This is a genomic window from Kangiella sp. TOML190 (assembly GCF_023706045.1).
In the GTDB taxonomy this organism is placed as follows: Bacteria; Pseudomonadota; Gammaproteobacteria; order Enterobacterales; family Kangiellaceae; genus Kangiella.
Genome location: NZ_BQYL01000001.1, coordinates 57672 through 173014 on the forward strand (window position 1 = coordinate 57672; position 115343 = coordinate 173014).

108 protein-coding genes and 1 tRNA gene (2 of these 109 cut by a window edge) are annotated in these 115343 nt (G+C 43.4%); 27 read left to right on the forward strand and 82 right to left on the reverse strand.

The annotated features are described in order from the left end of the window. A protein-coding gene (locus tag NFS34_RS00275; protein ID WP_251357835.1) for a PLP-dependent cysteine synthase family protein crosses the window boundary here: on the reverse strand, positions 1 to 179 show its beginning. The gene continues 790 nt to the left of window position 1, outside the view; the window shows 179 of its 969 coding nt (coding positions 1-179); its start codon is at positions 177 to 179; its stop codon lies off the left edge, out of view. Positions 180 to 381: 202 nt separating this feature from the next. Between NFS34_RS00275 and NFS34_RS00280 the strand changes: the two genes are divergently transcribed. After that, positions 382 to 2598, forward strand: coding sequence for a thiamine pyrophosphate-dependent enzyme (locus NFS34_RS00280; protein ID WP_251357836.1), 2217 nt, complete (start codon positions 382 to 384; stop codon positions 2596 to 2598). A gap of 70 nt (positions 2599 to 2668) precedes the next feature. Here NFS34_RS00280 and NFS34_RS00285 read toward each other — a convergent pair whose 3' ends face one another. Both NFS34_RS00285 and NFS34_RS00290 read right to left on the reverse strand, forming a co-directional pair. Then, positions 2669 to 4213: an AbgT family transporter gene (locus tag NFS34_RS00285; RefSeq protein ID WP_251357837.1), complete on the reverse strand. Its 1545-nt coding sequence runs from the start codon at positions 4211 to 4213 to the stop codon at positions 2669 to 2671. A gap of 82 nt (positions 4214 to 4295) precedes the next feature. Further along, positions 4296 to 4961 carry a DUF6498-containing protein gene (locus NFS34_RS00290; RefSeq protein ID WP_251357838.1) on the reverse strand — a complete coding sequence of 222 codons (666 nt, stop codon included), beginning with the start codon at positions 4959 to 4961 and terminating at the stop codon, positions 4296 to 4298. 167 nt (positions 4962 to 5128) lie between these two features. Here NFS34_RS00290 and NFS34_RS00295 point away from each other — a divergent pair, with 167 nt between their 5' ends. The 3 genes from NFS34_RS00295 (at position 5129) to NFS34_RS00305 (ending at position 8015) form a co-directional block, all read left to right on the forward strand. Beyond that, positions 5129 to 5956 (forward strand): zinc-dependent peptidase, encoded by an 828-nt coding sequence (locus NFS34_RS00295; protein WP_251357839.1) that lies wholly within the window; start codon positions 5129 to 5131, stop codon positions 5954 to 5956. A gap of 103 nt (positions 5957 to 6059) precedes the next feature. Next, complete coding sequence (locus tag NFS34_RS00300; RefSeq protein WP_251357840.1) at positions 6060 to 6824, forward strand: N-formylglutamate amidohydrolase; 765 nt, start codon at positions 6060 to 6062, stop codon at positions 6822 to 6824. Between the two features lie 57 nt (positions 6825 to 6881). Further along, positions 6882 to 8015 (forward strand): carboxylate-amine ligase, encoded by a 1134-nt coding sequence (locus tag NFS34_RS00305; RefSeq protein ID WP_251357841.1) that lies wholly within the window; start codon positions 6882 to 6884, stop codon positions 8013 to 8015. Positions 8016 to 8073: 58 nt separating this feature from the next. Here NFS34_RS00305 and NFS34_RS00310 read toward each other — a convergent pair whose 3' ends face one another. Both NFS34_RS00310 and NFS34_RS00315 read right to left on the reverse strand, forming a co-directional pair. Further along, positions 8074 to 8928 carry an ABC transporter six-transmembrane domain-containing protein gene (locus NFS34_RS00310; protein ID WP_251357842.1) on the reverse strand — a complete coding sequence of 285 codons (855 nt, stop codon included), beginning with the start codon at positions 8926 to 8928 and terminating at the stop codon, positions 8074 to 8076. 26 nt (positions 8929 to 8954) lie between these two features. After that, a complete protein-coding gene (locus tag NFS34_RS00315) occupies positions 8955 to 10142 on the reverse strand; it encodes an NAD(P)/FAD-dependent oxidoreductase (RefSeq protein WP_251357843.1) in 1188 nt (395 codons plus the stop codon). A gap of 247 nt (positions 10143 to 10389) precedes the next feature. Between NFS34_RS00315 and NFS34_RS00320 the strand changes: the two genes are divergently transcribed. From NFS34_RS00320 to NFS34_RS00330, 3 genes are all read left to right on the forward strand, one after another. Next, positions 10390 to 10944 carry a YrbL family protein gene (locus tag NFS34_RS00320; protein WP_251357844.1) on the forward strand — a complete coding sequence of 185 codons (555 nt, stop codon included), beginning with the start codon at positions 10390 to 10392 and terminating at the stop codon, positions 10942 to 10944. A 40-nt stretch (positions 10945 to 10984) separates the two neighbouring features. Continuing rightward, positions 10985 to 11593 (forward strand): short chain dehydrogenase, encoded by a 609-nt coding sequence (locus NFS34_RS00325; RefSeq protein WP_251357845.1) that lies wholly within the window; start codon positions 10985 to 10987, stop codon positions 11591 to 11593. A gap of 77 nt (positions 11594 to 11670) precedes the next feature. Next, complete coding sequence (locus NFS34_RS00330) at positions 11671 to 12576, forward strand: DMT family transporter (protein WP_251357846.1); 906 nt, start codon at positions 11671 to 11673, stop codon at positions 12574 to 12576. A gap of 6 nt (positions 12577 to 12582) precedes the next feature. On the opposite strand, the gene NFS34_RS00335 is transcribed toward NFS34_RS00330, so the two are convergent. From NFS34_RS00335 to NFS34_RS00360, 6 genes are all read right to left on the reverse strand, one after another. Continuing rightward, positions 12583 to 12822 (reverse strand): SlyX family protein, encoded by a 240-nt coding sequence (locus tag NFS34_RS00335; protein ID WP_251357847.1) that lies wholly within the window; start codon positions 12820 to 12822, stop codon positions 12583 to 12585. Positions 12823 to 12877: 55 nt separating this feature from the next. Then, positions 12878 to 14188 carry an ABC transporter permease gene (locus NFS34_RS00340; RefSeq protein ID WP_251357848.1) on the reverse strand — a complete coding sequence of 437 codons (1311 nt, stop codon included), beginning with the start codon at positions 14186 to 14188 and terminating at the stop codon, positions 12878 to 12880. Positions 14189 to 14198: 10 nt separating this feature from the next. Continuing rightward, entirely contained in the window at positions 14199 to 15044 is an 846-nt protein-coding gene (locus tag NFS34_RS00345; protein ID WP_251357849.1) for an ABC transporter ATP-binding protein, read from the reverse strand. A 99-nt stretch (positions 15045 to 15143) separates the two neighbouring features. After that, on the reverse strand, positions 15144 to 15635 hold the full coding sequence (locus NFS34_RS00350) for a YchJ family protein (RefSeq protein WP_251357850.1): 492 nt from the start codon (positions 15633 to 15635) through the stop codon (positions 15144 to 15146). Then, positions 15635 to 17065 carry a TonB-dependent receptor gene (locus NFS34_RS00355; RefSeq protein WP_251357851.1) on the reverse strand — a complete coding sequence of 477 codons (1431 nt, stop codon included), beginning with the start codon at positions 17063 to 17065 and terminating at the stop codon, positions 15635 to 15637. Before NFS34_RS00355 ends, NFS34_RS00350 begins: the two co-directional genes overlap by 1 nt. 26 nt (positions 17066 to 17091) lie before the next feature. Beyond that, complete coding sequence (locus tag NFS34_RS00360; protein WP_251357852.1) at positions 17092 to 17991, reverse strand: recombination-associated protein RdgC; 900 nt, start codon at positions 17989 to 17991, stop codon at positions 17092 to 17094. 166 nt (positions 17992 to 18157) lie between these two features. Between NFS34_RS00360 and NFS34_RS00365 the strand changes: the two genes are divergently transcribed. After that, entirely contained in the window at positions 18158 to 18778 is a 621-nt protein-coding gene (locus NFS34_RS00365; RefSeq protein WP_251357853.1) for an FKBP-type peptidyl-prolyl cis-trans isomerase, read from the forward strand. Positions 18779 to 18847: 69 nt separating this feature from the next. On the opposite strand, the gene NFS34_RS00370 is transcribed toward NFS34_RS00365, so the two are convergent. Continuing rightward, the gene (locus NFS34_RS00370; protein ID WP_251357854.1) at positions 18848 to 20794 is read right to left on the reverse strand and encodes a hypothetical protein; all 1947 of its coding nucleotides are present in this window, start codon (positions 20792 to 20794) and stop codon (positions 18848 to 18850) included. A 109-nt stretch (positions 20795 to 20903) separates the two neighbouring features. On the opposite strand from NFS34_RS00370, the gene NFS34_RS00375 reads away from it, so the two are divergent. Continuing rightward, positions 20904 to 21746 (forward strand): DUF6279 family lipoprotein, encoded by an 843-nt coding sequence (locus NFS34_RS00375; RefSeq protein ID WP_251357855.1) that lies wholly within the window; start codon positions 20904 to 20906, stop codon positions 21744 to 21746. 60 nt (positions 21747 to 21806) lie between these two features. On the opposite strand, the gene NFS34_RS00380 is transcribed toward NFS34_RS00375, so the two are convergent. The 8 genes from NFS34_RS00380 to NFS34_RS00415 all read right to left on the reverse strand — a co-directional run bounded on the left by NFS34_RS00380 (position 21807) and on the right by NFS34_RS00415 (position 28643). After that, positions 21807 to 22550 (reverse strand): DUF3307 domain-containing protein, encoded by a 744-nt coding sequence (locus NFS34_RS00380; protein WP_251357856.1) that lies wholly within the window; start codon positions 22548 to 22550, stop codon positions 21807 to 21809. A gap of 41 nt (positions 22551 to 22591) precedes the next feature. Next, a complete protein-coding gene (locus NFS34_RS00385; protein ID WP_251357857.1) occupies positions 22592 to 23251 on the reverse strand; it encodes a transcriptional regulator in 660 nt (219 codons plus the stop codon). A gap of 242 nt (positions 23252 to 23493) precedes the next feature. Continuing rightward, complete coding sequence (locus tag NFS34_RS00390) at positions 23494 to 24012, reverse strand: hypothetical protein (RefSeq protein WP_251357858.1); 519 nt, start codon at positions 24010 to 24012, stop codon at positions 23494 to 23496. A gap of 141 nt (positions 24013 to 24153) precedes the next feature. After that, complete coding sequence (locus NFS34_RS00395) at positions 24154 to 25524, reverse strand: DUF4785 domain-containing protein (protein WP_251357859.1); 1371 nt, start codon at positions 25522 to 25524, stop codon at positions 24154 to 24156. 9 nt (positions 25525 to 25533) lie between these two features. Beyond that, a complete protein-coding gene (locus NFS34_RS00400; RefSeq protein WP_251357860.1) occupies positions 25534 to 26385 on the reverse strand; it encodes a hypothetical protein in 852 nt (283 codons plus the stop codon). A 371-nt stretch (positions 26386 to 26756) separates the two neighbouring features. Next, complete coding sequence (locus NFS34_RS00405) at positions 26757 to 27359, reverse strand: MarR family winged helix-turn-helix transcriptional regulator (protein ID WP_251357861.1); 603 nt, start codon at positions 27357 to 27359, stop codon at positions 26757 to 26759. 54 nt (positions 27360 to 27413) lie between these two features. Then, positions 27414 to 27896: a redoxin domain-containing protein gene (locus NFS34_RS00410; protein WP_251357862.1), complete on the reverse strand. Its 483-nt coding sequence runs from the start codon at positions 27894 to 27896 to the stop codon at positions 27414 to 27416. Positions 27897 to 27905: 9 nt separating this feature from the next. Then, positions 27906 to 28643, reverse strand: coding sequence for a hypothetical protein (locus tag NFS34_RS00415; RefSeq protein ID WP_251357863.1), 738 nt, complete (start codon positions 28641 to 28643; stop codon positions 27906 to 27908). Between the two features lie 267 nt (positions 28644 to 28910). Here NFS34_RS00415 and NFS34_RS00420 point away from each other — a divergent pair, with 267 nt between their 5' ends. Next, complete coding sequence (locus NFS34_RS00420) at positions 28911 to 29555, forward strand: response regulator transcription factor (RefSeq protein ID WP_251357864.1); 645 nt, start codon at positions 28911 to 28913, stop codon at positions 29553 to 29555. 20 nt (positions 29556 to 29575) lie between these two features. On the opposite strand, the gene NFS34_RS00425 is transcribed toward NFS34_RS00420, so the two are convergent. Further along, a complete protein-coding gene (locus tag NFS34_RS00425) occupies positions 29576 to 30337 on the reverse strand; it encodes a 3-hydroxybutyrate dehydrogenase (RefSeq protein WP_251357865.1) in 762 nt (253 codons plus the stop codon). A 163-nt stretch (positions 30338 to 30500) separates the two neighbouring features. On the opposite strand from NFS34_RS00425, the gene NFS34_RS00430 reads away from it, so the two are divergent. Further along, positions 30501 to 32627 carry a D-(-)-3-hydroxybutyrate oligomer hydrolase gene (locus NFS34_RS00430; RefSeq protein WP_251357866.1) on the forward strand — a complete coding sequence of 709 codons (2127 nt, stop codon included), beginning with the start codon at positions 30501 to 30503 and terminating at the stop codon, positions 32625 to 32627. Between the two features lie 66 nt (positions 32628 to 32693). Here NFS34_RS00430 and NFS34_RS00435 read toward each other — a convergent pair whose 3' ends face one another. The 3 genes from NFS34_RS00435 to NFS34_RS00445 form a co-directional block, all read right to left on the reverse strand. Beyond that, entirely contained in the window at positions 32694 to 33374 is a 681-nt protein-coding gene (locus NFS34_RS00435) for an alpha/beta fold hydrolase (RefSeq protein WP_251357867.1), read from the reverse strand. A gap of 80 nt (positions 33375 to 33454) precedes the next feature. Next, positions 33455 to 34750: a GntP family permease gene (locus NFS34_RS00440; protein ID WP_376707945.1), complete on the reverse strand. Its 1296-nt coding sequence runs from the start codon at positions 34748 to 34750 to the stop codon at positions 33455 to 33457. Between the two features lie 92 nt (positions 34751 to 34842). Further along, positions 34843 to 37098 carry a TonB-dependent receptor gene (locus NFS34_RS00445; protein ID WP_251357869.1) on the reverse strand — a complete coding sequence of 752 codons (2256 nt, stop codon included), beginning with the start codon at positions 37096 to 37098 and terminating at the stop codon, positions 34843 to 34845. 172 nt (positions 37099 to 37270) lie between these two features. Between NFS34_RS00445 and NFS34_RS00450 the strand changes: the two genes are divergently transcribed. Continuing rightward, entirely contained in the window at positions 37271 to 40813 is a 3543-nt protein-coding gene (locus NFS34_RS00450; RefSeq protein ID WP_251357870.1) for a PAS domain-containing hybrid sensor histidine kinase/response regulator, read from the forward strand. A gap of 48 nt (positions 40814 to 40861) precedes the next feature. On the opposite strand, the gene NFS34_RS00455 is transcribed toward NFS34_RS00450, so the two are convergent. The 6 genes from NFS34_RS00455 to NFS34_RS00480 form a co-directional block, all read right to left on the reverse strand. Then, a tRNA-Leu gene (locus NFS34_RS00455) sits at positions 40862 to 40948 on the reverse strand. A 204-nt stretch (positions 40949 to 41152) separates the two neighbouring features. Next, a complete protein-coding gene (locus tag NFS34_RS00460; protein ID WP_251357871.1) occupies positions 41153 to 41365 on the reverse strand; it encodes a hypothetical protein in 213 nt (70 codons plus the stop codon). Positions 41366 to 41390: 25 nt separating this feature from the next. Further along, positions 41391 to 41594 carry a helix-turn-helix transcriptional regulator gene (locus tag NFS34_RS00465; protein ID WP_251357872.1) on the reverse strand — a complete coding sequence of 68 codons (204 nt, stop codon included), beginning with the start codon at positions 41592 to 41594 and terminating at the stop codon, positions 41391 to 41393. Positions 41595 to 41596: 2 nt separating this feature from the next. Continuing rightward, complete coding sequence (locus tag NFS34_RS00470) at positions 41597 to 42070, reverse strand: hypothetical protein (protein ID WP_251357873.1); 474 nt, start codon at positions 42068 to 42070, stop codon at positions 41597 to 41599. A 214-nt stretch (positions 42071 to 42284) separates the two neighbouring features. Further along, positions 42285 to 42935 carry an IS1595 family transposase gene (locus tag NFS34_RS00475; protein ID WP_251357874.1) on the reverse strand — a complete coding sequence of 217 codons (651 nt, stop codon included), beginning with the start codon at positions 42933 to 42935 and terminating at the stop codon, positions 42285 to 42287. A gap of 328 nt (positions 42936 to 43263) precedes the next feature. After that, positions 43264 to 45249 (reverse strand): alpha/beta hydrolase-fold protein, encoded by a 1986-nt coding sequence (locus NFS34_RS00480; protein WP_251357875.1) that lies wholly within the window; start codon positions 45247 to 45249, stop codon positions 43264 to 43266. Positions 45250 to 45469: 220 nt separating this feature from the next. On the opposite strand from NFS34_RS00480, the gene NFS34_RS00485 reads away from it, so the two are divergent. The 3 genes from NFS34_RS00485 (at position 45470) to NFS34_RS00495 (ending at position 49783) form a co-directional block, all read left to right on the forward strand. Further along, a complete protein-coding gene (locus tag NFS34_RS00485; RefSeq protein ID WP_251357876.1) occupies positions 45470 to 47569 on the forward strand; it encodes a winged helix-turn-helix domain-containing protein in 2100 nt (699 codons plus the stop codon). A gap of 540 nt (positions 47570 to 48109) precedes the next feature. Then, positions 48110 to 48619: a 5-(carboxyamino)imidazole ribonucleotide mutase gene (purE, locus tag NFS34_RS00490; protein WP_251357877.1), complete on the forward strand. Its 510-nt coding sequence runs from the start codon at positions 48110 to 48112 to the stop codon at positions 48617 to 48619. After that, entirely contained in the window at positions 48620 to 49783 is a 1164-nt protein-coding gene (locus NFS34_RS00495; protein WP_251357878.1) for a 5-(carboxyamino)imidazole ribonucleotide synthase, read from the forward strand. Between the two features lie 72 nt (positions 49784 to 49855). On the opposite strand, the gene NFS34_RS00500 is transcribed toward NFS34_RS00495, so the two are convergent. Beyond that, positions 49856 to 51643 carry a DUF885 family protein gene (locus tag NFS34_RS00500; protein ID WP_251357879.1) on the reverse strand — a complete coding sequence of 596 codons (1788 nt, stop codon included), beginning with the start codon at positions 51641 to 51643 and terminating at the stop codon, positions 49856 to 49858. 252 nt (positions 51644 to 51895) lie between these two features. Between NFS34_RS00500 and NFS34_RS00505 the strand changes: the two genes are divergently transcribed. Continuing rightward, positions 51896 to 52360, forward strand: a complete 465-nt coding sequence (locus NFS34_RS00505) for an RDD family protein (protein ID WP_251357880.1) — start codon at positions 51896 to 51898, stop codon at positions 52358 to 52360. Between the two features lie 42 nt (positions 52361 to 52402). Here the strand turns inward: NFS34_RS00505 and lptG are convergent, their stop codons facing one another. Both lptG and lptF read right to left on the reverse strand, forming a co-directional pair. Then, positions 52403 to 53467: an LPS export ABC transporter permease LptG gene (lptG, locus tag NFS34_RS00510; RefSeq protein ID WP_251357881.1), complete on the reverse strand. Its 1065-nt coding sequence runs from the start codon at positions 53465 to 53467 to the stop codon at positions 52403 to 52405. Continuing rightward, complete coding sequence (gene lptF, locus NFS34_RS00515) at positions 53464 to 54609, reverse strand: LPS export ABC transporter permease LptF (protein ID WP_251357882.1); 1146 nt, start codon at positions 54607 to 54609, stop codon at positions 53464 to 53466. The genes lptG and lptF overlap by 4 nt, the downstream gene beginning before the upstream one ends. A 135-nt stretch (positions 54610 to 54744) precedes the next feature. Between lptF and NFS34_RS00520 the strand changes: the two genes are divergently transcribed. The 5 genes from NFS34_RS00520 to NFS34_RS00540 all read left to right on the forward strand — a co-directional run bounded on the left by NFS34_RS00520 (position 54745) and on the right by NFS34_RS00540 (position 60416). After that, positions 54745 to 56244, forward strand: a complete 1500-nt coding sequence (locus tag NFS34_RS00520) for a leucyl aminopeptidase (protein WP_251357883.1) — start codon at positions 54745 to 54747, stop codon at positions 56242 to 56244. A gap of 29 nt (positions 56245 to 56273) precedes the next feature. After that, the gene (locus tag NFS34_RS00525; protein ID WP_251357884.1) at positions 56274 to 56702 is read left to right on the forward strand and encodes a DNA polymerase III subunit chi; all 429 of its coding nucleotides are present in this window, start codon (positions 56274 to 56276) and stop codon (positions 56700 to 56702) included. A gap of 36 nt (positions 56703 to 56738) precedes the next feature. Next, complete coding sequence (locus NFS34_RS00530; protein ID WP_251357885.1) at positions 56739 to 57278, forward strand: class I SAM-dependent methyltransferase; 540 nt, start codon at positions 56739 to 56741, stop codon at positions 57276 to 57278. 115 nt (positions 57279 to 57393) lie between these two features. Continuing rightward, the gene (locus tag NFS34_RS00535; protein WP_376707946.1) at positions 57394 to 60174 is read left to right on the forward strand and encodes a valine--tRNA ligase; all 2781 of its coding nucleotides are present in this window, start codon (positions 57394 to 57396) and stop codon (positions 60172 to 60174) included. Between the two features lie 44 nt (positions 60175 to 60218). After that, complete coding sequence (locus tag NFS34_RS00540) at positions 60219 to 60416, forward strand: hypothetical protein (RefSeq protein ID WP_251357887.1); 198 nt, start codon at positions 60219 to 60221, stop codon at positions 60414 to 60416. 66 nt (positions 60417 to 60482) lie between these two features. Here NFS34_RS00540 and NFS34_RS00545 read toward each other — a convergent pair whose 3' ends face one another. The 4 genes from NFS34_RS00545 to guaB all read right to left on the reverse strand — a co-directional run bounded on the left by NFS34_RS00545 (position 60483) and on the right by guaB (position 67160). Beyond that, complete coding sequence (locus NFS34_RS00545) at positions 60483 to 63041, reverse strand: bifunctional aspartate kinase/diaminopimelate decarboxylase (protein ID WP_251357888.1); 2559 nt, start codon at positions 63039 to 63041, stop codon at positions 60483 to 60485. 213 nt (positions 63042 to 63254) lie between these two features. Beyond that, positions 63255 to 63731, reverse strand: a complete 477-nt coding sequence (tadA, locus tag NFS34_RS00550; protein ID WP_251357889.1) for a tRNA adenosine(34) deaminase TadA — start codon at positions 63729 to 63731, stop codon at positions 63255 to 63257. 156 nt (positions 63732 to 63887) lie between these two features. After that, entirely contained in the window at positions 63888 to 65459 is a 1572-nt protein-coding gene (gene guaA, locus NFS34_RS00555; RefSeq protein ID WP_251357890.1) for a glutamine-hydrolyzing GMP synthase, read from the reverse strand. A gap of 240 nt (positions 65460 to 65699) precedes the next feature. Further along, positions 65700 to 67160 (reverse strand): IMP dehydrogenase, encoded by a 1461-nt coding sequence (gene guaB, locus NFS34_RS00560; RefSeq protein WP_251357891.1) that lies wholly within the window; start codon positions 67158 to 67160, stop codon positions 65700 to 65702. 166 nt (positions 67161 to 67326) lie between these two features. Between guaB and xseA the strand changes: the two genes are divergently transcribed. After that, entirely contained in the window at positions 67327 to 68691 is a 1365-nt protein-coding gene (gene xseA, locus NFS34_RS00565; RefSeq protein ID WP_251357892.1) for an exodeoxyribonuclease VII large subunit, read from the forward strand. Between the two features lie 4 nt (positions 68692 to 68695). On the opposite strand, the gene NFS34_RS00570 is transcribed toward xseA, so the two are convergent. The 23 genes from NFS34_RS00570 to NFS34_RS00680 all read right to left on the reverse strand — a co-directional run bounded on the left by NFS34_RS00570 (position 68696) and on the right by NFS34_RS00680 (position 90938). After that, complete coding sequence (locus tag NFS34_RS00570; RefSeq protein WP_251357893.1) at positions 68696 to 70444, reverse strand: mechanosensitive ion channel family protein; 1749 nt, start codon at positions 70442 to 70444, stop codon at positions 68696 to 68698. A gap of 232 nt (positions 70445 to 70676) precedes the next feature. Further along, positions 70677 to 72077, reverse strand: a complete 1401-nt coding sequence (der, locus tag NFS34_RS00575) for a ribosome biogenesis GTPase Der (RefSeq protein WP_251357894.1) — start codon at positions 72075 to 72077, stop codon at positions 70677 to 70679. A gap of 29 nt (positions 72078 to 72106) precedes the next feature. After that, entirely contained in the window at positions 72107 to 73306 is a 1200-nt protein-coding gene (bamB, locus tag NFS34_RS00580) for an outer membrane protein assembly factor BamB (protein ID WP_251357895.1), read from the reverse strand. 60 nt (positions 73307 to 73366) lie between these two features. Further along, a complete protein-coding gene (locus NFS34_RS00585; protein WP_251357896.1) occupies positions 73367 to 73993 on the reverse strand; it encodes a tetratricopeptide repeat protein in 627 nt (208 codons plus the stop codon). A gap of 20 nt (positions 73994 to 74013) precedes the next feature. Next, positions 74014 to 75288 (reverse strand): histidine--tRNA ligase, encoded by a 1275-nt coding sequence (gene hisS, locus NFS34_RS00590; protein ID WP_251357897.1) that lies wholly within the window; start codon positions 75286 to 75288, stop codon positions 74014 to 74016. A 109-nt stretch (positions 75289 to 75397) separates the two neighbouring features. Then, positions 75398 to 75775: a DUF3224 domain-containing protein gene (locus NFS34_RS00595; protein WP_251357898.1), complete on the reverse strand. Its 378-nt coding sequence runs from the start codon at positions 75773 to 75775 to the stop codon at positions 75398 to 75400. Between the two features lie 8 nt (positions 75776 to 75783). Beyond that, a complete protein-coding gene (locus tag NFS34_RS00600; protein WP_251357899.1) occupies positions 75784 to 76308 on the reverse strand; it encodes a tetratricopeptide repeat protein in 525 nt (174 codons plus the stop codon). After that, positions 76301 to 77437 (reverse strand): flavodoxin-dependent (E)-4-hydroxy-3-methylbut-2-enyl-diphosphate synthase, encoded by a 1137-nt coding sequence (gene ispG / locus NFS34_RS00605; protein WP_251357900.1) that lies wholly within the window; start codon positions 77435 to 77437, stop codon positions 76301 to 76303. The genes NFS34_RS00600 and ispG overlap by 8 nt, the downstream gene beginning before the upstream one ends. A gap of 101 nt (positions 77438 to 77538) precedes the next feature. Then, complete coding sequence (locus NFS34_RS00610; RefSeq protein ID WP_251357901.1) at positions 77539 to 78120, reverse strand: RodZ family helix-turn-helix domain-containing protein; 582 nt, start codon at positions 78118 to 78120, stop codon at positions 77539 to 77541. A 13-nt stretch (positions 78121 to 78133) separates the two neighbouring features. Further along, the gene (pilW, locus tag NFS34_RS00615) at positions 78134 to 78928 is read right to left on the reverse strand and encodes a type IV pilus biogenesis/stability protein PilW (protein ID WP_251357902.1); all 795 of its coding nucleotides are present in this window, start codon (positions 78926 to 78928) and stop codon (positions 78134 to 78136) included. 27 nt (positions 78929 to 78955) lie between these two features. Continuing rightward, the gene (gene rlmN, locus NFS34_RS00620) at positions 78956 to 80110 is read right to left on the reverse strand and encodes a 23S rRNA (adenine(2503)-C(2))-methyltransferase RlmN (protein WP_251357903.1); all 1155 of its coding nucleotides are present in this window, start codon (positions 80108 to 80110) and stop codon (positions 78956 to 78958) included. Positions 80111 to 80310: 200 nt separating this feature from the next. Then, positions 80311 to 80742 carry a nucleoside-diphosphate kinase gene (ndk, locus tag NFS34_RS00625; RefSeq protein WP_251357904.1) on the reverse strand — a complete coding sequence of 144 codons (432 nt, stop codon included), beginning with the start codon at positions 80740 to 80742 and terminating at the stop codon, positions 80311 to 80313. Between the two features lie 117 nt (positions 80743 to 80859). Then, positions 80860 to 81549 carry a 7-cyano-7-deazaguanine synthase QueC gene (gene queC / locus NFS34_RS00630; RefSeq protein WP_251357905.1) on the reverse strand — a complete coding sequence of 230 codons (690 nt, stop codon included), beginning with the start codon at positions 81547 to 81549 and terminating at the stop codon, positions 80860 to 80862. Positions 81550 to 81695: 146 nt separating this feature from the next. Next, positions 81696 to 82334: a 7-carboxy-7-deazaguanine synthase QueE gene (gene queE, locus NFS34_RS00635; protein ID WP_251357906.1), complete on the reverse strand. Its 639-nt coding sequence runs from the start codon at positions 82332 to 82334 to the stop codon at positions 81696 to 81698. A gap of 123 nt (positions 82335 to 82457) precedes the next feature. Continuing rightward, positions 82458 to 83195, reverse strand: coding sequence for a tol-pal system protein YbgF (ybgF, locus tag NFS34_RS00640; protein ID WP_251357907.1), 738 nt, complete (start codon positions 83193 to 83195; stop codon positions 82458 to 82460). A 42-nt stretch (positions 83196 to 83237) separates the two neighbouring features. After that, on the reverse strand, positions 83238 to 83768 hold the full coding sequence (gene pal / locus NFS34_RS00645) for a peptidoglycan-associated lipoprotein Pal (RefSeq protein WP_251357908.1): 531 nt from the start codon (positions 83766 to 83768) through the stop codon (positions 83238 to 83240). Between the two features lie 39 nt (positions 83769 to 83807). Then, the gene (tolB, locus tag NFS34_RS00650; RefSeq protein ID WP_251357909.1) at positions 83808 to 85166 is read right to left on the reverse strand and encodes a Tol-Pal system beta propeller repeat protein TolB; all 1359 of its coding nucleotides are present in this window, start codon (positions 85164 to 85166) and stop codon (positions 83808 to 83810) included. Between the two features lie 33 nt (positions 85167 to 85199). Next, positions 85200 to 86105 carry a cell envelope integrity protein TolA gene (gene tolA, locus NFS34_RS00655; protein WP_251357910.1) on the reverse strand — a complete coding sequence of 302 codons (906 nt, stop codon included), beginning with the start codon at positions 86103 to 86105 and terminating at the stop codon, positions 85200 to 85202. A 63-nt stretch (positions 86106 to 86168) separates the two neighbouring features. After that, complete coding sequence (locus NFS34_RS00660; protein ID WP_251357911.1) at positions 86169 to 86603, reverse strand: ExbD/TolR family protein; 435 nt, start codon at positions 86601 to 86603, stop codon at positions 86169 to 86171. Positions 86604 to 86613: 10 nt separating this feature from the next. Then, on the reverse strand, positions 86614 to 87282 hold the full coding sequence (gene tolQ, locus NFS34_RS00665) for a protein TolQ (RefSeq protein WP_309296419.1): 669 nt from the start codon (positions 87280 to 87282) through the stop codon (positions 86614 to 86616). 1 nt (position 87283) lies between these two features. After that, positions 87284 to 87712 (reverse strand): tol-pal system-associated acyl-CoA thioesterase, encoded by a 429-nt coding sequence (gene ybgC, locus NFS34_RS00670; RefSeq protein WP_251357913.1) that lies wholly within the window; start codon positions 87710 to 87712, stop codon positions 87284 to 87286. Positions 87713 to 87798: 86 nt separating this feature from the next. Further along, a complete protein-coding gene (gene ruvB, locus NFS34_RS00675) occupies positions 87799 to 88818 on the reverse strand; it encodes a Holliday junction branch migration DNA helicase RuvB (protein ID WP_251357914.1) in 1020 nt (339 codons plus the stop codon). A 188-nt stretch (positions 88819 to 89006) separates the two neighbouring features. Next, complete coding sequence (locus NFS34_RS00680) at positions 89007 to 90938, reverse strand: ATP-binding cassette domain-containing protein (RefSeq protein WP_251357915.1); 1932 nt, start codon at positions 90936 to 90938, stop codon at positions 89007 to 89009. Positions 90939 to 91090: 152 nt separating this feature from the next. Here NFS34_RS00680 and NFS34_RS00685 point away from each other — a divergent pair, with 152 nt between their 5' ends. Continuing rightward, positions 91091 to 91642, forward strand: a complete 552-nt coding sequence (locus tag NFS34_RS00685) for a manganese efflux pump MntP family protein (RefSeq protein ID WP_251357916.1) — start codon at positions 91091 to 91093, stop codon at positions 91640 to 91642. Between the two features lie 66 nt (positions 91643 to 91708). Here the strand turns inward: NFS34_RS00685 and NFS34_RS00690 are convergent, their stop codons facing one another. Beyond that, positions 91709 to 93064, reverse strand: coding sequence for a glycosyltransferase family 2 protein (locus NFS34_RS00690; RefSeq protein ID WP_251357917.1), 1356 nt, complete (start codon positions 93062 to 93064; stop codon positions 91709 to 91711). A gap of 264 nt (positions 93065 to 93328) precedes the next feature. Then, positions 93329 to 94732, reverse strand: coding sequence for a M20/M25/M40 family metallo-hydrolase (locus tag NFS34_RS00695; RefSeq protein ID WP_251357918.1), 1404 nt, complete (start codon positions 94730 to 94732; stop codon positions 93329 to 93331). An 84-nt stretch (positions 94733 to 94816) separates the two neighbouring features. Here NFS34_RS00695 and NFS34_RS00700 point away from each other — a divergent pair, with 84 nt between their 5' ends. Together NFS34_RS00700 and NFS34_RS00705 are read left to right on the forward strand one after the other, a co-directional pair. Continuing rightward, positions 94817 to 95302 (forward strand): glutathione peroxidase, encoded by a 486-nt coding sequence (locus tag NFS34_RS00700; RefSeq protein WP_251357919.1) that lies wholly within the window; start codon positions 94817 to 94819, stop codon positions 95300 to 95302. Positions 95303 to 95424: 122 nt separating this feature from the next. Beyond that, positions 95425 to 96270 carry an NAD(P)-dependent oxidoreductase gene (locus NFS34_RS00705; RefSeq protein WP_251357920.1) on the forward strand — a complete coding sequence of 282 codons (846 nt, stop codon included), beginning with the start codon at positions 95425 to 95427 and terminating at the stop codon, positions 96268 to 96270. Between the two features lie 214 nt (positions 96271 to 96484). Here the strand turns inward: NFS34_RS00705 and NFS34_RS00710 are convergent, their stop codons facing one another. The 13 genes from NFS34_RS00710 to rpoE all read right to left on the reverse strand — a co-directional run bounded on the left by NFS34_RS00710 (position 96485) and on the right by rpoE (position 107680). Further along, complete coding sequence (locus tag NFS34_RS00710; protein ID WP_251357921.1) at positions 96485 to 96841, reverse strand: hypothetical protein; 357 nt, start codon at positions 96839 to 96841, stop codon at positions 96485 to 96487. Then, the gene (gene acpS / locus NFS34_RS00715) at positions 96838 to 97236 is read right to left on the reverse strand and encodes a holo-ACP synthase (RefSeq protein WP_376707947.1); all 399 of its coding nucleotides are present in this window, start codon (positions 97234 to 97236) and stop codon (positions 96838 to 96840) included. The genes NFS34_RS00710 and acpS overlap by 4 nt, the downstream gene beginning before the upstream one ends. 8 nt (positions 97237 to 97244) lie before the next feature. Further along, positions 97245 to 98009: a pyridoxine 5'-phosphate synthase gene (pdxJ, locus tag NFS34_RS00720; RefSeq protein WP_251357923.1), complete on the reverse strand. Its 765-nt coding sequence runs from the start codon at positions 98007 to 98009 to the stop codon at positions 97245 to 97247. 74 nt (positions 98010 to 98083) lie between these two features. After that, on the reverse strand, positions 98084 to 98800 hold the full coding sequence (gene recO / locus NFS34_RS00725) for a DNA repair protein RecO (protein ID WP_251357924.1): 717 nt from the start codon (positions 98798 to 98800) through the stop codon (positions 98084 to 98086). A 242-nt stretch (positions 98801 to 99042) separates the two neighbouring features. Further along, a complete protein-coding gene (gene era / locus NFS34_RS00730; protein WP_251357925.1) occupies positions 99043 to 99954 on the reverse strand; it encodes a GTPase Era in 912 nt (303 codons plus the stop codon). Between the two features lie 6 nt (positions 99955 to 99960). Continuing rightward, on the reverse strand, positions 99961 to 100659 hold the full coding sequence (rnc, locus tag NFS34_RS00735) for a ribonuclease III (protein WP_251357926.1): 699 nt from the start codon (positions 100657 to 100659) through the stop codon (positions 99961 to 99963). A 32-nt stretch (positions 100660 to 100691) separates the two neighbouring features. Next, on the reverse strand, positions 100692 to 101117 hold the full coding sequence (locus tag NFS34_RS00740; protein ID WP_251357927.1) for a DUF4845 domain-containing protein: 426 nt from the start codon (positions 101115 to 101117) through the stop codon (positions 100692 to 100694). After that, entirely contained in the window at positions 101110 to 102018 is a 909-nt protein-coding gene (gene lepB / locus NFS34_RS00745) for a signal peptidase I (RefSeq protein WP_251357928.1), read from the reverse strand. The genes NFS34_RS00740 and lepB overlap by 8 nt, the downstream gene beginning before the upstream one ends. A gap of 157 nt (positions 102019 to 102175) precedes the next feature. Beyond that, positions 102176 to 103981: a translation elongation factor 4 gene (gene lepA / locus NFS34_RS00750; protein ID WP_251357929.1), complete on the reverse strand. Its 1806-nt coding sequence runs from the start codon at positions 103979 to 103981 to the stop codon at positions 102176 to 102178. A 156-nt stretch (positions 103982 to 104137) separates the two neighbouring features. Then, entirely contained in the window at positions 104138 to 105430 is a 1293-nt protein-coding gene (locus NFS34_RS00755; RefSeq protein ID WP_251357930.1) for a Do family serine endopeptidase, read from the reverse strand. A 94-nt stretch (positions 105431 to 105524) separates the two neighbouring features. Continuing rightward, positions 105525 to 105998, reverse strand: coding sequence for a SoxR reducing system RseC family protein (locus NFS34_RS00760; protein ID WP_251357931.1), 474 nt, complete (start codon positions 105996 to 105998; stop codon positions 105525 to 105527). Between the two features lie 134 nt (positions 105999 to 106132). Then, a complete protein-coding gene (locus tag NFS34_RS00765; RefSeq protein WP_251357932.1) occupies positions 106133 to 106813 on the reverse strand; it encodes a sigma-E factor negative regulatory protein in 681 nt (226 codons plus the stop codon). Positions 106814 to 107038: 225 nt separating this feature from the next. Then, positions 107039 to 107680 (reverse strand): RNA polymerase sigma factor RpoE, encoded by a 642-nt coding sequence (gene rpoE, locus NFS34_RS00770; protein WP_251357933.1) that lies wholly within the window; start codon positions 107678 to 107680, stop codon positions 107039 to 107041. 244 nt (positions 107681 to 107924) lie between these two features. Here rpoE and nadB point away from each other — a divergent pair, with 244 nt between their 5' ends. Continuing rightward, positions 107925 to 109514, forward strand: a complete 1590-nt coding sequence (gene nadB / locus NFS34_RS00775; protein ID WP_251357934.1) for an L-aspartate oxidase — start codon at positions 107925 to 107927, stop codon at positions 109512 to 109514. A 20-nt stretch (positions 109515 to 109534) separates the two neighbouring features. On the opposite strand, the gene NFS34_RS00780 is transcribed toward nadB, so the two are convergent. Both NFS34_RS00780 and NFS34_RS00785 read right to left on the reverse strand, forming a co-directional pair. Continuing rightward, positions 109535 to 109852 (reverse strand): hypothetical protein, encoded by a 318-nt coding sequence (locus NFS34_RS00780; RefSeq protein WP_251357935.1) that lies wholly within the window; start codon positions 109850 to 109852, stop codon positions 109535 to 109537. Positions 109853 to 110008: 156 nt separating this feature from the next. Next, positions 110009 to 110272 (reverse strand): succinate dehydrogenase assembly factor 2, encoded by a 264-nt coding sequence (locus NFS34_RS00785; RefSeq protein ID WP_251357936.1) that lies wholly within the window; start codon positions 110270 to 110272, stop codon positions 110009 to 110011. A gap of 198 nt (positions 110273 to 110470) precedes the next feature. Here NFS34_RS00785 and NFS34_RS00790 point away from each other — a divergent pair, with 198 nt between their 5' ends. Further along, positions 110471 to 111325 carry a folate-binding protein YgfZ gene (locus NFS34_RS00790; protein WP_251357937.1) on the forward strand — a complete coding sequence of 285 codons (855 nt, stop codon included), beginning with the start codon at positions 110471 to 110473 and terminating at the stop codon, positions 111323 to 111325. A 42-nt stretch (positions 111326 to 111367) separates the two neighbouring features. On the opposite strand, the gene NFS34_RS00795 is transcribed toward NFS34_RS00790, so the two are convergent. The 5 genes from NFS34_RS00795 to NFS34_RS00815 form a co-directional block, all read right to left on the reverse strand. Then, complete coding sequence (locus tag NFS34_RS00795; RefSeq protein WP_251357938.1) at positions 111368 to 112009, reverse strand: peroxiredoxin-like family protein; 642 nt, start codon at positions 112007 to 112009, stop codon at positions 111368 to 111370. 224 nt (positions 112010 to 112233) lie between these two features. Next, on the reverse strand, positions 112234 to 112533 hold the full coding sequence (locus tag NFS34_RS00800; RefSeq protein ID WP_251357939.1) for a hypothetical protein: 300 nt from the start codon (positions 112531 to 112533) through the stop codon (positions 112234 to 112236). Between the two features lie 24 nt (positions 112534 to 112557). Next, positions 112558 to 113100, reverse strand: a complete 543-nt coding sequence (locus NFS34_RS00805; RefSeq protein WP_251357940.1) for an RNA polymerase sigma factor — start codon at positions 113098 to 113100, stop codon at positions 112558 to 112560. A 9-nt stretch (positions 113101 to 113109) separates the two neighbouring features. Continuing rightward, positions 113110 to 113481, reverse strand: coding sequence for a DUF6249 domain-containing protein (locus tag NFS34_RS00810; protein ID WP_251357941.1), 372 nt, complete (start codon positions 113479 to 113481; stop codon positions 113110 to 113112). Between the two features lie 194 nt (positions 113482 to 113675). After that, positions 113676 to 115343, reverse strand: partial view of a DUF885 family protein gene (locus NFS34_RS00815; RefSeq protein WP_251357942.1) — the 3' portion only. Its footprint extends 261 nt past the window's final position; 1668 of the gene's 1929 nt are visible here — the last part of the coding sequence; its start codon lies off the right edge, out of view; its stop codon occupies positions 113676 to 113678.

The window sequence follows — 115343 nt, forward strand, 5'->3', positions numbered from 1 at the left end:
ATATCACCGCGCGCTTCAGCCGAGTTGATCATGCTGACCGCGATTCGATCTTTTATCGACCCACCAGGATTTTGCGATTCCAATTTACCGAATAACTGGCAAACGCCTGCATCGAGCTTAGAAAATTCAACCATTGGCGTCTCGCCAATCATTTCCAGTACATTATTATAAACTTTCATTAGAAACTGCTAATTTAGCCTGTTTTTATAGGACTTTTAAGAAAGGCGCTACTTTAGCATAAAGCCGCCGTGGTCGTCCTCAGAAATAGCTAAAAAGATCTGCTCCAACCAGTTTAAGCTAAAGTGACTTATAGCAAGGCATACCGCATACTAAGCGCACTTTTTAAGGCAAAAAGCCAGCCAATCAACGCCAAGAATAACAATGTTAGATCGCGCCAGTGTCATCGACGAAAATTTTCAAATTGCACTCAAAACCTCTAAATTTCCACAGAAACTCAGCAATATTTCCGCCGCGATAACCCAACTGTCGCCGCGTGAGTTTGTCGAGCTGTTTGAATCACAACTTATCAGCCGCCATTTGGATCTGCGCGCGCGCAAACTCAAAGATCAAGGTATTGGCTTTTATACCATTGGTTCTAGTGGCCACGAAGGCAATGCGGTACTCGGCAAAGTATTTCGCCATACCGATATGGCCTTTTTGCATTACCGTTCTGGCGCTTTAATGGTACAGCGCTCGCGTCATTTGCCAAATATCGATCCGATCCGCGATCAAATCTTATCGCTTGTTGCTGCTAAAGCCGATCCAATCTCCCAAGGTCGACATAAAGTCTTTGGGAGCAAGCAATTATTTGTGCCGCCGCAGACCTCAACCATCGCTTCTCACTTACCCAAGGCAATGGGCGCGGCTTGGTCATTAGGGCGCGCCGAGCGCAATGAATATACTACTGAAATTCCTAGTGATAGCGTGATTTTGTGTAACTTTGGCGATGCCAGTTTTAACCATGCAACCTCACAATCAGCCTTTAACACCGCTCAATATCTTGCTTACAAAGGCGAGCCACTACCACTGGTGTTTATTTGCGAAGATAATGGTATCGGCATCTCGGTTTCCACACCCGATAATTGGATTGAGAATAACGTTAAACATCGCCACTCTATCGAGTATATTCAAGCCAATGGCTTGCACCTACCCGATGCTTATTTAGCAGCGCAAGAAGCCGAAGAAATTGCTCGGGTTGAGCGTCGCCCAGTGTTTTTGCACTTAAAAACCGTGCGCCTGATGGGCCATGCCGGAAATGATACCGAATCTATGTATCACTCGATCGATCATATTGAGCGAACCGAAGCGCAAGACCCTTTATTGCATAGCGCCCGAATCTGCATCGAGTCTGGTTACTTATCGGTAGGCGAAATTTTAGACCTATATGAAAACACTCGAGACAAAGTTGAAGCTACCGCCAAACAGGCGATTGAGTTGCCGAAACTTTCCAGCGCCGAAGAAGTGTGCGCTTCAGTTGCGCCACAGCTTCCCGCTCAAGACACACCGCCTATTGCCAAAATCAATCGGCGTAAAGAATTGTTCGATATTGGCCGTCAGTTTAAGTTTTTAGACAAACCGCGCAGCATGGCACAGCTGATAAACTACTCTTTGACCGACTTGATGGAGCAGTATCAAAACATCATTATGTTTGGCGAAGATGTAGGCAAAAAAGGCGGCGTTTATAGCGTCTCAACAAACCTACAAAAACGTTTTGGCGAAGCACGAGTGTTTGATACCTTGCTTGATGAAACCAGCATTTTAGGCACCGCCATTGGCGCAGCTCATTTGGGTTATTTGCCCGTTCCAGAAATTCAATTTTTAGCTTACACCCACAATGCGGTCGATCAAATTCGTGGCGAAGCTTCTACCCTATCCTATTTTTCCAATAACCAATTTACCAACCCCATGGTCATTCGGATTGCCGGGCTTGCTTACCAAAAAGGCTTTGGCGGTCACTTCCATAACGATAATAGTTTTGGTTTCTTGCGCGAAATCCCAGGTGTTATTGTGGCTTGTCCCTCAAACGGACTGGATGCCGCGAAGATGATACGTGAAGCGGTACGGCTCGCGGACGAACAAAAACGGGTGGTCATTTTCTTAGAGCCGATAGCGCTTTATCATGCCAAAGATTTACATGAAGTCGGAGATAACGGTTGGTTGTGCGAATATCCGCATCCCAGCGAAACTATTGGTTTTGGTGAGTACGGCCTAAAACCAGCCGCCAACAACTCAAAAGAAACTTTAATCATTAGCTACGGCAATGGTAACTACTTATCGCAACAGGCACAAAAAATCCTGTTGGATAAACATAAAATCAATGTATCGGTAATGGATCTACGCTGGTTAGCACCGCTTAATCATCAAGTCATTGCCCAAGAAGCAGCAAAATACAAACAAGTTTTAATTGTCGACGAATGCCGTAAAACAGGCTCAGTTTCCGAAGAGTTGATTACTGGTTTGATTGAACAGCTAGCTAAGCCACCGCAAATCAAGCGAATAACGGGGCACGATACTTTTATCCCCATCGGCACTTCTTGGGAATACGTTCTACCGAGTAAAGAGGATATTATTACTGCGGTTTTAGATTTGAAAAAGTAATTTCTTTTCAGCGCTTAACAAAAAGCCCTCGAAATGAGGGCTTTTTGTTGTTCGTTATTTTGCAACTAATCTAACCAGCCGGATAAATATAGCTTGCTTGAACACCTAGTGGCATACCTGTACCCCAATAAGCCAACAAGAAGATGGTCCAGCCAATCAAGAAGGCAATTGAGAACGGCAGCATCATCGCGACCAAGGTTCCAATACCTGTGTCTTTAACGTATTTCTGGCAGTACACCACCACTAATGGGAAGTATGGCATTAACGGCGTAATAATGTTTGAGCTGGAATCCCCCACCCGGTAAGCCGCTTGGGTTAGGTCAGGCGAAATTCCTAACTGCATTAGCATTGGCACAAAAATGGGCGCTAATAGAGCCCATTTGCCAGACGCCGAGCCCACAAACAAGTTCACAAACGCGGTTAATAGCACAATACCTACAATGGTTACCGAGCTTGGAAATGCCATAGCCTTCAATGCTTGCGCACCTTCGATAGCGAGCAAGGCACCTAAGTTGGATTTTGCAAAAGCTGATACGAACAAGGCACAGAAAAAGGCCATAACGATGTAGTAGGCCATGCCGCCCATGGCTTTGCTCATGGCATCGATCATGTCTTTAGTTTTCTTAAAAGTGCCTACCGTAAAGCCGTAAATCGCGCCCGGGATCCAGAATAGTAAGAAAATCAAAGGCACTATCGATTGCATAATTGGCGCTTTGAAACTGGTCAATTCACCGTTATAGCGCATCGCAGAATCCGCTGGTAGCGAAATATAAGCCAACAATGCTAAACCCGCTAACATCACTGCAGTGGCAATGTAGAAGCCTTTCTTTTCTTTTGAGGTAATTTCATCAAACTTGGGCAAATCGTCGGTATCACCATCAACTGCCGTTTTTTGCAGACGCGGCTCGATAATCTTATCAGTGATATACCAGCCCACAAGAATAATGAAAATACTGGATACGGAAGTGAAGTAATAATTATTCAACGGGTTGACTTCCATGGACGGTTGAATAATCTGAGCGCCGGTCAAGGTGAAACTTTGCAACAAAGGATCAATACCTGAAGGGATAAAGTTAGCGCTAAAGCCACCACTAACCCCTGCAAAAGCCGCCGCGATACCGGCTAATGGATGCCGTCCCATCGAATAGAAAATAACACCCGCCAACGGGATCACTAAAACATAACCCGCGTCAGTTGCCGTGTGGCTGACAATACCGACTAAAATCACTACTGGCGTTAATAAGAACTTAGGGGTTCTTTTTAACATCAGTTTAATACCCGTATTGATATAACCTGAATGTTCAGCGACGCCGACACCTAACATAGCCACTAAAACCACTCCTAGCGGAGCGAAGCTAGTGAAGGTTGTTACCATAGTAGAGAGGAAGTTAGCGAGAGCGTCACCAGCTAACATATTTTTAATTTGAATTGCTTCGCCAGTTCTGGGGTCGATGGCATTAAAAGAAGTGCCCGATAACAGCCAGGACAAGATCCAAACTACTAGCAGCGCAAATAAGAAAATAATCGCTGGATCGGGTAATTTATTGCCGACCCTTTCGATCACATTTAAAAAACGGGCAATAGCGCCCTGTTTGGTTTCTGTGGTTGTTGTCATTATCATCTCCTAAAATCTAACTCGGTTATACTGAATAACCGCTTTGGATTCAAGACTGACCAGCTAAACAAGCGGTAAAAGCCTATAATTCAGCGTTTTTAGCAACCGAGGGCTTAAGTTGGCGTTTATTCTGACGCTTGAGATCTTGGTAGCTAATCAATGTTTTGATAATTACCAATAAAATTAAAATCGGCAAACCACCACCAAATTTTATTGCCACAAAGGCACCCAGTAGCAATACCAGATGCGCAATCACAATTCTTGAGTAGGGCTCCATCATTTGCTTGTCCGGATCTTTAATGCTTTTTTCGGTTAAGGCAAACTGAATACAATCAAATAACCAATAGCCAATCATGGCAATCACAGCCAACTTAACCGCGGGCGTAGTTTCGATCAGCCAATCCATTGCCCAAGGCCACACTAACCAAGGGTCCCCTAAGAAGGGGATCTGGAAAAGACCAAGCAATAAGATGCCGTGAGCGCTGGTGAAAAAACCATAATGAATAACAAAAAACAGTGCCATTGGCAGCTTTCGACCAATGCTACCTTTGCACATCATTAGCTTAATAATATTAAAAGCGCCGATGATGCCATTTTCTAACCAGAACAAGAAAATAACCGTAAAAATATCCCAATCCATCAGCACAACGCCTAATAAAGGAATAAGGTTCATTAGTAGCAGCAAAAGCAATTGCCACCATGCCTGTTGTTCCGAATTAAAACTGCTATCGACTTTTTGTACCGTCATTATTTATTCTTTTGCTACCTTTCTTGCTTCCTTGGTTGCCACTAGTGTTTGCCTAACGGTTAAGCTCGTCTTGATACACCTATAACCGCCAAAAGCAGTATGCTTGAAATATTAGCCGTCGACCCAACTCTAATAACAGTCATACCAATAACCATCTGCCCTATTCAATGACCTACCTATTAATTATTATTGCCATTAGCGCCTTTGCCATTTATTGGATTATTACCAGTTCCAAGCGTAAAGCCAAGCAGCGTAAGAGCATTGCCAGTATTCCTTTTCCAGCGCAATGGCGCAAGATTTTGCGTAAAAATTTACCTTTCTTTTATCAGATGCCAGCGGATCTGCAGTTGCAACTTAAAGACAAGATGCAGATTTTTTTAGCGGAAAAACAATTCGTTGGCCGCCAAGGACAAACGATTAATGATGAGGTTAGAGTCACCATTGCCGCGCAAGCTTGTTTATTGCTGCTTAATCGCAATACCGACTTTTATCCTTTTTTAAAAACCATTGTGGTCTACCCTGCAGCTTTTATTACTCAGCACGAGCAATACGATGCCAGCGGTATCAAGACCCAAGATGCTAGAGTATTATTGGGCGAATCTTGGACTCGCGGCCAAGTGATCTTATCCTGGCGTGATTCAGCTTCTGGCGGTGCCGACTTTGAAGACGGTCATAATCTAGTGATTCATGAATTTGCTCATCAATTGGATGGAGAGTCCGGAGTCACCAATGGCGCGCCGCCGTTAAATAAAGACCAATCCTACCAAGAGTGGTCACAAGTGCTCTCCTCAGAGTTTGCCGAACTGCAAAAGCGGGCGCGTACTGGTGAAGCTAGCTTTTTAGATAAATATGGCGCTACTAATCCTGCTGAGTTTTTTGCCGTCACTTCTGAGGTGTTTTTCGAAAAACCTAAAGAATTGAAGCAGATACACCCAGATTTATACCGCCAATTGGCAGAATACTACCGCGTCAATCCGGTTGATTGGAAACTCTAAAGGCCGCTTCGGTTGAGCTAAAGTCGAGTAGATTGTTGGAAAAACTTGATCTTGTTTAAATTTTAGAACATATTGCGACAATCTATTTTGTTGCTAAATATCGATGCCATTGTCCGAAAAGTTTCCCATTCCAGCTTATAGCGTGGCTAATCCCAACGCTAACACCCCATGCCTAATAACCTGCGAGCACGCCAGTAACTTTATACCAGCGGCTTATCAGCAGTTGGGACTAAGTCCCGACTTATTGGATGAGCACATTGCTTGGGATCGCGGTGCCGGAAAATTAACTGAATATTTAGCAGAAAAACTCAATTGCACAGCGGTTTTATGCCAATATTCGCGTTTGCTTATCGACTGTAACCGCCCTTTGAATGTGCCTTCGAGTATTCTAGAAATTAGCGAACATCATCCCATCCCAGGCAATCAAGCCCTTAGTAGAGAAGAAAAAGAACTTAGAGCCGAGCATATTTTTACGCCCTTTCATCGCACCATTGAAACGCAAATCAACCGTCTTAAGAGTCAATTTTCGCAATTCCCAATGATCGGCGTCCACAGTTTTAGCCCTAACTTTCATGGTCAGCCTAGACCTTGGAAGTTCAGCGTCATGTGGAAACACAAAACCCCGTTTGTTAAAGGCATTATCGATTACTTCCAGCGACATGAGCAAGCTCAGTGGGTTGGCTTTAACGAACCCTACTCGGCTAAGGAAATAGCCGCTCACACCACCGAATATCATGCAGATCGCAACCAATTACCGAATTTAATATTTGAAGTTCGACAAGATTTGTTAGAAAGTGATAAGGACATTCAGTATTGGGGCGAACAAATTTACCAAGCGCTAGCCGCAGTAGAGGCCGCTTATACGTAAGAACGCTCCAAACTGTTCTGCGAAAAGCATTAGAAGAAGGATTTAAAGGGGAAGATAATGCAAAAAGAACCCAGTTTTAGCGTTGGCGTAGAAGAAGAGTATTGGCTAGTCGATAGAGCCAGCGGCGACTTGATTGAGAAACAGCCTGCCGATTTGATGGATAAGATGCGTGCCGCCTTAGGCGAACAGGTAACTAAAGAATTTCACGGCTCGCAAATCGAAATAGGCACTAAAATTTGCCATAGCTCTGCGGAAATTCGTCACGAATTAAATTCGCTAAGAACCACCATCGCCAAAATAGCCAAAGAATATGATTTGACCATTATGGCCGCCTCGACTCATCCAAGCGCGGAATGGGATCAGCAAATCCACTCAGAAGGCGAACATTACGAATCTCTAGTAGAAGATTTTAAACTGGTGATTTTGCGCCTTTTGATCTGTGGCATGCATGTTCATATCGGTATTGAAGACAAAGATCTGCGCATCGAGTTGATGAACCAGATGACCTACTTCTTACCACACCTGTTAGCCTTAAGTACCTCTTCACCCTTTTGGCGAGGCAAAAATATGGGGCTTAATTGTTATCGTTTAAGTCTTTTCGATAATTTACCACGCAGCGGAACCCCAGAACGCTTTGGCAGTTTCGCCGAGTACGAGCGGCTAATGGAAGTTTTACTGGAGTCAGGTTCGATTGATAACCCCGCTAAGATTTGGTGGGATTTGCGCCCTTCAACCAAATGGCCAACGGTCGAGATGCGGGTAACCGACATTTGCACCAGCGTCGACGATGCGGTTTGTATCGCCAGCATTACCCGTTGTTTGTTCCGTGCTTTATATCGCTTACGCTGCGAAAACCAATCTTGGCGTAAATATCCTAATACCCTTATCAACCAAAACCGCTGGATGGCGCAAAGACATGGCATCAACGAAGGCCTTATCGACTTTGGGCAGAGCCGAATTCGCCATTTCAACGAGTTGGCTTATGAGTTGCTCGACTTTGTGCAGGCTGATATGGAGTATTTTGATTGCCAAGCAGAAATTGAGTATGTGTTTAAAATCATTGAACGCGGTACCAGCTCTGATCGCCAAGTGGCCATCTACAAAGCTGCTTTGGAAAAAGGCAAATCTAACGAAGGCGCCTTGTTGGAAGTGAAAAAGTTCTTGATGCAAGAAACTTTAACTTTTAGCTAGAAAATTTTTTAGCCGAATGACTTTTAACCGGACAACTGCTGCCAAGTGATTTTAGCAACTATTCTGATTTAAAAGCTGAGTCGCGAGTGGCTTTAAGCCTTGAAGAAATCTCGGTTAATCGTAAAAATTGCTGAAAATGTAGCGGTAGCACACCGCTACCTTCGGCAAATTGGAATACGTACATAATGGTAGACATGGCTAGTCCTACCTTGATATTGCCATCGCCAACCGCCTCGACCACCGAAAAAATAATCAAGCCGACCATACCAAACCAGACCAAACCAAAGACGATGGTTTCTAGATCGGAAAGTCGAATATTCCAAGCCATAAGCTGTTTCATATAGCCACGGATAGAGCTTTTTGAACGCTGCTCTATCGCTTCAACTTGAGCTTCGAACACATCATTGTATTGATGATTCAGCTGTTTGGTGCGCTTGCCGGTTAAACCAAAGACGATAAACATAAACACCAGAATAGCCAAACAGCCAAGAAATATATCGTAATCCAAGCTGTAAAGGATAATGACCGTTCCAACCAAGCCGATTAAATTGAAAATCAACTCTGGAAATGAGTTTTCAAAAAATTCCACCAGCTCTTTTAACATGGTAATTCTAGCGTTTAAACGCGAAGTGGAAGACTCTTTATCAACTTCTGCCGTTTCTGAACTCAGGTCAACATAAATACTGGAGTAAACCCGAGTATCATAAAAGCGCCTTAAAGAGCCTGAGGTCAATACCGTTACCCCAACTAGCGTTAGCTGCCATAATCCGCTATAAGAGTCTGCCAACAAGTCGTCAATGGCAAAACCAATAACTAAAGGCAGCAATAGCATCGCAACCGCTTCTATGCCAACCAAAGCCATGGTCAAGCTGATACGCCACTTATAGCGCTTATAAATTGAAAATAGCGTCATATCCATTCCGCCAGCTTTAAGAAAATCTACACGTACTGACCCGCGCAATACCCCGAAGCCCAAGCCCATTGGAAATTAAAACCACCCAAATGACCAGTCACATCTAACACCTCACCAATAAAGTATAGCCCTTTCACTTTCTTGGCTTCAAAGGTTTTTGAAGATATTTCGTTGGTATCAACGCCGCCCATGGTGACTTCAGCTGTTCGATAGCCTTCCGTTCCCGTGGGTTTTAGTTGCCAACTTTGTAACTTGTTGGCTACTAGTAGCAAATCCGCATGGGAAATATCTGCCATGGGTTTGTGCGCCAGCTCGGCAAACCACAGCTCACTTAAACGCTCTGCGAGATTTTTAGTCAGTTGCTCAGCCAACAAATTCACTAGATGACTTTTCGGTTTTTCCATTTGCCATTGTTTTAACTGTTCAAATAAATCCACATCAGGAAAAAGATCTATTTCAACAAGATCGCCGGGTTGCCAATAAGAAGATATTTGCAATATCGCAGGGCCTGATAAACCTCGATGGGTAAATAAAATATTTTCGCGAAACGCTTGACCATTGCAAGTGACTCGCACATCAGCGGAAACACCCGATAAGCCTGTAAACTCTTCCAGCATCTTGGGGTTTAAAGTAAATGGCACCAGCGCCGACCAAGTTGGATACAAGCTTAAGCCAAATTGCTTAGCCATATCATAACCAAAGCCGGTTGCACCCATGGTTGGAATTGACAAGCCGCCAGTGGCAATAACCAAAGATTGGCACTGCCATTTGCCTTGATTGGTGGAAACCACAAAGCCACTCTCGACTTTTTTGACCGACTCCACCGAACATTTGATCCGAACTTCGGCATCTTTTTCATCACACTCGGCCAGTAACATATTGACAATATCCTTAGCCTTATTATCGCAAAAGAGCTGTCCCAATTTTTTTTCATGGAAAGGAATGGCATGCTTTTCGACCAAGGCGATAAAGTCCCATTGGGTATAACGACTTAAAGCGGATTTGCAGAAATGTTGGTTATGAGAAAGATAGTTCGCAGGTTCTGTATAGTAATTCGTGAAATTACAGCGGCCACCGCCAGACATCAGGATCTTCTTGCCCACCTTGTTAGCATGATCAATCACTAGCGTCGAGCGACCACGGCTCGCTGCGCTAATTCCGCACATCAAACCCGCCGCACCGGCACCAATTACTAAGACATCAATGGATTGCAAAAAAGACCTTAATACTTAATTTGTTGAATAACGCCGATTATATAGCCTTGAATAACGAACACCAGCAAAAGTACGTTGCTGTGAATAAACAAAAACTTAAGGATTGGTAGGTTTAATTCAAGTTAACCTAGATTAAGAGCGGTCAATCTCAAAAATAACAACAAAGTCGCCGCATGAGTATTTTTTTCTTATAAATTAGAGTGTTACAATCAAACTTACATATTACTATCTTAGTTGATTAAAAGTAATGATAATTCCTGAAGAAAACTATATGGGAAAAGGTGTAGAGAAAGTAGTGTATAGACATCCTCATGATGAGAATATCTGCATTAAGTTTCCCAATAAAGAAAAGCCCAGGGCATTAAGCCATATCCAAAGAGAAGTTTATTATTTGGAAAAACACCAACAACAATTATTATGGCTAGCCCCTTACTTGGGAAAAGTTAAGTGCAACTTGGGGGATGGCTATATGTATCAAATAGTGAGAAATGAAGATGGATCTTTGTCAAATTGCATTAGCGATCGCGATATAGAAAACCACTTAGAATCCATTAAAGAAAAGATTGCTTTAATGTATTCACAATTGATAGAGCAACATGCCGTCGTAAATGACCTAAACTTAGGTAATTTTTTTTTCAGAAAGAAGAAAGACGATTTTGATCTTATTCTTATAGACGGTTTCGGTAACAATAACTTTATAAAAATAGCAGATTACTCTAAATACTTTCTTATCAAAAAGCTAAATAGAAAATTTAACAAGCTATGTACAAAACTGAATATTGCTTCTGATTTTCTTATTTAGAAATGAGGAATTAAGTCATCTTAAGATACAGGGAGAGAATATGAAAATTATAGTCGTTGGAGCTACTGGAGTTTTAGGACAAGCGGTAGCCGCATCTTTAAGGGCGGATCATGAAATTATTGAAGTTGGCTTAAGCAACGGTGCTGTTAACGTTGACATTACAGAGCTAGAATCAATCCATAACATGTATGAAAAAATTGGGCCATTTGACTCTCTGATATCAACTACAGGCGTAGTACATTTTGGCCCACTTGAAGAGATGACGCAGGAACAATGGCAGTTAGGGCTTAACAACAAACTGATGGGGCAAATTAATCTTGTCACAGAGGGGCTTAAATATATTCGTGATAATGGTTCATTTACGTTAACTTCGGGTATTATCAGCAAAGACCCGATTCGCTTTGGCTCTGCTGCAGCTCTTGTAAACCGTGCGCTTGAAGGGTTTGTTACTTGTGCAGCATTAGAAATGCCTCGAGGTGTTCGGATAAATGCAGTGAGCCCTACAATACTGGAAGAATCCGCTGAAACATTTGGTCCCTATTTTATGGGGTTTGATCCAATACCAGCATCAACCGCTGCTCTAGGTTTCGTAAAAAGCGTTGAAGGTCTTAGAAACGGTGAAATTTTTGAAATAAGGGGCGCTATTTAAATATATTCTCAAATTAATAGTCACTCTTACAATAATCTAAAATGGTTTCCCTCGTTTAGAACTAATGAATTTAGTGAATGTATAAATTTATAAACTCCACTCTCTTTCTCTATATCTTCACCGTGATCGTTTGGGGTAGCACTTGGTTTAGTATCGAGTATCAGCTTGGGGTCGTGCCGCACGAGTATTCCAGTTTTTATCGTTTTGCGTTGGCGAGTTTATTGTTATTCGTTTATTGCTTTTATAAAAAACTCCAGCTTAATTTTAGCCTAAAAGATCATTTATGGATGCTTTTGTTGGGCTTAACTTTGTTCTGTTTAAATTACCTAATGGTCTATGAAGCGCAGGAATATTTAACTTCAGCCATGGCTTCAGTGATTTTCTCCTCGGTATTAATGGTTAATATCTTTAACTCTTGGTTATTGTTTAAAACTCCCATCAGCAAAGAAGTGATAATTGGCGCAGTGATAGGCCTTATCGGCATATTGATGATTTTCTGGAAAGATCTTGGCGACTTTAGTTTTGAAAATACCATGCTCTATGGTCTAGTCATTTCCTTTGTTGGCGTTTTGGCCGCATCGATTGGCAATATGGTGTCGGTGCAAACCCAAAAATATCAACTGCCAGTGATCCAGATGAACGCTTTTGCGATGGGTTATGGCGCTTTGTTGAGTTTATTTATTGGTTTAGTGCAAGGTAAACCCGTGATTTATGATCTCGCACCCGCTTACAGTATCAGCATGCTTTATTTATCTTTGTTCGGCTCGGTATTAGCTTTTGGCGCTTATCTTACTTTATTGCGACGCATTGGTATTCACAAAGCCACTTACGTAGTGGTACTGTTTCCAGCAGTAGCTTTGCTGATCTCGACTTTATTTGAAGATTTTGTTTGGACTTGGCCTATCGCCATTGGCATTGTACTGATAGCTGTAGGCAATTTATTTGTGCTAAATCGAAAGGATCTAGCGAAATCCACTCATTAGATTAGCTTAATAATGCGGCGGTAATTCATCGGCGGGGTTAAAAGGCTTATCGGGCATCTGGCTTTGCATATCCTGCAATTTTTCGCCAATCGCTAAAAATTTTTCTTCCATCTTACGAATAATCGCATCTTGTTTAGTGATGACCTGATTGAGCTGTTCTATCGCATCATCTTGAAACGCAATTTTGGTTTCTAAACTTTCTATTTGCAACTGTAGCTGGGTTAGTTCACTGGTTAACACATTCATAGAGCCGCACTGCTATTTTACACTAAGTACGGCTATTATAATCAAAAGCATCTGATTATGCTTCTTCAAGTTTCAACATTCGAGTTCCGAAAAAGAAGCTAACTATGCCAACGGTAAGCAAGATAGCAACCGGTGTCATCATTTCTGGATAACTGAAATCGCGCCAGATAGCTCCTTCAAACGCCAAAATAGACCATTTCACAGGGCTAATATGGCTTATGGATTGCATCCAACTAGGCATCACAAACAATGGGATCATGGCACCGCCAATCATGCCCATAATCACCAAGAAAGCATTGGTCAGCCCCGCCACCGAACGCTCGGTTCGAGCTAGCGAAGCGAAAAACATCATCACGCCAACAAAACACGAGCCCACCGCAAGTACAGCCAAGATCAGCTTAGGTAAATTAAAGTCTACTTTTAAAATAAAATAGGCAATGGAAAATAGTAACGTCACCACAAAGGTTTGTGCCACGAAGCAACCTAAAGCCTTGCCCGCCAAAATTTGTGTTCTCGAAATTGGCGCGATCGCCAATCGATTGACAGTGCCAAGTGTTTTTTCCTGCACTAAACTTACGGCAAAACCAATCACGCAACCCATAATCGCCCAAATCACTCCTTGTGGAATGGTAATGGCAAAAGCATTCTGCGGGCCATTTTTTTGCACACTAATATCTTCTTGAGTGACTTTTAGCGGAATCATCGGGTTGTCGCCCCCTTCCCCACCGAAGCTAAAACCGCTGCCTTGCTCGCCATTAGCTTTTTGCTCTGCCAATTCTTTTTCCGTTAGCTCCTTCATCTTTGGTAAATAACTACTCGGTAACGATTTCCATTCCTGCGGCATATCGTCGCTTTGTTGAATACTGGCAATTGAATCATCAAATTGCTTGATCATTTCTTGACCATCGCCAAAAGCTTTTTCAAAACGACTAACCCCAATATTCATCAGCGATCCTTGCAAATAGCCTGCTTCAGCCTTCCGCGCTGGATCAATTCCAACTAAAATTTCAGGAGCGCTACCGCTGAACAAACCCGCGTAATTTTCACCAAAGCCTTGCGGTAAAATAATAAAAGCAACTTTTTTGCCCTTTCGCACTGACTCACGCGCCGCCGCTTCTGCCAATAGTTCCACACGAAATTCGTCCGCATCCTTTAACTCTTGCACAAATGCTGCAGAGTTTTCAGATTGATCCAAATCAGCAACCGCAATTTTCATACCCTTGCTAGTCGTTCCGCTACCGGAAAAAATTGAACCAAAGAAAAACGCAAAAATCAGTGGAAAAACAAAGGTGAAAAACACCGCCATCTTATCTTTAAACAATAACTTAATGTCTTTTTTCATTAAGGCAACAATCGGTTTTAACATTTTATGCTCCTTAATCTCTTAATTGGCGGCCAGTTAAATTTAAAAATACCCGCTCTAAATCGGGGCGCCTTAACTTTATATCTTCAACCTCACTGGCTTGTTGTAAGATTTTGATGATATCCTTGGCTGGCTCTGAAGATTCAAAGCTCTGCTCGCCTTGATCGGTTTGTACCCTAAGCTGACTTTGTCCGCCAAATTGATCAACCAAAGCATCCACCGTATCTAATGCCATCAGTTTTCCTTGGTCAATAATCGCTACTCGATCGCAAAGTTTTTCTGCTTCTTCCATATAGTGAGTAGTATAAACAATGGTTTTACCAATATTTTTTAGTGCTAACACACTATCGAATAATTTATTGCGCGACTGGGGATCCACTCCTGCGGTAGGCTCATCCATAAAAATATAGTCGGGGTCATGCAATAGAGAAGCTGCTAAGTTTAAACGCCGTTTCATACCACCAGAAAAATCCTTCACGGCATCTTTGGCCCGATCTTGCAAACCCACAAACTCCAAGCACCAATCAATCCGTGAACTCTTAGCCTTATCGTCCATACTGTATAAATCAGCAAAAAAATTCAGATTATCCAAAGCAGTAAGCTCTTCATAAAGCGCTATGGACTGGGGTATTAAGCCAATTTTTTGCCGCGCCTTGATACTATTCGGGGCTAGAGATTCGAGTTCAACTTTGCCACTATCAGGCTTTATCAAGCCGCACATAATGGCTATAGAGGTGCTCTTACCGGCACCGTTAGGTCCTAAAAGACCAAAAACCTCACCGGAACTGATGTTTAAAGACAAGTTTTTTACCGCCTCGATCTGCTCGAAACGCTTATTAATGGATTCTAATGTGATCATAACTGCCCTAGCTCATGGTTCTATATCTTATATACCTACAGTATATAAGATTACCAATTCGGGCAAAGGGTTTAGTGGGTTCGCAAATGTTCTTGGAGGCTATTGCAAGTGGCACTTTTTCGCTTTCTTGCCGCTAAGGCAAGGACAGGGATCATTGCGCGAAACTTTAGCGACCGATTTAGGAAGATAAGCACCGTCCGTATAAAACCAGCGGCCATTATCTAAAACAAAATTAGAGTTTTCGTGCAAACAATGAAGCTTATCCTTATCCATAAAGTAAGCTTTAAACTCCACCTTGCCACTAGTTTGCTTAAACGAGGTATCAAGCACTTCCAACCGACACCAAAGTGTATTTTCTGCGCTTCGCTGATAATCTTCGACACTAGCTCCTTGCCGAAAATCAGGATGATGAGTATGAAAAATATAGTCGCCCAGTGCTAAATAAAAAGCCGAATAACGCGAGCGCATTAACTGCTCAGGACTCGTTGCTTTGCTGCGCCCTAAGTGCAAAGGTTCGCAGCAATCGTTATAAGCCCTTGGCTTTTGAAGGGCTTTATTTTGGCAAGGGCACTGCATAAATTGCTGTTCCACTAACTTTCAGGCAACTCACAATAGCCAAACATACATTTATCTTTAATTTGATCGCGGATAGCTTCCGGCAATTGTTTCTCCCACTCGCCTTGGCCTAACGGGATTTCTTCAGCAATGTGTCGGGCAGAAATATGTAGATTCTCATCATTCCAACATTCAGCGGCAACCAACAAATGGTTATCCTTTAAATGTTGCAATAAATACTTGGTATTGGGCGCGACTTCCACATTATCTAAAGTGATCAGTTGACCATTTCTGCGAGTCGGATAGACATAAACGTTAGTATTTCCAGAAAACAACTTACCCATGGCTTCTAAAATGCCACCTTCAAGCCCATCATAATATTTTTCGTTGAACAACTGATCAAAATCTAAAATACTCAAAACAATACCAATCCGGTTTTGGGTATAACGACGCATCCAAGAGCGCAACCTAAAGAAGCGCAGATAGTCCGAGATTAGGACGTTGTAACCGAGTTTATTAAGTAGATCGACTCTGGCCAAAAAACTAATGTCGTGATCATCACCATCGGTTGCTAACTCAGCCATAGTGATTTCAGCTACAGTACAGACTTTTTTCGGATCTACACCCTCTTCTTTTAAAAACTGCTGCATGGCCGACTCGGTCATATCCACGTGCACTTTTGTTGGCGGCTTAAAAGAACCCCTGATCACCATCACATCCTTTTTGCGCAATAAATTGCCCGGGACTTCCGATGCCCCTTGTGCATCAAACATCACCGCACGACAACACCAAGCACGAACCAGATGCAGGTTCATTAAACGATTTTCCACATGCGAAAATTTTTCGCCAGAGAAGTGAATTAGATCAATTTCAATACGTTTTTGCCCGAAATCATCCACCAAATTATCAAGTAATGATTCAATAAAAAGCTTAGGCTCTTCGGCATAATGAAAAGCACCATAGACCACATTAACCCCTAAGATCCCTAAAGCTTCCGATTGTTCACGATTGGTATCGTCCAGCATCCTAACATGCATTAAAATTTCACTCGGCTTAGCATTTGCTTCTGATTGAAAATGGATCCCAATCCAGCCGTGACATTCGCTCTTTTGGCTATAGCTTCGCGCCGTGACTGTTGCCGCATAGCTAAAATATTGAGTTTCTTCGGCCCGCACCTCGCCAAGGCGTTTATTCAGCAATTTATACTCATAGGCCAGCATTTGCTCCAAGCGCTCGCGACTTACATAGCGCCCAGCCTTACCATAAATATCATCACTAACCTGCATGTCATAAGCCGACATGGTTTTCGCAACTGTTCCAGCCGCTGCTCCAGCATTAAAAAACTGCCGCGCCACTTCTTGCCCAGCGCCAATTTCAACGATAGTGCCATACTGATTATTATTCAAATTAACCGCGAGGGCTTTTTGTTCGGTTGATAATTTTTTATCCTGAGTTACTTCAGTCACTGTATTACCCTTAGCTTTCGTCTGCTTTAACTTTCTTCTGCCATAACTTTAAACTGCTGTTTCAGATCGGCAATAAATTCAGCCAAAGTTTGGCTCATCAATACAAAGTCGGCATCAAAACGAGCATATTCTTCGTCCGAATTCGTATCATCATTTTCCGTAACCAACTCATCGGAATATTTAATGCTTTTGACCTGTAAGTCATCTTGAATAATAGCACTAAACTGATCTTTATAGCGGATCCCTAGCTTTTTTACCCAATAGCCATCTTCTAGCAAGTCTTGAATAATATCCGTCATCGAATCTTTAAATTTTGCCGCTCGCTCATCTTTCGGATCTTTAAGTTCAAACTGGCCATTCAGAGACCAATCACTTGGTAACGACGATAATAACCACTGATTCATAATCGCTGCTGGATTTTCTTCGCCCATTAATTTAACGGCGCCAAGCGAGCCCAAAGAATCGATCAACAGTTGCACAAAGGTATCCGCTTGAGCATTCGAGCCAACATTAACGACTAGTAATTGATGGCGCGGATCAAGATAGCCCAAAAGGTGACTCGACTTAGTTAACGCTTTTGGCTTGAGTAAACTTAAAATATCATCTTTGAGCGCTGTTTTTTCTTTACCGTACACCTTGCGTCCTTCTGCGCTTTCTATCGCTTTGACCCTTTCTTCAAGGCTCTCTTTGAGCATACTGGCGGGGATCACTTTTTGCTCTTTGCGCAGACACAAAAGATGGCAGCCATTGGCACTATGAACCAGCGGTTGTAAGTGTCTATTAAGCGGAGAAACCCAGCCGACAGCCTCAGAGTCTTGGCGTCCAACACTCATAAAGCGTTTGGGTTCAAGCTTTTCCATTAAACTATCGGCGGTTTCACTAAATTCTTGGGGTAATTGGTAGATATGGCAGTTTCGGAACCACATAGTTGCACTTCAAATTGAGTATTAGAGATTATTGACTGGTATTATCGCTAAAAACCATCCCATAAAACAGCCGTGCCGAGATAAATTTTCAAAATATCACGCTCAAACCTTTAAATCGGAGCAATCATCCCAAAGTAGGTAACTCGCACACAATTTGAGATAGACTATGTCCACAGCAGATTTTTCCAGCACAGAAGCCAAAGCGTCTTACGGTATTGGCTTACAAATGGGCCAGCAAGCCCACGGCGCCTTCGAAGGCGTAACCCTAGATGCATTGGTCGCGGGTATCCAAGATGCCTTTAACGCCCAAGCGCCGCAAGTCGACGGCAATGATATCAATGCCGCCTTCCAAGAAATTCAACAGCGCCTGCAAGCCAAGCAAGCCGAAGATGCCGAAAAGTTCGCTGCTGAAGGCCAAGCTTTCCTTGCCGAAAACGCCAAGCGTGATGAAGTAACTGTATTAGACAGCGGTTTGCAATACGAAGTGATTGAAACTGGTACTGGCGAAACTCCAACCGCCGCAGCTACGGTAAAGACCCACTACGCAGGTACTTTAATTAACGGTAAAGAGTTCGATAGCTCTTATCGTCGAGGGCAGCCTGCAGAATTCCCCGTTGGCGGAGTGATTAAAGGTTGGACTGAAGCATTACAATTAATGCCAGTTGGTTCTAAATGGAAATTGTATATTCCTTACGATTTAGCTTATGGCGCGCAAGGCGCTGGTGGCGATATTGGCCCTTATCAGGCGTTGGTTTTTGAAATTGAGTTACTGGATATTGTTGCTTGATTTTTTTGTTGTAAGACTAAAAAGCCCTTTATATTAAGGGCTTTTTTTTGATGTTTTTGAAACGTTGAATTATTGACCACCGGTTTCCAGTTCTTCAAGCATCCGTTGATTTTCCAGTTGCGCTTCAATATAGGCTTGCTCGGCAACTTTAGCTCTGGTTAGGTAATCTTGGTAAGCTGGTATGGCTATTGCCGACAATATGCCTAGTACCGCCATCGTCTGCACACTACCACCAGCATGCAATAGATCCATTGGCCCTTGCTCAAATGTTAGCTCTGCCGCCACTTGATGATCGGTTGAGTCGATTTGCATACCTAAAGCGCCGTAATCAGAAAAACCCAACTTATCGGCTGTTGGCAGCGCCATAATATCCAAATCTGCACCCGACAACTCAACCAGCATCAACAAAATTTCCAAATAGCTATGATAAGCATTACGCGATAAATCTTTAAAAGAGCCAGTTGCCACAAACAAAGCATTATCAATTTGTTGTCTCTGCTGTTTAGCAAGCCAATGGCCTATGTTAGTCTTAGCGCCCTTGTTCAGCCGCTCAATTAATGGCTGCGGGATTGAAGATAAGAATAAGTGGTTATCTTCTTCGATCCAAAACAGGTGGCTGTCCATAGTGCTTAAAGTTTGCAACATAGCCTGATTAGGCGCATTCGCTGGGAATTGATCAGAATTTAGAAACTTAAAGCTTAAGTGATGGATCTGATGACCAGCTTGCTCGCGAAGATGGTAGCTACCATAACCCGAAGCTTCTAGACGTTGAATCAAGGCTTGAAGCTTTGCCTTATCTTTCAAGCGCAGTGCTAAAAAAGGGCCAACCGAGTCTCTAAAATATATAAGCTCAGGCCCCAATACCGAAGTCGCATCTGCAAACGTCATGCCTAGCGCCTCAAACGATGATTTATCCAAGTTTTGCAAAATTTCTTGGCTGGATAACTTCGAATTACTGGCGCTACTAGTTCGCTCAATAATTTTCACCAACTGCTCGTAACTGGGGATTGATAACAATGCAAAAGAGCTCGGCTGACCAACGCTGTTAATGCTTAACTGATTGCTCACAGCCGGTAAAAATTCGCGAATGCCGACGTGCGGCATATCAAGAATTAGGCGCAAACGACTTTTATGGTTAGCGGTACCGTAACCCAGCGCCAAGGCATTAATCTGCTCTAGCTGTAATTCCTTTGCCATTCTCAACTGGCTTGGTGGAACCATCATTTCCAAAATCGGCATCAGCTCCTTACCATTGATCCAAGCAAAAAGCCCCTGACCACTCGTATCAATTTGCGCTTGCAAGGTCTGCAGGTCGTGTTTGCTATTATTTTGCGGCTGATTTGGTTTAATTTGCTGTGCCGCACCTTTGAGGCTATTCAAATCGAACATTCCTGCAAACAAGCGGAACTGACCAGTGGCAGCATCAAACTGGTAATGAACATTCGGGCCTTGCAAAGATAAGGCTCCAAAGCCACTGTTATCCATCGGCGCCAACTCTGTTACGGATGGAATTTGCTTAATTAGCCTAGAAAAACTGGCCTGAAATGCTTCACGACTTTCGAAATCAAATTGAGTAGCCAATACCAGAAGCGGCATCACCTGACCAGGGCGCTCTTGCAACAAAGCCATTTCCAGCGGTGCTCGCGTATGTTGTAACCATAAGGTTAGCGCTTCTTTCGCCGAATGGTTCAAAGGCATAATGAAATTTTTCATCACTGCAGTTTGAATAGCCTGCACCTGCTGATTATGGGCGGCATTAGACTGGGCAAATTCAAAACCATTGTCTTGGCCAGAAGTTAAAAACCAAGGATTGGGCAAGCGAACATACGCTAATGCATTGGCAGGCAACTGTTGGTGTAGCCAAGCGGTTTGTAGCAACTGTTGTTTTTTTATCTGCACTGCGGGCTTTTTATCTTCGCTGCAAGAACTGATAAAACCAATCAGGGGAAGGCTTAACAGCAAGCTTAATGTTATTCTTTTGAATAGTATTCTGGTTTGCTCTTTTTTAGTATTCATTATGATCCTTGTGTTTTCTTGTTGTTAGTGATTCTATAGCAGCTTACTTATAAATTGAACTTATAATCAAACTATCGCACTAAAATACAAATATTAACCATAAAATCCTATGAAAATTACTCGACTTGGTATCATTTTAGCAACTGTCTTATTGCTGCAATCTTGCGGCTTAAAATTTTGGTATAACCGGCTAGATTGGTTAGTCAGCTGGCAAGTCGATGATTTTGTTGAGCTAACCAGCGAACAAGAAGATCAGCTAGAAGCCTTAATCCGACAAAAGCTGCAATGGCACCGCAGCACTCAGTTACCACTGTATGCCGACTTAATTGATCGGCTTATTAACGACATACGCAACAATAATCTCGAAGCCCACTACGATACCTATCGCAACAGCTTTATTGAGTTCTACCACCACTTAGGCGCAGCTCTAGCCGACGATCTTATTGAGCAGATAAGGCAACTTAGCGATCAACAAGTGGTGGAATTAATACGCAATTTAAATGATGAAGCCAGTAAGCAGCTTAAAAAGTATAAAAAAACTAAGCCAAAAAAGCGTTTAGCCAAGCTGCGGGATAATATTGAAGATGGTTATGAAGATTGGGTTGGCTCCTTGACTAAAGAGCAAGAAAGTTTGATCAAAGACTGGGTCGAGCAGATGCAACCAACGGCTGAGCTGCGTTTTGACTATGGCAATCGCTGGCGGGTAGCACTTGATTATGCGCTCCACGCAAGGCAAACAGAACAAGGCCAAGCGAATCTCAAGGAGTTAATTCTTGAACCGCAAACCCTACAAACTGAAGAGCTCAAACAACGGTATCAGCTTAATCGAACACTGGAAAAAGAGTTTGTGTTGAAACTTTTTTCTACCATTACTAAAAAGCAGAAAAAACGCTTTATTAACAAACTAGAAGACTATAAAGAAGATTTTATAGAGCTGCATCAAGAAGATTAACTCCAACGGTTAACAAGCATCATTAACAAACGCCACTAACAAATCACTTTATAATAACTTTCAAAAACCAGCACTTAAGTAATTGTAAGCCAATGAAATTAGGATGGCTAAACCAAAACTAAGCAAACTACCAATCAAGATATATTCGGTTAACTTACGATCGTGGGCTTCTTTAAGATCGCCAAAGCGAAAAACCGACTTGGCGGCCAATAAAAATCCAACCCCTTCCCAATGGTTGGTAACCAAAAATACAAAAATAAATAGCCTTTCCAAAATGCCGATATAAGTACCAGCATTAGCCAGTGAATGTTCGCCGTCATAAACATTAAGCGGCGCCCAGCGTGAAATAAAAACCTTAATGATGATCGAAGATACTTGCGTTAATAACAGCAGTGCTAGCGCCAACAACCACCAAGACTCTGCGGTTAAATCTACTATTGGCAGCGGTAATTCGCGGTAATAATCTACCACCCAATAAATCAACAACAAGTGCAATAATTGATCAGCGACAAACAAGGTGCGGTAGTTGAATATACTGGTAGGCTTATGCTTTTTAAGCCAACCATTGGCGTAAGACTTCAAACCATCAATAAAGTAATGGCTCACCACCAATACTAAAAAACCCAACCAATAATGAGGATCAAAACTTAAAACCAACGCGTATAAAGCAGCATGAACCAGCGAGTGATACACTAACTTAAGCGAGCCGAAAGCCTTTTGTTCCTTATCCCTAACCCAACTTAACGGCTGCAACAAAAAATCTGCCACTAGGTGTGCAAACAACAGTTTAAACAGTAACAGCATAGATCCCCTTCTTTAATATTTTTATTTATCTATCCGCTTATTTATACCCGTTTCTTAATTACAAAACCATGATCCAATAGGCGTCTGCAATAGCTTTCCATCGCCATAATCGTTTCAAAACCAGCCCTATCGAGCCGTTCGCTGACACGACTTTGCGGAACTTCTAGCGCTTTGGCGATTTGTTGTTGGGTTGCATTCGGCATTTTTAATGCCATAGCTACCGTTTGCGCGCTATGACCATTCCAACGATCCATTTGCAACGAAGCCAGATCCAAATACAGATTAAGCTGCTCATCAAGTTCCGACCAAGGCGTTTTGATCGCTAATCTACGCTTTTTTAGCTTATCGAACAACAAGCCGGAACTTACAAAAGCCTCACCACTCGATTGGGTTAGCGGCTCAGCCACAAAGCCCTGGTCGCCGACTCCAATCGCCATTCTCAAGTCCAGTTCATTAAAGCCCAAAGCCCGAACTGCCGCTTTTAAGCTAATAGCGCAGAGAAGGGCTTTAGCAGGCGTATCCAGCTTTAGCTGAAAGCTGTCTCCACGAAAAATCTGCCAATCGGTTGGACTTTGTCCCCAATTGGCAAGCTCTGCTTTCAAAGCTTTATGCCAAAGCGGCTGCCCGCTATCCGCAAGCTCGATTTTGCGCGAATTCACCAGATCGGCGGTGATAACCGCGATAAAATTTTGCGTATTCATAACAACATTATACTTATAAATTCGTATATTTCAAATTATACACTTTAAAATGTATTAATTTAAATATACACTAAAACCCGGCCTAACTTGGTTAGCGACAAGAATGGGGATAACTGTAGGAATACGAGCAATTTTGTCCCTGTTGGCGTAGTCGTTGCATTTCCGTTAATCGCTGTTGATATTCGTCACACCAAATACTGCGGCGAGAATTGCCGTTCGCATTGATTTTTTGCAACAAGCTCTTAGCACGACCAACTAGCTAGCGGCACTGGGGGGTTATTGGTGGCCACCAACCGCTCCTTACCGATAGCACCACGAGTGCCTGAATGATAGCGATAGCGCGGTTGCTGGTTACGTGAAGCTTTACTTAGAGACTTTCTCCGCTGCTTTGTTCGAACAACATTAATCTCGGTGTAGCCCGATTCATCTAAAGGTTTATGTTTGTAGGGACGATTGTGAGGCTTTTGATTAGAAACAACTAGGCGTCCTTGGTTATCTTTGAATTGATACACATAATGTTGAGCCTGCTTGCTGTTCGAGTTTTTGCCGGAATGAGCTTTATTAGATCCCGCTGGTGCTGAGTTCCCTTGGTTTGTCAATTTTTGTGGTTTGCCATCAACTGCTAAAACTTTAGTACTTAATGGTCTACCTTGCTGATTTGAAAAGCTTGGTTCTTGTTGCTCAAAGTCTTGAAAAGTTAAGAAGCCGATAAAAAGCAAGCAAATGACCATACCGAATGCCGCGCCCATCAAATAACGCATAAGAAGATCCTTATTGAATTTTTATAATCAGTATGATTCTACTTTAATCATGCCCGTGGTATTTTTCAAGCAAGAAAAAAGGCGACCTAAGGTCGCCTCAAATTAAACTACAAAGTTTTATTAATAGTATTTTTTACTGGATTATTTTAGCTCTAGCACTGCCATTTGCCTTTGATCACGCAGTTGTAGATTACGCAGTTCAAAGGGAGCTTTTAGCCCTGATTTAGCAAGTAAGGCTTGATCAAAGTTCATCTGAATCAAACCATAACCGGCGGCCAAGTCAGAAGCGCTGTGAGTAACCATCGCTGGAACTTTAACACCTTTGTTATTAGTAGCGTAAAGCACCGCCCTAACTTCATAACGGCCATCTTTAAAGGCTCGCACAGGGATACTGCTATGCAAACGATTGCCGCTAGCGATAATGTTAGGCTTACTCATAGCAAGCTTAGCGGTCTTATCTGAATAGGCAAAAGCCACACGCGCTTCACGCAGAATCTTTTGTCCATTAACCATCGCTTCTACTTGGGTCTCCAAGGTCCACAATTCGCCAGGACGGTTAGCGCGCTGCATACGCAAAGGCAGCTTGGCCTGTCCTTGTTTGTTGAAACTTACTGGCAGTACTTGTCCTGCTGGCGAGCGTAACAGTCCCTTAATAGAAGCCAATTGATGCGCCTTGCCCTGCTGCCACATCTTAGCGTTGACGCTTAGCACCTCATTTTTTAGATAAGCACTTTTATCAGCAGTTAAATGCAGCTCTGTATCGCTATCCTTTTCAAACACATTCAGCTTATAGCGGGCATTGGAAGCCAAGTTTTGCTGTGTCTTAAGTTGGAATTGACCTTTACCCATTTGTTTGGCAATTTTAAAACCGGTCGTTCCGCGCTGGAAACCCATGCCAGTTTTTTGCATCGTTTGGCTGTCCACTAAAGTTTCAAAGGCCGAGCCTCGATCAAATTGGATTTTGTTAAGACCATTACCGCCTACCACCAAGCTCAACTGATCCGGCTCAACTGCGCTAACACCGTCAAAAGAAGAAATTCGCACTAAAGCACCGGGGGCACTGGTTTTTAAGTTAATACCACGCTTAAGCTCTTGCCCCGTCACTTCCATACTGAACTCACGGCTTTGTGCATGAGCCTGTTTACTGGAAAAATCCATCACTTGATTAGCTTTCACAGGGAAACTAAAACTGACGGATTTTTGCTGAGCAAAATTTAAGCCTGGAATGTCAAAATCAAAACGCGGCTCGAAATCACGAAGGTAATTTTCGCGCACAAAACCTCGAGCAGCAGAAGCTTGATTGACTGAGTTTCGATTTACGAAGTTTTGCGGTTGTTTGATCGATGCCGCCGGCTTTGAACTAGCACTAGGCTTGTTAAAATCTCGCTTTTGAAACTCTACTTCCAGATCTTCTCGTTCCGTGTAATAGCGATCACCTGCGTAAGCACCCAAACCCAAAGATACGGCAACGGAAGTCGATAATAAGACAGCTTTCTTTATAATGTTATTCATGACTGACTCCTAGATTCTATTGCGTAAAAATACGTCTAAATTGAAACACTTACGACGAGATTGGTTATGGCTCAAAGGCTCACGACCTCTGGTTTTCGACTTATCACGGAACCACAAGGCGCCGGCAGCTTCTTGCGAACTACAGTTTAGGAATCCATCAGAGCACGAATCTAGCCAATTTTGAGTAAACTCTAATCCGACATTCAAGGTATAACCGCCGCAATAACTATCGCTATCCCAAAATGCAGAATCCACATCAGTGCCAACCACATTGACAAAAGACTTTGGTAACGATGGACGACCAGCAGTACCTAACAACCAATTTTGATTGTAATAAGCCATCCAAGATTCCTGCTGCTGCTTAACCGCGTCAGACTTATAACCCAAAAGCCAACCCACCGCTTCTTCGAACACGTTACCATTGGTAGCAGCGTCCGCCAGCGGAGTTCCTGCACTAGAAGCAGCTAAAGCAATCACTTCAGAAGTTTTATTAATGATATTCGGATAACGACTATCCCAAGTTGGATTTGACATGATCCAACGCACAATATTGCCGCCGTTGGAGTGAGTAATCAGCTTCATCGAAGTGATATTTTTTGTATTGATAAAATTGGTTAATTGATCGGCCAAACAACCCGAAGCTTGCGAATCCCACATAAACTGCTCGAAATCACAATTAATAACCACATAGTTGCTCGGATTGGGTAAACCTTGAATAACCGACTGAATCATTGGCCCTTGCCAATAATCGTTATAAGCATCGGTTTGCTTACCAGTTCCATGAATAAACGCGACTCCTTGATTCGCTTGCACAACCCCCACGCAAGCAAATACGGCGAATGCTAAAAGCTTTTTGAGCATAAGTACCCCCAGTTGGTGAATTATTATGAATGCTTCCAATCTTTTATTAGATTTTCTAAAGCGATACTGGTTATACCACTAATTTTTCTAATTGTAAAAAACAGCTGTTTAAAACAAGCAAAGTTTAGCGCACGATCACTTCCATGAACCAAAATAAAAAATTAATCTTTAATAAACAAAAACTTATAGCACCAAGAGAAATTCTGATGTTTTTCTTTCAGCCAGTTTAAAACTATCTTTAAAGGTAGGCTCGAATCTGGAACGCCTATAAATCTAATTGATTAGCAAATAATGCTCAGCAACCCAGATTTTATGAGGATAAGAATGATAGTTAGCGCAAAACTTTGTACTAAGGTAAATTTTTTTACACATCATGCGGCTTTATGCTCGGGGCAATCTAGCCGTAATAGTTCCATTTTCATGCTTTTTTTCAATAGCTGACATCGAAATTCTTGGCCATTCGCCAAGGGCTCAAAAAACTGGCAGCTATAGCACATTCTTGAAGGTATTTCGCCTATTGCCTGAAGTGATGACAGCAGTTGGGATAGGTTGCGCCAGAGTTCATCCACTTGTTGATCGCTCAGGGGTTTGAGCGCTGCATTAAATGTCTCGGTAACATGATTCAGTTGCGCTAGAGTTTTACGTCCTGCGGCCGTGAGGTTTATCGCGTAAGAGCGCGAGTCCTGTTTATTTTGAACTTTACTAACCAATTTTTTGCCGATAAGTACGCGTAGCGAGTCACTGACAGTTCCTTTAGTCACCGCTAACTCATTAGCCAATAAAGTAGTAGTACAAAGCCCTTTTGCTTGAAAACCGATCAGCGTTATCATCTGGATTTGCAATGCGCTCAATCCAGACAGCCCCACCTGAGCTTGTAATACCGTGCGAAAAATGGTCGAGAGCCTTTCAATTCCCGCGATCACTTTGGCTCGGTTACTCTCTATCTGTTCATTGGGTTCAAAAGCATTGTTCATATCGAAATCTGTTTGTTAAGCCAGCCACTAATTTAAAGTATTACTCAATAAAGGCTAGCTGTCACCTGACCCTTTGATTATCGACATTAATTCTAGCCCCAAGGTCAAATCATCAAGATGCCCAAAATGATGAATTTGCAACTGCGACTGAGCATCGATGACCAGCAAACTTGGAGTGCCTTGCAGTCGATAGCGCTGCATGGTTTGCGGTATCTTATCAAGCTCCCCATTTGAATTTTGGTGAGTATCGATAGCAATCGGAAAGCTCAGTTTATTTTCATAAGCAAAGGCTTGAAGAGTTGCAGGATTCTGTGCCGCATGATGCTCAAACACACTGTGCAAACCCATGATCTGCACAGTGTCGCTTTGGGCAAACTTATCCTGCAAACGCTTAGCCTGAGGCAGGCTATACTGAACACAAGCTGGGCAAAGCATCTGAAACGCATAGATGACCATAACCTTACCCGCCATAGCTTTAATCGTTAGTGGCTTGGAACTATTTAACCAACTCTCTACCCAAAACTCCGGAGCTTGCATCGTTACCGCCTATTTCACTGTTCCTGGCAAACTTAAATCTCCCGAAGCTATGTCCCAAACGTCTACGATACACAGTAAAGGCGCATGAACCTGTTGATTAACGCGCAATGCCGATGTGACGCTGTCAAAGTTGAAATTGGTATCGCCAAGGATCTTAGCTACTGGCACCTTTACCAAAACTTCACTTTCCACTAGAGAAAATTCAAAACCTGGGCTATCGATAAATAGCGGTAATCCCGGCCAAGTCTTTGGCAATTTTGGCTTAGTACCTTCTGGGATATCCTTGACCTTCATACCCGCTGCTCCACAGGCTTCATCCTTAGTGAGCACCACCCAATGGCTATGCCACTTATCACCATCATTGGTTAAGTTGCCATCACCGTCTTCATCGTACAAAGGGGTATCATCGAAATCAGGATGAACGGTTAACGCCAAAGCTAAGATACCCTGCCCCTCTTCAAAACCAACCGCGCTACTATTAAGACTGGTCGGCCAAACATAGCTATAGACATCGGCTCCTGCCAATGCGCCTTTGGCACTGGGCTTTACCGAGCCAGCGATTCCGGTTACAGCTTGTTGAAAAACTAAATAGTCACCTTGACGCTCTACTTTGGCGTGGATCAGATCAAACGCCGTTTCAATATCCTTATTTTTTTCGGAAATAATATGACCATGATGGCTTTGACTAGCGCAAGCGCTTAACACTGGCAACATCAAGGCAGAAGCTATTACCACAAGAGTTTTCATTACAGACACCTACCAATTAATTTAATTTGGAATCCAAACTATATGAGTTATGGCGGCACCTGTCAACTAATTTGGGATCCAAATTAGTTACGCAAAATTGTACGGCGTAATCTTCTAAGATGATTCGAATGTCATAGCAGAGACTGGGCGAATTAAAACCCTATAGCTCAGGTCCAATAGTCTTTCAGCATTAAAACACTACCAAGCCGATGCAAGATCCAGTATCCTTTGTTAGCTTTCGAATTAGCCAACGACTAATGATATTGAATGAATGACTCTTTAAGTTTTCTCATTGCAGACGACCATCCGCTGTTTAGACAGGCTTTACAGCAAGTGTTGCTGCAAAAGTTTTCAGCCTCTAGCGTGCATGAAGCCAGTAATTTTGAAGAGGTCTTGAACCATTACCAGCAACATAGGTCAATTGATTTATTATTGCTGGATCTTTCTATGCCTGGCAATAATGGTTTGCATTCGGTAAAAACCCTACTCGAAAAGCGCCCAGAAGTTGCGGTTTTGGTGGTCTCTGCGAATACTGATCTGGCACTAATTCAACAACTTCTACAGCTAGGGATCAACGGTTACGTTCCAAAATCATCTTCTTTTGAGGTTATCGCAGAAGCCATTACAGCGGTCTTAAATATGCAAGTTTGGTTACCGCAAGAAATCGCGCAAGAGTTACGCAGTTCGCAAGTCAGTCCAGCGAATCCAAACTTACTCGATCAGCTAACCCCGCAACAACTAAAAGTATTGGCTCTAATCGCTGACGGTATGCTGAATAAGCAAATGGCTTATGAGCTTGGAGTTCAGGAAAGCACCATTAAACAGCATGTTTCAGCCATTTTAAAAAAGCTCAACTTGGTCAATCGGACTCAGGCGGGTATTTTCTACAAGCAACAGCAATTTGACGACTAAAGCTAGTCCAGCATCTAAATTTAGCGTGCTACCCAGCCGCCATCCAAAGTAATGGTTTGGCCGGTAATATTTTTTGCTGCAGGCTCCATTAAAAACTGACAAGTGCCCGCCAATTCATCAAGACCAATAAATTTTTTCTTCGGCATCGGCTCTAACATAATGTGTTCAATCACTTCCTGCTCAGAAATGCCATGTTCTTTGGCTTGGGCTGCGATTTGCTTCTCGACTAGAGGCGTTTTTACGTACGCCGGACAAACCGTATTGATAGTAATGTTATGCTCAGCAGTTTCCAGCGCCACCACCTTGCTAAAACCTAGCAATCCATGTTTGGCCGAAACGTAAGCACTTTTAAAAGGCGAGGCCACCAGCGAATGGATCGACCCAATATTAATAATGCGACCAAAATCATTCGTTTTCATGCTTGGTAAAATGGCTTGCGTTAAACGAGCAACACCCACTAGCATCACGTCCAACAGAAATTGCCATTTATCCATCGGAAAATCTTCCAGCGGCGCTACGTGTTGGATACCCGCATTATTAATAAGAATATCTACCGATCTGCCTTGCAAATCCGCTAACAGCTGCGCAATACTTTCAGCTTGAGTCACATCCAGTGCATACCCCTTAGCTTCACCACCCTTACGACCAATCTCCGCGGCCGTTTCCTGCGCTGCACTTTTCGATAAATCGGTGACCAAGATCTGATAATTTTGTTGTGCCAAGTGCTCGGCAATGCCCTTGCCTATGCCGCTAGCACCGCCGGTAACCAATACGTTTTTCATAACCTATGTCATTATCAATTGTGTATATTTCAATAGCCCTATCTTAGCAAATCGATACCTTTTGATATGCACTACTAAAGTATTAGTTGTTACTCGCTTTATCGCCTTAGGAGTAAGTTATAATGCCTTAATAAACGTAAAAACTTGAGAGTCATCAATAACAATGAAGCTAAAATTTTTATCAAAAAACTCTGCATTATTGAGCAGTTGTTTGCTCGCCTGCTTAGCTTTAAGCGCCTGCCAAGATAATCAAAACCAAACCGAGCTAGCTGAAAAATCGAAAATAACAGCCAGCAAAGCAGCTACCTCAAAACCAGCTTTCAATAGCCAGCGACCAATTCATTATGTGTTTAGCGAGCAGCAAAACTCAGAATTCGATTTACTAAGTGCCGGTTTATCGCTAGCGCAGCTGCGCTCAGTAACGCCACCATCACTGGCCGATTCTGAAAAGCCTTCTCCTCTTGAATTACGTCAACTAGCTTATTACCACAATATCCGCGCCTTGATGGACTTAAGCGCAGCAGGAGGTTTTAAAGATAGCTACGGTTTAGCCGCAAGCGACAAGCTTTATGGCGATGAATTTTTAACTTATTCCAGTGACAAAAGCGGCCAACTCGAAGCCACTTATTTGGTGCAGATCCCTGAAAACTTTAACCAGCAACAAGCTTGCCTAGTGGTCAGCGCCTCTTCTGGCTCGCGAGGCATTTATGGTGCCGTTGGCGTGGTGGGCTTTTGGGCATTACACAAGGGTTGTGCTGTTGCTTATACCGACAAAGGTACAGGCAGCGGCTTTTATTTTCCGCAACAACAAGCAGGCTATGATATTCAAGGCAATTTAGTTAAGCTTGCTCTTAACCCTTCAGCGGATCCTAACAAAATTTGGCAACCACCCTCGCCCAAACCGTCTAACTCACCTAACTCAGAAAGTGCTCTCAAACCCAGCAATCAGGATAAGAAACAGCCAAGGGTAGTTGCCACCAAACACGCTCACTCAAAAAGCAATCTGGAAAAAGATTGGGGACAATTTGTGATTAATGCCACTCACGCGGGGCTGTATTTTTTGAATCAACACTTTCCAGAGCAAAATTATAAGCCAAACAATACCCTAATCTTAGCAGCAGGGATCTCCAATGCTGGCGGTGCTGCTTTGCGTGCGGTCGAGCTGGATCGGCAACAGCTATTCGATGCAGTAGTCGTTGGTGAGCCAAACCTAGCACCCGCTCTTAATCACGATTTAATCATTGCAGATCAGACGTCACAATTTATAACACAAGGCAAGCCACTGCTTAATTACAATGCAGATATTGCTTTATACCAAGGCTGCGCCTTGCTTTCGCAACATTATGCAAAACACAGTTTTGCTATGTATATTCAATTTAACCAAGCACAATTTGCTGCTCAATGCGGTTACTTAAAACAGCATGGCTTGATTTCAGGAAAGGATATTAGCACCCAAGCCGAGCAATCTTATCAGGCACTTATTAAGATTGGCTTATTACCGCAAGCGCTCGATTTTCTGCCCGTTGGCACTTCCATCAACCTATGGAACGCCATCAACGCCACCTACTTTAACGCTTATGCCAAAGCAGATTTTACCCAGCCTATTTGCGGTAGCCATTTTGTTATCGATAACACTAAATTTAATGCTCAAACTCAAGCCAGCTTATTCGCTACCAGTAGCGGTGTGCCGCCAACCGCAGGAATTAATATTCAATGGCCAACTCAAATATCCGATACTGATTTTGATTTATCGCCGGTTTATCAAAGCGATCTATGCTTTAACAAAACCCTTAAGCCGAACTTGCCAATAGCAGTAGCAACCGACTCGAGTGCAAAAGCTAAAATCGAAGCGAGCTTGCAGCAAATTACCGCCACTGGAGACTTACAAAACACACCCGCCATTATTATCCATGGCCAAGCGGATGGATTGATTCACGTTAACCACAGCTCCCGCGCTTATCTAGGATTGAATTATCGTAAAGAAGCAGCAGCAAGCCAATTGCGCTACTATGAGATCGAAAACGCGCACCATTTCGATGCTTTTAATGCGTTGCCCGCCTTGCAAAGTCGCTATGTACCACTTCACACTTATTATGAACAGGCACTGGATCTGATGTGGCAACACTTAACCCAAGGTAAAGCACTTCCAGCTAGCCAGCGAGTCGCAACCCAAACTCGACAACTAAAAGATGGCGCTATCGAAGCTTTAAGCATGGAACATACTCCGGCCATCAGCGAAAAGCCTAAACACCCTATTTTAGTGGATAAAGAAAAGGTGAGTATCCAATAGGATCCTCACCTTGTTTCAGCGCTGATAGGAGATCGAAAGCGCTGCACTGACAATATTTGGATCAACCTATTGCAGTAAATCCACTTGCTTGACGCTGGTAAAACTCTGTAGCCCGAAATGGCCATAGCCGTAGGTGAAACTAGCCGTTTCATTCCATACGCTGGAAGAATGAATACCACCTACTGTACAGCCGCCAACGCATACCACTTGATCGGCCCAACTTTTAATGGAATACACATCGGCGGCAAAGTGATCACCATAGATGCTATTAAGAAAAGGGCTGCCAATGGATAAGCCCCAATAGCCACAAGTGGGGGTGTAAACATTGAAAGGATAGTAGCCACAACTCCGCAGGCCGCGCACCGCGCCAGCAACCGCAACGAAGTCGTTAATTTTGGTGCTAACGGAAAGATCGTTAATTTGATCGATCGCTAAAGTCACTCCCATAGAGTGCGCCACGATATCAACCTTGCCAGTGCATGATTGAGTAATAGCAGCTTGGATGGCATTTCTAACTGGCGTTTCTTCGCTACCATAGTGGTTGTTGCAAGCCGCACAAGAAGAGCCCCAGTTGGGACGAAAAATTTCAGCATGGTTGTAACCACGACTGAGCAGTTCATTATAGGTGTTACTCCAATCGCTACTCGAGCCGGCGTTGCCATGAACCAGCACCACCGCATCTTTGCAGTTAGCAAAAGACGCCGCGCTGGCTAGCATTAACATTAAAAACAGCAATAACTTGTTCATTATTAACTCCTATTACAAGCTCGGTTTTAATACACTCAAAACCGATAAGGTTAAAGCTGCCCACAATGCCGAATAGTCGTTTAGAATATCGAAAATAAAGCAATTGCTAAAATTAATCCCAACAAAGGCACCACCACCGTCAAGGCGGCCATTGGGCCATAAGCAGCTTGGTGGGTTTCCCCGCAAATGGCGCGAATGGTGGTTACCACATAACCATTATGCGGCAAAGAATCTAACGCGCCTGAAGAAATAGAAACAATACGATGCAACTGCTCTGGCGGAACTCCCAGCTCGGTGTAATGCGGCGCTAGAATCGGAAGAGCAATAGCTTGACCACCCGATGCCGAGCCGGTTAAACCGGCAATTACACTAACCGCCAGGGCAGCACCGATCAATTCGTTTCCTGGTAAACTGGTCATCAATTCCACCGCGTAAGCAAAGCCTTCCGACTGCTTAGCGATAGCGCCAAAGCCAACCACTGCCGCGGTATTACCAATCGCCACTAGAGCGCCAGTGGTGCCAGAGGTGATCGCTGCTTGAATATCTTTAAAGAACTTCCAGTTTGCAATCACAATCACCAAAACGCCTGCTAGTAAGGCAATAATAAGCGCGTATTGCTGCAAGCTATCGTGCAATAAAAAGGAAAAAACCAATACCGCTAACAGGGCCAAAACGCCAGTTAATGGGCTGGGCAATTGACGTTCGTCGGTTTGCGGATCATCGTCGCGAGCTGCAAACTGCTCTCCACGCGCCACCGCACTTTTAAGCATTTTATTCAGCCACCAATAGCCAAAAGTTGCCATAAAAACCGCCACTACTAAACTGACTTCCCAAGCGGCAAAAGGCGAAGTGCCAAGGTATTTGATGGGGATCCAATTTTGGATTTCGGGCGAACCGGCAGAGGTCATGGTAAAGGTCACAGAACCGAAGGCTAGTGCGGCTGGAATAAAGCGTCGCGGCAAATTGGCGTCTTTAAACAAACTGAGGGCTAGAGGATACACCGAAAAAGCCACGACAAATAAACTCACACCACCGTAGGTTAGTAGCGCACAAGAAATTACTACCGCTAGCACCGCATGTTTTTTGCCGATTTTGCCTACAATCCAATGGGCAATGCTGTCGGCGGTGCCGGTGTCTTCCATAAACTTCCCGAACAAAGAACCGAGCAAGAACATGAAAAACCAAGCTGCGATAAAGGAGGAAAATCCATCCATGTAGGAAGTGACGAAAGAAGCAGACGTTTCTTGGCCGGGGAATATAGAAAGGTTACTGGTTAGAGCGACGATAAGAGCACACACTGGCGCTGCAATAAAAAGGTTGATGCCACGCATGGCAGTATAAATCAGCAGGCCTAGACCCACCAATAAACCAAGCATACTGATAGTCAATTACTTATCCTTTTAATCATGGTCGTTAGAAATATATAGAGTAAAAAAAGGTGCTACCAAGGTAGCACCTGAGACTAACTTTAGAAGAAACTGTAGGTTGCCGTTAAGGTATAAGTTCTTGGGTCGCCGTAATAACCTGTAACCGTCCCTTCAACCCCTAAATCTGGGAAGAAGTAACCGCCAGTACGATACTCCTTATCGGTTAAATTGCGTCCCGATAAGGTAAAGCGCCAGTCGCCTTCCGCGGTAATATAACTTACTGCAGCATCGACCAAGGTATAACCACTTTGATCCACTGGTGAATCTAAATCAAAGATCTTAACGTCATCACGATAAGCAGCATTGGCATTAAGCAACCAGTAGGCACCTGAAGCCATCGGAATTTGATAGTTGAAGCCTAAGTTCGCCGTAGTTTCCGGCGTATTGATAATATTAATGTCATCGGGATCAATACGGTTGCCCGTCACATCAAAGCCATCAAACTCTTTGTAATCGGCATCTAACAAACCTAAATTGAAAAAGAATTTAAGATTATCAGTAGCGGAATATAAAGTTTCCACTTCCAAACCATAAGCTTCCACCCGGCCAGCATTCAGAATTCGTCCGACAAAAGTTTCGTTGATGCCATCATTATCCAGATCAACATTGGTATTGGTGGTCACTTGCTTATCATCATAGTCTTGATAGAAAACCACTGCATTAAGCTGTAGACGGTCATCAAGCAGTGTACTTTTAACACCAAACTCTATCTGATCCACAGTCTCTTCTTTGAAGGGTTGATCCGCGCCAGGATCGGCCGCTTGGTTGGCTCGCATGTTAAAGCCGCCACTTTTAAAGCCTTGACTATAACCAGAATACAACATTACATCGTCATTCATCTGATACTGCACACCTAAGTGTGGAGAGAAATTATCAAAGGTTTCATCATTGTTAAAATTCGAGCGAACTTGGAAAGGCGCTACTGAAGTATCGACTCCTAAGAAAGCCAACACATTAACATAAGCACGCTTATCATCATGCGTATAGCGGCCACCGAAAGACATCGACCATTGATCGTCGAATTGGTAGCTACCTTGGCCATACACCGAGTGACTGCGAGTATCGACTACTCCTGAAGTGGTAGTCGAGAAACCTAAGCCACCTAAAATCTGCCCCAACAAAACGTCAAACGAACCCTTGGCCTCACCATCGTAATAGTAATAACCAAAGACTCCATTTAAATTGCCTTGGTTGTAAGCAAACTGAAACTCTTGCGTAAGTTGTTCGTCATCGTAAGTCGCTGGAACATCAAAATCGTTAATATTTAGCTGGTCAAAATCAATATCGGTTGTAGTATCTCCTCGACGTTGCGCCGATACCGACTTGAAAGACCAACGGTCATTAATATTCCAATTAATGGTCAGCGCTTCGCCGCTAGTATTCACCTCGTTTCTATCAGGATCGAGGTTTTGGCGAGTATCGTGAACATCTGATAGTGGCGGTAAATTGGACACATTAGAGGTTGTTAAACGCCCACCACCGCGAGCATTTGAATCATCTTCGATTCGGTCCACCACCAATTTAAAGCGTAAATCATCACTGTGAGCATAAGTTAGGTTAAGACGACCCGCCAAAACATCTTTATCGGACAAGTCATCACCGGCAAAGGCACTGTCTCCTTTAACTTCGCCAAAACCATCACGATTAAGGCTGGCAAAAGAATAACCAAGCATCCATTTATCGGAACCTAACGCCGTTTGCCCACCGATCTTAAAGTCCAACTGGCCGAAATTGCCAACGCCCAGTTGAGCAGTAAACTCGGTTTCTGGCGTTAACTCTTTGGTTACATATTTCAAAGCACCACCAATGGTATTTTTACCGTATAAGGTTCCCTGCGGTCCGCGCAAAACTTCAATCCGGTCAATATCCAAAATATCCAGTACCGCACCTTGCGGACGCGCCACATAAACGTCATCGATATAAACACCCACGCCAGGCTCAAAACCCCACAAAGGATCGTTTTGACCAACACCACGAATGTAGGCAGTTAAAGTCGAATTAGTACCCCGACTGGCATTAAAGGTTGCATTAGGAATGTAATTTTCAATGTGGGTGATATTTTGTACTCCCGCCTCTTCCAAAGCTTCGTCGGTGAAATACGAAACGGAAACCGGAACCTTTTGCGGATCTTCCTGCACTCGACGCGCAGTGATATGGATAACGTCGGCCGAATCTTTAGCGGAATCCGCCTCTGGTTCCGAGTTAGCCTCAGCCGCTGCCAACGAATTGGCAAACAATACTGACAGTACCGATAAGCCAATCGCGGAATACTTGAATTTGGAGTTTTTTGCTTTCATTTTTTCTCCCAAAGAAAAAAGTTGGTTGCACTTTGTGATCTATTAATCTGGTTGTATTATTTCTTCTGTGCATTACTATATCCAACCATAACAAGGCTTGGTACTATACCTTAGTACTATAGTTATAAAATCAAATATTCACCTTCAATTTATTGATATTTAAGGAATTTTAGTGGTTATATCGGGCTGGCTACTGTTTGCTATTGCAATGGGTTATCTGCTGTTGCTATTCGCCATTGCCCACTACGGCAATCGTAAACTGGATACTTTTTCGGATAAAAGTCGCGCCATCATTACCAGTTTATCGTTGGCAGTTTATTGTACCTCTTGGGCCTTTTTTGGCACCATCCAGCAAGCCTCAGAAACCGGCTGGTGGTTTGCTCCCACCTACCTTGGCACCATCATCTTTTTCGCTCTGGCTTGGCCCTTGGTGCAAAAACTTCTGCTTGCTTCTAAAAAACATAACAGCACATCTATTTCAGATTTTTTGTCTTCGCGTTATGGGAAATCACATTCCATTGCCATTGTGGTCACCTTAATCGCAGTGATTGCCGTGATCCCCTATATCGCGATCCAGCTTAAAGCAACCAGCGACAGCTACGAATTTATTACTCAAGGCTTAGGGTCGACGTTGGCAAGCACGGATTCCATTAGCCAAGACTCGGCCTTTTACATTGCGATTTTAATGGCGGTGTTTACCATCTTATTTGGCACCAAAAAAGGCGAACGTTATGAGCAACACTCCGGCGTGATTTTAGCGGTTGCCTTCGAGTCGCTGGTAAAATTGATTGCCTTTATTACAGTCGGGATTTTTATCAGCCTGTATGCCTTTGATGGTTTTTCAAACTTCTGGGCACAACTGACGAATAGCGAACAACCGTCCGCGGACGTCATAAGCCAAATGCCGCTGACTTATTGGACTCACGTCTTGCTTGGGGTGCTGGCGATGTTTTGTTTGCCTCGACAGTTCCACGTTTTAGCGGTAGAGCCGACTAATGGTCAACAGATCCAAACGTCGCGCTGGTTATTCCCACTCTATCTGATCGCAATAAACTTTTTTATTTTACCGGTCGCGTTAGCCGGCAATCAGCTATTTAGCGAACAAAGCGTTAACGCCGATCAATATATATTGGCGATCCCGATGCTTGCCAACCAAGCCAACCTAACCATTTTAGCCTTTATTGGTGGGCTTTCTGCCGCCACTAGCATGGTAATCATAGCAACATTGGTCATTAGCACCATGTTAACCAACCACCTGATCATGCCTCTGCTGCTCAAGCGAGCAAAATACACGGCACCTGGACGAGATCTGACCAAACTCATTTTAAGCATTCGCGCCGGTGTTATATTATTGGTGCTACTGGTTGCCTACAGCTACTACCGAGTGGTGGCTTCGCAAACTGAAATTCCGTCTATCGGGCTTTTGTCCTTTGCTTTGGTCGCCCAATTCGCGCCCGCCATCATTGGTGGACTCTACTGGAAACAAGCCAACCACAAAGCCGCGCTAGCAGGACTGAGCGCTGGCTTTTTACTCTGGTTCTATACTTTATTGCTACCTTCTATCGCCAATATTGGCCTAATCAATGCGGAATTTATTCATCAAGGAGCGTTTGGCTGGCAATGGCTCAAACCCACCGCCCTATTCGGTGCTCATCAATTCGACGCCATTACACATGGTGTCTTTTGGAGTCTCTTTGCCAATCTTTTGGTGTACTTTTTAGTCGCTAAAAATACCCGTACCGGCCTTATCGAAAAAGCCCAAGCCAACTCCTTTATCAATATTCCCACCGACACTCTTCAAGGTCGGGAAAATTATTCTGATGAGCTTTCTTTACTCGATCTAAAAGCAATTAGTGAACAATTTATTGGCCACAATAAAACTGAAAAGCTGTTTACTCAGCTGCAAAACCTCCATTTGCTACCAGACAATGTTGAGCCCAGCCAATGGGGACAACAACAAGCATCTAAACAAGCTATTCATCATATAGAGTACGCCCTAAGTGGCGCCATTGGCAGCGCCACCGCTCGCATGGTACTGAATAATTTCAGCAAAAAGCAATCCAAAGAATTGGAGCAAGTGGTTGAATTTATTGAAGAATCCTATTCTGCCTTAGAGTTTAACCGCGAGCTATTACAAGCTGCCGTACAAAATTTACCGCACGGTATCAGCGTTATCGATCGGGATCTTAAGCTAGTGGTTTGGAATCAACCTTATGTGGATATGTTTGCCTGTCCCGAGCATTTAATGCAGATAGGAACGCCTATCGTCAAGCTGATCGAATATAACGCGCAAAGGGAAGAAACCGATCCCAAGGTTATCAAGCAAAAAGTTGAACGTCGTTTAGCCACCCTTAAAAATGGTCAAGCGCATAGCCACGAAAGAACCGATACTTGGGGGCGCAGCTTGGTGGTTACAGGCAATCCCATGCCGGGCGGCGGCTTTGTCACCAGCTTTGTCGATATTACCGACTACAAAGCGCAGCAAGAATCGCTTAAACAACTGAACGAAAATTTAGAGCAACGAGTAGAAGAGCGAACTCTTGATCTGGCTGCAGCTAATCAACAGTTGGTAGAAGCAAAAGGTCAGGCCGAACAAGCCAACCAAATCAAAACTCAATTTTTGACTGCCTGTAGCCATGATTTATTACAACCTTTAAACACGGCCAATTTATTCGCCTCGTCCATTGCCCAACAGCATGCACCGAAAAACATTCAAACATCAGTACAACATATCCAAATCTCTATCCATCAAGCCGAAAATTTGATCAAAGATCTACTCGACATTGCCAAACTCGACTCCCATGCGATTGAACCTCAAATTATTGACTTTGCGATTGACGAATTGCTCGCACCCTTATTTGAATCCCATACCTTAGTCGCGCAAGAAAAAGGGATCCAGCTGCATTATGTTGCATCTTCTAAAATCGTTCGCAGCGATCCGAAGCTGCTAAGAAGAGTCCTACAAAACCTATTGAATAACGCCATTCGCCACACACCCAATGGCAAAATCCTGATCGGATGTCGCAATCAAGGCAATCAGTTATTAGTACAAATTTGTGATAATGGAGAAGGGATCCCTAGCGATCAAATAGATACCATTTTTGATGAATTTAACCGACTCGCGACTTCGCAAAATGCCAAACACTCTGGGCATGGCCTTGGGCTGGCTATTTGTAAAAAGCTGTGCAAACTATTGTCGGTACCGATTGGCTTAGAATCAGAGCACGGTCGAGGTAGTACTTTTAGTCTTACCTTAGAGCTAGGTCAGGCTCAATTACAACAAAGCCTGAATCGCTCTGGATCTGAGCAGCAAACATCCCCTATCGACTTTGATGGTAAAACCATTTTGTGTGTTGACGATGATCCTAAACAACTGGCAGCAATCAGCCAACTACTAAAACAATGGAACTGCCAACTAATCAGCTATCACTCTTATCAGCAACTCAGCGAACAGCTTGGCAAAGTAGCTCATAGCGCTATTGACCTAGTAATCAGTGATTTTCATCTTGAGCAAAACCGTACAGGATTGGATACCATTGCCTTGGTAAAAGCACAACTATCAGCCCAGCAGCTAGCGATGGTTCCGGCTTTAATTGTTAGCGCTGACCAAAGCCAAGAAGTTTTGCAGCAGATCCAGCAGCATGGCCACTACTATCTGGCCAAGCCAATCAAACCGCTTCAGCTATACAACTTATTAAGAAAGATCGTGGCATAAAAAAAGCCTTGAAAATCAAGGCTTTTAAGCTCTTTTACAAGAGAATAATGGTACCAGAGGACGGACTCGAACCGTCACTCCCGTGAAGGAATCGGATTTTGAATCCGACGTGTCTACCAATTTCACCACTCTGGCATAAAACTGTTTAGCGGGTTGAAAGTTTCATTTCCAACCAAACCGCAGCACTTAATCGGAAGCGCATCCTGCGCTACCTTTGCTACTACTTTAGGGCTTTATACAGCACCTGAAAGTGGGTCGCATTATAAACAATTGGATTGCATTTGCAAGACACTATATCTGAAAAGTGTTGATGCTCTCTTAAACCTTGCGCAGACCGTTTTAGCGCTCAAACTGCTGATACAGCCAGTGGTGCAAGCAAGATGGCGCAGAGTTATCTCTAACTCTAAAGTTTGCGAGCCGATGAGCGGATAAACTAGGCGGTTTTTCTGTTAACTGATTTGCCTTAAATTCTGTTCTTAGGACATCTTTGAGCAGGACTGAACCACTCATCAATAGCCAAATCGTCACTAAAGCTATCATTTTGACTTTCATAAGGACTCCTTGCCATTGCACTCAGTTAAATTAATGAAAAAATTTCTTCTACCGGCACTTCAAAATAACGAGCGATTTTTAGGGCAATTACAGTCGAGGGAACAAAACGCCCTACTTCAATGGTACTGATGGTTTTGCGTGAAACACCAATCGCCTCCGCAAGCTCTGACTGGCTCATGCGATGCTCGGCCCGAAATACCCGAATACGATTATCCAATTCACCACTCATAATCAGTCCTCCAATTCGTCAAGCTCATCCGTGTTAATAGAAAATAAGAAAACCATACCAACCCAAAACACCATAGAGCCAAACATCACAACCAAATAAAACGATGGCGGTAAACTCCATTTATCTATTCTACTCTCCAAGCCCAGCAAAATGATTAACAGGAAAAGATTAATATGAAACGAACGAACAAGACTGCTTATCATCACTTGCGAGAAAAAGCTTTCAGGCTCTTTTTTACCCTTCATTTTGCCCGTCAGCTTCATTTTAATCACAGGAAACATAGCAAAAAATGTCACCGCAACCGTTAGCGCGATCCCAACAACAGTCGCTAAGTCCAAATAGTCATTCAAGGGATTCTGTTCAAACGCTTTTTCCGCAGCGACCACAAAATAAGTCACCCCGCAGATGGTCATGGCCCAAGCCACCCCCCGATTCATCCGATCCATTACCTCAGCACAATTAGCAGTTTCACCCATGACTTTTACCTCTTTCTCAATAATTCACTTGTAAATAATATAATATTTAACGGTTACAAAAAGAAACCCTTACAATCCTTTTTGCAACCTTTAGTTGTCATTATGATCAATTTGGGTGGCTCTTGTCAAATCTTTATTAACATCGATTGATTGGTGTGCTTTGTAGCTGGATGAAAATGAAATAGAGTATAAATTTTGGGGCTGTCCTAGATAACTAGCCCATATCCTCTTTAACCCATTGTTTTAATTGTAATAATTGAAGCTTTGGGTCACTGTTATTAAAACGCCACTCACACTCTCGTAAATAGAGGTGAAAGTGGTTTCTTGGAATGCCGTTAAATCGCCGTAAATGACGCTTCGCTTGACTCCAAAAGTTTTCAATACCATTAATGTGATTTTTATCTTTGGCAAACTCTTTAGAGTGATTAATCCCAAAGTGTTTAAATTCGCTCACATCCAGCGCATTATAACTGCGAAAAGTATCCGTATAAACGATACTATCGGGCTTCACTTTTTCGCGAATAATAGGAAGCAATGTTTCAGTTTTGGCATCGAGTATAATCACCGCATAAACCTTACTATTACGCTTTAAAAGCCCAAATACGGGCACTTTCCCAGCCGCTCCTCGACCACGCTTGCCTTTGCGCTTTCCACCAAAATAACTCTCATCAACTTCAACCTCACCACTGAGTAAGTTGGCCTGCTCACGATGGGCAAATATCAGCAGCCTCAAGCGGTGAAAATAATAACTTGCCGTGTCTTTATTGACACCGATTAAAGCTGCCGAAGTCCTAGATGTAGCTCCTGCTACAAAGTACTCTATCAACCGAACTTGCTTATACCAACTTAAACGACTTTTGCGCATCCTACCATCCTAAATAATTTTAATTATCTAGGACAGCCCCTAAATTTTTAAAGAAACTATATAAATTAAAGAAATACTATATAAACTTCATCTGAGATAGTTATGTTATTGATTTATATGTATTTTTCCGAATTGCAGGTAATTAATTAAAAAGGGAGCATTTAGCTCCTTCTTTCTTAATGGACGCACATTCATATAATGTGTACAAATATATTCAACGCAGCTCCTAAACTAGCTGTAAACTAAACGGTAGTAGGATCCCTACAACCCTTATATACCTTTCACATTTTTGTTTTGAGTCCATTACTAATTGTAGTTACCCAATTTTTTATCGAATAAAAGCTGGCAAAACTCGCTCTGCGACTAATTGCAGGTATTTGGTATCGTTATCGAGACCGGTAAACACAACCATTAATTCCAACTCCTCAATCAGAATGATAAATTGCCCCCAACCTCCTTGAGCTGATGAGCTAAAATAAGTTTTTCCCCCACTTTTCAAATCTGCATTCCACCAGAAGTAACCGTATCCTTGGTTTGAGACATCTTTGCCGCCGTAGTGTACTTTATAGTCATCATCAGTGTAGAGGTGCGGCTGTATTACCTTCTCGATAAACACATCTGGGATCAACTGCTCGCCATTCCATTTGCCTTTGTTGCTAACCAATGTTCCTATTTTAATCATATCGCGCGATGTTAATTTCGAACGTTCATCAGCCTCTGCAACACCACTTACTGTAGTTTTCCAAATATAATTTGTAATGCCTAGTTGCTCGAAGAGCTCATTTTTGAGGAAATCTATGGCCGTTCCAGGCACTACAGCCTCGATAACTTGCATCACCATATCTGGATTAAAGTTCCCGTATGAAAACTCCTGAGACTCTGCGGTTATAGTTTCAGAATGCTCGAAAAGAACTTGAAGCTGGCCTTGCCCCTTTAGAGAGTTTGGATCTTTCTTAAGCTCTTTCCACTCATCTCTGTTAATAGTAAGACCCCCACGCATGGTTAAAGCCTTGCTAAGCGTAATCTTTTCTACCCCATCAACAAACTTGCTCGAATCTAAGTCTTTAAGAAAACTGACTAATGGTTTATCTAGATCCTCCATAGTCAAATAGCCTAGCTGAATAGCTCGACCAAGCAACAGAGCCGTGTAGGCTTTGGTCGCTGATGCTTGCTGGTGAGGTAGATTGATGCGACCCCGTCCATAATAGGATTCAAAAATAAGCTTGTTTTTATGACTAATAAGAAAGCTGTTAAATCGACCTTGATTATGATCGGCAATCTCTTCCGCTAGTTTGACAATCATATCTTTATTACCGGCATCGACACCCAACTCACCCACAGCGATGCCATCTTCTCTATCCTCTGGTGTAGTGTTGACAAAGGCTTTGTTGAGCTGCGGAATTTTAAGGAATCCGATCGGAGAGCTGCGGTTCAGTGAGATTTCATCGTCATTGCTGGTAATATTTCTAATCACGGTAGATAGCCAAGATACACTGCGTACAGCAATCAAAGGGAAAGCGGTTTGATGATCACCTTCAATCACTTCACTTTGTACCGATATACCTCTCTTTCTATCTATTAAGTCAATAAATTCATTGATAGGTTCGGGCTTATCTTTTTCCAATGTGCCGTAGCCAATAAACACATTAGTTTGTAGCGCCTTGTTTTTATTTGACTCAAGAGCTCCAAGTTTAGTATTAATCTCAAGAAGATATGGTATTAAGCCTTTGTTCAACGGACTTCCAAGAATGTAATTATCAAAAGTATCAGGTTTTGTCAGTAATATATAAGCACCGAATGCACCGCTTAGTGAGTAACCGAAGTAGGTACGGCTGTCGGGATCGGTGCGATAATTGTTATCCACATACTCGATGATATCGTTGCGAATAAATTCCAAATGATTTTCGGCTTGGCCAAATTTCAGCAAGGGGTGTTTAGAGTTGGCTTTTGTCCAGAATGAATAATCGGTAAATCGACTGGCGTGCTCCCCATATTTTTGTTGTAAATCCTCTGTGATGTCCTTTCGCCAAGATATTCCGACTAGGATCACATCCTCAAGCATAAACTCTGTAGCCGCGGATAATATTTCAAAGTGCCATACCGCGTCCGTGGAGTAAATAACTGGATATTTATCATCCTTATTCTTTGCATAATCTTCTGGCAGTTTTATATAGAGCTCATATTGCCCTTTTGACTCACTATCATTAATAGGGATGACCTGGGTTCTAGGCATTTCATAAGGATTCATTTCACCAGCATCGACAGTGACGGAAACTAATAAAAAGCATAAAGTTAAGAAAACAGTATTTTTCATATTCACCATACCCAAAGGAAGTCGTAGCTTTAAAATTAGCAAACTCAATTAAAACCGCTGGAAGTTTTTCTGATTTTTAGCTGATTTTTAGCTGATATGGAAATATCTATTGTTTATCAATTGGTTAGATGTTCATATTTAGCTACAATTGGGACTTATGCTAAAGTAGGTTTTACTCTCTTCTTCAGCTCTAAACCACTTAATCATTGCTAGAGGCTATATGGCATTACAATATTGGGTAGGCGATTACTATATTGATTTATCCAGAAATCAAATTACTTATAAGAAGCAACCGCAGACACTTGCGCCAAAAGCTTTAGCTGTTTTGACCTACTTGGCCGAAAACCAAGGCAAAGTAGTAAGCCATGACGCCTTATTAGATCATGTTTGGCAAGGCACTTCCGTCTCACCCAACACCTTACAAAGAAGTATTGCTCAATTAAGAAAAGCACTAGGCGACGATGGAAAGTCATACATCAAAACACATGCCAAGCAGGGATATAGCTTAGAATGTAATGTAAAATGGCAACCTTCTGCTGAACAAAGTGCGCCACTAAAGGCTTCGCCTACTCCACCAACAAAACCATCTAAACCAACTTTTGGCTATATTGCGACTCTAATTGGAGGTATTGCGCTGATTCTTTTGGGGTATCAAGCCCTAAAACCCAAACAAACATCTACTCTATCTTTTGGTGAATTGCGTTTACTAACCGCCACCGATAATAAAGAGCTTGGCGGCATCTATTCACCCGATGGACAATATGTTGTTTTTCAACGATATTCTGAAGAATATTGTGTCAATCATATTTGGGCAAAAGATATCAACACTCAAAAAGAGTTTCAGCTAACCAAAAACTTAGAGATGTACGGCAGTCACAGCTTCTCACAAGATGGTAATAAGCTAGTCTTTATCCAATCCAGAGATTGCGCTCAACCAATAACCCAGAAAGAGTGCTATACGTTGATGCTCTTGGATTTTCACGATGCACTTAAAGCACCTCAATCACCAAGTGCCTTATTGGAATGTAAAAACTCGAGAATTAAAAGCCCTCTATGGCTAAATAATAACGATATTGCTTTATTACAAGAAGAGTCGAACCGCTGGCAGTTGATTAAATATTCGATTCGAGATAATAAAAGTCTACTAATTTATGAAGTTAAGGATGGCAATTTAATTAACTATGACTACTCAACGAAAGACGATCTGATTGCCTTAACCAGTGTGCATAGTGATGGTCACTACTATATTGAAACCCTTAAGCCAAGCGGTCAACTAGTATCCAGTTATCGAATAAAGTACCCGAAAGAAATCGCAAAGTTTAAACTAATAAGACCTAGCTTTTCACCGCTTGACAATAGACTGATTTTTAGCACGGGTCGTCAGCTTTTCACCCTATCTTATGAGGGTCAAATAACCAATATAAGTCTGCCCCTTGATGAGTCCATAGGCTCACCAAAATTTCACCCCGATGATCAACGAATGCTAGTGATTAAAGGCCACTATGATAGTGATATTGTATCAATACCCTTAGCTTATCTAGTTCCAACCGAAAGTGAAGAGTTACCAAACACTAACAATAAAGACCACCAGGTCTTGGAACGTTCTATTTTTGCAGAAAAAAACGCTATCTTTCAACCTAATAGCGATTTAATCGCTTTTATATCCAACCGCTCTGGTGAATCGCAAATTTGGTTAACTAGTGGTAAGGATTTACGACAGCTTAGCCGCTTCCCTATGGATACTTATTTATATGAGCTGGCTTGGTCAAACGATGGTAAAAGCCTCTTAGTTAATGCCGATCAAACATTAATTCAGATATTTCTTGATGGAACTGAAAAGCGTTTTTCTTTAGATCAACCTATTCATCAGCTGTTTCAGTGGGATAGTGAAAGTCAAACAACCTTAGCTGTCGTCCAAATAAAAGGGATATTAAAATTTGCCGAGATAAACTTGGCTAGTCTTGAGATTAGCATTATTAATAATAAAAAGATCCACTGGGCTGCTAAGACTAAAGATGATCAAATGATTTACATGGATCAATTGAATAGGTTTTGGAAATCGGGACCAGCTGAAGACATACTTATTGATAAGTTAAACGAGCAAGGAACTAATAAAAGGTTCCGATTAAAAGACAATCTTATTTACGGCATCAATGATGATTTTCAATTTTGGAGCTACTCTTTAGCTAATGACACCTTTAAAATAATTAGAAATGCACCCCGCAACATTGACTATCTAACCGATATCAATAGAGATCAACTACTAATGACAATTCGAGCCTCAGCAAAGAAAGAAGTTGCCGAACTTCACTTAAAATAATACTAATTTTTAAGAGCCAATATACGCTTACGAAAACAACTTATTTTAATTGAACATAACTATAGAATAGCGTCACAACTTATAAACTTTTTGATCACCTAGTTTGAATACATTATTGCTCAAAAAATAAAAACTAGTTAGACATTTATCCTCAAAACGAAATTTATATATTATTTCTTTAAGTAAAGGACACCTAATTACATAAACTCTTATTTATACTAACTTTGTTTATTAATTCGCCTAAATAGCGTGTAAGCTATTGAACTATAAATACAAATTTGTATAAGATTAGCTATTTACCCAGTAGCTGGATGAATTCACACTGTAGATAACCAGCACCTAACAAAAGAGACGCTTTTTATTTTTTGGCAGTATTTTTATCCCTCTATATTTATCGGTTTGATATTTATATAATACGCATCTAACATTTTGGCTGCTGGTATCCGTTTATTCACATTAGAGGCTAAGTTGAAAATTTGCCACACGTTTGCCAATAGCCAAAAACTAGTAATTTGAATTGTTCATTTTGAGTATAAATTTATGAGTCTTGATAAAAACCAACCGTTAGTAAGCATTGTGATGGGGTCTAAGTCTGATTGGGGATGCATGCAAAAAGCGGCAGAATCCTTGGATAAGATGGGTGTGCCTTATGAAGTTGAGGTGGTTTCAGCTCATAGAACACCAGAAAAAATGTATCAATTCGCGGAAAAAGCTGAAGCAAGAGGCATCGAAGTAGTCATTGCGGGCGCTGGTGGCGCTGCCCATTTACCGGGCATGGTCGCGGCGATTACCCCGCTGCCGGTATTAGGCGTTCCGGTTAAATCCAGAACCTTAAATGGGGTTGACTCATTACTATCCATCGCCCAGATGCCCGCTGGAATCCCCGTGGGAACCTTGGCCATTGGCGATGCGGGCGCGGCCAATGCGGGCTTGTTTGCAGCTAGTATCTTGGCTAACAAATATCCGGCAATAAAGGCGTCTATCAAAGAATTTAGAGCAACTCAAACCCAAACCATTATGGATAATCCGGATCCGAGAGAGGCGCTGTAAATGTCAGCTAACAAAATCGGCGCTAAAAGAATCGGTATAATTGGCGCTGGCCAGCTAGCGCAAATGCTGGCGCAGGCTGGCGAAACACTAGGGATCGAGTTTGCTTTTGTAGCGCCGGAAAAGGATGCTTGTGCGGCGCCCTATGGTAAACTCTTTGTATACCCTTACCTTGATCCAAAAGCCGAAGAAGCGTTGGGAAGTTGGTCAGATCTTATAACCTACGAGTTCGAATCGATTCCCGTATCCTTGGTAGAAGCGCTTGAAGCAAAAATGGCCGTGCACCCTTCTTCAAATGCTTTAACCTTAGCCAGCGATCGCCTTAATGAAAAAACCATGTTCAACCAACAGGGGATTGAAACGGCACAATTTACTACGGTGGATAGTTTAAGTGATTTAGAAGCAGCTGCTGAAAAAGTCGGCCTACCCGCGATTTTAAAAACCCGCCGCGATGGCTATGACGGAAAAGGTCAGGTAGTTATTCGCGAAGAAAATCAACTAGCAGCTGCCTGGGAAACCTTGTCGCCAGTAGCTTGTATTTTAGAGTCGATGGTGAGTTTTAAGCGCGAAGTGTCGATCATTGCCTCCAGAAATCTGGATGGCGAGATAGCTTTTTACCCACTAGCCGAAAATTACCATCGTGAAGGTATTTTAAGGCTATCTTTAAGTTTACAAAATGATCCAAAACAACAAGAAGCCGAACAGATTATCCGCAAAGTTATGGAGCAAATTGGCTATGTCGGTACTATGGCGGTGGAGTTATTCGATTTGGGCGATAAGCTTGCCGCCAACGAGTTATCCCCTCGCGTACACAATTCAGGCCATTGGAGCATGGATGGCACCATTGCTTCGCAGTTTAAAAATCATTTATTAGCCATAACCAACCAGCCACTGCAAGATACTTCGGTTCAAAATGCCACCGCCATGATCAATCTGATTGGCAGTATTCCTGATAAAAAGCTGGTAGCAGCAATTCCCAATGCGGTACTTTACGATTATGGTAAAAAACCAAAGCCGGGGAGAAAAGTTGGCCACATTAACCTAACTGCCGATGGCAACAATGATGAAAACTTTATCCCCAATGTGATTAAGTTGCTAAATATGGTGGGGCAGCAAGAATTGGTTGGCGAATTACTCAAGTCGAATTTTTATAATCACAAGAAATAATAGGTGTTGCCTGCAACACCTATTATTTGAAATGCCTTGTATAAAACAACAAATTTTCAATAAGTTACATCATCACTCTGTTTTGGCATCTTCTGCCTTTTGCTGCCGAATAAAGTCATTAATCTGATCTTCAAGCACCGATAAAGGCACGGATCCCTGCCCTAACACCGCGTCATGGAATTTGCGAATATCGAAATCTTGGCCTAACGCTTGTTCAGCTTTGGCTCTTAATTCACGGATCTTAATTTCACCTAATTTGTAGGATAGCGCTTGACCTGGCCAGCTAATGTAGCGGTCAATTTCAGTGCGCACATTGTGCGTCGATAAAGCGGTATTATCTTCCATTAGTTTAATTGCTTCAGCACGGCTCATACCCATGGCATGCATTCCGGTATCAACAACCAAACGCATCGCACGCCACATTTCGTAGGTCAAGCGACCGAAATTCGAGTAAGGATCTTGATAAAATCCAGCCTCTAAGCCGAGCCGTTCCGAATACAACCCCCAGCCTTCGCCAAAAGCTGAAATATAGGTGTTTTGGCGAAATTTTGGTAAGTGATCCAGCTCCTTTGCTAAAGCCGTTTGTAAATGATGACCCGGCACTGCTTCATGTAATGATAAGGCTTCTAAGTTATAGAGTGGGCGCTTGTCTAGGGCATAAGTGTTGACCCAATACTCTCCAGCTCTAGTGCTATCGAGCGGCGCGCCAGAGTAACGCCCCGTGGTATATTTTGGTGCTATCTCCGGCGCAACAGCAACCACCCCGTATGGCTGGCGCGGTAACTTCCCGAAAAATTTGGGTAGTTTATGGTCCATCTTTTTCGAGATATAAGCGGCTTCTTTTAACAACTCTTCCGGAGTTTTAGCATAAAACTGTGGATCGGTTCTTAAGAAATTGAGGAACTCGGCAAAACTGCCATCAAAGCCCGTATCCTCTATCACCTGTTCCATTTCAGCACGGATCCGCTTGACTTCTTTGCGACCAATCTCGTGAATTTGTTCAGGGGTAAGATCCAAAGTAGTGTAGCGCTTAACTTGCGCCTGATAAAAGGCTTTACCATCGGGGTAATCAGTAGCGGCTATGGTTTTCTTAGCCTTAGGGTAGTACTCTTTATCAAAGAAGTTTTTATAGTTAACAAATTCAGCTATTACTTTGTTTTTTATGACATTTTTTGCCTTTTCTCTTAGCTTTTCAGCCTCGCTTTCTGTGATTCCAGCGGCTAACTGTGCAAAAGGTTTATACCAAACGCTTTGACTAGGATCTTCTTGAATGTAGGCAGCGATTCCGTCGGAATAACCGGCAAGCACCTGTTGCGGCACGCTGAAATTTCTGGCCAAACCCGCCTTCATGTTATCAATGTTTTGCTGAAAGAAGGTTGGGACTTGGGCGAGCAAAGTCAGATAATTTTCATAATCATCGAGTGTTTTAAAGCTTAATCGCTCGCCAAGCGAGGCAGCTTGAATGTGAAAGCCATACTCCGCCGTTAAAGGCATTTGGTAGCTTTTATAATTAATATCCGATAGTTGAATGTCCAGATTACGCAACATCATTTGATAACTGACTTTATCTTCAGTCGATAATGAATCCGTAGCGATCGACAGGAGTTGTTGACGAAACCGTTCGAGTTTTTCAGCCTTTTTAGCATAGGCCTGCGAGCTATAATCGGGCAACTTACCACGAGCGGATTTATCACCCTTATTGGCAGCCATGATGGGGTTTAAACTCAACTGATAGCTTTCAACTTGATCAAATAGTTGATGCAACTTAGCTGTGGCGTTCATTTCTTCAGCAAAAAGCTGCACATTCGTTAGGCTTAGCAGTAATAAACTGGCGGCCGATAAAAATCTTGTTAATCTCATAGTATTAATTTTTGATAAGGCTAAGCCCTTTTTTATAGCAGGAATCGGCTAACACCGAAAGCTTTTTGCTGACTATCATCCCTCTAACTAAACGCTGATTAAGCGAGAAGCAAAAGACAAAAGATATCTCATTGCTATTTAGCTACTGCTATAGAGCAAGCAAGCGGCTTTTGATACACTAGCGGGCTTTGATGGCTAGCGCCAATGTGCGGCTATCGGTACCCCTTTCTGCCTTTTTACCAGTAGCACAATATGAGTGAAACCTTAGTTACCACGCCGGCCCCTCTGGGCAAAAAGTTAGGCGCTTGGCTTTATGACGCCTTGATTGCTATCGCCATCTATTTTTTATGGGTCACTTTCACTTCGCCACTTATCCGCTGGCTCATTGGCGGCAATCAAGATTGGTTAGCCGATACCAGCTGGAAAGATGCCAGCGTTTATCAATACTATATGATCACCCCTTGGCTATTGGTTTTGTTGTACTTTGTTTACAACCACGTTAAAACAGGGCAAACGGTGGGCATGAGCGCTTGGAAGTTGATGCTGGTTAAAACCGACGGCACTAAAGTCAGCTGGTCGCAAGCGACGCTAAGAGCTATCGCTTCCATTTTTGGCGCAGGGATCTTATCGAGTGTATTTAATGCACAAAAACGCGGCTGGCATGACTTGCTTAGCGGTACGCGAGTGGTGTTGCTCCCCGATCCCCAAAACAAATAACGACGGTAATAGAGACCACCAGAACGGTGATAATTGCTGTCGCTAACCTGCTTTTTTAAGCAAGTACCAAGCAATGCCCGCAAAAATTAGTGGCGGCAATAAAGCACCCAAAAAGGCCGGCAACCCAAACACTAAACTCACCGGGCCAAAAGCGCGTACAGTAAAGAAATAAATCAACCCTGTCACCACGCCGACTAACACCCGCGCTCCCATAGAAACGCTACGCATTGGTCCAAAAATAAAGGATGCAGCAAGTAAAATCATCACAGCAGTACTCAGTGGCTGGATAATTTTACGCCAGAAAGCCAAATCGTAAGCTTGGGTATCCTGACCATTGGCATTAAGATAATTGCGGTAGTCATTTAGGCTGAGCAGATTAAAATTTTCAGGATCTTGGCGTAACGCTGACAAATGCTCCAAAGCAATACTGGTATTCCAATGCCAAGCATCAAAATTTTCAACTTGGATCTGTTCATCACTAATCAAGTGATGTTGACCATTAGCTAGCTGCCAAGCATCGTCAACTAGAGTCGCTGAAGCGGCTTGGGTGATACGCCTAAGTTGCTGATCGGAATCGAGCTGATAGATAGTAACGCCCTTTAATTTTGATTGTCCCAATACTTCATCAAGGCGGATCATCTGCAAACCGTCTTTAAGCCACAAGCCTTGGTTACTTTTTAAAAATTGATCGCCATGAATGGCTCGATTTCGCAAATCTTCGGCAGCTTTTGTGGTTTTTGGGGCTACAAACTCACCCAAGAAAATCGCCAAAGCAATCAAAATAAGTCCATAACTTAAGGCTGAGCCAATAATCTGTCCGGTGGTTTTACCGACTGCTCGCATAACCGTTAATTCAGAACGCGAAGCCAAGATACCCAGCCCCGATATGCAACCAATCAAGATGGCCATTGGGAAAAACTCGTAGATATACTTAGGTGCTAACATTAAAGAATAGGCCAATCCATCCATAAACTGATAAGCGCCTTTGCCAAAGTCATTCATCTGATCGATAAGAGCGAATAAAATTCGGATCAAAGCCAATGCCAACAGCGTAATCAACGAAGTGGTTAAAATGGTCTTACCCACATAGAAGCGAAGGATATTCATGCGCTAGCCTCGCCCCCTGTCTTGTCTTGATCGCCGTTTTTGTTATGCCCCTTATTACGGTGAGTATTGGCTCGGCTGTGTAGATACAGCAAACGCACACCAATTAACGCCATCACCGCATAAATTGGAATATAGCCAATCCAACCGGATAGTTTTTCATCTTCAATCCAGCGCCTAAAGACAATAATAAACACGACGTAACCGATATAAATCATCAGAGCTGGCAGAATCTTGGCGAATTTACCTTCGCGCGGTCGTACCCGACTAAGAGGAACGGCTAATAGCAGCAGAAACGGCACCGATAAAGGTACTGCCAAACGCCAATGCAACTCCGCCCAACTGGAACCGTCCCGAGTGTTCCATAGCTGACTCGTTGGCGTTGCTGAAATTTTACGTCGCGAAACGATGCTTTGCTCAGCTTCGAGTCGGGCAAAATAATGCTCAAACTGGGTACGCTTACGGACCATCCCCTGCTCGTCTAATTGGTAAACAAAACCATCGTTTAGCTGCAAAAAGTTTTTATCCAACTCTTGATCATAGAAGCGCTCGGCACTGTTGGCAGTCACCAAGCGGCTATTGGTACCGGCTTCACCTACCACTTCAGCCAAGAAGAACTTGCCCAGTTGGTTTGGCGAGTCAGTTGTTTGTGGTGCTTCGTCCACATAAACAACCCCTGTGCCCTCTTGAAACACTTGAAAACGACCCGGAGATAACATGCTCAGCTCTAATTTACTCGCCTGTTTATCCCTCAATTGGTAAGTAATTTCATTGGCCCAAGGCGAAATCCATAAAGTTACCGCGCCGCCAATCAAGGCGACGATAACAGCAATCGGTAATAACATCCTAATCAATTGATACTCGCTGACGCCGCTAGAGCGCAAAACCGCCATCTCGTTATCCACATAAAGGCGGCTAAAAGCCAGTAAACAACCCAAGAAAAAAGCCAAAGGCAGCAAAAAACCAATTAAAACTGGCGAAAAGAGCCCCACCATTTGCCATACCATGACGCCAGAAATATCGCCATTGGCAGCTTGGCCAAGATAACGAACCACTCGTTGGCTGATAAAGATCGCGAACAAGATCCCTAAAATGGCACTGCTGCTGGAAAAGACTTCGCGATTCAGATAGCGACTGATGATCAAACTTTATAACCTACTAATTTAAGCGTTTTTAATATAATTTGATAAGACAATAGAAACTGGCATTAATCCCAATTTCGGTTAAACTAAGCCAACTTTGACCATTATAACCAAATATCAATAATTTGCAGGTGATGTATGGAATTCTTTGCTAAAAGCGGCAGTGCCGAGAAACAAAAAACGGGCTGCTTGATCTTAGGCGTCTTCGACTCGAGAAAACTTTCGGCTCAAGCACAACTCGTCGATGAGCTCAGTGACAGTTATTTAAGCACTATCGTTCGCAGCGGCGACATGGAAGGTAAGTTGGGACAAACCCTTTTGCTGCACAAGGTTCCCAACCTAAACTGTGATCGGATATTACTCGTCGGCTGTGGCAAAGAGCGTGAGTTTGAAGTTTCTAAATACCAAAAGATCTCCGCCAAAATCATTCGTATCTTGGATGAAACTGGCACCAGCGACGCGGTCAATGGACTAGTGACGTTAAACGTTAAGAACCAAGATTTGTATTGGAAAATACGTTTTGCCGTTGAAGCCGCTAACGATGCTTTGTATCGCTTCGATCAGCTGAAAAGTAAAACGTCTGAAGCTCGCCGTCCGCTAAAGAAAATGACCTTCTTAATCGAATCGCGTGCGGATCTGACCCAGTCTGAATTGGCGATTGAACATGCCAATGGCGTTAGCAAAGGTCAAAGCTTGACCAAAGATCTAGCCAACTTACCCGGCAATATTTGCCACCCAACCTATTTAGCCGAATGCGCGCAAGAATTGGCTGAAAGTTACGACAACTTCTCGGTCAATGTGCTCGATGAAGCTGAACTAAAAGCGATGGGCGCTGGTGCTTTTGTTTCGGTATCACAAGGTTCCGAACAGCCAGGCAAAATGATTGCGATGGAATATATGGCTGGTGGTAAAGATGATAAACCGCTGGTATTTGTCGGCAAAGGCATTACCTTTGATACGGGCGGTATTTCGCTAAAACCTGGCGCGGCCATGGACGAAATGAAGTTTGATATGGGCGGTGCTGCCTCGGTTTTCGGCTTGATGAAAGCAGTTGCCGAGATGAAGTTGCCCATTAATGTGGTAGGTTTTGTAGCGGCAGCGGAAAATATGCCTGCTAGCAACGCAACCCGTCCGGGCGATGTAGTTACCACCCTGTCAGGCCAGACAGTAGAAATTTTAAATACCGACGCTGAAGGACGTTTGGTGCTATGCGATGCGCTAACTTATATCGAAAAATACGATCCCGAGTTAGTGATTGATATTGCGACCTTGACCGGTGCGGTCATTATCGCCCTAGGACACCAAGCATCAGGCCTTATGAGTAATAATAATCCGCTGGCAAACGAAATTGAAAGTGCCGCCGATATGACTCACGATCGCGTTTGGCGCTTGCCCATTTGGGACGAATATCACGATCAATTAAAGTCCAACTTTGCAGATTTTAGTAATCTAGGCGGGCGTCCAGCTGGCACTATTACAGCAGCCTGCTTCTTGTCAAAATTTACCAAGAAATACCGTTGGGCACATTTGGATATTGCCGGTACTGCTTGGCGAAGTGGCGCTAAAAAAGGAGCAACCGGGCGTCCGGTATCTTTATTGAGTCAAATTGTGCTTAATCGCGCCAATAAAGCCTCGTGAATCCGTACCTTTACTCAATAGCGTAAACCATGACTAACGTAGAGTTCCACATTCTCGAGTCCGCTGAAGGTGATATGGCCTATCAACAGTTGATAGGCCAACACATTCAGGAGCATTATCGGCAATCTCGAAAAATCTATATCCAAGCTAAGGATCAAGAGCAAGCCGAAGCGATTGACGAATGGCTATGGAGCCAAGAACTGAGTGATTTCATTCCGCACAACTTAGTTGGCGAGGGCCCCAATAAGCCGCCACCAGTGCAAATTGGTTTTACCGAGCCGCCAGAAAACCAGCACGACGTCTTGATCAACTTATGCGATCAAGTGCAAAGTTTCTTTAGCTACTTCTTAACCTGTATTGAAATTGTGCCGAATAACGACCAAGCCAAAGAAGAAGCCCGTCTACGGTATAAATATTATCGTAGCCACGGCTATCCTTTGAAACATCAGAAGCATTGATGCGTCTAGCATCTATTGCCTTATAGAAACCCGCTAATGAGCCGTATTTTCACTAAAAATGCTATCAGCAACTTAAAAAGCACCGGTACGTTTTTCCCCAGCTCACGATTTTTAGCCAGTAAAATCAGTCGCTTAATTCCAAAAGACACCCAAACCATTATTGAGCTTGGGGCTGGCAATGGCGCCGTCACCAAAAGCCTCTTGCAACACTTAAACCAAGCGGCACAGCTGAGTTGTTATGAAATTAATCAAGAATTTATTAAGCTGCTAAAACAAAACTTTGATGATACTAGGCTGGATATTTTGGAGCGCTCAGCGCTTGAGATCAGCAACGATTTTAGCGCAGGCTCGGTTGATGCCATTGTCTCTTGCTTACCGCTAACCTTGTTTAAAAATGCCATGAAGCAAGAGCTTATGACCGCCATTCACCAAGCCTTAAGGCCAGGCGGGATTTTTATTCAATATCAATATAGCCTCAACGATCGAAAATTCATCAATCAATATTTCAGTCATAATAAGTTAAAATTTGTGCTGCGAAATGCCCCGCCTGCCTTTATTTATATTTGTCGAAAATAGTTTGCTGCTGAATCCGAATAAAGGCTAGATAAATCCCCTGCAAGCGCTATAATTCAAGGTTTTACGCCAATTCGGCTTTAGCAAGCCTAGCGAAACTTATATGTCAGCCAAAACCATGGATAAAGCTTACGATCCACAAGCTATTGAGCAAGATATTTATCAGCAATGGGAAGCAAAAAACTACTTTGCCTCGAACAGCAGCAACCAAGCTGGGCAAGATAGCTACTGCATCATGATCCCACCGCCCAATGTCACTGGCAGCTTGCACATGGGACACGCCTTCCAACATACCATTATGGATGCGCTGACACGCTACCACCGGATGAAAGGCGACAATACCTTGTGGCAGCCAGGTACCGATCATGCGGGGATAGCCACTCAAATGGTGGTAGAGCGCTTGTTGGGCGCTGAAAGTATAAGCCGCCACGATTTGGGGCGAGATAAATTCATCGAAAAAGTATGGCAATGGAAAGAAGAGTCTGGCGGCACCATCACTCGCCAGATGCGCCGACTTGGTGATTCCTGCGACTGGTCGCGCGAAGCCTTTACCATGGACGAGGATCTGTCGGGCGCCGTGCGCGAAGTTTTTGTCCAATTGTTCGAAGAAGGTTTGATCTACCGCGGGCAAAGGCTGGTGAACTGGGATCCAAAGTTATTAACTGCGGTTTCCGATCTGGAAGTGGAATCACACGAAGAAAACGGTTCTTTATGGCATTTGCGCTACCCCTTAGCTGATGGCTCAGGGCATTTAGTGGTCGCCACCACGCGCCCTGAAACCATGCTTGGCGATACCGCTGTTGCGGTACATCCCGATGATGAGCGCTACCAAGATTTGATTGGCAAAATGATTAAGTTGCCATTAACCGAGCGTGAAATTCCCATCATTGCTGACGAGTATGTGGAAAAAGATTTTGGTTCGGGTTGCGTTAAAATTACCCCAGCGCATGATTTTAACGATTATGAGATGGGGCAACGTCATGCTCTGCCGATGATCAATATCTTAACTAAAACTGCCCATTTAAATGACAATGCTCCTAGCGACTATCAAGGTCTGGATCGTTATGAGGCGCGTAAAAAAATCGTTGCAGATTTTGAGACTTTAGGTTTATTAGAAAAAATTGAGCCGCACAAATTGATGGTACCCAAAGGTGATCGCTCTGGTGTGGTGATCGAGCCCTACTTAACCGATCAATGGTATGTAAAAATTGCGCCCTTAGCTGAACCTGCGTTACAGGCGGTTAAAGATGGTGATATTAAATTTGTTCCAGAGAATTGGTCAAATACCTATTATCATTGGATGGAAAATATTCAAGACTGGTGCATTTCGCGTCAGCTCTGGTGGGGGCATCAAATCCCCGCTTGGTACGATCCTAACGGTAAAGTTTATGTGGGTCGTAGCGAACAAGAGGTGCGCGCAAAACATAATTTAGGTGAGATTAACTTAACCCGCGATCCGGACGTATTAGACACCTGGTTTTCCTCAGCGCTATGGCCTTTTGCCACTTTGGGATGGCCAGAAGAAAAACCCGAGCTTGAGACGTTTTTGCCGACCAATGTGTTGGTAACTGGTTTTGATATTATCTTTTTCTGGGTTGCCCGCATGATCATGATGGGCTTGAAATTTACTGGTAAGGTTCCGTTCAAGGAAATTTATATCACCGGTTTAATCCGCGATGAACAAGGCCAGAAGATGTCCAAATCCAAAGGCAACGTGCTCGATCCGATTGACTTAATCGATGGTATTGAATTAGAAGCATTAGTTGGCAAACGTACTTACGGCATGATGAATCCGCAAGCCGCAGAGAAAATTGCCAAACGTACCCGTAAGCAATTCCCAGAAGGGATCGCCTCTTACGGTACTGATGCAATGCGTTTTACCTTCTGCGCTATGGCTTCGACTTCGCGCGATATCAATTTTGACCTGAACCGAGTCGAAGGCTATCGGAATTTCTGTAATAAAATTTGGAACGCTGCTCGCTATGTCATGATGAATAGCGACGATCAAGACACCGGCCTAGGTTCTGAGGAAAAGGTATTGAGTCTTGCCGATCGCTGGATTTTAAGCGAATTTCAAAACACCATTAACCAATTTGAAAAAGCCATCGCCGGCTACCGTTTTGATATGGCATCCAATGCACTGTATGAATTTACTTGGAACACCTATTGCGATTGGTACTTGGAACTTTCCAAACCTATTCTGTATAGCGATGATTATTCTGCCGCAGAAAAACGTGGCACTCGCCATACTTTGGTGACGGTTTTAGAGCAGCTATTACGCTTACTGCATCCTTTTATGCCTTTTATCACCGAAGAAATTTGGCAAAAAGTTGCGCCTTTAGCTGGAGTAAGCGCCAACAGCGACAGCATTATGCTACAAAGTTTTCCGCAGTTTGACGCGACATTGGTCAACGAAGCTTCGCAAAAAGATATTGAGTGGCTTAAGAAAGTGATTATTGGAGTGCGCAATATTCGTGGCGAAATGAACATTGCCCCAGGTAAACCTTTGCAAGCTTTATTTCGAAATGGCTCCGAGCAAGATCAGCAGCGTTTAGAGCTTTACGCTAACTTCCTTAGCAAGCTGGCTAAACTTGAATCGACCCAATGGCTCAATGCTGGTGATCAAGCCCCCATGTCGGCAACCGCTTTAGCTGGCGAGATGGAAATCTTAATTCCAATGGCAGGCTTGATTGATGTTGAGCAAGAAATGGCGCGTCTTAGTAAAGAGCTGGAAAAAGTTAGCAAAGAGCAAGCGCGCATCAGTGGCAAACTTGCTAACCCTAACTTTGTGGATAAAGCACCCGCAGCAGTGGTTGATAAAGAAAAAGCCAAGCTTAGCGAAGTCGAGTCGAAGCTTAGTAAAATTAATGAGCAGCTCGCCAGTTTAGACAATTTATGAGTAAAGTGCTGTGGTTACTAATAGTGATTAGCAGTTTCAGCTTAATGGCCTGTCAAACTGGCATGCCGCCAAGCAAAACGCCAATTGCTAAAGCCACAGCTAACAACCACCATGGCACTTTCAAACTCGATAAAAATCAAAAAGCTGAAATTTGCCCTGAACTTACTGCCGGACAAACTCTTACGTTCGACTTTAAAGCTTCTCTGCCAGTGTTATTTAATTTTCATTACCACCAAGACTAAATACCGCTATTCGATTTCCGAATAATTATAAAACCCAAACCTAGACCATAAACCTAGACCATAAACCTAAATCATAAATTCTTGCGCTGGCTTGCGCATATTATATTGATTGCTCATTACATAGCCGTAAGCCCCTGCATTTTCAATCAGAATAATATCGCCCTCTTGAGTTTCTGGAAACGGAATTTCTATACCTAGTTTATCGGTACTTTCACAAATTGGACCAACGATAGTCGCCAGCTTGTTTTTTTCTGCTGACAACTTTGAAAAGTTCACAATTGGATGATAAGAACCGTATAAAGCTGGGCGCATTAATGAATTCATACCCGTATTAATCCCGACATAATAATAGTTTTGCTTTTGCTTTACTTGGGTAACCCTTGCCACCAAAACACCAGCATTAGCAATCAAATAGCGCCCCGGTTCAATCCAAAATTCGTAGCTAGGGTATTCAGATTTGACTGCTGATAGCGCTTGGTTAACCTGCCCTAAATTAAGCTCTTGTTGCTCATCTTTTTCTTTAATACCAAAACCACCACCTAAATTTAAGTATTTTACTTGTGCAAACTGTTGCGCTAAATCTGCTAATAAGCGAGCATGTTCCGCCCAATGCTCAGGACTTAAAATTCCACTGCCGGCATGTGCGTGCAAGCCCGTCACCGCAATTTCTTGTCTTTCGCAAATGGTTTTAACCTGCTCCAATTCATTAATGGGAATACCAAACTTAGAAGTGGCTCCAGCGGTTCGTACATTTTCATGATGGCCCTTACCAATGTTAGGATCGACTCGAAGGAAAATTCTTTTTTTGGCAAACAAGCTTGGCCACTCAATTAATGGATAGCTACTGTCGAGTGATAAGATAACACCCAGCTCTAAAGCGTCTTGATACTCAGTCTTACTGGCGAAATTTGGGGTATAAAAAATTCTTTGTCGATCCATCTCTGGAAGCAGTTCCAGCAGCCAGCGAATTTCATCAATCGAGACTGCTTCAAAGCCCAATCCTTGCTGATACACAGTCTGCAATACGGCTTGGTTGTTATTAGCTTTAACGGCAAAAAACACTCTATCCACCGAATTTACACTTTTGATATTACGAATATTCTTTTCAATTTGCTGCTGCTGATACAGGTAGGCGTTATCCTGTTGTGACAAGATCTGCTGAATTACTTGCTGCTGGTTTTGCCACCACTTATCCTCAGTTGCCACTTCTTTTTTGTGCAGCTCCGCAACAGTTGGCCCTAAAATAGCGCTGTTGGGATTGTTAGAAATTAACAGTTCATGCAAAGAAGCAATTACCTTGTCGCAATAATCGCTATCGATAACAAAGGTTAAATTGAGATCCGAAGCGGCTTGCGATAATAAATACACAGGATAAGTTTCAAAAATATTTAATGCCGGCGCAATTTTATGCAAAATAGCACGCACATTTTGCCCGACGATTGAAACCGCAGAACAATTTTCCATCACAGTTACGCGACAAATTTTGGTTAAATCCGTGGTTAGTTTTGTCAACCGTTTTTGGCTAATGACTTGGGTCAAACAGTCTAAAGTCACCGTTACATTGGTTTCTGAAGTCGAAACCAGATCTATCGATACTTGGTGTTTTTTGAAGATTTGAAATAAATCCGCCAAATAACCGGCTTGTTGCCACATACCCTGACTCTCCATTGAGATCAGAGTTACCCCTTGCTTGGCAGTAATGGCTTTGACAATCCCTTTATTGGTTTCCATATTGTGGATTTTAGTACCTTCAATTTCAGGGTGTAAGGTTGGGCGAATAAAAGTCGGGATTTGCGAATCGCGCACTGGCCGAATAGCACTTGGATGCAACACCTTAGCGCCAGCAGACGCCATCTCTTGCGCTTCGTTGTAATGCAATTGATTAAGCAAGCGAGCATTTTGAATTTGATTAGGATTAGCGGTAAAGATACCTTCAACATCAGTCCAGATTTCCAGTCGCTGAGCTAACAACTTAGCCGAAAAATAAGCCGCCGAAGTATCGGAGCCACCCCGTCCAGTAAGCACCGTTTCACCGTTTTCGTTACTGGCGATAAAGCCTTGAGTAATCACTAATTCACTAGTCTTAACAGCTGCCTGCAATGTTGCATCCGGCTGATAATCGCAAGTTACGGCCAAGTAGTCATCATCCGAGTGGCTTGTTAAATGCTCACGCGCATCCAGCCAATAAACCTTCCCCGCAAAAAGAATGTTCAGGTATGCATGTCCAATTTTAGTTGCCCAAAGCTCACCCTGCGCCATAACGCTCGCTTTCATCCGATCAGAGACTTCACCCAGCAAGATAATACCGTCAAAGATTTTTTTTAAGCTTTGATAGCTATCTTGCAAAAGCTTTTCAGACAATCCTAACTCCTGAATTAAACTTTGGTGTTGTTTGACCAGCTGCTCAAATCCGTATTCAAACTTGTCACTATCACCTCGAGTAGCTACTTCCAATAAGACTTCAAGTTGATTCGAAACTCCGCTTAAGGCCGAATGCACTATTAATAGCTTATTATTGTTACCCTGTTTTTGCTGAAGGACCTTCGCAATATTTTGCCAGTTGCTTTTACTGGAAACACTGGTTCCACCAAATTTTAAAACTTGCCATTGCGCTTGCATACCCATGCTGTTACCTACTTAATTTCAATTAATCTTCAATACGAAAAAACCCGCAGAGGTATTAGCCTGTGCGGGTTTTTTAAATCTTTTGCTTAACTACCAAACACAGGAAATCCAGACACTAGGTTTTAGTGTCTTCTTAACGCTTTTCTTTGCTTGGATACAGTTCAAGTTCATGGCTTTAGTCTAATTTATCAAAACCAGATGTCAATGATATTTTTATGATTTCAATTTGAAGCGCTTGTTTTTAAAAAAAGTCTTTAGTTGCTCACTTGCCTCTTGATGCATCAAACCTGACTCCAATTGACACTGATGATTAAACTCATTCTGTTGCAAGATATTCAATACCGAACCTGCCGCCCCTGTTCGCGGATCACTAGTAGCGAACACCACGCGACTAACTCGGGCATGTACCAAAGCCATTGCACACATAGCGCAGGGTTCAAGTGTGACGTATAGGGTGGTATCCACTAAGCGGTAATTTTGCAGCTTGTTACCCGCTTGACGCAAAGCGATTATCTCAGCATGAGCAGAAGGATCGTGATTTAAGATCGGCTGATTAAAACCTTCCGCAATAATCTTATCATCCTTAACCAAGACAGCGCCCACTGGCACCTCTCCCTTGCCTTCAGCTAAAGCTGCCAGCTCCAACGCCCGCTGCATAAATTGATGGTCAGTATGAGAAAAGTCGTCCATTGAATTAAGTTAATTTATTTAGAGGAAAAATAGGATTTTGTAGATTATAGAAGGCAAAAAACCGCGCAAAGAGGGAGTGTACACTTAGTACATGACCGATTGAGTAGGTTATTAACGCACTAGAATCTGCAAAAGACATTTTTAATCAAATAAATTCTATTCCCACTCAATAGTTGCTGGGGGTTTACTGGATATATCGTATGTTACACGGGATATCCCATCCACCTCATTGATAATTCGACCAGAAACCAGCTCTAAGAACTCGTAAGGCAAGTGCGCCCACCGCGCAGTCATAAAATCAATCGTTTCTACTGCACGCAAAGCCACTACATAATCGTATTTACGGCCATCGCCCATGACTCCCACCGAACGCACTGGTAAGAAGACGGTAAAAGATTGACTGGTTTTATGGTACAGGTCGTGCTTGTACAACTCTTCAATAAAGATGGCATCGGCTTTACGCAATAAATCCGCATATTCCTTTTTCACTTCACCCAAGATACGCACCCCAAGGCCTGGGCCCGGGAATGGGTGGCGATAGAGCATGTCATACGGCAAGCCTAACTCCAGACCAATTTTGCGTACTTCATCTTTAAACAATTCACGCAATGGCTCTACTAATTTAAGCTCCATATCCTCGGGCAGACCGCCGACATTATGGTGCGATTTAATCACATGGGCTTTACCCGTTTTAGCGCCAGCGGATTCGATTACGTCAGGGTAAATAGTACCCTGTGCTAGCCATTTAGCATTCACCAATTTTTTCGATTCTTCATCAAAAATATCAACAAACACTTTACCGATAATTTTACGTTTAGCTTCTGGCTCATCAACGCCCTTTAACTCACCTAAAAACCTATCTTCAGCATCAACCCGAATAATATTTAGGCCAAACTTGCCTGCAAACATATCCATCACCTGATCGCCTTCGTTTAAACGCAGCAAACCATTATCAACAAATACGCAGGTTAACTTATCACCGATGGCTCTGTGCAGTAGCATTGCGGTAACTGATGAATCTACACCGCCAGATAAACCTAATACCACTTCTTCATCGCCAACTTGCTGTTTAATTTGTTCAATCGCATCGTCAATAATATTGGCCGATGTCCACAATTTTTCACAGCCGCAAATATCCGAAACAAAGCGCTCTAAAATACGACCACCTTGTTTGGTGTGAGTCACCTCGGCGTGAAATTGAATACCATAAAAAGGTTTTTCTTGGTGCGCCATTGCTGCAATCGGCGCATTATCACTCGATGCAATAATGTCAAAATCAGTTGGTACTTCATGCACCTTATCACCATGACTCATCCAAACATCAAGGATAGCTTTGCTGCCTTCGATACGATCTTCAATCCCTTTAAATAGCACATTGTCAGTCGCGATGACTTCAGCATAACCAAACTCACGTTTTTCCGAAGAGCCAACACGACCACCAAACTGATGCGCCATAGTTTGCATACCATAGCAAATACCCAATACTGGTACGCCTAATTCAAATATTAGTTGCGGCGCGCGTGGCGTATTATCGCCCATGACCGATTCAGGACCGCCGGAAAGAATAACCCCTTTAGGGTTAAATTCACGAATAAATTCATCACTAATGTCGAAAGGCACCAACTCACAATAAACCCCAATCTCACGCACACGGCGTGCAATCAATTGAGTATATTGAGAACCAAAATCTAAAATTAGAACTCGATGATCATGAATATTCGCTTGCATCAGCTTTACCTTTATTTCGGTTATTTCACAGTTAAAAATCTTAAATCAAAAAACCGCAGCCTCACTGCGGTTCTTTCTATTTCACTTCTATCCTTACACTTCTCAAAAAATATCCGATACCGAGAAGCAATAAAATTGTGTGAGTTCGCGGCAAATTTTAAAGAGGCTGCGCAGTTTACTTTTAGTAAATGAGCATGACCGATTTAAAATTTAACAAAGAAATCGCCCAATTTTAGCCGCTTATCGACGGTAGTTCGGAGCTTCTTTAGTTATGGTCACATCATGCACATGGCTCTCACTCATGCCCGCATTCGTTACTCGCACAAACTCCGCTTTATTACGCATTTCGTCAATAGTTGCGCAACCGGTCAAGCCCATACTTGAGCGCAAACCACCCATCATCTGATGAATAATCTGGTTCATAGCACCTTTGTAGGGTACTCGCCCTTCGATGCCTTCTGGAACCAGTTTATCGGCAGCATTGGAGCTTTGAAAATAACGATCCGCCGAACTGTTTTTTTGGTTCATTGCGCCAAGCGAACCCATGCCACGATACGACTTATAGGAGCGGCCTTGATACAGCTCTACTTCGCCTGGAGCTTCTTCGGTACCGGCCAACATGGAGCCTACCATCACACAATAAGCGCCTGCAGCTAAAGCTTTACAAATATCACCAGAGAAGCGCACACCGCCATCGGCAATAAAAGGAACACCAGAGCCTTTTAGCTCGCGGGCTACGTTGGAGATTGCCGAAATTTGCGGAACACCAACGCCAGTTACGATACGAGTGGTACAAATCGAACCTGGACCAATACCAACTTTTACTGCATCAGCGCCAGCGTCAACTAGCGCACGAGCACCGGCAGCAGTAGCAATATTGCCGCCAATAACTTGCTTATGAGAATACTTTTGTTTAACCCACTTCACCTTGTCTAACACGCCTTGTGAGTGACCGTGCGAAGTGTCCACCAGAATAATATCAACGCCTGCTTCGATCAGAGCTTCCACTCGATCTTCGGTATCGACACCAGTGCCGACTGCCGCACCAACGCGCAAATGGCCTTCACGATCTTTACAAGCATTTGGCTTGTTTTCAGCATTACGAATATCTTTAACGGTGATCAAACCTTTTAAATCGAAAGCATCATCCACCACCAAGACCTTTTCAATACGGTGCTTGTGTAATTTCTCTAAAACTTCTTGGTTAGAAGCATTCTCTTTAACCGTGACCAAACGCTCTTTCGGCGTCATCACATTCGAGATAGGCTGCTCAAGATTGGTCTCAAAACGAATATCGCGGTTAGTCACAATCCCCACAAGCTGATCGCCATCAACCACTGGCATACCTGAAATTCCATGACGCTCAGTCATAGCTTTAACTTCGCCAATGGTGGTATTCGGTGGAATGGTAATAGGATCTTTAACAATACCGCTTTCGAATTTCTTAACGCGACGGACATTGGCCGCCTGTTCTTCGATGGTCATGTTTTTATGAATAAAACCAATGCCACCCTCTTGCGCCAAAGCGATCGCCAAACGCGCTTCGGTTACCGTATCCATAGCGGCGGAAACTAAAGGAATATTCAAAGAAAAGTCGCGCGTGATTTGGGTGCGTAAGTCCGCATCCGCAGGTAGTACGGTCGAATGACCCGGTACTAATAAAACGTCGTCAAAGGTTAGAGCTTCCTCTATAATGCGCATATTATTTACCCTATTAACATGGGGTTACCACGTATTATTTGCCAGCTTTTCGCCCTGAATTAGGCCGCTCTGGCTTGATGAAGCGCGTTATTATACCTTTTTAGTTAATACTAGGTAAACAAAAATAATCGACAAATTTAGGCCCATTTAAATAACCTTATAGATTATGATCCAGCCACTTTTACAGCCGCAAGAACCAAAAGAAACTAGAAAAGTCTTTTCCGTTTCTGAAATGGCCCTGACCATTCGCCGTCAACTAGAGCGTGAAATTGGCCAAATCTGGATAACGGGTGAAATTTCCAATTTTATGCAACCTGCTTCTGGCCACTGGTATTTCACGCTAAAAGACAGCAATGCCCAGCTCAAATGCGCCATTTTCAAAAATCGTAACCGCGCAGCACGCTTTACCCCGGAAGATGGTCAACAGGTGCTAATTCGAGCAAAATTAAGCCTGTATGAGCCGCGCGGTGATCTACAGCTGATTGGCGAATATATTGAGCCTGCTGGCGAAGGCGCACTACAAGTGGCCTTTAATCGGCTCAAAGAAAAGCTCAAAGCTAAAGGCTTATTCGATTCAGCGCGTAAAAAGCCGATCCCCAAAGTGCCTCAGAAAATTGGCATCGTAACTTCCGCCAGTGGCGCAGCTATCAGGGACGTTCTAACGGTGCTTAAGCGCCGTATGCCGCAAGTGCCCGTAATCATTTACCCCAGCTTGGTACAAGGTGATAAAGCGGCAGCTAATCTCATTCAGCAAATCGAAAAAGCTAATCAAGATAATATTTGTGATGTGCTGCTGGTTACTCGTGGTGGCGGCTCGCTAGAGGATATGTGGTGTTTTAATGATGAAGCCTTAGCCGAAGCTATCTTTGCCAGCGAATTACCGATGGTTTCCGCAGTTGGGCATGAAGTAGATATCTCCATCAGCGATATGGTGGCCGATTTACGCGCACCAACGCCATCAGCCGCCGCTGAGTTACTGGTGCCTGATCAATCCGACTATCGTCAACAACTTAATCAGCTCAAAAGGCGTCTGGTTAATGAAACTCAGCATAAACTTGAAGTGACTCAAGCGTTACTCGATCGGTTAACGGCGCAAATTGTCCACCCCAAACAAACTCTAATTGAAAGCCGCGCTGAACTCCGAGAGCTAACCCAAAACTTATTAGTCGCTTTTAGGGAGCTGATAACCGAAAGCTCCAGTGATTTAATCGACTTAAATTACCGACTACAAGCTTTTGATCCGCAATTTGAGTTAGAGCAAAAAAAAGACGATTTGGCTCTAAGCAAAGACCAGTTGATAGCAGCATTTAAAGCCCTGCTCAAAGACAAGCAACAACAAATGGCGCTGTCCATGCAACAGCTCAATGATTTTAGTCCTTTAGCGACCCTGAAACGCGGCTATACCATTACTGAAAATGAATCAGGCAAACCTCTAACCTCAGTAAAACAAGCGCAAAAAGCAAAACGCTTAACAACGAAGTTTGCAGATGGGGAAATAATCAGTCTAATCAAGGGTCATGACGGTGACTAAGAGCTTATTCTTCTGCTGCTTCATCTTCTCGATATAAATGCACATCCCTTTGTGGGAACGGGATTGAGATGCCCTCTTTATCAAAGCGCATTTTCACTTCTCGGGTCACGTCCCAATAAACTTCCCAATAGTCAGTAGTGCGAACCCAAGGGCGCACAATAAAATTAACCGAAGAATCCCCTAGTTCATGCAAACGAATATTCGGCTCTGGCTTTTTTAACACCTGTTCGTGTTCATCCAAAATTTCATGCAAAACTTTTTCTGCATGCTCAATATCATCGTCATAGCCAATACCAAACACCATATCAACGCGGCGGACTTTTTGGGCTGTCACATTTTTGATCACATCACCCCAGATCTTATTGTTTGGGATCACTAAGGTTTGGTTATCAAAAGTCGTAATGGTAGTAGAAACCAAGCTCATTTTCTTAACCAATCCAGACACACCTGCTACTTCGACAAAATCGTCCACATCATAAGGCCGGTACAAAATGATCATACCACCGGCGGCAAAATTACCTAGGGTTTCTTGCAGTGCAAAACCCACGATAAAGCCAGCAACCCCTAAACCGGCTAACATCGGTGCTAAGGAGATCCCTACCAGCGATAAAGCAATAAAAATACCCACCAGCATTATCATGCCACTGGCGAGCGAAGACAGGGTATCTTTCATTAGGGTTGAAACTTGCCGTTTGGAGCGCTCACTAGCGGCTATCATGCCTCGCTTAACCGCTTTTCCTAGTGCTCGAAAGACAAATATCACCAGAATAAAAATAAAAACATTAAATAATAAGTCAGGGCCTTTATTAACAAAATATTGGCGGGTCGACTGCCAACTTTCACTCATCAAATCAACCAAAATGTCACTTTCAATATCACTTACGGAAATAGTGCCGCCTTCTTGCAATAGTACGGATTTGTAGCTGGATGTATTCTGACCTAATTTTTCTAGAACGTCAGAAACCTTTTGTAATCGCTCCAGATCTTCACTACTCATGGTATTGAATTGATTTATAGTCGCCGATAAATCAGTATTAGTAGAATCTTGTTGCAGCTGATTGGCTAATTTTTCAGAAGCGGAATTAGCAAACTTAATTCGGCCAACTAAGGTTTCGGCGTTTAAGAACAATATTCGAGCGAGCTTTTCTTTTAAGTCCGTCGCTGGCAGCCCTAACGACTTCCTATCTTCGATCAAGTCCGCAGCTGCTTGATAAGCCTGAATACGAACGTCTTTTAGAGCAGACAAGTAGGCTTCCATCAAAAAACGCTCCGAACCTGTTAGGGTTTGCAGCTTGGTAGTCATTTCATCAATTAACATACTTAATTCTGACGAACGCTCAAAGATCAAGTCAGGAACATCTGAAAATTCGTTACCGAAACGCTCAGCGACCGCTTGGCGTAACTCGCTATCTTCTGGAAGTTTGGCTGCGGCTTTAGCCAGCGCACCAAGATCTTGCAACAATCTAAAGCCGACCGTATCACGGCGATACATAAAAATATCTTGATCCGATTTGGGAGCTTTCTTTAGTTCATTACTAAGACGTCTAAAGTCTTCAATGCGCAGGTTTAGCTGCTGAGTCAAGTTATTGATCTGCTCAACATCACTACTAATTTCATCTGTAGTATCGACTTCTTCTACTTTTTTTTTGGTTTTATAAGGAATATCTTGGCTAGCAGCACTGAGTGGGTAAGCGACAACAAGCAAGTTGAAGAACAAAAGTGATAACAAACAATTGCGAATAGATTCGAGCATAAAAACTTCCTTGGCTAATTAACTCTTCAATTTAAGCTCAACCCGTAGGTACGCCAATACAGCCAGAAGCCTATCAACTGAAAGCTTCCTTAGAAATATCTTACACATTTTTGAAGATTTGACCAATTGCTCGGCATAAGCACGCGCCATAGTCGATCATGAAATAAACTTTAACAAAGCGATAGAACAGAAATGAGCAGGACTGATGCTGCAACTTAATCCATTAAAACAACTACTTTTTACCAAATTTTTTAATGGCTCTTTTACGTTTGAGTCTTTGTCGGCGGGTAATTTCGTTTTTACGACCTTTAAAGGGATTATCACCCTCTTTAAGTTCTAGTCTAATGGGGGTGCCAATCAATTTTAGTTTATTCCTAAAGAAGTTGATCAAATAGCGTTTATAACTATCACCCAACTTAGAACAAGCAGTACCGTGAATCACGATAATGGGCGGGTTATGGCCACCCGGATGGGCATAGCGTAGTTTCACTCGACGACCTTTAATCATCGGCGGCTGATGTTTTTCATAGGCTTCTTCGAGCAGCTTGGTCAACTGCGAAGCAGTCATTTCGACTTGTGCTGACTCCCAAGCTTCATCTACAGATTCCCACAAATGACCAACGTTTGAGCCATGTAGCGCAGAGATAAAATGAATCTTGGCAAAATCAATAAAACCTAAGCGACGATCGATTTCTTGCTTAACTTCATCACGATCCTCTTCTGTCATGCCATCCCACTTATTAATGGCAATCACCATCGAGCGGCCGGCATCAACAATATAACTAATCAAACTTAAATCCTGATCGGTGATCGGCTCACGCGCATCCATCACCATAATGGCAACATTCGAGTCATTAATGGCTTGTAAGGTTTTTAACACCGAAAACTTTTCTACCGCTTCTTTAACCTTGCCACGACGACGTACCCCCGCCGTATCGATCAAAGTATAATTTTTATCGCGGCGTTCCATTTCGATATATATCGAGTCGCGAGTGGTTCCAGGCATATCGTAAACCACCACCCGATCTTCACCCAAGAAGCGGTTTACCAAGGTAGATTTACCGACGTTTGGACGGCCAACAATCGATAATTTGACGCCTTGCGCGGTGTCTTCGGGCTCTGCATCAGGATCGAGTTCTGCTAGCTCAAGTTGCTCAAAAATATTGTCAATTACATTATTGACGCCGCGACCATGAGCCGCAGCCAGCGGCAAGACGTGCTCATAACCCAAACTATAATATTCAGCCATGGCCGCTTCTTCGTGCACACCATCAACTTTATTGACTAGCATCAAGACTGGCTTATTTTGACGACGCAAATGCTCAGAAACGAATTCATCCGCACCGGTCATGCCAGTGCGAGCATCGACTAAAAATAAAACAATATCGGCTTCATTAATCGCTTGTAGTGATTGTTCCGCCATCAAGCCGTCGATACCTTCTTCATCCCCAGCAATACCTCCGGTATCGACCACAATGAACTTTTGACCTTTTAAAGTCGCCTGTCCATACTGACGATCGCGGGTAAGCCCTGGTAAGTTCGCTACCAAGGCATCACGAGATTTTGTGAGTCGATTAAAGAGTGTCGATTTGCCGACATTAGGGCGGCCAACCAAGGCGATTACGGGTAACATATTAGAGGTACCGAAGTATTAGCAATAACCTATTCCGAATCCATTACAGCTTCAGTATCGATAGGCTTAAAATTAGGATTCTTAAAGGCATATAAATAGCCGTAGCGACTGGTGGCATAGATCATCTCAGGAGTAACGATAGGAGTACCGGCAACACCATAATCATCAAGGTGAGTTCGAGCGACGATTTCGCCAGTAGCTTTATCCAGCCAGTGTAAATAGCCTTCAAAGTCGCCTACCACAATAGTATTACCATTATCCGCAGCAGCGGTTAAGTTACGGTATTTCAAAGCTTCTGATTTCCAAACGGGGTCGCCCGATTGGCGATCCAAAGCTTCCACTTCACCGTCCGTATTAATCAAATACACTTTTAGACTATCTACTAAAGGATCGCGCAGAACTGATGTCGAATGGCGCCATAAAAAACGACCATTTTGTAAGTCCAAAGCAATCGCATAGCCATCAAAGCCTGCTGCATATAAGTTGCTACCATAAATCACTGGACTTGCGTCAACATCAACAATTCGCGAAATATCCGAACTACCGCGAGGAGTCGAAAGGCGCTGTTCCCATAGCAAATCACCGTTTTCAATATTGAAAGTCGCGATTTTACCGTTAGCAAAACCTGATACCGCAATACCACCAATTGCCACTGGACTGGAAGTTCCGCGTAAAGTCAGCTTTGGCAAAACCCTATCGTAAAACCATAGCTGCTTACCGCTAGTAATATCCAAGCCAAAAATACGACCATCGGCAGTCCGAACCACTACTTTGCCGCTATCAATCGCTGGCGGTGCTAATACTTCACTAGAGACTTCAACTTTCCACTGCTCGGAGCCATCATTAACGTCGAGCAAAATCACTTCAGCGTTTTTAGTTCCTAAAGCAATCACCCCACCATTAGCAGTTACGCCGCCGGATAATTCCAGCCCGAACTCTTTTTCCCACAACAAATCACCGCTAACTTTATCGTAAGCAGTAACTAAACCCGTAGGATCAGCGGTAATGATTTTATCTTGCCAAATCGCCGGGATTAGACTATTAAACTGACCATCATCACTATTACCAATGACTTCTCGCCATTGACGATCCAGCTCAAATTTTTCCTCAATATCCGCTAACTCGGTTGGCTCATTCAAAGGAGCATCAGCACAAGCTGCCAGCAAAGCAATTGAGCTTGCTAAAGTTAAGGATTTTAACCAATGAGCTTTATTCTTTTTGTGTGACATAGATTTTTCCTACGAAAGTGTCAGTTCGATGGTTCAAGTTAGAGCTTAAAACGGCGCAAACTACTCGATACCAAATTCAGTTAATCGCAGCGCCAATAAAGGGCTGGTAAAGCCTTCCGAAGCCTCTTTGGCTTGCTTAAACATGGCAATGGCTTCATCTTTTTTATCTTGCCCTAACAAGGCTTCTGCTTGAATATATTTGCTAGTGGCCTGATGGGCATCAGCAGTGACTGATTTAGCCACAGTTACCGCTTCGGCAAACTTTTCTTGTTGCAACAAAACCCGCGCTAAGCGAATTGTCGCCGTCGCTTTATAGGTGCTATTACCTTTGTCAGCGACCCAGCGCAATTGTTCCGCAGCTTCGTCCAATTTATTCTGCTCAACATACTGCTGAGCTAACTTTAAGGCCGCCATTGAAGCATAACTGCTGTCCGCATAGTCTTTAATCAGCTGATTAGCTTGCTCCACAAACTGTGGGTTTTCCGTTTGACCGGCTTGGATACTTTGCATCGCCGCAGCGTAAGCTTCTGAAGCTTGCTCTGCCTGCACTCTTTGCTGATCTTGATAATATCTCCAACCAAACAAACCACCAAAACCAATAATTGCCCCTAAAATAATGGCGCTACCATTTTCTTTCCAAAAATTCTTAATCGCTTCAACTTGTTGTTCTTCAGTTTCATAAGCCATGAATGGCCTCCTACATCTTTCTAAATTTCTAAAATTTGTTTTAACTGTTGAGTGATCTCGCTTTGCGAAACCAACAATTGTTCTTTATGTTCGCGCAAGAATTTAATGCCAACGGTTTGGTCATTAACTTCCTGCTCGCCCAGCACCAAAGCCACTTTGGCACCGCTTTTATCGGCTTTCTTAAACTGCTTTTTGAAATTACCGCCAGCAAAATTAGCTCGAATGCGCAAGGATGGCATTTCATCACGCAAGATTTCAGCAAGCTGCATGGCATTGATTTCCGCCGCATCGCCAAGCGCCACCATATAAACATCAGCATCGCTGATCTCAATTGGCGCTAGCTCTTCCATCAAAGACACAATCCGCTCAATACCCATGGCGAAACCCGACGCCGTAGTTGCATGACCGCCTAACTGTTCAGTTAGGCCATCATATCGACCGCCAGCACAAATAGTGCCTTGCGCCCCCAACTTATCAGTGATCCACTCAAACACAGTGCGGTTGTAATAATCTAAGCCGCGAACCAAATTTTGATTGACCTGATACTCAATACCATTAGCGTCTAAAATTTGGCATAAGCGCGCAAAATGCTCCTTGGATTCTTGATCCAAATAATCCACTAGCTTGGGCGCATCGGCAACCAATTCTTGAGTCTGCGGATTTTTTGAATCCAATATTCTTAACGGATTAGTCTGCAAGCGCTTTTGACTATCCTCATCAAGCTGATCTTTGATTGGCGTTAAAAATGCCACCAAAGCATCGCGGTATTCTGCGCGCACCTCATTCGATCCGAGCGAATTAATTTCCAAACGCACCGAGTCATTAATCCCAAGCGCTTTCCACAAACGAGCGGTCATTAAAATTAATTCAGCATCCACATCCGGCGTGGCAATACCAAAAGTTTCAACACCAAGCTGATGGAACTGGCGATAACGACCTTTTTGCGGACGCTCATGGCGAAACATGGGGCCCATATACCAAAGCCTTTGTTCCTGATTATAAAGCAGGCCATGTTCAATCCCAGCGCGAACACAAGAGGCAGTACCCTCTGGACGCAAACTCAAGCTGTCACCGTTTCTATCGTCGAAAGTGTACATTTCCTTTTCGACAATATCGGTCACCTCACCCACCGCGCGTTTGAAAAGACTGGTCTTTTCAACTATTGGCATACGAATTTCGTTATAGCCATAGCTCGCCATTAGCTGACGCAAAATTGCTTCCAACTTCTGCCAATAGGGAGTTTGCTGCGGCAAAATATCGTTCATGCCACGAATTGCTTGAATTTTCTGACTCAAGGCGCGATCGCTCGAATTATTAAATTTCTCAAATAAGAGCGAGATTATAGCGGATTTCTAGCAAAACAGTAGGGTTTTCCTGCGATTAGAAGATTATTTTGAGGTAGTTTTAGTCGATTTCATAGCTAAGCTCATAAAAGTGCTGACAAGCTTCAATAATTATACCCAAAACACCTGAAATACCCTTTAACTGGCCAGTTCCAGAGTTCGGGATAATGTTGATATTTAAAGAATTAGTGCCATTTTCCATTAATCCCTTATGCACTAATGAAAAGCCACCTTGTTTGCCTTCCAGCTCACCTTCAAAAAGCTCCAGTGCCACATAACCCGCAGAACCTTCGACCTCAGTTCTATGACTGAGCATTTGGCCTTTGGCGCTACCCGATAAAGGTCCCTCATAGGTTTTATCCAACAAAAAGCGCCCCATATCAATCTCATCTTGAGCTGGGGTTAAATTAACTTCAAAACTGCCTTTAACTTTTTTCATAATACCTGCTACGACTTATTCTTCAATAAAGAGTCAATCGTATATAACGATGGACTTTCCATATATTTATTATAAATGGTTGAATCTAAACGTTTTGCTTTATTGAAATGTTCCATTGCCTTTGCTTCGTTAACTTGTGTCCCTAACCCTTCAGAGTACATCCCAGCCAGACAATAATGCACATCAGCTAAACTACAGTCTTCAACTTGAATTAATAATTCAAATGCGGCTTCAAAATTTTGTTCGATTAACTCTCCAGCTAAGAACTGCTTTGATACTTCAAAAATAGAATATACATCACCTAACTCCATTGCTTTGAAAAAATACTCAAAGCTTAAATCTATATCTTGCTTCCAGTCTTTATTATCTTTTTCTAAATATAAATGCCCTAGCATCCGATATATTCTAGTGTCGTTAAATTGTTGATTTGATTTTAAAATGCTTTCAGCATTCAAAAATCTTTTATTTTCAATCGCCTCTTTCGCTTCATCTAAGACTTTCAACACTTTTCTGTTTTTAGTCCATTTAAACATTTTCTATTGGTAATTCCTTTGCACCTTTCGTGATCTCTTCTTTCTGCGCTTGTTTAGCAGCGATTTTGCCACGAATTTGCTTTTCTAACTCGTCCACCAAATCTTCGTTGGCAACCTTATGGCTTTTCTCACCATTGGTGTAAAGCATGGATTTCTTAAAACCGCCGGTTAGCCCCACTTCCACTTCTTTGGCTTCACCCGGACCATTAACCACACAACCAATCACCGCCACATCCACATGCTCATTCACGTCTTCAAGGCGCTCTTCTAATGCATTGACGGTTTTAATCACATCAAACTGCTGGCGTGAGCAAGATGGACAAGCGATTAAATTTATTCCACGCTGGCGCAAGCCAAGGCTTTTTAGAATATCAAAGCCAACTTTAACTTCTTGCACCGGATCGGCCGCCAAGGAAATCCGAATGGTATCACCAATCCCTTCAGCCAATAACATACCTAAGCCTACTGAGGATTTTACCGTTCCCGAACGGAATGAACCGGCTTCGGTAATGCCTAAATGCAGCGGATTATCAATTTCTTTGGCTAGAATACGATACGCCGAAACCGTCATAAAGACGTCAGATGCTTTCAGGCTGATTTTGTAGTCTTTGAAGTTGTACTTTTCCAAATACTCGATATGGCGATAAGCAGATTCGACTAATGCTTCAGGGGTTGGTTCGCCATATTTTTCTTGTAAATCTTTTTCCAAAGATCCCGCATTAACCCCTATCCGGATAGGGATATTGCGCGCCTTGGCTGCATCGACAACCGCTTTAACCCGCGCTTCAGCGCCAATATTACCCGGATTAATCCGCAAACAATCCACCCCATATTCTGCAACCTGTAAGGCAATCCGGTAGTCAAAATGAATATCCGCCACTAAAGGTACTGGCGACTGCTCTTTAATCAACTTAAAGGCTTCGGCAGCTTTCATGGTCGGCACCGAAACCCGCACAATATCAGCGCCGGTATCGGCCAAAGCGTTAATTTGTGTAAGGGTTGCCGCAACGTCACAAGTTTCGGTATTGGTCATACTTTGCACCGCAATCGGTGCATCGCCACCGACGGGCACAGTTCCCACCATAATTTGGCGCGATTGACGTCGTTTTATCCAAGAATTGCTGTTCATATGAATTGACTAGGTGCTTAAAGTAGCGTTATTTTAGCATCAGAATATGCTTAGTGATCGATTATTTTCCGGTTATTGCTTGTCAGTACTATTTTTAAGTTCTATTTTTTAGCCGATTTTCTAAGGTTGTTTTCAAGGGTCCTACTGTTGATTTCAAGAACGCCTTCCGGGATCAATTCGCCCTCATTATCATCGCTTTCCAGTAACTGCTCTTGCTGAGCTTCGGGTTTATCAAAACTATTAATAAATTTATTCCAGTAGCCTTTTTCTACCAAAAAGTAATAGACCGAATAAAGCAGTGCCAAAACAATAGCAAGACTGACTAAGCGCGCAAATAACTTAACGGTTTTATGGCTCTTTTGAGGCGGATTAAGCTCAACTCGTTTGTAAGTGTGTTGAGACTGTTGCTCTAAGCCATTTTTTTGCGCGTAACGGTTGAAATTTTCAATAAATTCTTGCTCATCTAAACCTAAGAAGTGCGCATAGTTTTTGACATACCCCTTGTAGAAAGCCAAAGGGAAACCCTCATAACGATCAGACTCAATATTTAAAATGGCCTGCTCGGTTAGCTTTAAACGGCTCGCCACTTCATTAATATCAATTTCTTTTTGCTCCCGAGCTTGCTTTAGCAAACCACCTGGGCCAAATTCAAAATTTTCTGATACGTCTTTTTCGTCACTCATCAATTTATTTTTATTAGCTACTCATTCTTTTATAGATCCGAGCTTGTTCTGAACGCGGGAATAGTTGTATTAACTTTTCGCCATAAGATTCCATCGAAAAACGGTCGTTAAGGCGACGACCAATTTTATAACCCAATAACAAGCTATCGGCAGAAGGTTTAGACTTGCCTTCAAACTGCAATAAATAGGTTTCCGCCTTATTGTATTCATTGGCCTCAAACGACATTAGGGCTAAACCATATAAAGGCTTAGTTAAGCGCGGATTAAAGGTCATAGCCTTTTTAAAATACAGTTCAGCTTTTTCATGATCACCAGCTTCGATTGAACAAAAGCCTGCATTTTCATAGCTTTCGCCTACCGCAATATATTCCGGCTGATCCACTGCCTTCAGGAAATACTTAACCGCACCCTCATAATCTTTTTTCGAAGTACACAAAAAAGCACCATAAGCATTCATGTAATCTGGATTATTTTCATCCATATCCAACGCTTTTTGGTAGTACCTTTCCGCCTTATCAAACTCAAACACCTTCTGATAATAATAAGCCAGACCAAACATCACATCCGGCATATCAGGCGCATGCTTTTCCGCCATCAATAAGTTCTTTTTTGCTCGCTCCATTAAGCCACGCTGTACATAACCCATGCCCAGCGCAAGACGTTTTTCAGCCGCATCTTTTAAATTAGTCTTATCATCAGTTACAGTAATGCCGTCCGTTACCGCATTGGTCGTGGTTTGTGTTTGAGTCGTCTCACAAGCAGTCAACACCAACACACTTAGTAGGGATAGCACGGTTGCAAACTTCATAAATCGTCCTTTATATTCTCTCTTATACTAATTATGTAATTCCACCTCGATTTCTTGTTTGAATCGTTGGTGCGAAATTTTATGTTCATCGCGTCGCGTTTGACGCTTGGTTTTATCAAGGATTTTACCCGCTAATTGACCACAAGCAGCATCAATATCGTCGCCACGAGTCCGTCTGGTAACCACAAGATACCCTTTCTTGATTAAAAAATCACTAAATAAATCAATGCTTTGTCGACTCGAAGTCTGATAATTCGACTGCGGAAAAGGGTTAAATGGAATCAAGTTAATCTTACAGGGAGTATCCTTCAATAAAAGTGCCAACTGTTTGGCATGTTCAAGACTGTCATTAATACCTTTGAGCATTACATATTCAATGGTTACCTTACGCGCGGCATTGGAACGCTCCAGATAATGATGGATCCCAGACATCAAATCTTTAATCGGATACTTTTTATTGATCGGCACCAATTCATCGCGCAAAGGATCATTGGGCGCGTGCAATGAAATCGCCAAAGCCACATCAATATCATCAATCAGACGCTTTAATTGTGGCACCATACCTGAGGTACTCAAGGTCACGCGGCGCTTTGACAATCCATAAGCATTGTCGTCCATCATTAATTCCATCGAATTGACCACCGGCTCATAATTAGCCAATGGCTCACCCATCCCCATCATCACTACATTGGTGACCGCTCGGTCATCTGACTTATGCTTACCATTAAGATAGCGCGCCGCCAGCCAGACTTGGCCAATAATTTCAGCGGTAGAGAGGTTACGATTAAAGCCTTGATAACCCGTCGAGCAGAAGCTGCACTCTAAAGCACAGCCCACTTGCGAAGAAACGCATAAGGTGCCGCGGTGGCGTTCGGGAATAAAGACCGTTTCGATGGCTTGGCCGCCAGGAATATGCAGCGCCCATTTCACAGTGCCATCGGCAGACTCCTGCACATCCAGCACTTCGGGGCCTTTAATTTCCGCCACTTGTTTGAGTTTAGCACGACAGGCCTTGCTAATATTGGTCATTTGATCGAAGTCTTCGACTCCGAATTGATGGATCCACTTCAACACCTGAGTGGCGCGAAATGGCTTTTCACCAAGCTCTTTAAAGAACTCGACCATTCCACCGCGCGTCAGGTTGAGTAGATTAGTTTTTTCACTAACCGCTTGATTACTCATTAGTTACCTTTACACAATGTAAACTGGACGCAGCCATTTGGCATCGACCAGTGAAATTTGGCTATATTTTAGGCTTTTATCCGATTAATAGCAAAATATCAGCCTATAAAAAAAGCTTTCCACCGAAATGAAAAGCTTTCTTGCAATTTCTTGCCTAAAAACGTGGGGGTTTGTTCAAGTTCGAGACAAAACAATCGTTTTTATCGAGTGCGAGGGCAAATTTCTGAAGCTTCGAAGAAATATGCAATTTCGCGCTCAGCAGACTCAGGGCTATCAGAGCCATGGGCAGCGTTTTCGTCTACAGAAACCGCGTAGTCCGCACGGATAGTGCCGCGTAATGCTTCTGCAGGATTAGTAGCACCCATGATTTCGCGATTGGCTTTGATGGCGTTTTCGCCTTCAAGAACCTGAACCATAACTGGACCAGAAGTCATGAAATCAACTAAAGCGCCAAAGAAAGGACGCTCGGCATGCTCAGCGTAGAAGCCTTCGGCTTTTTCGCGTGACAAGTGGATCATTTTTGAAGCAACGATGCGCAAACCAGCACGCTCGAAACGGCTGTAGATTTCGCCAATAACGTTTTTCGCAACTGCGTCAGGTTTTACGATAGAAAAAGTACGTTCGATAGCCATTTCGGACTCCGTTTATCAGGTTTTAGTCAATAATAGTATTCAAAATAATGGGCTAGCCGTGGCTAACCCAGAAATTGCGCGAAATTATACAGAAAGCCTAGAAATTAGGCAACGCACCTAAGGCGTGAAATATCGAGTCGGATCGCTAATACCCTGCCCTTCGAATCCTTGGCGGCGCAAAATACACGAATCGCATTCGCCGCAAGCAAGCCCCTTATCAGTGGCTTTATAGCAAGATACCGTTTGGCTGTAATCGATCCCCAACTGAGTTCCTTTTGCAATAATTTGAGCCTTGGTCATATCCATTAGCGGCGCTGCAATGGTCAACTTTTGACCTTCAACTCCAGCTTTAGTAGCCAAATTCGCCATATTTTCGAAGGCTTGGATAAACTCAGGGCGACAATCGGGATAGCCAGAATAATCCACTGCATTAACGCCAACAAAAATATGATTGGCCTGCAAAACTTCCGCCCAGCCAAGGGCAATCGATAGAAACACCGTGTTACGAGCAGGAACATAGGTCACTGGAATCGCTGCTTGCTCAGCGATTTCTTCATTGATCGGCACATCAATCGAATGGTCGGTTAAAGCTGAACCGCCAATTTCCGTCATGTCCAAATTGACTTCAATATGCTTCACTGCATTGAAAGTGTTGGAAATTTTCTTGGCTGCATTAAGCTCGGCCAAGCTACGCTGACCGTAATTAAAACTCATGGTATAGCACTCAAAGCCTTGCTCAACCGCCATCGCCAGGGCAGTAGTTGAGTCTAAACCACCAGAAAGTAAAACCACTGCTTTTTTAGTCATAGTTATCACTTCATTTTATAAAAACAGAGTATAAAGCAGAAAAAAGTTTTTTAGACGAGGCTTTCAAAAAAATAGAACCGCAGTTTACTCTAGTAAATGAGGACTCTATTGTTTTGTTTCACGAAATATAAGGAACTTTTAACAATTTATACTCCTGTTTTTTCTCCCCAAATAATCTTATGCAATTGCACCTGCATCCTTACCTTTAACTTATCCTTTAAAATCCATTCCGCCAGTTGTGAATACTCCACTTGACCATAAGATGGCGAAAATAACACTTCACACTTATCCAGTAAGTTGTATTGCTCAATGGTCATCTTGGCCCAATCAAAATCCTTGCGGCTGCAAATCACGAACTTTACCTGATCGCCTGATTTTAAATGCTCAATATTGGCATACAAATTCCGCGCCATTTCGCCCGAATCTGGCGTTTTTAGATCCATCACCGTCATCACGCGTGGATCGAGTGGTGCTATATCGTTGGCACCACCCGTTTCGGTAGAAACTTGGTAACCTTTATCACAAAGCAGAGTAAAAAACGCAAATACCCGCTTTTGCGCCAATGGCTCGCCACCAGTGATACACACATGATCACAATCGTATTGTGCAATTTCGGCAAGAATTTCTTCATAGCTCAGCCACTGGCCGCCACCAAAAGCATAGTCCGTGTCACAATAAACACAGCGCAGAGGGCATCCAGTTAGGCGCACAAAAACCGTCGGCAAGCCAACGGTTAGGCTTTCGCCTTGTAGGGAGTGGAATATTTCGGTGATTCGTAATTTCATAGCCATTGCTGCTAACGGCGCTTTGCGCCTTGCTTAAACTGCGCGAATTATAGTCGATCCTGAGCACTAAATAAAAGGCAATAAAAAAGGGCTAAACAGCCCTTTTTTAACAAAGATTTGCGATTAAAGTGCATCCAACTTTGCTTTAGCCAATTTACCAGCTGTAGTATTTGCAAAATCTTTAGCTACTTTTTGATAGTAGCCTTTTGCGGCAACTTTATTGCCACGCGCCTCCTCCAACTGACCCAGCTTTAAAATTGCCACGTCGGTTTTGTTGGCGCCAGGAAACTCAGCATAAACCGCCTTAAACTGGGCTTCCGCTTGTTCATATTCCTTATCTTTAAGATGTAACTGACCTAACCAAAAATGGGCATTGGATGCCAAGTCTTCTTCAGGATAGTTAGCAACAAAGCTTTTAAAGGAGCTTTTCGCAAAAGCATACTGTTTATCTTTATATTGAGTGAAAGCTTTATTGTAAGCAGCTTGTACTTCATCCCGAGTAGCTGCTAATGGCTTAGAGTTATTATCAGCATTGGCATCACCTGTCGCTACACCAGCTTGAATACGGCGATCCAAATCGATGTAAAGCTCGCGCTGCTGCTTGACCATTTGATTAAGGCGATAATCTTGCTCTTCCAACTGACCGCGCAGTTGACGAACCTCTTGCTGCAGCTGATTGACCTGTAACACTAACTCAGCAATCAATTGGCTTTGTTGTGAACTTCTTAAACCAGTCTGAGCTTTAAGATCTTGAGCATCAGTTACTGGCGCTGCCGCATAAGCAGAAGCCCCAGCGCCAATCCACAAGGCAACAAAGGTTGCCAAGGATTTTTTGTGTTTTTGCAGCTTTTTTTGCATCATAAGATAACTACCTTAATTCAAACTTTCACTGATTTAGATGAATTACTTATAATTCAGTTCCACACGACGGTTTTTAGCCCAAGTAGACTCTTCGTGACCAGCAACCGCGGGCGACTCTTCACCAAAGCTCACTACTTCGATTTGGCTACCAGAAACCCCAAAAGTGCGTAGCAACTGAGCTACCGCTTTGGCACGGCGCTCACCTAACGCCAAGTTGTATTCCGGAGTACCACGCTCATCGGCATGGCCTTCTAAAATCACGCTACGATTGTCACGAACCATACGCTCAGCGTGCAAACGCAACATTTCCGTATATTCGCTGTCAATCACGTCTTGGTCAAAACCAAAATACACTGTGTTGCTGTTTAGCAAAGCCGCGATCCGAGCCGCTTCAGCTTCTTGTGCGCGACGTGCTGCTTCCGCCGCTTCACGACGAGCAATCTCTTCTGCTGAAAGACCGGTATCAGTCGTATCAACGCCGCTAGTGTCAGTGTCGGCAGGCTTGGTAGTGCTACAAGCAGCAATCACCAAAGAAAAGGTTATCAGAGTTAATAATTTTAAAAAGTGTTGCATTGTTCTCTCCTAAGAGTATTGTCAATTTAGATTTAAGTATTACAAAATAAAAGGCGACCAAGCCGGAGCTTTAACTTCGCCGGTAGTGCTAGGATACGGCAAGCCAAACTTGCCATCCATTGAAACGGTGCTCAATACCTTATCACGTCCGGATATGGTTGAAAAAATAATCATACTGCCGTTCGGCGCGATTGAAATCGATTCATCCATAGTGGATTTGGTCAAAATTTCTAAATCCCCGTTTTTCAGGTTCTGTCGCGCGATATGAAAGTTACCATTATTTTGGTGTACCATCACAATATGCTCGCCGTCAGGGCTAAATTCTGCGCCGGCATTATGTCGCCCTTCAAAAGTCACGCGCTTAGTTTGCCCTGAATTTAAAAAGACTTGATAAATCTGCGGACGGCCGCCGCGATCGGAAGTAAAAATCAAGCTGTTGCCATCGGGCGACCAAGAAGGCTCGGTATCGATAGAATAGTGTTGAGTCATGCGTTGCAATTTTTTCGACGCTAAATCCATCACATAAATTTCCGGATTGCCGTCTTTAGACAAGACCATCGCCATTTTGCGACCGTCTGGCGACCAAGCCGGGGCACTGTTAAAGCCTTTAAAGCTGGCTATCTTCTGCCGCTGATTGGTATAAACGCTATGAATAAAAATCTCTGAGCGACCATTTTCGAAACTGACGTAAGCCAACTGCTCGCCATCCGGCGACCAAGCGGGCGACATGATCGGACGCTCGCTAGGGAATAAACGTTTAGCATCATAACCATCGCTATCGGCAACGAATAATTGGTATTTCTTTGGCGAATTAGGAACCACCTCAACGTAAGCAATTAAGGTAGCAAAAGCACCTCGCTCGCCGGTAAGCTTTTCATAGATTTCATCCGCCGCTACGTGCGCATTCCAGCGAAAATTACTTTGATTCAAAACCTTAGTAGCACGCAACAACAAGTTTTGCTCTTGCTCATGAGGTACACTGGAAAGCGTTACCTCATTTTCCAAATAGGCGTTGGCATTAAAAGGATCAATCAAGTCGTATGACACTTCATAGGTGCCTGGAATACTTTCGCGAACTTTGCCAATTAAAACCGCATCAACACCTAAACTACGCCAATCCACTAAATTGATGTCTGCAATATTCGAAGGCATCGCTGGTAATTTTGATAGCTCGGTCGGTTTAAACTTACCGCTGCGGCGCAAATCATCCGAAATAATCTTAGCGAAATCGTGCGGCGCTTGAACTTGCACCGAGCTAGCCTCATAGGCAAACGGCACAACCGCAATTGGCCTAGCATCGTCACGCCCTTCGGTAATGATGATCTCGATTTCCGCGCTTAGCTTGAAAGACGCAAAAAATACGACTAACCATGCTAATTTAACTAATTTTTTGTTCATTTTATCTCTCCAATAGTCAGAACTATTGTTTGATTACTGCTTAAAACTGGGGTCGAACTTAATGGTGGCATCTTTTAATACCGCCATCACCTGCGGATCGTCAGAAACTGGAAACGGAGCCGACTTTCTAATAGCTGTGGTTCCGGTATCGCAATAGTCCAAATCACCATCGGTACTTTTAATACCTAACAAAATCCCACCTGGGCCAATAGTAAAGTTAATGACACAATTACCATCGCCGCTGGGCATATTCCAGTTGCGCCTTACTTTGGCACCAATGGCATTCCGAAGCTTTTCCACTTCGCTCATGATCTGACTTTGGCGCACCGCACCTTTATCCGCTTCAAACAGCTCATCATCCAGCGAAGCCTCTAACGCTTCCAGCTCTTTGCGTTTACGCTCTGCTTCTTCACGTTTTTTCCGCTCCGCCTCTTTACGCTTACGCTCGGCTTCCGCCTTTTTCTTTTTTTCCGCTTCTTTTTTCTTGCGCTCAGCTTCTGCTTTGCGCTTCTTTTCTGCCTCGGCTTTACGCTTTTTCTCAGCTTCGGCTTTTTTTTGCTGCTCTAATTTTTTCTGTTCCAGTTGCTCTTGCTTTAGCTTCTGTTGTTTTAGCTTTTCGGCTTGCTCTTGCTCTAACTTTTGCTGCTTGAGTCTTTCTTGCTCAAGCTCTTTTTGCTTTTGCTCTTCAAGCTTCTGCTGCTCTAACTTTTTTTTAGTCTCATCCAGCTCTTTTTGCCGTTGCTGCTTTTTCTTAAGGCTAGTGGCGTCTTTTTTTGGAATTTCCGGCGCCGTGACTAAACGTGCTTTAACCGGCGAATCCACAAACTGTTTATTGGTCTCATCAGGGCTGAAAGCAAAGTTCCATAGCAACAATCCAATTAAGCCCACATGGAGCAAAATTGCTAGCGCAACCGGTACTATATTCTTCTTATATGGCAAATTAATTACCTACTTTTATAAAACTGCTTTCAATGCTACTTTTAAAACTTGTCGCTAAAAATATTACTTGGCAGGATTGGTCATTAAGCTGACTTTTTCCACTCCAGCCACTTCATTCATCATGCTTAACAGCTCCACCACCTTGCCATAGTCCGCGCCTTCATCACCACCGACTAAAATCAGCAATTCGGGTTTTTGCTGCAAACGGGTCTGTACCAGATCCACCGCTTCTTCAAGCGCATAAGCGATCTCATCGCGATCTCCACTGGTAATAAAGTGGTACTCGCCATCCGAGTTTATCTCAATAATGATGGAGTTTTCGGCCGTCGCTTCAGACGGCGGCGCGCTGGCACTGGGCAGATCAACCTCCACACCTGCGGTAATGGCGGTAGCCGTAATCATTAGAATCACCATCAATACCAACATCACGTCAATATAGGGAACCACATTGATTTCCGCTTTAGGGCGACGGCGAGCGCGACGAATTAACTGTGCCATAAGCTCTCAACTACGCCTTACTGTGGGCTTTACGATGCAGCACGCCTGAAAACTCTTCTAAAAAGTTCTCATACTGAGTTTCAATCCGCTGCAAGCGATTGGTGAAACGGTTATAAGCAATTACCGCAGGAATAGCCGCAAACAAACCCATCGCTGTGGCAATCAAAGCCTCGGCGATGCCGGGCGCTACCATGGCTAAGGTTGCTTGTTTGACCGAACCTAAGGCGATAAAAGAATTCATAATCCCCCAAACAGTACCAAATAGGCCGATATAAGGAGTTACCGAACCAACAGTGGCTAAAAAGGATAAGTTTCGCTCTAGTTTTTCGATTTCACGGCTGTGCGCAACCCGCATGGCGCGGTGAGTACCGTCCATCACCGCATCGGCGGAAGTTCCGCTTTGGCTGCGTAAGCGCACAAATTCACGATAACCAGATTGGAATAATGACTCCAAACCTACCGCGGGTTTGGCTCTTTGATTCAAATCCGAAAACAATTTACTTAAGTCGATACCCGACCAGAATTTATCTTCAAACTTGCGGCCGTTTCTGGCAGCGGAATTAAGTACCGTTGAGCGTTGGAAAATCATCGCCCAAGAAACAATAGAAATTAATAGCAATAACGCCATAATCGCTTGCACGACCACACTTGCCTTTAGAATCAAGTCGGCAATCGACATTTCAGCACCAGTCACTGGCAATCTCCTCTACTAAATAATCAGGCATAGACGTCGGGATCATAGTATTGACGTCCACGCAGGCGACTTTAATGGTCGCTTCGTTCAATAATTTTTGTTCAGCGTCATCACTAACAATTTGCTGATGAAAAACCACGCTAGCTTTGCGCGATTTTACGATTGTAGTTTTAACTAATAACTTTTCATTAAAGCGCGCTGGCGCAAAATAACGGGCATCAATATGCGCCACTGCGAAGGCCAAACCTTGCTCAATCAAAAGGTCCTGATCATACCCAAGGCTGCGCAGCCATTCTGTGCGCCCGCGCTCATAAAATTTCAGATAATTGGCGTAATAAACCACACCCGCCACATCAGTATCTTCATAATAGACTCGAACCGGCCAAATAAATTCAGGCTTTTTTATATCATTCATCTAAAGTTATTAACGTATCGTTTTGTAAATCGTGTTAGTTCGCTGCTAATTTAGTCTTTTGACTGGGCAATTGAACCAACAACCACTCAATCAAATAAGTCACCATCACCAGGAATAATCTCAAAATGTTGGTATGCAAGCTTGGTCGCAATACGCCCTCTAGGCGTGCGCTGAATAAAGCCCTGCTGGATCAAAAAAGGTTCCAACACATCATCAATGGTATCTCTTTCTTCGCCAATCGCCGCCGCTAGTGTATCTAAGCCCACTGGGCCGCCGGAAAATTTCTCGATAATGGTCAGCAACAATTTTCTGTCCATCATATCGAAGCCCTTATCATCCACATCGAGCATATCCAAAGCGCGACTGGCCACTTCTTGATCAATGGCACCATCGGCTTTAATTTCTGCATAATCACGCACGCGGCGCAGCAATCGATTGGCAATCCGCGGCGTACCGCGCGAGCGTCGGGCAATTTCTTGTGCGCCAGAGCTATCCATCGTCAAACCAATAATTTTACCTGCGCGCTCGACAATGCTCGTTAAGTCTTTGATGTTATAAAACTCTAATCGTTGCACTATGCCAAAACGATCGCGCAGCGGCGAGGTTAAAGAACCGGCTCTGGTGGTTGCGCCAACCAAAGTAAAGGGCGGCAAATCCAGCTTAATCGAGCGGGCTGCAGGGCCTTCGCCAATCATAATATCCAGCTGATAATCCTCCATCGCTGGATACAATACTTCCTCGATATGCGGGCTAAGGCGATGGATTTCGTCAATAAACAAGACGTCATTCGGTTCAAGATTGGTCAACATTGCCGCCAAATCGCCCGCCTTTTCCAATACTGGGCCTGAGGTGTGCTTAATCCCAACCCCCATTTCATTGGAGATAATGTTAGCTAAAGTCGTTTTACCCAGACCGGGCGGACCAAAAATTAGAACGTGATCAAGCGCTTCTTGGCGTTTTTTGGCCGCCGAAAGAAAGATCTCCATCTGCTCACACACCTTTTGCTGGCCCACATAATCTTTAAGTTCCGTGGGTCTAATGGCGCGATCAAAATGATCTTCTTCCGCAACTTGCTCGGGATTGATGATTCGGTCGTGTTCTATCATGCGGCTGCTTGTCAGTTATTCTCTATTTTCAAGGTATCTTTTTAATGTTTATCAATGACTTAGTGTTACTTTTATGGTGTCATTATCGAGCGTTTTGCAATTGGCATCTAGTCTAGCAAGTGTTTCGGCGATAGGAAACTGGCAAGGCATGGAAATCCATAATTGGCCATGATTGCGCTAAGCGAACACTATTGAGCCGCTTCCAGCTCTTCGTTAAGCATCAGCCAGTCCTCTTCAAGCACCTCAAGCTGTTGATTTACTTGAGTATATTCACTGGTCAAGGTCATCAGCTGTGCTTTATTGGACTCCTCATACAAACTTGGTAGCGCCATTTGCGTATCCAGCTCACTCTTTCGCTGTTGCAAAGTTTCCAGCTGTTTATCCAATTGCTTCAACTTTTTCAGTAGCGGTTGTAACTGTTGGCGCTTTTGCGCCTCAATTTGCCGCTGCTCTTTACGCGACAAGGTCATATCAGGTTTTTCTTGAGGAGCAGCTTCTTGATGGTCTGTCGTTTCTTGAGCGCTATTTCTAGTTAGCTTTTCCTGCTCAAGCGTCCATTTGGCATAATCGTCTAGATCGCCTTTAAACTGCTCAACCCCGCCATTAGCCACCAAGTACAAATCGTCACAAACGGTTTTGAGCATATGGCGATCGTGCGAGACCAATAAGATCGCACCTTCAAAATTCTGGAAAGCCACCGTCATCGCATGGCGCATTTCCAGATCCAAGTGGTTGGTGGGTTCATCGAGCAATAAGACATTCGGCTTAGAATAGACCAGCAACGCTAGAACCAAACGCGCTTTTTCTCCGCCAGAAAAAGGGGCCACAGGCTCCAAAGCCTTGTCACCGTTAAAATCAAAACCACCAAGAAAGTTTCGAAGCTCTTGCTCAGTTTTTTCGGGATAATCGCGCTGCAAATGCTGCAAAGGCGACATATCAGGATGTAGCTGATCGAGCTGATGCTGAGCAAAGTAGCCAATATTTATGGTCTTTGCCGCCACTCGCTCGCCTGCCAACAAAGGAATGTGTTGCACTAGGGATTTGATAAGCGTGGATTTACCAGCTCCGTTTTTACCCAATAAGCCAATGCGATCGCCGGGTAATAACGAAAAACCAATCTGATTTAAAATGGTGATCTGCTCTTTATCAGTTTGATAACCCAAAGCGGCATCTTTAATTTGTAGCAATGGCGCTGGCACATGCCCTAGCTCTGGAAAAGCAAAATCAAAAGGCGAATCCACATGCGCTGGCGCGATCAGCTCCATGCGCTCTAAGGCTTTGACCCGCGATTGCGCCTGTTTAGCCTTGCTCGCCTTGGCCTTGAAGCGGGTGACAAAGGATTGCATGTGGGCAATTTCTTTTTGTTGCCGCTCGAACTGACTTTGTTGCTGCGCTAACTGTTCGGCACGCTGAATTTCGAAATCAGAATAGTTACCGGTGTAAACTTTTATCGCTTGCTGTTCGATATGGGCGATTCGATTGACCACCCGATCCAGAAAGTCTCTATCGTGAGAAATCAATAAAATCGCGCCTTGATAGGCTTTTAGCCATTTTTCCAGCCACACCACCGCTTCTAAATCAAGATGGTTTGTTGGCTCATCCAGTAATAATAAATCCGAACGACACATAAGCGCTTGCGCTAAATTTAAACGCATCCGCCAGCCACCTGAAAAGCTGTTAACCGCTAGATTTTCCTGCGCAGCGCTAAACCCCAAGCCGTGCATCAGCGCACCCGCCCGCGAATGAGCCGTATAAGCGTCAATATCCGCCAGCTTCTGGTGTAACTCACCAATCGCATCGCCATGGTTACCCGCTTCTGCGATGGCTAATTGTCGTTGCAGCTCAATTAACTCTGCATCGCCTTGTAAAACATAATCAATGGCGGCAATAGAAACCGTTGGCGTTTCTTGGCGCACGCTGGAAATCACAATACCATTGGATTTTGAGAAATCACCATCGTCTTCTTCCAACTCTCCTCTTACTAATGCAAATAGCGAAGACTTACCGGTACCATTAGCGCCGGTCACCCCTACTTTATCCTGCGGATTAACAATAAAAGATGCCTGCTCAAACAGCACCTTTTTACCGCGTCTTAGGGAAGTGTTTTCGAAAAACAGCATAGTGGCGAGAATTAATCGTAAAAAGAATTGCGCCTATTATATAGCGCAACCGAAGTGGCACAAGCGGATAAAGTCATGTTGTTACATTTGGCTGCATGCTATCATTTTCAACACGATTTTAGAGTAACCGGCAAGGCCACTAAAAGCTTAGTATGTTCGAAGTTATTATCTTAGCATTGGCATTAAGCATGGATGCCTTCGCTGTATCCATTGGCCTAGGCGCTAAACAAAATAAAAACACGGGTTCATTAGCGATAATGGCGGGGCTCTACTTTGGCCTATTCCAAGGCTTGATGCCTTTGCTGGGTTATCTTGGCGGCCTAGGAGTTTTGGGTTGGATGCAATCTTTTGCGCCTTGGATCGCTTTCTTGCTATTGCTGTTAATCGGTAGCAAAATGATTTACGAGTCGTTTTCACACAGCATCGAAAATAATATCCCCAGCACTAGCCACAAAGTCATGCTGATTTTATCCATAGCCACCAGCATTGATGCCATGGCAGCAGGTTTTACCCTAACTTTGTTACCAGTAAACCCTTTTATCGCTTGCTTGATTATTGGTGTTACCACCTTTGCTTTTAGCTGGGTTGGCGTCCTTCTTGGGCATCAAGTCGGCAATAAAAATGGCACTTGGTTGGAAAGTAAAGCCGAACTTCTCGGCGGCGTTATCCTTATCCTGATCGGCTTTAAAATCGTATTGTCTTAGGCAAAGAATGTTCAAAAAAGCCAGAGTTTTGTGCTCTGGCTTTTTTACGCTATTTAATAAGGTAGGTTAAATCGTTTGCTTAGCCGTTTGTTGACCAATTCCGATTCGACTCCACTTTTGCCATTTCAGCGATTCGCGTTTGAACAGACGCTTTAGGCTTCGAACCAAAGCCTGAAACTCGACAAAATCAATAGCGTACAGCAACAACCAAGCAATTGGCGCTAGGCCCAGCAAGTTGCTATGAAAATCTTTTTTTGAATCGGTCAAGATCTGGCCGGTAACCATCACCGTTGAGAACAGAATCATAATGGCAAGGGGCAAATAGTCGCTGCTAATAAAAGTATAAGCAAAGAAGAAGGTCAATAAGAGTCCCTGCAAGAGCAATAAGATTTCAGAATACACAGCTAACGGCAGGATCACCCAGGATAAATAAGGATTTTGATGGTGTTTACTAAAAAATAATTCCTTATGCCTTAGATAAGTCAAAATACGACCATATTTCCAGCGCAAACGCTGATTACACAAACCTTTCCAATCCGACGGGCCTTCGGTATAAATTACCGCGTTGTGCGCATAGCGAGTTTTGTAGCCATGACCTAAAATGCGCATCGACATTTCTACATCTTCAGTAATCAACTCTGGGTCAAAACCTTTTAGATCCACCAATACCTTTCTACGGTAAGCGGCGGCTGCACCGCCAATAATATACACAGAGTTAAACACCGAATCGGCACGCTTGAAGAAAAAGCCGCAGACGTACTCTAGCTGCTGAATGAGCTCGATGGGCTTTTTGCGATTTCCAATAATCACATTACCAGCAACAGCGCCTACATAAGGATCGTTAAAACGTTGAACGAAATTTTCCACCGCGTCAGGATCCATCACACAGTCGGCATCAACCGTAATAACGATCTCGCCATCCGCCAACTCCAAACCTTCATTTAGAGCTTTCGCTTTACCACCATTGGGTAGCGATAAATATTTGATTTCACGCGTATCAGGCTCTGGCTCGTATTGCGCAATAAATTGGCGCACCAAGCTGTCAGTCTTGTCAGTTGAACCGTCGTTGATCACCACCAACTGCAAATTTTGATAGTTTGAATTTAGAACCGACATCATGGTTTTAACAATACCCACTTCTTCGTTCCAGGCCGGTAACAAAACACTTACTTTAGGGTTGGTGTGTTCTTGCACCAAATGATGCTTTTCTTTATAGCTGTACCATATTGCCGACACCAGCTGTAACACCAGCTTGATAAGTAAGGGTAGCACCATCATAAAAAGTACTAACCGAGTACCATCAAGGCTACTAATAGGTGATTCACTAGCGGTCAGGGCTAAATAAAAAATAGCCATGGTTGCTGAATATAGGCCAAAAAACAACCCAAAAGTCTTTAGCTTCTGTTTCAAATTTTCACTCATAGGGTTTAACGATTATTGGGCCACGGGACGAATAGCTAGTTTTCATTGGCTTTTAACACCTGAGTTCAAACTTACTCGTCGGGGACTTAATCTAACGTGGCTAAAATTCAGGCGGAATTATTGCACAAGCATCGGTGCATACAAAGCTCTAGACTTGACTCGGATCACAAAAAAAAGAGACAAGCTTGTGGCTTGCCTCTCACTTTTTGTAGGAACTTTTACAATGTGAAATATGTCACACTATATTCGTGTTTTGATTAAATTTTACTCGATATCCGTTCCAAAATCGCCATCCATCTGCGCGCTTAAGTAAGCTAGCACCACATAAGCTGCGGTGTTTTGGTCAAGCGCTGCTTTATCAATTTTATCCAGTGTATCGTCTGGCGTATGGTGGTAATCGAAATAATCGGTACCGTCTTGGCGTAAAGAAAATACCGAAACCCCCAATTGGCGTAAAGGAATCAGATCGGGTCCACCACCAGCTCGGTTATTGCCATAAGAAATACCTAATGGCTCCATGATCTCGGCAATTTTCTTAGCCACCGGCAGAGCATCGGCTTTTACTCGCGAGTCGATGCGCCAGATTTTGCCAGCTCCAAAATCAGACTCAGCGCCGGTAATAATATTGTTTAAATCATTTTTATGCGCTTCGGCATAGGCCTTTGCTCCTACCAAGCCTTGCTCTTCGTTTGCCCACATAATGACTCGAATGGAGCGTTTTGGTCGTTGCGGTAGCCGCGCGATCAACTCCGCCGCGGCGGTAGTAATGGCAACCCCAGCGCCATCATCAAGCGCACCCGTTCCCAAATCCCAAGAATCTAAATGGCCACCAATAAGCACATACTCTTCCGGCTTTTCAGAACCGGTAATTTCGCCAATCACGTTATAGGAGGTGTATTCTTGGCCATCACGCGCTCCCAGAGTCATTTTGACTTCTACTGGCTTGCCGCGCTTAAGCATATTTTCCAATAAATCCGCATCAGGCGCAGACAATGCCGCCGCAGGAATGCGAACTACATCATCGGCATAGCGCATCATGCCAGTGTGCGCCATTCGATGTGAATCAGTACCAATCGAGCGGATTAAAATGCCCACCGCGCCTTTTTTGGCAGCTTCAACTGCGCCAGAACCGCGCGCCGAAACCGCGGGACCATAGCCAGAGCCATCACGCGCTTTTTTCATCTTGTACTTAATAAAAACAATTTTGCCTTTAGCATCATTATCGGGCGCATTTTTTAAATCCTCTAAAGTTTCATAAGCCTTAATTTCAGCAGTTAACCCTTCGGCAGCAGTACCAATACTAAAGCCCAAAGCAGTGATTACCAGTGGCTGCGGATAGGGCGAAATCACTTCAGCAGTTTCCACTCCGCGCTTCCAAGTCGGAAAGGTCACCGGCTCTTTCCAAACCTTATCAAAGCCTAATTCTTTGAGTTTCGCTTCGCCCCACTTGACTGCGGCGGCATCGCCAGGTGTTCCCGCCATTCTTGGCCCCACTTCAGTGGTTAAGGACTCTACAATGGCGTAACCTTTGGAGCTTTTTAACGCTTCATCTCGAAGCTGCTCGGCAATTTTTATATCTTCAGCATCCAAGCTAGGAGCTTGAGCAAAGGTTGCCAATGGGGTGTGAAATAAAGCCAAAATGGTAAAAGCAAAGCTAGCGAGTTTCATAAATTTCTCTCTCAATAGTTCTAGGCTTGACAGCGCAGACCAGTAACGGTTGAATGGGCTATTCTTCCTGATGAGGCCAAATTGATGTCTACCATATACGATTACTCGGCGGTTTTAAATAACGGTAAAGAAATTTCTTTAAGCGAATACCAAGGTAAAGTGTTACTAGTTGTAAATACTGCCAGCGCCTGCGGTTTTACGCCACAATATAAGGGTTTGCAGGAACTATATACTAAATACCAAGAGCAAGGGTTTGAGATCTTAGCGTTTCCCTGCAACCAGTTTAAGAATCAAGAAAAAGGCTCCGATGAGGAAATTAAAAACTTTTGTGATCTGAACTTTAATATTTCCTTTCCACTCTTTTCAAAGGTTGATGTCAATGGCGATGACACCCACCCTGCTTTTGCTTACTTAAAAGACAATGCGCGCGGTTTTTTTGGCAGCACCAACATCAAGTGGAACTTTACGAAATTTTTAGTGGGCAAGGATGGTAAAGTCGTCAAACGCTTCGCCACTGTGACTAAACCACAAAAACTAGAAAGTGCGATTGAGCGAGAATTAGCAAAATAAAATCCTTTGTCATTACGAGGAGTGATAGCGATGAAGTAATCTCAAATTAGCAAGCATTAGTATTCGAGATCGCTCCATAGCAAAGAGCGCTGCTCACAATGACAAGCCCATAAGGTTTCAAGATGCCCAACATAAACAACACCCAATTAAAAGACAAAGTCGTTATCATCACTGGCGCTAGCCGCGGCATTGGTCGTGAAATTGCGCTTACCTGTGCTAAAGCAGGCGCTATCGTGATTATTGCGGCAAAATCTGCCGAGCCGCATCCCAAACTTCCCGGTACTATCCATAGCGTTGCCAAGGAGATCGAAGATTTAGGTGGTCGCGCAGTTCCTGTCCAAATTGATGTACGCGATGAAAAAGCCATTAAAAAACTTTGTAACACTATAGCCGAAGAATTTGGCGGTATTGATATCGTTGTGAATAACGCAGGGGCTATTAGCCTGACTAAAGTAGAAGATACCTCACCGGTGCGTTATGACTTGATGCAACAGATCAACTCGCGCGCGGTTTATGTCTTTGCTCATTACGCTTTGCCTTATCTTAAACGTTCGGATAACCCGCATATTTTAAGTTTGTCGCCGCCCATCAATATGAATATCCAATGGCTCAAGGACTACTCGCCTTACACCCTATCGAAGTATGGTATGAGCTTGCTATCCAAAGGTATGGCTGAAGAATTTAAAGAGTACGGTATTGCGGTCAATACCCTATGGCCACAAACCTACATCGCCACCGCCGCGATTGAGTTTGCCGTAGGCAATAAAGAAATGCTCAATTACGCTCGAACACCCGCCATTATGGCAGACGCGGCCAAGGTAATATTAACCCACCCCAGCCAAAACTATACCGGCTTATGGTTAATTGATGAAGAAGTGTTAAAAGCTGCCGGGGAAACTGATTTCTCGAAGTATGCTTATAACCCAGAGTTTGAGGCGCATATTAAAAAGGACTTGTTTTTGGATTAGCTCTTTGTTGCCCTAATAACTAGCCTAAAACAGTAATTGAATAGCGTCAATTTGCAGGACTGCAAATTGAGTTATGAGGAACAGGGATGTTCCATCATAACGACGCGTTAATGAATTTACTGTTTTAGGGAAGCCGCGGGGCGCAGTGATTGGGAGTCCTTTCTTTTAGTTAGTTTTCTTTGGACGAGCAAAGAAAATTCTCATGGATAACAGGCTATAAAGCGCTAAAAAGAATAGCTACGTCTTTTAAGGAAGACTCTTTCTTATAGACATCGCCATTATTTGTATAGGATATTTCAAGCTGATCCTCTGACTTCCAAATCACTTTAGGTAAATTTTCGTCATGATGACCATCAGCAATAAATATATTTCCAGGTTCGTTAGCAAGTTCCTCATTAATATCCAAAATCGAAATGTGATTGGAAAAACCTGTTGTAGCTCCGCAACTCCTTTCAAAAACCACTATTTTTTGTCTTAAATCTGGGCTTGGAGTCTCGCTAATAATCTGATTACCACACATATCACAAGCAGGTAATAGAGTAATAAAGCCTAAAATAAAAAGTATTCTCACGAACACTCCGCTACGGCAAAAGCCACGGCATAATGTTTTTCATCGGAAATAGTAACTTGCACTTTTTGGATATAATTTTGCTTAGCCCATTGTTCAGCTTTACCGGTTAACGTCACTACCGGTTTACCCAAAACATCATGCGAAATCGACAGCTGAACAAAATCAATGCCTTTGCGCATTCCGGTACCGAGCGCTTTGGAAATCGCTTCTTTGGCGGCAAATTTTTTAGCTAAAAAAGCGACTTTGCTTTTGGGATGTTTTTCGGATATTTCTTGGTATTTTATCAACTCTGACTCTGACAAGATCCGCTGTGCAAATTTATCACCATTACGCTCAAGCGATTGTTCTATCCGCTCTAAAGAAATAATGTCGGTACCAATGCCAAAAATCATGATGCTTTAACCTAGTCTTGATAAGCCCATTGGCGCGCTTCGATCATCAGTTTTTTCATATCAGAAACCGCTTTATCTAAGCCCGATAAAACCGCTCGGCCAATAATGGCATGACCAATATTAAGTTCGATAATGTCTTTGATTGCTGCAATCGGCTGCACATTATGATAATGCAAACCGTGACCGGCATTGACCAACAGTCCTTCGCTAACGGCATGAGTTACGCCCTGTTGGATTCTGACTAATTCTTCTTGTTGCATTTGCTCGCTTTTCGCATCGGCATATTCGCCGGTATGCAGTTCAATATATTCAGCGCCCGTTCGGGCGGCGGCGTCAATTTGCTTTTGATTGGCATCAATAAATAGCGATACTTTTATCCCTGCTTCCGCCATTCGATGGCAAGCCTCTTTAATTTTTGATTCCTGACCTTTAACGTCCAAGCCGCCTTCGGTAGTCAACTCTTCGCGTTTTTCTGGCACTAGGCAAACGTAAGCCGGCTTTGTTTTCTCGGCAATGGCAAGCATTTCATCCGTCACAGCCATTTCCAAATTCATCCGCGTTTGAATGGTACTGGCAAGCTGCTCGACATCGCGATCAGTAATATGGCGACGGTCTTCGCGCAGATGAATGGTGATCCCGTCGGCGCCATTTTGCTCAGCGTTAAAAGCGGCTTGCACCGGATCAGGGTATTGGGTACCACGCGCATTGCGCAGAGTAGCAATGTGGTCGATATTGACCCCAAGTAAAATAGGCTGGAAGTGGTTGATGGGCGTCATAAGCTACCCCTTAGTATTGGTACTAGTTTTGGCATTAGTATTCGAGTTAAAATAATAGTGATAGGCTAGTAAGCTTAGGCTTGAAGTGCAAGCGTTTGTTGCAAAAGTTTACGACTATTAAGCTCCTTGCCATCCAGAATGTGATCGATAATATGCTTGTTGACGGTTCTGGCTATAGCAACGCTACCCTTGTGTTGCCACTGACGCTGTGCCACTGCGTTAATTAAATCGCCTTTGATTAACAAGCCGCGCTTTAATGACTCAATAGCAAAGCCTTGCTGCGGAATATAAGAGTACTCCTGTTTTTCATCGATTAAGTCGCCATGGATATCCGCCGTCCAGTCGATGGCATAACCCAGCTCATCGAGCAAATACAGTTCAAACTCACGCAATAGGATTTGCGGGCTATCGCTGCTTTGTAATAATTCTAGCGTTTGTTGATACACTTCGAACAGCTCTAGGTGTGGATCCCATTGAATCAGTAGTTTTAGCAGTAACTCGTTCAGATAAAGCCCGCAAAGATTGTTGATACCGTTTAACTGAAACGGTAATCCGCAACTATCCAGCTGCTTTAGTGTTTTTAAATTTGCGCGCCCTAACCAACTGATGGATAAGGGATAAAAGGGTTGCAGCAAAGCACGCTTTTGGTTCTTGTTCGAGGCCGAACGCGCTCCTTTAGCCACTAAGCTCACCCGTCCTTCCTCCAACGTAAAAGCTTCCACCAACAAACTGGTTTCCTTAAAAGGTCGTGTATGCAGAATAAAAGCTGGAGTTAGAGTATCTTTTGACATTGTATTAACTGCTATAGCTAGCTAGGTTATCGCGGCGGTGCTTTTTGCAGTGGCCACTAGTAAATGGTAGGTAATATTTCGTAGGAATTTTTTGACTAACATAACAGCTTATTAAACTCATATTATGTGATATTTTTTTATTGTTCGAAACAAAAAGAAAAGATAAACACGGAGCTTATATTAATAAGTGAGTATTTTAGCTTTTCTTTTTAACAAAGAAGAATGGAAAAATAGCCATAATATTATAGGTCTTCGTAACCAAGGGATCGCAGCGCTCGCTCATCATCCGCCCAACCATCTTTCACTTTCACCCAGATTTCTAAAAATACTTTTTGCCCAAACTGCTCTTCCATATCTAGGCGTGCATCTTTACCAATTTGCTTAAGGCGCGCGCCTTGCTTACCAATAATAATGGATTTCTGGCTATTGCGCTCTACCAAAATCAATGCATTAATATGCAAAACGCCATTATCTTGCTGCTTAAACTGCTCAATCTCGACAGTGGAAGAATAAGGAATTTCATCGCCCAAAGTGCGCATTAATTTTTCCCGAACCAATTCCGCCGCCATAAAACGTGAGCTACGATCGGTAATGTAATCTTCTGGGTAAAACAAATCCCCTTGCGGTAACCAGTCTTTTAAGGCTTGCACTAGCGGTTCTAAATTATCACCTTTTAGTGCAGAGCCCGGAAATACCACATCAAAATTATGCTTTTCACCGAGCGTTTGCAAGTGCGGCAATAATTCTTCTTTGTCCTTAACCTTATCGACTTTGTTAACAAATAAAATGGTTTTGCCTTGATATTGCTTTAACTTTTCCAGCACTAATTCATCATCTTCATTCCACACGGTACCATCGACCACAAAAATAATGATATCCACATAATCCACCGAACTAGCGGCGGCTCGATTCATATAACGGTTAATGGTGCGCGCTTCTTTTTTATGAATACCCGGCGTATCGACAAATAGGATCTGCGCATCCTCGTCGGTATAAATCCCTAATACCCGATGACGGGTAGTCTGAGGCTTGCGCGAGGTAATACTGACTTTTTGCCCTAAAATATGGTTCATCAAAGTAGACTTTCCCACATTCGGACGGCCTAAAACCGCTACATAGCCGCAACGAAAATCAGGATTAGTGTCAGTGCTCATCTGTGGTTAGCCTTTTTGGAGATCCAGCAATAAGTTTAGCATTTTTTCGGCGGCAGCTTGTTCAGCATTACGACGACTTGAGCCATCACCTTGAGTAATGGTTTCACCGTTAAAAGCTATCTGACAGCTGACTTCAAAGTGCTGCTGATGCGCTTCGCCAGATACTTCAAGCAGCTGGTACTGTGGAAGCTCCGCTTTGCGAGATTGTAACCACTCTTGTAAACGAGTTTTTGGGTCCTTGACTACCGTTTCGGCAGAAATGTCATCAATTCGGGAATAATATAACTTGAGAATCAAGTCTTTGGCGGTTGCAAACCCTGAGTCTAAATAGATAGCGCCTAATAAGGCCTCGAAAGCATCGGCTAAAATGGAACCACGGCGATAACCGCCAGTTTTTAGCTCCCCTTCGCCTAAATAAAGACAGTCACCCAATTCAATTTCTTTGGCGATCACCGATAAGGTTTTACCTTTGACCAAACTTGAACGAAAGCGACTGAGCTTGCCTTCATCCATTTTAGGAAACTTTTGATACAGCGCCTCGGCAATCACCATACCTAAAATGGCATCGCCCAAAAACTCCAGACGTTCATTATGAGCGCCAGAAGCACTACGATGAGTAAGCGCCTGTTTAAATAGTTTGGGGTTGGAAAATTGATAATCAAGACGTCTTAATAAGCGCTCTTGCAGACTTTTCTTATTAGGCATAAGGTTAATTAAAACATCTTGATCAACAGTCGTTATTGCAGAGGCTGTTCGTGTTCAAACTCTACTAAAGCGCTGACATTGCCAAATAAAGAAACTTTCTTGTCATATTTAATAACAATCACTTTACCGTTGGCGGTGTCTTTAATGGTGGCATCTTCTCCTTTAACAGAATCGATACTATTAATATTGAATCTATTTTGGAGTAAACTTTTAATTTTTTTATTAGTTTCGCCTGCCACCTTTTGCTCATATAAAGAAGTCATAGAACTTTTTACACTGCCATATTCCATATAAACAGGTACTAACTTGATGGTAATATAGATAAAAAATAACACCACCATAACGATAATCAACCAACCCGCTGCCGTTGCACCCTGTATTTTTTGTTTCATTGATAAGTTTTTATTTAACATTAACTTGCCCCCAGTTATTCCTATTTGCTGTAATTCCTTAATCAATGGCTCCTACTCTACCAAAACTTATGCCCTTTGGTAAATGCCAACCAAAAAGAACAGGCTCATCGGTAAAGGTCATAAATAGCCACTTAGCGGCGGCACGACCAATAATCGCTTCTCTATCAATAAAAGCTTGGGAGTTTTCTTCATACCAAGCACGCGCATCACGACTGTTATCACGGTGATCGCCCATAGCAAAATATTTGCCTTCAGGTAGTGTTACTTGCCACTGCTGATCGTGAGCTCCACCACGGTACTTTTTGTCCACAAACAACAGCTCATGCTGGTTACCCAACACATCTTGCTGATATAAATCAAATTGATAGCGCGATTGGTCAACCAACTCAGGCACTTCTGTTGACACCAACTCTGGCTTAATCACAAACTTTTCGCATTTTTGCTCAGGCAAACATTTAGTTTCAATGGTTAAGATACCGCGATTCCAAGTTAGCGTATCGCCCGGCAAGCCGTACAAACGCTTAATATAGGCGGGCTGAATGGCTTTAGTTGGATCATCCAGATTTGGCGGATGGAACACAATCACATCACCACGCTGCGGCTCACCAACAGGAATAATCTGGGTGTTAGTCACCGGCAGGCGAATGCCGTAAGCGTATTTATTGACCAGAATAAAATCACCATCGTACAAGCCTGGATTCATACTACCCGATGGGATCCGGTAAGGCTCATACAAAAAAGAGCGTAAAATCAAAACACCGAAAATAATCGGAAACATGGAGCGAGAAATATCAATGGCAAAAGGTAAAACCTCATGACCTTTTTCATCGTATTCACGGCCTTTAGCTTCGCGCTCTTTGCTCCATTTTAACTTATCAATCAGCGCAATAACCCCTGTGACCACAGCACCAATCGTTAAATAAAATCCAAAATCGTAATAAATCATTGTCTGCCTATTATTAAATTTTATATTTCAAGGTTTATTTAGGGATTTTATGCCCAGACGCGGCAAAAGTATTCGAGACGCGGAATTTATATTGATATATAAATGAGCACCCGAGAATAGTTTTAACCAAATATGAGGATAAAATAACACAAACAAACTATTTGTCTTTGCCAACGTGCAGAACAGCAAGAAATGCTTCTTGTGGTATTTCTACTTTGCCTACCTGCTTCATGCGTTTTTTACCGGCTTTTTGTTTTTCTAATAATTTGCGTTTACGCGAAACATCGCCGCCATAACATTTCGCCAAAACGTTTTTACGCAAGGCTTTAACCGTGGAGCGAGCAATGATGTGATTGCCGATAGCCGCCTGAATCGCCACTTCAAACATCTGGCGCGGAATAATTTCCTTCATTTTCTCGACCAACTCGCGGCCTTTGTATTGCGCTTGATCGGCATGCACGATTAACGCCAATGCATCCACTCGCTCGCCGTTAATTAAAATATCAGTTCTAACTAGCTTATCTTCTTGGAAACGCTTAAAACTGTAATCCAAGGAAGCGTAACCACGACTGACCGACTTTAGACGATCGAAAAAGTCCAATACCGCTTCATTCATAGGCAAATCATAGCTTAAGGACACTTGATTACCGGCGTATTGCATTTTGGTTTGCATTCCACGCTTTTCCACGCACAAGGTAATGACCGCACCCAAATGTTCCTGCGGCACTAAAATATTAGCCTCACAAATAGGTTCGCGAATGGCCTTAATGTTTGATACAGGTGGTAACTTCGAAGGATTGTCTACGTATAAAGTTTCACCATCGGTAGTTTCCACTTCGTAAATTACCGTCGGCGCGGTAGTGATTAAATCCAAGTTGTATTCGCGCTCTAAGCGTTCTTGAATAATCTCCATATGAAGCATTCCCAAGAAGCCACAGCGGAAACCAAAACCTAGCGCAGTTGAATTTTCTGGTTCATAAAACAAAGACGCATCGTTAAGGCTTAATTTAGCCAAGGCATCACGAAAACTTTCATAGTCGTCAGAATTAACGGGGAACAGTCCTGCATAAACCTGCGGTTTGACTTGCTTAAAACCTGGCAAGGCTTGTTCGGCGGGATCTTTAGCCGTGGTAATGGTGTCGCCCACTGGCGCACCTTGAATTTCTTTAATCCCGGCAATAACAAAGCCTACTTCACCCGCTTTGAGCTCGCCTAAATCTTGGCGCTTAGGGGTAAAGATCCCGACATGATCCACCACATGGTTTTTACCAGTGGACATCACCTGCATCTTTTCGTTTTTCTTAATAGTTCCCTGCATCACACGCACTAGCGAGACTACCCCGAGGTAATTATCAAACCAAGAGTCAATAATCAAAGCCTGCAAAGGCGCATCAGGATCACCATAGGCAGGCGGCACGTCTTTAACAATGGCTTCGAGCAACTCTTCAATGCCTAAACCCGTTTTAGCCGAGCATTGCACCGCTTCCATCGCCTCGATCCCGACAATGTCTTCAATCTCTTGGATCACTCTTTCCGGTTCCGCGGAAGGCAAATCAATTTTATTTAGCACCGGAACGACTTCTAGATCCTGCTCAATGGCAGTATAACAATTAGCCAAGGTTTGCGCTTCCACCCCTTGCGCAGCATCCACCACCAGCAAAGCGCCTTCACAAGCCGCTAGCGAACGCGAAACTTCGTAGGAAAAATCCACGTGGCCTGGGGTATCAATAAAGTTTAACTGATAAGTATGGCCGTCTTTGGCTGCATAATTCAAAGTAACGCTTTGTGCCTTAATGGTGATCCCACGCTCACGCTCCAGATCCATCGAATCCAATACCTGCGCTTCCATTTCTCGCTCCGAGAGACCGCCACAATGCTGGATCAATCGATCGGACAGGGTAGACTTGCCATGATCGATGTGGGCAATGATGGAAAAATTTCGAATGTAATCAGTATAGGCCATTGGGGCTCAATCTCTAAAGTGCAAGGCTAGCTCAAAGCGCAGTATTGTAGCCCAAATGCCAAGTATTAAAAAGCATAGAACTCGCGGCTTTGGATATAAAAAAAGCCAGTCAACTTAAACAGTTTAAGCGACTGGCTTGATGTTTTACAGCGGATGTTAATTTAAATAAATAATCCGATAGTCACTACCATTACGGCCGGTCACCAATACCAGCAACTTATTAGCACGTTTTAGCTCGTTCATCACGCGGTAAAAATCCTCGGTATTCTCAATATCATTACGATTAATTTCAGTAATAATATCGCCTTGGCTGATACCAGCGCGTTGCGCCGGACTACCCGGCTCTACTTTGGTTACCACGACTCCAGAGTCCACTCCTAACTGCTGACGAAGGCTGTTACCAAGATTATTGACTTCAATACCTAAACGATTTTCGCTTTCTTGGGGCTGTACCGAAGCGAAATCATCATCCCGCTCGACCAATTTAGCACTAAAACTTTTGGCTTTTCCATCGCGATAGCCTTTAAGCTTGATTTTGCTGCCAGGCTCCATTTGCGCAATAAAGTAAGGCAAATCCTGATGACTACGCACCCGATTACCCTCAATTTCAGTAATAATATCGCCACGCTGGATGCCAGCTTTTTGCGCGGGTGAATCCTGTTGCACACTATTAATCAGCGCACCGCCTACCGTCGGAAGATCAAAATAGTCAACGACTCCTTGATCCACTTCTTCATAACCCACGCCCAAATAACCGCGAATGACCTTACCGTTAGCCTGCAATTGATCGCCAACAGAGTCGGCTAAATCGATCGGAATTGAAAACGACAGACCGGTCGAAATCATCGGGTTATAAATCATGGAGTTGATGCCGACCACTTCGCCATCAAGGTTAATCAAAGGGCCGCCCGAGTTGCCGCTATTGATTGCCACATCGGTCTGAATAAAAGGCACAAAGGGTGAACCCACGCCACCACGCCCTTTGGCGCTGACGATGCCAGCGGTAACGGTTTGTTCTAGGTTAAAAGGCGCACCAAAAGCTAAAACCCATTCGCCAACTTTGAGGTCACGCGAAGTACCAATTTTTACGGGCTTAAGCTTTAAACCTTTCGGTTCGATTTTTAGTAAGGCCACGTCAGACAGGGCGTCGCTACCAATAATTTTGGCATCGTATTCACGACCATTATTCAGCTTCACCGCTACTTTATCGCTATTGTTAACCACATGGTGGTTGGTCAGAATATGACCCTTGGAATCGATAATAAAGCCCGAACCGCCCGCTTTGCCAATGGAGCGGCCTCTTTGCCGAACATCCACCTTAACGCTAACCACGCTGGGCTGAATTTCTTCTACCAGCTTAGTAAAATCGGGGAATCGTTCAGCTTGAGCGGTGCTCGCAAGCACCAAGCTAGTAAAAATAAAACTCAACATGAGTAAGCTTTTTTTCATTATGACGTCTCTCTCCTAAAAATTAAGCTACTTAAACATCTATAGGGTTTGAGAGCCTGTTTTTCAATGGGTTCCCATTAGATAACCGATTATTCTAAGAAGATGTTTCGATCTGTTTCACGGCTATCGGTCTCTTGACAATTCTTAACAAAACTGGCTCTAAACGTTTGTTTTTGCTGTTTTTTTGTCCAATCAGCCTAACTCCATAAAAGCCTAACAAGAGTCCCATTAGGGCCATTGCAATGACATAGGGTTCGGCTAAAGCTGCAAACAACCAGCGACTTAAAAAAGCCGTTAACATCATGCACGCTAAAGGAAGCAAATAAACCAGAAAAGAACTTTTCACCACCAAATCTTCAGGGATCCCGACTTCAACTTGATCGCCTACTCGGGCTTTAAGTTGATTGGTCATCGGCGTAATAAAGGATCTTTCGCCAAAAGCCTTGCTGATAATTCCCGTGCCGCAACTGCTATTAACTTGACAACTATTGCACGAAGTTTTGCCTAAGGTTTGTACCCAAGCGGTCTCACCTTTGATTTCTACAACTTGACCCGTTTCTGTCAGCATAAAGGTTTCATCACCAGTTAGTGGTTGCCATTCGATTTAGCTAGAGGCTAATTTGGGGCAAAAAAATACCCATTAATAATAATGGGTATTATAGGCTTTATTTGCTTAAGAGGGCAGTAATAAGCAAAGCCGCGCTAGTTTTTCGCTTCAGCTTCCTCTTTTTTGCTATCTTTTCCTAATTCGATCTCTTGTTTTTGCATTTCAACTTTATTTGGTTCACTAACCACATCCTCCACTGGCACGCTGATGGCTAGAGCCTTTTGATTAGAAACGGTACGAATTACTGGTAGGCCTTGGGCGTTACGCGCCTGATTGAACAAGGCCATTTGCTGTTGGGCTTGTTGATTGGGCTGCTGCGCTTTGACTTGAGTTGCCGCTAGAGTTTGCGGCTGGATAGTTTCCGTCGGCGTAATATTACCGGTACTCATCAAGGCGACTAAAGCTACAGATGCCGCTATCGCAAAACCACCAACCGTTTTGGCTGTCTTGCGCGGGAAACTGACCACCGTGGTTTCGGCTGCGGTTTCCTCCAGCGAGCTGTTATCATCAGCTTGATCCGAGGAACTAGGAGCAAACTTAGGCGCAAAGATGGTCGCTTCTTTATCTAGAGCGGCCATCACTTGATCGGCAATCGACACTTTTGGACTGATGGCTTCTTCGCGCATCAAACCGCCAATTAATTGATAGCGCTCGAAAGCTTGTTTCGCTTGCATGTCGTCAGTCAGTTGCAACCACTCATTATCGGATTGGATATCGCCATCAAGGTATTTACTGGCAATTTCTGCTGAACTGAACTCTGTATCGTTAAATTTCAACCGCTAGACCTCTATTTTTTTAATATCTCCATTAAAAACAAAAAGTTATTAATGGAAAACGGTACTACTAGTGTTACTAAAGTGTATTTTTGTTAATCAATTGACTTATGCTTTGGTAAAAAGTTCACAAAAAATGTAAATAATCGTGTCAATTTGCTAAAAACAGCACTTTTTACCTTAATAAACTTTCGATTAACCCTTTACTCCCCGCCTAAACTAAATAACTTATGAACGCCAACCCTGCTCTAACAAAGGAGCAATCTTCTGATCGATGGCATCACGTGCCCGAAAAATTCGTGAGCGAACCGTGCCTACCGGACAGTCCATCACCTCAGAAATTTCCTCGTAACTCATGCCTTCCATCTCACGCAAACTAATTGCAGTTTTTAGATCTTCTGGCAGTTCATCAATGGTTGAAAAAATCAATTCTCGGATTTCATCGCGGAACATTAAACGCTCCGGACTGCCAGTATCGCGTAGCGCATCGCCACCGTCGTACTGCTCAGCTTCGATCGCATCGATATCGGAGCCGGGTGGCCGACGGCCCTTGGAAACTAGGTGGTTTTTGGCGGTATTGATGGCGATCCGATAGAGCCAAGTATAAAAAGCACTATCGCCTCGGAAGCCAGGCAAGGCGCGATAGGCTTTAATAAAGGCTTCTTGCGACACGTCCATCACCTCGTCAGCATCTTTCACGAAGCGCGAGATAAGATTCATGATCTTGTGCTGATATTTTCGTACCAACAGATCAAAGGCCGACTTGTCACCTGCCTGAACCCGCGCGACTAGGCTCTGATCTTGGTTGGGCTCAGGTTTAGCACCCAGATTTAATTTGGTGTTGTCACTTTTAATGGCTTTTGCCTTCATAGTTACTATTCTTATGTTAATTTTAAACGCTTATTCGGATAAAGCAAAACTACGCCGACAAAACTTGAGCATTGTTGGTCTGAATCAATAGGCGTCATGCACTGCTTGTGATACATTTGCTGGTAAACTGTGAACCATTGCTATTTTTTTATTATCCGTTATTAATGACCCAATGGTGGGATAAAAAGTTCCAAAAAAAATACTCTATGATCAATCACCTACTCTTTTCGCAAGCAATTCTTTCATGAGCGCTATAGAGCATCACACTGACGTTTTAGTGATTGGAAGCGGCGCAGCGGGTTTATCGGCAGCACTACGCTTAGCCCATCTTGGCAACATCACAGTGCTTTCCAAAGCCGAAGTCACCGAAGGCTCAACCTTCTATGCCCAAGGGGGTATTGCCGCGGTATTGCATGAAAATGATAGTGTCGACTCGCATGTGGAAGACACCCTGATTGCCGGTGGCGGGCTCTGTAAGGAAGCGGCGGTACGTTTTACCGTGGAACATTCCACCGAAGCAATCCATTGGCTGATTGATCGGGGGGTGGCTTTTAGTAAGCAAGATCAAGAATACCACCTAACCCGCGAAGGCGGTCACAGCCAAAGGCGCATTATCCATTCGGACGATGCCACAGGTAAAGCTGTCTCCACCACCCTAGTCGCTGCGGTTCGTGCCGAAGCCAACATCACCTTGTTGGAACATTACATAGCGCTCGATTTAATTACCGAGCACAAACTGGGAAACAAGCATCAAGCCAATCGTTGCCTTGGTGCCTATGTTTTTAACTTGACTCATGATCGGGTCGAAACCATCAGCGCGCGCTTTGTTATTCTGGCTACTGGCGGCGCTAGCAAAGTCTACCTTTATACCTCCAATCCTGACGTTGCCAGTGGCGATGGAATTGCCATGGCTTGGCGCGCTGGCTGCTCTGTTGCCAACTTAGAATTCAACCAATTCCACCCCACTTGTCTTTATCATCCAGCAGCCCGCAGTTTTTTAATCACTGAAGCTTTACGTGGCGAAGGCGCAGTATTACGCCGTCCGAATGGCGAACGCTTTATGCATGAATACGATAAACGCGGCGAATTGGCACCGCGGGATATAGTGGCGCAAACCATTGACCATGAAATCAAAAAGCTTGGCGTGGATTGTGTTTATCTCGACATCAGTCATAAAGACCCCGATTTCATCAAACAGCACTTCCCCACCATCTACGCCAAACTCATGGAGTTTGGGATCGACATGACTACCGATGCAATCCCTGTCGTACCAGCCGCACACTATACCTGCGGCGGCGTGATGGTCGATCTTAATAGCCAAACCGATCTGGCAGGACTCTACGCAATTGGCGAAGTGGCTTATACCGGTTTGCATGGGGCTAATCGTATGGCCAGTAACTCGCTATTGGAATGCTTGGTTTTTGCCCAATCGGCAGCAGAAAATATCGAGCAGCAGTGGTCGCAAGTAACTTTAAATAGCCAGATACCTCATTGGGACGATAGCCAAGTGACCGACTCAGATGAGGAAGTGGTACTGAACCACAATTGGCATGAACTGCGACAATTGATGTGGAATTATGTGGGTATCGTACGCAGCGATAAGCGCTTGCAACGGGCCTTAAGTCGGATCGAATTGTTAAAGCAAGAGATCCACGATTATTATGCCAACTTTAAAGTCTCCAACGATTTAATCGAACTGCGTAATCTGGTCATAGTGGCGGAGTTGATTGTGCGCTGCGCCTTGCAACGCAAAGAAAGTCGCGGTCTTCACTTTACCCTCGATTATCCCGATAAGTTAGAAAACGCTGTAGAAACTAAGCTAAATCCTTATTAAACTTTTGCGTCCAAATCGCGTTAACTTATAAAACCTAGGGTTCGCGACAAATCCCGGTAATCCTTATCAGCAAAACAATCTCGCGGCAGCCACAGGCTGGATCTTTTAAACCGTTTTGTGGAATGGGGTGACTTATGTCGGTAGTGCAACAAGACCCAGTGTTTAAAGCGTCTTGTGTTGGCTAATAGTTCGATCATGACTTTATGTCCTTGGGCATCCAACAAGAACCATTCGCTGCCATTAAAGCTCAGTCCTTTAAGTGATTTAAAGCTGCGTTTTAGCCACCACCAATGGACATAACCCAGCGCCAACACGCCACTGCTGATCGCGATGAGCATACAGCTATTTACCTCAACTATTGATAAAACCCTCAATACCAGTGGAACACAGGCAATTAATAACCAACAGACGAGTATCCAGCGCAAACTCTGCTTAGGGATTTTGAAATGAAGGTAGAGTTGCAATCGGCTTCCTTGCTGCTGCCTAAATAAAAACTAATTCACTCTCTGCTCGATAAACTGACGAATTTTAGCGGTCAGCTCTGAAAATTCAGATTTTGCCGTTTCAAACCCCATCAACCAAGCGTAAAGATCCGGGTCGTCCTGTTGCAGATAGTCAGAAAACAACTTGATCTCGCTTGCCGACATAGCGGCATAATGCTGCTCTAGGTAAGGCGTTAGAATCACATCCAACTCTAACATGCCGCGACGACTGGCCCATAATAAGGCTTTATAATTATCTTGAGACTCTTTAGTCATGGTTGGTCATCATTCTGTTGATCATAGTTTTTGGCGCTAACGCTTGGTGTTAGCCTTGGCTTTAAAAAATAAAATTGACCCCAATATTTCGAACTATTATAACCGCTTAACTATCAAAGCACTAAAATTATCAGTAAAATCCTGTTAGTTGCTTTAAGCCAAACTCCATTAATGCCAAGAGTCCACAACAAAACAGCCATGAATAACACTACTGCCTATTATCAAACCATTGAGGACTATGGTCTGCTGAGGATCGCAGGAACCGATGCCAAGAAATTCTTGCAAGGCCAAATCACCGCCGACATGGAACTGGTTACCGAGCAGCAAGCGCAATTAGGCGGCTATTGTAATGTGCAAGGCAGGCTACACGCGATTTTTTATGTGCTCAAAATACAAGACGATTATTGGTTACTGATGCCGCAAAACGTAATCGAGCACTGCCAAGCGACCTTGTCTAAATATGCGGTATTTTTTCAGGTCAACATAGATCAGGACCAGTCTCTTGCTCTTGTGGCTAGTCAACAGCCAGCTACCAATCGCCAGCATTTGAGTGTCGATCCTGACTCAAAGACTTTAACTATCGGTAAGCTTAACCTGCATTTGCTCGAGCCTGCCGATAAACAAGAGCTTCTTAATCAGCTTAAAGACTCCACGGAAATCGCTGAGCAACAACAGCACCTGCTGAACTTTGCGCAGATCCAACTCGCGATCCCAATGGTTTTTGCTGAAACTATCGAAAAACTGTTACCCCACTCCATTGGCTTACCTCAAGCAGGCGGCGTCAACTTTGAAAAAGGCTGCTATACCGGACAAGAAATTGTCGCTCGAATGCATTACCGCGGCAACCTTAAGACTCATGCTCACAAACTAAAACTGAACTCCAGCTTGATTGCACCGGTAACCGAGGTCAACAATCAAGCGGATAAAAAGCTTGGTGAGCTTATTTACAGCGCCCAAGTCGGCAGCCAAATCATAGCGCTAGCCAGCTTGAGCGATAAGGCCTTGGAGCAAGACCTTTATATTGATAACACAGCGGTGACGCTAACCACTTAATCGTTGGTGCGCTCCTATATTGCTAAGATGAGGCTAGCTTTGTTAGTCTTTTTCTAGAGCGTAACGTGCCGCATCCAACAATAACTCGGGTTTAATACGAACCTTGTAATTGGGGTTGATGTATTCAAATTGGATAACACCTTGGGTATCTAAAACAAAAGCTGCTGGCACCGGCAAAATGCTTCGCTCATCTCCAGCTAAAGTTTGGGTTTTCCCACCAATGGCTTTCACCTTATTGCTGTAGGTCTTAGGAATATAAAATGCTAAACCAAACTGGCGAGTCGCTTGTAAATTAAAATCCGAAATCAATTGATACTTAAGTTTGCGTTCACTAATCGATTTTTTTAATGCATCTGGCGTATCAGGGCTAATCGCCACCAACTGATAGCCTAACTCAATCAAGTCTTTTTCAATCTCTTGTAACTGACTTAATTGAGCATTACAAAAAGGACACCAACCACCGCGATAAAATAATATTACTGTTGGTTTTTTTGCTGCCAACTGGCGTAAATTGACTGGGCTACCCGCTGCATCAAACAGGGTAACCTCGGGAATGGTTTCTCCAATTAATAGTGGACGAATATCCGTTGGCATCTCCGCAATAAAGTCTTTTTGTTCGGCGCTTGCAACAAACGACGCCAACCCGATCATTAGAGCAATGATTAAATAGCTAATGGTTTTCATGGTAATAACCCTTCTCAAGTTGTTTTAATAGCTTAAACCAGTCTTGTTTAGATAGCTATCGACTGAGATCGTTACAGACAATTGACGAAAATTTTGGCTTGTGAAGTTCTGAATGTTTTTAATTTGAGCGAAAAACGAAATCGGAATAATTAACAAGCGGCTTTCAGCTGAATCAGAATTTGGGTTAACCACAGGGTGTAACATGTTACTAAGAATAACAGCGTTTAATAGATCTCGATGTCATCAATGAATAACCAAATAACTAGCAAGCTCAATAGCATCATCGCCGCCAAGGCGCTAAAAAGCATCATGCCACTACTGCTAAAAGCGCCAAGCAAAGCTTGATACCAATCAAACCGACTAGCGCTACCGACAGCATAGACCGCGGCCATCGCTCCAAGACAAGCAAAGCCACCTAAGATCCAGATACGTCTTTGCAAACGCTTTTCAACTCGAGCCATTAGCGCCTGCACGAAAGCATCGGGAATTAATTTTTGATGATATTGTAATAACTGCTCTAACATAAAATCACCTTATCAAATTACTCTTCAAGCCACCAATTGGCTTCTATCGAGTAATTTATGAAGTTTTACTTTAGCACGTTGAATGTGCGATTTAACAGTCCCCAACGGTATTTGGGTTACTGCCACAATCTCGGAATGGCTCATGGCCGCTGACATAAATAAAGTCATCACCACCCTTTCATCCGCAGATAAAACCTGCATTAATTTTTCAGCTAATAGATCCGCTTCAATTTCACTCTGCGGATTATTAACCAGTATCGCCTGATTTTCGTCAAGCTGCAGCAGCGGATGCTTTTGTATATGTCGCAAAAATAAGCGATACGCGATGGTATGAAGCCAAGATTTAAAACTGCCGGTAGCTTTAAAAGTATGTAACTTTTGATAGGCCATTAGAAATGTCTCTTGTGCTAAATCATCCGCCTGCGCCTGATCGCCAGCGGTGAGCCGCCTTAGAAACTGCCGGATCATTGATTGATAACGCACCACTAACTGACTAAATGGCGCCTGCTCATCACCGCTGATGGCCAAAGCCACCAGCTCAAGATCCGTTTTGGATGCTAAATTCATTCCCAATGGTTAGTCGTTGTAACGATTAAGTTTCCACACCAACAAGAAACCAGCGCCAATAAATAAAGGCAATAAGGAAATAATTCTAAAAAATTCTTTTGGCTCTGGAGAGCTAAACATAAAGCTCGCCACAACTCCAGCAACACCTAATGCTGATAAAATAATACCTCGGCGTAGATCTTTAATTCGCGGAGGTTGAACCGCTTTGCTATGGCTAAGCTTCTCCAGCAGTTCTGGCGTTAAGTTGGAGCCATTTTCTACCGCTTTTTGCACCGTTTTCATGGTGGCGAGCTTGTTTTTGTGGCCATAATAAAAAAAGCTGATGATAACCGCCGCCAACGAAATAAACATCACAATTGGAATCCAAAGTTCTTCACCCATAATAAACCTCTTTTTGATCGATAAATAAGAAATAACCTCTAGTTGCTTATATGAGCATGGCTACCCTCTATTTGGATGCAATTATTTTTAGTATTCACCAAAAACTGCTAATTACCATTAGTATCGACTAGAAAACAAAAAGAGCCGCTTGGCGGCTCTTTTGTTTTCTAGGTATTGCAACTTTCCATAAACCGCTATTTATGGGATTCAATCCAACTCTTAATTTTCGACTCAAGAATATTCAGCGGCAAAGAACCGTCTTTTAACACTTGGTAGTGAAATTCTCGAACATCGAACTTATCACCCAGCTCCAACTCCGCTAAATTTCTAAGTTCACGAATTTTCAGCTGGCCAATCTTATAGGCTAGTGCCTGACTGGGGATCGCCATAAAACGTTCCGCTTCCGACACACGCCGCGCTTCAGCGACAGGTGAATTCATTTGCATATACTCTAATACTTGCTCACGAGTCCAGCCTTTAGCATGTAAACCGGTATCCACCACCAAGCGAATGGCGCGCCATAATTCAGCACTTAAAGCACCAAAGTATTGATAAGGATCCGTATAGACACCCAACTCTTTACCCAAAGACTCTGCATACAAGCCCCACCCTTCGATATAAGCAGTGGTTCCGCCAAAACGCCTAAAGTCTGGAATATCCTCTAGCTCTTGTTGGGTAGAGAGTTGGAAGTGGTGGCCAGGAACGGCTTCGTGCAAATACAAAGATTCGACCGCCCAGCTAGGGCGTGCCGATAAATCATAGGTATTTACATAGAAAATTCCAGGGCGGCTACCGTCTGGCGAAGCACTCTGGTAAGAGGCTCCCGAAGCCGACTGCTCACGAAATGGCTCTACCGCACGGATCTCGAACTGCGCTTCAGGAATCACTTTAAATAGACTCGGCGCCGCTGCATCAAGGCTTTCGCGCAAGCTTTCATAGGCATCCAGCATCGCTTGTTTATCTTTAAAAATAAATTGATCGTTGGTTTTGGTAAATTCAAAAAACTCCTGCATAGAACCAGTAAATTCAACCTCCTGCATCACTTTTTTCATTTCTTGATGAATTCTAGCCACTTCATCCAAACCAATCTGATGGATTTGATCAGGAGTTAAATCGGTACTGGTAGTTTGTTTAACCTTGAAGGCATACCAATCTTTACCGTTGGGAAGCGCCACCATGCCATCTGTATCTCTCGCCGCTGGTAAATATTCCTTTTCGATAAAGTCGTGCATTTTTTGATAGGTTGGAACTACGATCGATTTAATCGCTTCAACGTAAGCACTGGACAAACGTTTTTTATCTTCCAACGAAAAACTCTCTGGCATGTTTTTCACTGGCCCATAAAACAAGCTCTTTTCCACGTCATCAACTAGATGCGCTTGCAGTTGAGGTAGTACCTTGACCATTAGTACCTTAGGTTGCACCACCCCTTTTTCAATTCCTTGACGCATATTGCCAATCGCCGTGTCCGCTGCTGTTGGTAATTCGGATAGTCGACTAAGCCAGTTTTCGTAGTCTTTCACTGTCTTAAAAGGTTGTGCGGACTGACCAGAACCTAACATCGCGAAGAAATTAAAAGGGTTATAGAATTGCTGGATAGGCTGCAGATGATCAAGATACTGCTCAGCGGCTTTTTCCGCCAATCGCTCGTCCTTAAAAATTTGATAGCTGAGTAAATCTTGTCCCGACAACTTTGAAGCATCGATTTGATTAATTTTATTCAGAAACTCTTGGTTAAAAGCTTTGCGTATGGCCAAACCTTCTTTCGAACCAAAATCCCCCAATCTATCGTTGTAGCGATTGTCGCCTTGGAACGTTGCCATAATTGGATTTAGCTGCAAATGGCGCTGCCAATAGTTTTT

What these genes read in the sequence shown, in the direction of transcription:
- NFS34_RS00280 (WP_251357836.1), top strand. Translation starts at nt 382, where the DNA reads ATGTTAGATCGCGCCAGTGTCATCGACGAAAATTTTCAAATTGCACTC.
- NFS34_RS00285 (WP_251357837.1), bottom strand. Translation starts at nt 4,213, where the DNA reads ATGACAACAACCACAGAAACCAAACAGGGCGCTATTGCCCGTTTTTTA.
- NFS34_RS00290 (WP_251357838.1), bottom strand. Translation starts at nt 4,961, where the DNA reads ATGACGGTACAAAAAGTCGATAGCAGTTTTAATTCGGAACAACAGGCA.
- NFS34_RS00295 (WP_251357839.1), top strand. Translation starts at nt 5,129, where the DNA reads ATGACCTACCTATTAATTATTATTGCCATTAGCGCCTTTGCCATTTAT.
- NFS34_RS00300 (WP_251357840.1), top strand. Translation starts at nt 6,060, where the DNA reads ATGCCATTGTCCGAAAAGTTTCCCATTCCAGCTTATAGCGTGGCTAAT.
- NFS34_RS00305 (WP_251357841.1), top strand. Translation starts at nt 6,882, where the DNA reads ATGCAAAAAGAACCCAGTTTTAGCGTTGGCGTAGAAGAAGAGTATTGG.
- NFS34_RS00310 (WP_251357842.1), bottom strand. Translation starts at nt 8,928, where the DNA reads ATGACGCTATTTTCAATTTATAAGCGCTATAAGTGGCGTATCAGCTTG.
- NFS34_RS00320 (WP_251357844.1), top strand. Translation starts at nt 10,390, where the DNA reads ATGATAATTCCTGAAGAAAACTATATGGGAAAAGGTGTAGAGAAAGTA.
- NFS34_RS00325 (WP_251357845.1), top strand. Translation starts at nt 10,985, where the DNA reads ATGAAAATTATAGTCGTTGGAGCTACTGGAGTTTTAGGACAAGCGGTA.
- NFS34_RS00330 (WP_251357846.1), top strand. Translation starts at nt 11,671, where the DNA reads ATGTATAAATTTATAAACTCCACTCTCTTTCTCTATATCTTCACCGTG.
- NFS34_RS00335 (WP_251357847.1), bottom strand. Translation starts at nt 12,822, where the DNA reads ATGAATGTGTTAACCAGTGAACTAACCCAGCTACAGTTGCAAATAGAA.
- NFS34_RS00340 (WP_251357848.1), bottom strand. Translation starts at nt 14,188, where the DNA reads ATGTTAAAACCGATTGTTGCCTTAATGAAAAAAGACATTAAGTTATTG.
- NFS34_RS00345 (WP_251357849.1), bottom strand. Translation starts at nt 15,044, where the DNA reads ATGATCACATTAGAATCCATTAATAAGCGTTTCGAGCAGATCGAGGCG.
- NFS34_RS00360 (WP_251357852.1), bottom strand. Translation starts at nt 17,991, where the DNA reads ATGTGGTTCCGAAACTGCCATATCTACCAATTACCCCAAGAATTTAGT.
- NFS34_RS00365 (WP_251357853.1), top strand. Translation starts at nt 18,158, where the DNA reads ATGTCCACAGCAGATTTTTCCAGCACAGAAGCCAAAGCGTCTTACGGT.
- NFS34_RS00370 (WP_251357854.1), bottom strand. Translation starts at nt 20,794, where the DNA reads ATGAATACTAAAAAAGAGCAAACCAGAATACTATTCAAAAGAATAACA.
- NFS34_RS00375 (WP_251357855.1), top strand. Translation starts at nt 20,904, where the DNA reads ATGAAAATTACTCGACTTGGTATCATTTTAGCAACTGTCTTATTGCTG.
- NFS34_RS00380 (WP_251357856.1), bottom strand. Translation starts at nt 22,550, where the DNA reads ATGCTGTTACTGTTTAAACTGTTGTTTGCACACCTAGTGGCAGATTTT.
- NFS34_RS00385 (WP_251357857.1), bottom strand. Translation starts at nt 23,251, where the DNA reads ATGAATACGCAAAATTTTATCGCGGTTATCACCGCCGATCTGGTGAAT.
- NFS34_RS00390 (WP_251357858.1), bottom strand. Translation starts at nt 24,012, where the DNA reads ATGCGTTATTTGATGGGCGCGGCATTCGGTATGGTCATTTGCTTGCTT.
- NFS34_RS00395 (WP_251357859.1), bottom strand. Translation starts at nt 25,524, where the DNA reads ATGAATAACATTATAAAGAAAGCTGTCTTATTATCGACTTCCGTTGCC.
- NFS34_RS00400 (WP_251357860.1), bottom strand. Translation starts at nt 26,385, where the DNA reads ATGCTCAAAAAGCTTTTAGCATTCGCCGTATTTGCTTGCGTGGGGGTT.
- NFS34_RS00405 (WP_251357861.1), bottom strand. Translation starts at nt 27,359, where the DNA reads ATGAACAATGCTTTTGAACCCAATGAACAGATAGAGAGTAACCGAGCC.
- NFS34_RS00410 (WP_251357862.1), bottom strand. Translation starts at nt 27,896, where the DNA reads ATGCAAGCTCCGGAGTTTTGGGTAGAGAGTTGGTTAAATAGTTCCAAG.
- NFS34_RS00415 (WP_251357863.1), bottom strand. Translation starts at nt 28,643, where the DNA reads ATGAAAACTCTTGTGGTAATAGCTTCTGCCTTGATGTTGCCAGTGTTA.
- NFS34_RS00420 (WP_251357864.1), top strand. Translation starts at nt 28,911, where the DNA reads ATGAATGACTCTTTAAGTTTTCTCATTGCAGACGACCATCCGCTGTTT.
- NFS34_RS00425 (WP_251357865.1), bottom strand. Translation starts at nt 30,337, where the DNA reads ATGAAAAACGTATTGGTTACCGGCGGTGCTAGCGGCATAGGCAAGGGC.
- NFS34_RS00430 (WP_251357866.1), top strand. Translation starts at nt 30,501, where the DNA reads ATGAAGCTAAAATTTTTATCAAAAAACTCTGCATTATTGAGCAGTTGT.
- NFS34_RS00435 (WP_251357867.1), bottom strand. Translation starts at nt 33,374, where the DNA reads ATGAACAAGTTATTGCTGTTTTTAATGTTAATGCTAGCCAGCGCGGCG.
- NFS34_RS00440 (WP_376707945.1), bottom strand. Translation starts at nt 34,750, where the DNA reads ATGCTTGGTTTATTGGTGGGTCTAGGCCTGCTGATTTATACTGCCATG.
- NFS34_RS00445 (WP_251357869.1), bottom strand. Translation starts at nt 37,098, where the DNA reads ATGAAAGCAAAAAACTCCAAATTCAAGTATTCCGCGATTGGCTTATCG.
- NFS34_RS00460 (WP_251357871.1), bottom strand. Translation starts at nt 41,365, where the DNA reads ATGAAAGTCAAAATGATAGCTTTAGTGACGATTTGGCTATTGATGAGT.
- NFS34_RS00465 (WP_251357872.1), bottom strand. Translation starts at nt 41,594, where the DNA reads ATGAGTGGTGAATTGGATAATCGTATTCGGGTATTTCGGGCCGAGCAT.
- NFS34_RS00470 (WP_251357873.1), bottom strand. Translation starts at nt 42,070, where the DNA reads ATGGGTGAAACTGCTAATTGTGCTGAGGTAATGGATCGGATGAATCGG.
- NFS34_RS00475 (WP_251357874.1), bottom strand. Translation starts at nt 42,935, where the DNA reads ATGCGCAAAAGTCGTTTAAGTTGGTATAAGCAAGTTCGGTTGATAGAG.
- NFS34_RS00480 (WP_251357875.1), bottom strand. Translation starts at nt 45,249, where the DNA reads ATGAAAAATACTGTTTTCTTAACTTTATGCTTTTTATTAGTTTCCGTC.
- NFS34_RS00485 (WP_251357876.1), top strand. Translation starts at nt 45,470, where the DNA reads ATGGCATTACAATATTGGGTAGGCGATTACTATATTGATTTATCCAGA.
- purE (WP_251357877.1), top strand. Translation starts at nt 48,110, where the DNA reads ATGAGTCTTGATAAAAACCAACCGTTAGTAAGCATTGTGATGGGGTCT.
- NFS34_RS00495 (WP_251357878.1), top strand. Translation starts at nt 48,620, where the DNA reads ATGTCAGCTAACAAAATCGGCGCTAAAAGAATCGGTATAATTGGCGCT.
- NFS34_RS00500 (WP_251357879.1), bottom strand. Translation starts at nt 51,643, where the DNA reads ATGAGATTAACAAGATTTTTATCGGCCGCCAGTTTATTACTGCTAAGC.
- NFS34_RS00505 (WP_251357880.1), top strand. Translation starts at nt 51,896, where the DNA reads ATGAGTGAAACCTTAGTTACCACGCCGGCCCCTCTGGGCAAAAAGTTA.
- lptG (WP_251357881.1), bottom strand. Translation starts at nt 53,467, where the DNA reads ATGAATATCCTTCGCTTCTATGTGGGTAAGACCATTTTAACCACTTCG.
- NFS34_RS00520 (WP_251357883.1), top strand. Translation starts at nt 54,745, where the DNA reads ATGGAATTCTTTGCTAAAAGCGGCAGTGCCGAGAAACAAAAAACGGGC.
- NFS34_RS00525 (WP_251357884.1), top strand. Translation starts at nt 56,274, where the DNA reads ATGACTAACGTAGAGTTCCACATTCTCGAGTCCGCTGAAGGTGATATG.
- NFS34_RS00530 (WP_251357885.1), top strand. Translation starts at nt 56,739, where the DNA reads ATGAGCCGTATTTTCACTAAAAATGCTATCAGCAACTTAAAAAGCACC.
- NFS34_RS00535 (WP_376707946.1), top strand. Translation starts at nt 57,394, where the DNA reads ATGGATAAAGCTTACGATCCACAAGCTATTGAGCAAGATATTTATCAG.
- NFS34_RS00540 (WP_251357887.1), top strand. Translation starts at nt 60,219, where the DNA reads ATGGCCTGTCAAACTGGCATGCCGCCAAGCAAAACGCCAATTGCTAAA.
- NFS34_RS00545 (WP_251357888.1), bottom strand. Translation starts at nt 63,041, where the DNA reads ATGGGTATGCAAGCGCAATGGCAAGTTTTAAAATTTGGTGGAACCAGT.
- tadA (WP_251357889.1), bottom strand. Translation starts at nt 63,731, where the DNA reads ATGGACGACTTTTCTCATACTGACCATCAATTTATGCAGCGGGCGTTG.
- guaA (WP_251357890.1), bottom strand. Translation starts at nt 65,459, where the DNA reads ATGCAAGCGAATATTCATGATCATCGAGTTCTAATTTTAGATTTTGGT.
- guaB (WP_251357891.1), bottom strand. Translation starts at nt 67,160, where the DNA reads ATGCGCATTATAGAGGAAGCTCTAACCTTTGACGACGTTTTATTAGTA.
- xseA (WP_251357892.1), top strand. Translation starts at nt 67,327, where the DNA reads ATGATCCAGCCACTTTTACAGCCGCAAGAACCAAAAGAAACTAGAAAA.
- NFS34_RS00570 (WP_251357893.1), bottom strand. Translation starts at nt 70,444, where the DNA reads ATGCTCGAATCTATTCGCAATTGTTTGTTATCACTTTTGTTCTTCAAC.
- der (WP_251357894.1), bottom strand. Translation starts at nt 72,077, where the DNA reads ATGTTACCCGTAATCGCCTTGGTTGGCCGCCCTAATGTCGGCAAATCG.
- bamB (WP_251357895.1), bottom strand. Translation starts at nt 73,306, where the DNA reads ATGTCACACAAAAAGAATAAAGCTCATTGGTTAAAATCCTTAACTTTA.
- NFS34_RS00585 (WP_251357896.1), bottom strand. Translation starts at nt 73,993, where the DNA reads ATGGCTTATGAAACTGAAGAACAACAAGTTGAAGCGATTAAGAATTTT.
- NFS34_RS00595 (WP_251357898.1), bottom strand. Translation starts at nt 75,775, where the DNA reads ATGAAAAAAGTTAAAGGCAGTTTTGAAGTTAATTTAACCCCAGCTCAA.
- NFS34_RS00600 (WP_251357899.1), bottom strand. Translation starts at nt 76,308, where the DNA reads ATGTTTAAATGGACTAAAAACAGAAAAGTGTTGAAAGTCTTAGATGAA.
- ispG (WP_251357900.1), bottom strand. Translation starts at nt 77,437, where the DNA reads ATGAACAGCAATTCTTGGATAAAACGACGTCAATCGCGCCAAATTATG.
- NFS34_RS00610 (WP_251357901.1), bottom strand. Translation starts at nt 78,120, where the DNA reads ATGAGTGACGAAAAAGACGTATCAGAAAATTTTGAATTTGGCCCAGGT.
- pilW (WP_251357902.1), bottom strand. Translation starts at nt 78,928, where the DNA reads ATGAAGTTTGCAACCGTGCTATCCCTACTAAGTGTGTTGGTGTTGACT.
- rlmN (WP_251357903.1), bottom strand. Translation starts at nt 80,110, where the DNA reads ATGAGTAATCAAGCGGTTAGTGAAAAAACTAATCTACTCAACCTGACG.
- ndk (WP_251357904.1), bottom strand. Translation starts at nt 80,742, where the DNA reads ATGGCTATCGAACGTACTTTTTCTATCGTAAAACCTGACGCAGTTGCG.
- queC (WP_251357905.1), bottom strand. Translation starts at nt 81,549, where the DNA reads ATGACTAAAAAAGCAGTGGTTTTACTTTCTGGTGGTTTAGACTCAACT.
- queE (WP_251357906.1), bottom strand. Translation starts at nt 82,334, where the DNA reads ATGAAATTACGAATCACCGAAATATTCCACTCCCTACAAGGCGAAAGC.
- ybgF (WP_251357907.1), bottom strand. Translation starts at nt 83,195, where the DNA reads ATGATGCAAAAAAAGCTGCAAAAACACAAAAAATCCTTGGCAACCTTT.
- pal (WP_251357908.1), bottom strand. Translation starts at nt 83,768, where the DNA reads ATGCAACACTTTTTAAAATTATTAACTCTGATAACCTTTTCTTTGGTG.
- tolB (WP_251357909.1), bottom strand. Translation starts at nt 85,166, where the DNA reads ATGAACAAAAAATTAGTTAAATTAGCATGGTTAGTCGTATTTTTTGCG.
- NFS34_RS00660 (WP_251357911.1), bottom strand. Translation starts at nt 86,603, where the DNA reads ATGGCACAGTTAATTCGTCGCGCTCGCCGTCGCCCTAAAGCGGAAATC.
- tolQ (WP_309296419.1), bottom strand. Translation starts at nt 87,282, where the DNA reads ATGTCGATTGCCGACTTGATTCTAAAGGCAAGTGTGGTCGTGCAAGCG.
- ybgC (WP_251357913.1), bottom strand. Translation starts at nt 87,712, where the DNA reads ATGAATGATATAAAAAAGCCTGAATTTATTTGGCCGGTTCGAGTCTAT.
- ruvB (WP_251357914.1), bottom strand. Translation starts at nt 88,818, where the DNA reads ATGATAGAACACGACCGAATCATCAATCCCGAGCAAGTTGCGGAAGAA.
- NFS34_RS00680 (WP_251357915.1), bottom strand. Translation starts at nt 90,938, where the DNA reads ATGCTGTTTTTCGAAAACACTTCCCTAAGACGCGGTAAAAAGGTGCTG.
- NFS34_RS00685 (WP_251357916.1), top strand. Translation starts at nt 91,091, where the DNA reads ATGTTCGAAGTTATTATCTTAGCATTGGCATTAAGCATGGATGCCTTC.
- NFS34_RS00690 (WP_251357917.1), bottom strand. Translation starts at nt 93,064, where the DNA reads ATGAGTGAAAATTTGAAACAGAAGCTAAAGACTTTTGGGTTGTTTTTT.
- NFS34_RS00695 (WP_251357918.1), bottom strand. Translation starts at nt 94,732, where the DNA reads ATGAAACTCGCTAGCTTTGCTTTTACCATTTTGGCTTTATTTCACACC.
- NFS34_RS00700 (WP_251357919.1), top strand. Translation starts at nt 94,817, where the DNA reads ATGTCTACCATATACGATTACTCGGCGGTTTTAAATAACGGTAAAGAA.
- NFS34_RS00705 (WP_251357920.1), top strand. Translation starts at nt 95,425, where the DNA reads ATGCCCAACATAAACAACACCCAATTAAAAGACAAAGTCGTTATCATC.
- pdxJ (WP_251357923.1), bottom strand. Translation starts at nt 98,009, where the DNA reads ATGACGCCCATCAACCACTTCCAGCCTATTTTACTTGGGGTCAATATC.
- recO (WP_251357924.1), bottom strand. Translation starts at nt 98,800, where the DNA reads ATGTCAAAAGATACTCTAACTCCAGCTTTTATTCTGCATACACGACCT.
- era (WP_251357925.1), bottom strand. Translation starts at nt 99,954, where the DNA reads ATGAGCACTGACACTAATCCTGATTTTCGTTGCGGCTATGTAGCGGTT.
- rnc (WP_251357926.1), bottom strand. Translation starts at nt 100,659, where the DNA reads ATGCCTAATAAGAAAAGTCTGCAAGAGCGCTTATTAAGACGTCTTGAT.
- lepB (WP_251357928.1), bottom strand. Translation starts at nt 102,018, where the DNA reads ATGATTTATTACGATTTTGGATTTTATTTAACGATTGGTGCTGTGGTC.
- lepA (WP_251357929.1), bottom strand. Translation starts at nt 103,981, where the DNA reads ATGGCCTATACTGATTACATTCGAAATTTTTCCATCATTGCCCACATC.
- NFS34_RS00755 (WP_251357930.1), bottom strand. Translation starts at nt 105,430, where the DNA reads ATGAAAAAAAGCTTACTCATGTTGAGTTTTATTTTTACTAGCTTGGTG.
- NFS34_RS00760 (WP_251357931.1), bottom strand. Translation starts at nt 105,998, where the DNA reads ATGCTGACAGAAACGGGTCAAGTTGTAGAAATCAAAGGTGAGACCGCT.
- rpoE (WP_251357933.1), bottom strand. Translation starts at nt 107,680, where the DNA reads ATGAAGGCAAAAGCCATTAAAAGTGACAACACCAAATTAAATCTGGGT.
- nadB (WP_251357934.1), top strand. Translation starts at nt 107,925, where the DNA reads ATGAGCGCTATAGAGCATCACACTGACGTTTTAGTGATTGGAAGCGGC.
- NFS34_RS00780 (WP_251357935.1), bottom strand. Translation starts at nt 109,852, where the DNA reads ATGCTCATCGCGATCAGCAGTGGCGTGTTGGCGCTGGGTTATGTCCAT.
- NFS34_RS00785 (WP_251357936.1), bottom strand. Translation starts at nt 110,272, where the DNA reads ATGACTAAAGAGTCTCAAGATAATTATAAAGCCTTATTATGGGCCAGT.
- NFS34_RS00790 (WP_251357937.1), top strand. Translation starts at nt 110,471, where the DNA reads ATGAATAACACTACTGCCTATTATCAAACCATTGAGGACTATGGTCTG.
- NFS34_RS00795 (WP_251357938.1), bottom strand. Translation starts at nt 112,009, where the DNA reads ATGAAAACCATTAGCTATTTAATCATTGCTCTAATGATCGGGTTGGCG.
- NFS34_RS00800 (WP_251357939.1), bottom strand. Translation starts at nt 112,533, where the DNA reads ATGTTAGAGCAGTTATTACAATATCATCAAAAATTAATTCCCGATGCT.
- NFS34_RS00805 (WP_251357940.1), bottom strand. Translation starts at nt 113,100, where the DNA reads ATGAATTTAGCATCCAAAACGGATCTTGAGCTGGTGGCTTTGGCCATC.
- NFS34_RS00810 (WP_251357941.1), bottom strand. Translation starts at nt 113,481, where the DNA reads ATGGGTGAAGAACTTTGGATTCCAATTGTGATGTTTATTTCGTTGGCG.